This is a genomic window from Sphingobium subterraneum (assembly GCF_014199435.1).
Lineage (GTDB): Bacteria > Pseudomonadota > Alphaproteobacteria > Sphingomonadales > Sphingomonadaceae > Sphingobium > Sphingobium subterraneum.
Map to the genome: position 1 here is coordinate 1 of NZ_JACIJP010000002.1, position 115,343 is coordinate 115,343.

Below are 115,343 nucleotides of genomic sequence, written 5' to 3' on the forward strand. Positions count from 1 at the left end.
CCTCGGGCTACGCCCTCACGCCACTCCCCCCGGCATGTAACACGATGGCCTGGTTTTACGCCGCCGAATGGCCGACTTTTGCTCCGCCGTTGACATATGGGCACGGTGGAACCCGCCGACGCCGATATGCACGATCCCGGCCCGAACCCGCGCGGGGTCGTAGGCGGGAAGAGCGGCTCCCTTAAGGTGCGACACGCTCGCGCGACTGAGTTTGACGGCATTCATGCCGCCCGTATCGGACGCCGCCCCATCCGTGAAAAGGGGCCCGGACGCTCCTGCATCATCTTAATTCCGATGGGTGAAGACATCGGGGCGATTCTTGCGTCGCTAGCCCCGGCAAAATAGGAGATGAACTTAAACATAGAAATGTGTCGCAGGGGATATTAGGAAGAAAGATCATCAATCCGCAATATTGTCGATTTTTATTCGACACTGATCCGACAAAAGAGGGTTTCAGCCTGACCCGGGATTAGCCTACTCTCCTGTAGCCGCGACGGGAAACAATCTGGACGGCTTTGGTTATGTAAACCTGTTCCGGAGCGACCCGCGCACGTTCGGCCTATTGCTCAAACGACCCCCTGACATCCCTTTAACTTCACGGCAAGGCACCTGACATGACGACTGACATTACCCGGATGAACCCCTCGACCCTCCCTGACGCGGGTGCGGCAGGCTATTCGCAGATTTCCATCGTGGAGCCAAGCAAGCTCGCCTTCATCTCCGGCCAGGTCGCCTGGTCCGTGGACGGCAAGCCCACCCCCTCCACTCTCGGCGAACAAGCCGAGATGGTCATCCAGAACTGCCGCTCCGCACTTCAGGCCGTCGGCGCGACCGCCAAGGACATTGTGATCGCGCGGGTCTACATGACCGATCTTACGGAGGAGCGCTTGGGCGAACTGTTTCCCTATGTCCATGCCCTGTTCGACGGCAACCAGCCGAGCCTGACCGGCATCGGTGTCGCAGCGCTGGCCGGGCCGGATCTTCAACTGGAAATCGAAATGACGGTGCGCATTCCTGGCTGAGGGGGTCATTGAACGCGATTTCCGAAATCTGTTGTTCCGGTGCACTTTGTGCGGCTGACCTCCGTCGGCCGCACATATTTTTATATACCCTCCCAGACGGGAAATTCGGTACGGTCACACCGTCACAGAGACGCGGGGTCTGATGTTGCGTACCAAACTGAACGACATCCTCGTCTTCATGGCTATTGCCGATGCGGGAAGCTTCGTCAGCGGCGGCCAGGCGATGGGGCTGACCCGATCGGCCGCGGGCAAGGCTATTTCCCGCCTGGAAGAGCGCTTGGGCGTCAGACTGTTGAACCGGACTACCCGGAAACTCAGCCTGACGGATGAAGGACGCGCCTTTTACGACCATGGCCTGCGGGTGCTGGCGGCCGTCGAAGACGCCGAATCCAGTGTCGCAGGCAACACAGGCACGCCCCGCGGATTGCTCCGCATTACCGTTCCGGATGCCTTTGGTCGCCTCGTCATCCTTCCGCTCCTGAAGGACTATCTGGAAGCATGGCCCCATGTGCAGATGGAGGTCTCGCTCACCGATCGCGTGGTCGATATCGTGGAGGAAGGGTTTGACCTCGCCATACGCATCGGCGTCACACATTCCGACAGCCGCCTCATCTCCCGCGTCATCGCCTCGTACACGGTGCTGATGTGCGCGTCGCCTGCCTATCTCGAACGGCGCGGCGAGCCGCGCAGTGTGAAAGATCTGGCCGATCATGAATGCCTGCTGTTCAGCAGCAAGGCGCAACGACAAGCCTGGCGCCTGCGGACCGAGGACGGAACCGTCGTGAGGGTTACCGGTCACAATCGGCTCAGGCTGGATAGCGGTGAAGCCATCCGCGACGCGGCGGTTGCCGGGCTCGGCATAGCCCTGCTGCCCGAATTTCTGTTGGAAAGTCAGATCGCATCGAGCGGCCTGCACGCCATTCTCACCGATATCACCTCGACAGTCGATATCGTGCTGCTCTATCCGAGCAAGAAATTCATCGAACCCCGCGCTCGCACCTTCATGGACTGGATCATCCGGAACATGGCCGATCGCGCCTGACGATCCGGCTCGGCACTCTCGCTATTGCGGCGGCTCCGAAAACAGGCCGTAGAGGAGCGTCGACGCATACACCCGCACAGCCTGCTCCCGATCGTCAAATCGATGCGACCAGTTGCGAAGTTCGTACGCAGCATTGAGGCCGGACATGATCGCCTGCGCAGCAATGAGCGGATCCACAGGCCTGATCGCGTCATCGCAAATGCCGTCGGTTATCGTGCCCGCAAGCGTGAGAGCCATGCGGGCAGCGCGCGAGACGACCCCCTCCCGCACATGCGGAGGCAAGGTTTGCATCGCGGTGGTTCGTAACAGGGGCCAGTCTCCATCAAACTGGATGTCGAGCAACGTGGCGACGACCGAAGTCAGGCGTTGCCATTGGCCCTGATCCCATTCCGCCGCGAGCACCGTCCCCATCGCCCCATAGGAATTGCGGAAGCAATCGAGAACCAGAGCTTCTTTCGCTTCCAGATAATGATAGAAGCTGCCCTTCGTGACGTTGAGCTCGGCGGCAATCGCTTCAACCGATGCGCCGCGATAGCCGAATTCGCTCACCAGCCGCGTGGCCGCCTTCAGGAAGCTGGCGTGCCCTCTGGACATCCCGGCGCCCCGATCCAGTGCGACACATTGGGGATCCCAGGGCGCGTCCGGGAGCGCAAGGCCCTTGTCGAACAGATCGAGCATGCGATGCTGCACCCGGTCGAAATCGCTGTAGGAATAGTGGAAGAGCCACACCGGCAGCCAGTACATGTTTTCCGTCAGCACCTGCGCCCGCGCGGTGTTGAGCGCCTTACCCCAAGCCTGATCGGTAGCGCCGAAAAAATCGCGGATACGACGGAAAATCGACGAATAATGATCGCCCAGCGGGCGGCGCACGCTGTCTTCCAGGGATCGCATTTCGGAAAGGACGGCAATCGGCTGCTCATCGCCGCGGTGAATGCGCCGGTGCAGCTCGAAATTGAGCGATACATATTTTGCGACGCGCGCCCGGGGCGTTTCCTCCTTTTCCGCTTCGTCCACCAGTGTCTCGATACGTTCCAGCGTACGCTCGAATACCGCTGCGGCCAGATGCTCCTTGCGGCGGAAATAATATGTGACGCTGCTGGTGTTGAGCCCGACCATGTCGGCGACGTCCACAAACGTCATTCCGCGCAGCCCACGGTTGTTCATGATGTGTGTGGCCGCCGATATGACGGCATCGGTTTTCCGGGCAAAGCGCGCCGTCGTTCCGGTCACCGAGCCTTCCGCTTCCCGCGCACGCGGCTTTACCGGATCCATCCGCCGATCTGCAGCATCTGTCCGCTTTCCGGCTCGATCGGTCATTCTCAACACTCCGTAGCGCGCCGGATCATGATTACCGGCACCGGCCATTGCAAGCCACACCGTTATTCGAAATATGATTATGTCACCGGCCGATAGCAACGGAAGATTGGCCACCCCGCCACATAACTGTCTAATGCGTTGTTTTATATAATAAAAAATACCATTTATCGTTATATCTGCAACCGAAACTGGGAACTGACCCCACAACACTGTCCATAAATTTCCTTTCCATTCGATAATTGAGTATGTAAATGAAGATTGAGTCGCAGGAACTCGGACACAGGACGGAAGGCGAGGAACATGGATTTCCATCTGACGGAGAAGCAGGCGCATTTCAGGGACCGGGTCCGCCATTTCATGAACGCGCACGTGCGCCCGCGTATGGCCGATTATGACCGGGAAGCGGCTGCCGAACCGCGCTGGAAAGTTCTGTCCGTCATCGAAGACCTGAAAACCAAAGCCAAGGCCGAGGGGCTGTGGAACCTCTTCATGCCGCCTTCGTCCGGCCACAACCATGTGGACGACAGCTTCCCGTTCGAGGGCGTGCAGCTTACCAATCTCGAATATGCGCTCTGTGCGGAAGAAATGGGCCGCATCCACTGGGCACCCGAAGTATTCAACTGTTCGGCGCCCGACACCGGCAATATGGAGGTGCTGCACCGCTACGGAACGCGGGAGCAGAAAGACGCCTGGCTGGCGCCGCTCATGCGCGGCGAAATCCGCTCGGCCTTCCTGATGACAGAACCGGACGTCGCGTCGTCCGACGCCACCAATATTGAAACGGAAATCCGCCGGGACGGCGATCATTACGTCATCAACGGCCGCAAATGGTGGTCATCAGGCGCGGGCGACCCCCGCTGCGCGATCACCATCCTGATGGGCAAGACCGATTTCGGCGCGGATCGCTACCGCCAGCAAAGCATGATCCTGATGCCGCTAGACCTGCCGGGCGTCACGGTGGAGCGAACATTGTCCGTCTATGGGTATGACCATGCGCCACATGGCCATGCCGAGATCATCCTGAAGGACGTGCGGGTTCCTGTCGACAACATGCTGCTGGGCGAAGGGCGCGGCTTCGAGATCGCGCAGGGTCGGTTGGGGCCAGGCCGCATCCATCATTGCATGCGGACCATCGGTGTAGCCGAGGAAGCGCTGGAAGCCATGTCGAAGCGGTTGCTGAGCCGGACAGCGTTCGGAAAACGCATTGCCGACCAGAGCGTCTGGGAAGAGCGCCTTGCCAATGCGCGCATCGATATCGAAATGACCCGCCTTCTCTGCCTCAAGGCCGCGGACATGATGGATAACGCCGGGAACAAGATCGCCCAGAATGAAATTGCCATGATCAAGGTACAGGCGCCGACGATGGCTCTGCGCGTCCTTGACGATGCCATCCAGGCCCATGGCGGCGCAGGCATATCGGGAGATTTCCATCTGGCCTTTGACTGGGCGAACATCCGCACCTTGCGCTTTGCAGACGGCCCAGACGAAGTGCACCGGCGCGCGATCGCGAAAGCGGAACTGAAGCGCTACGCCGCACCCTCCCCCGCCCGTCCAGCGTAGGGCTGAGCCGTGCAACCAGGCGATATCGATGGGAACGCGGTGGCCGCGTGGCTCCGGGATAATGGCGTGCCGACCGACGCGCCGTTGCGGATCGAAAAGTTCCCGGGCGGGCAGTCCAATCCGACGTACCTTGTGCAGGCGGAGCACGACAAGATGGTCCTTCGCCGCAAACCCTTTGGCCCCTTGTTGCCGTCAGCCCACGCAGTGGAGCGGGAATTCAAACTGATTTCCGCTCTTTACCCGACGGGCATCCCGGTCGCGCGCCCGATCGCGCTCTGCGAGGATCCAGCCGTCATCGGTTCGGCGTTTTATGTCATGGGCTATAGCGACGGCCGCACCTTCTGGAACGGTTCATTGCCGGACGTTGATCCCGCCGAACGCATTCCGCTGTACCGGTCGATGGTCGAAACGCTGGCCGATTTGCACAGCGTCGATTTCGAGGCGGCGGGGCTGGGGGATTTTCGAAAGCCGGGCAATTATTTCGAACGGCAGCTGAACCGTTGGATCAAGCAGTATCGGGCCGCCCAGACGGACGAAATTCCCGAGATGGAATCGTTGATCGAATGGCTCCCGCGCACGGTTCCCGAGCAGACGGGCGTCAGCATCATCCACGGCGACTTCCGCATCGATAATCTGATCTTCGATCATACATCCCCCCGTGTACTCGCCCTGATCGACTGGGAGCTGGCCACGATCGGGGACCCGCTGGCGGACCTTTCCTATTTTGCCATGAACTGGTTGTTGCCGGTCAGCTTTTCGTCCGGCCTGCTTGACGTAGATCTAGCGGCACAGGCATTGCCCAAGGCTGAGGAATTGACCGATATATATTGCGCGCGAACAGGCAGGCGCGGCATCCCCGACTTGAACTGGTATTTCAGCTATGGCCTGTTCCGTCTGGCCTGCATTATTCAGGGGATCAAGCGGCGGACAATCGATGGCAACGCGTCGAGCGACAATCCGGAAGCCGTGATTGCCCAGATACCCGTGCTGGCACGGACCGCGTGGGAACAGGCGCGGCTGGCCGGGGCGCCCAAGCAGTAACATTTGTCGAAAGGTAGTATATGAATTTGTTCGATCTCAGCGGCAAAGTCGCGGTCATCACTGGATCTACACGGGGCATCGGTCTCGCCATCGCGGAAGCGATGATTGCCGCGGGCGCCCGTGTCGTGATCTCCAGCCGCAATCAGGACAGTTGCGATACCGTCGCCGCAGACCTGAACGCCCGATATGGCGAGGGCAAGGCGCTCCCGGTCGCCGCAAGCATATCGTCCAAACAGGCGCTGGAGGAGATGGTTGCCCGAACGCGCGAAACCTTCGGACATATCGACATCCTCGTGTGCAACGCTGCAAGCAACCCCTATTACGGGCCTATGTCGGGAATATCGGACGAGAAGTTTCGCAAGATCTTCGACAATAATGTCCTCGCGAACCACTGGCTCATCAGCATGGTCGCGCCGGAAATGCGGGACCGCAAGGAGGGCGCCATCGTCGTGGTTTCCTCGATCGGCGGCCTGATCGGTTCCGCCGACATTGGCGCCTACAACATTTCCAAGGCAGCCGACTTCCAGCTCGTTCGGAATTTGGCGGTCGAATTCGGGCCCGACAATGTTCGTATCAACGCGATCGCCCCCGGTGTCATCCGTACGGATTTCGCCAAGGCATTGTATGAGAACCCGGAAGCCGAAGCGGAGTTGCGCAGGCGCACACCGCTCGGTCGGATCGGCGATCCCCAGAATATCGCGGGAGCGGCGGTATATTTCGCCTCCCAAGCGGGCGCCCATACCACCGGACAGGCACTGGTTATCGACGGTGGTATGACAATCGGGGGACTATGACCGAAGGCGGTTCCCACGGGGCAAATTCAGTCGGCCGCTCTCCGCACGATCGGGATATGCGGAAACGGCAGGCTGTTTCCGGCGGTGCTGATATCGCGTGAGGCTCGCTGGGCCTACTGGAACCCGTTCAGTTAAATTAATATCCTAAATGTCACCTTTTCGGTTCAAAAAAGACCGCACGGTGGCATTGAACTCGACGGGGTTCTCGATCATCGGATAATGACCGGTCCCGTCGAGAAGCGCGACCTCGCTCCCGGCGATCCGCCCTGCCGTGGCCTCGACCTGTTCCTGCGTGACGAGCCAGTCATCGGACCCCCGGATGAGGAGGGTAGGATCGGCAATCGCAGCCATGGCCGCCCGTTTGTCGAACCCCGCATAGCCGCCGAGATCCGTCCGCATGACAGCAGGTGTGGACCGGCAAAGTTGCCATATCACTTCGCGCGCCCGGTCCGGAGGAGTGCGCTTGCCGGTGAGCGACTGGGAATAGCATTCGAGCATCTGGTGGCCGTTGACCATCAGCATATCGAGAACAAAATCATCGAGGCCGGGGGTGTAGTCTGCTCCTTCGCAGGAGATGACAGCCGCATAGCGACCTGGCCGCCGCGCCGCGAGTTCCAGCACGAGGTTACCGCCCATCGAGCAGCCGATGATCACGGGACGCTCCAGCCCCAGCCTTTCGATGAGGCGTTCGTTGAATACCGCATGGGCAGTGAGATCCGGCAGGGGTCCGCTCTCCGGCATCACACTCTTGCCATGGCCCGGCGCGTCGACCGCAATCACCCGAAAATGGTCCGACAGATCGGCCAGCACATGACGGTACATCAGGCTGTCCTGGCTGGCCGCATGGATGCAGAGAATGGCGGGGCCACGGCCGGCTTCCTCATAAAAGATGTCGAGCCCGTCGACGTCCACATAGCGTCCGGTTCTGGCGCGGCTCGGCGGCGGCGGCGCGGGCGAATAGCGTTGGGGCTCGGGTGCTCCACCGCTTTTCGCGGTCGCTTCGAAAAGCAGCCAGAAAATCTTGACGTTCCGCATGACGAACACGGGGTCACCCTCCATGGTCATACTCCCGTGGCCGGGCGTCAGGGCCTGAAACCAGTCCAGCCGATGCGAGGCTACCCGCTCCCAGTCTGTCAGCGGGCCGGATATCGTCACGTCAACTGGCTGCGGATCGGCGGCGCGTGTCAGGAGCGTGCCGTTCCGAAGGGTCAACAGGACCGAGGAGGCCCCATCCGACAACCGGATGCTGGCCGAGAAAAACTGTGTGGTCGCCTGCCATTCCCGCGAAGCGTTCAGGATGGCGTGCAGGGCTTCGCACCTAACGGATGTCCAAAAACCCGTGTCCATATCGGTCGTCTTTCAAAAGACAGAGGTGGGCCGACCATGAGGCCGACCCACCGAGGAAGCTAGTGTATGCGAGGGATCCGCCCCGGCATCACATCGCGTAACGCAGCGTCACGCCATAAGTGCGGGGTTCGTTATACACCGGAAAATAGAACCCAAGGCTCGACAGGTCGTTCATGTCGGTCAGGTACCGCTTGTTGCCGACATTGCGAACATAGGCCGAGATATCGAAGCCGGAGCTGTGCCCGATACCGGCATTCAGGTTCACTTCGCCATGGCCTTCGCTCACCAGCGGCGAAACATTGTTCGGGCTGAAAAACACCTTCGACTGGTAGGAGAAGTCCGCACCGATACGCGCGGTCCAGTCGGCGCTCAGTTCGGCGCTATAGGTCGCGCCGCCGGTCAACTGCCAGCGCGGGGCCTTGTCGAGCGTCTTGCCCTTCAGATTACCGCGAATGGCATCGATGAACTCCGCATATTCGGCATGAACATACGCCGCGCCGAAATTGAGGTCGAGGCCCCGAACCGGGCGGGCATGAATGTCCACCTCCGCACCGTAGATCTCTGCATCGGCATTTTGCAGCCGCTGAAGAGGCACGCCACCCGCAGGATTGCCTTCAATGCCGAACACCTGCATGTCGCGATAATCATAATAGAAGGCGGCCGCGTTGAACCGCAGACGGCGGTTCAGCAGATCGGTCTTCAGGCCCACCTCGAACGCGTCGATCGTCTCGGAATTAACGCTGTTGAATTCCAGATCGTTGAACAGTGCGCCGGTATTGTAGCCGCCCGCCCGGACACCGCGCGAATAGCTTGCATAGGTGTTGATGGTCGGCGTCGCCTGATAAGCAAGCGCCAGACGCCAGGTCGGCTTCCGGAGCGTCGTCACCCGCCGGGCCGGTCCGTCGACCGCCAGACTCGTCGGATCGGAATCGACAAAGCCGACGAGCCGCTGTCTCAGACGCGCCTGGGAATCATTGTCCGGGTTCACCGGGCCCCCATAGGTCTGGAACCGCAGTTTCTTCTTGTCATCGGTATAGCGGAGACCGGCGGTCATGGTGAGCGTGTCGCTCAGCTCGTAGTCCAGCTGCGCAAAGATGGCCTTGCTGGTCGTGCGCTGGGCAAAATCCCGCTCCAGATTGACCACCGGAATGTTGGGGTCGAAAAAGGGCTGCGTCGGATCCGGATTGAACAGGCGCAGCACGCTGAAGTTGGTCAGGCTCTTGAGGGTTTCCCGCAGATAATAGACACCCGCAACCCATTTGAGCGGTCCGTCCCCGTTGGAAGCCAGGCGCAGCTCCTGACTGAACTGTTCGGATTTCTCGGTCCAGATCGGGCTGGAGGCGACCGCGAAGGGTGAGTAATCCTGATCCTGGTTCAGCTTGCGCTTGTTCCAGACATAGCCGGTGACGGACGTCACGCTGAAGCTGTCGCCCTTCCAGCTCATCTGCAGGCGATCGGCGAAGTTCACGAGCGATTCCGAATTGTTCAGCACATCGGTGTTGAACTCATCGATGTTCTCGTTCGCCCGGTAACCGCTGATCGGATTGACGCAGATTGTCCGGGCAAGGATTTCGGGGCCGGTGCACGGACGATTTGCGGTGGGATTGAAGGTGCCGAGCGACTGGTGGCCCAACGCCGACGACTTGCTTCTGCCGCCTTCGATCTTGTTGTGGATCTCGATCGCATCCGAGGGCGTGAACAGGAATTGCAGGCGCCCGGCGTAGGTGTTGATGCCGTTGATGTCGCGCCCATCCTGAAGGTTTACCGCCCAGCCGTCCCGTTTCTTGACGGTAACCGAAACGCGCGCGGCGAGTTTGTCGGGGACAATCGCGCCCCCGCCAGCGGCATCGAAGAAGATCTGATCGAACCGTCCGCCGGTCAGCGATGCCGAGAAATCCGGCTTAAAGGTCGGGCGCTTGGTGGTGTAATTGATGACGCCACCGGTCGTATTGCGCCCGTAGAGCGTGCCCTGCGGTCCCTTGAGCACTTCGACGCGATCGACGTCGAACACCGCGAACAGCGCGCCAACGCCCGAGTTCAGGAACACTTCGTCAACCGTGATACCGATCGCACCGGAGGACGCCGCGTTATAATCGTTCACGCCAACGCCGCGCAGGAAAATCGTGGGGTTCGATGCCTGGAAAAGCTGGTTGATCTGAAGCCCCGGCACCGACTTGGTGAGATCGAGACTGTTACGGACACCCTGCTGCGCGAGAGCGTCGCCGCTGAGCGCCGTGATGGCGATCGGAACCCTCTGGACGTTTTCGCCGCGCTTCTGGGCCGTGACGATGATCTCGGCGATCCCGCCATCGTCTGTCGCGGCTTCTTCTTGCGCAAGCGCCTGCCCGGCCGGGCTGAACGCGAGCAGCGCCGCTATGCCGATGCGGCTGGCAAATGCCTTCATGTGATAACGGTAAGCCAACATATATCCTCCCATCCTGTTCATTTCTTTACCGCGCCCGCTTGTTTCTCGAGCGCGCAACCCGGACTTGATGACCGGTCATCGGAACGAACCCAGGGGTTCGCCAAGGCACACGCCCTGGCGTTGCGAACCACATCCATTCGCTCCGCACCGATTCCTTACATTTCGAGATGGCGGGTTTTTCGTGTTCGGCCTGAAGCCTTCTCGTCCCCACCACTCGCGGAGAGCATAATGCAAACTCGCTTGAAATGTCAAATATCAAATTTATTTCATATATTGAACTTTATTTGGCGTCAGGCCTTCGTCAAAATAGTCGATCGAGAAAGGCGCAACCGTTCTCAAGCGCCTGCCGTCCCTCGGGCACGATGCTCGAAAAGACCGGCCAGACGTGGAACATGTCGGGCCACACCTCGAGGCTGGTGCGCACGCCGTTCTGGGCGAGATGATTGGCGAGCTGGATGCCATCGTCGAGCATCACTTCGCTCTCCCCAATCTGGATAAGCACCGGCGGCAACCCGCGGACGTCTGCATGGACGGGCGACGCATCCGCATCGTTGGGCCGCATTGATCCGAGCGCCGTACGGGCCATCAGCACCAGAATGTCGCGCGTGCAAAGCGGATCGATTCCGTCGCGCGTTTTGTACGATGGATTGTTCATTTCCAGATTGCACCAGGGCGAAATGGCAACGGACCCGGCCGGAAGGGGAATCCCTGCGCGTTTCGCGCGCACCATGAGCGACACGGTCATCGCACCACCGGCCGAATCCCCGGCAATCACGACGTTGCGCGCATCCCCCACCGTCTTCACCAGCCATGTGTAGGCGGTCAGCGTGTCATCCAGCGGCACGGGAAAGCGATGTTCCGGCGCGAGGCGATAATCCGGCATGTAGACGCGGGCGCCCAGCATCTTCGCGTAGTGACCGGCTATTCCGTGATAGCCATCCGGTCCGCCGCTGAAATAGCCGCCGCCATGGATGTAAAGAAGCGTCCGGTTGCCGGTCGCGCCATCGGGTGTGGCCAGCACGCCCCGTACCCCGCCCATGTCCACTTCGGAAAACCGGACTCCTTCGGGGGCGGGATCGCGCGCCAGAAATTCATTGTAGCGCTTGCGCAGATCCGCGACAGCGCCCGGCTCGACGGCCTCACCCATCAACAGCGGAGCGAATTCGAAAGCGATCGCCTTCCAGTCCTCGATGCGTTGTCGCGTTGCTTCATTCAACGGCATGTTCCTGCTCCTCTCGATTGATGGTCGGCTTGGCAGACCGGATGCTGCGCCGCGTTCACGCGATCTCGACCTGTCCAAATCCGGCGTAGTGCGTCGTCAGATACTCTTCGATTCCCTCAATCCCGCCTTCGCTTCCCAGGCCGGAATGTTTGATGCCGCCGAACGGCGCAGCGGGATCGGATATCAGACCGGTGTTTATACCCAGCATCCCGGCCTCGATCTGCTCCTGCAGGCGCAGGGCACGACCCAGATCGCGCGTATAAGCGTAGGACGCCAACCCATATTCCGTCGCGTTCGCCTGTTCGATCGCCTCTTGCTCGCTTGCAAAGCGGCTGATGGTCGCCACCGGACCGAATATTTCCTCTGTAACGATGCGCGAGCCGGGGCGGATGTCGCACAGAATTGTAGGCGGATAAAAATAGCCCGGTCCATCGGGAACGGCGCCGCCCGTGACGAGCGTAGCGCCCTCGTCGATCGCCTCGGTCACCAGCCGATGCACATCCTCGCGCGCCTTGCCGCTGATCAACGGACCGACAACATCCGCTCCATCGGGCCCCCGCCCCAGAGCGAGGGATGAGAAACGGGCATGCAGACGCTGGGTGAACGTGTCGGCCACAGCCTCATGCACATAGAAGCGGTTGGCGGCGGTACAGGCCTGCCCGATGTTTCTGAGCTTGGCGTGCATGGCCCCTTCGACCGCCGCATTGAGATCGGCATCCTCGAACACCAGAAAGGGCGCGTTGCCGCCCAACTCCATCGACGTGCGCAAGATGTTGGCGGACGCCGCAGCCAGCAGGATACGGCCGACATGCGTCGATCCGGTGAAGGAAAGTTTCTTCAGCCGGCCATCGGCCAGAAGCGGCGCGATGACCTCGCTGGACCGGGACGTCGTGATGACGTTGAGCACGCCATCGGGCAGACCCGCCTCTTGCATGAGCGCCGCAAACAGAAGCGTCGTGAGCGGCGTCAGTTCCGCCGGCTTGAGGAGCATCGTGCAGCCCGCCGCAACGGCTGGCCCCACCTTCCGGGTGATCATAGCCAAAGGGAAATTCCACGGCGTGATGAGCAGGCAGGGGCCAACCGGCCGCTTGCTGATCACATGGCGCAGGCCGCTGCTGGGTGCGACCTGATAGCGGCCATGGACGTGCGCAGCCTCTTCGGAAAACCAGCGCAGGAATTCTGCTGCATAGGCAACCTCACCGCGCGCTTCCTTCAGCGACTTGCCCATTTCCAGCGCAATGAGCAGGGCAAAATCGTCCGCCCGGTCGGTCAGAAGATCGAAGGCGCGCCGAAGGATATCGCTGCGCGCGCGACTGCTGTGCGCCGCCCAGCCCTTCTGCGCCCGATCGGCGGCGGTCAGCGCATCGATTGCATCCGATGGCGATGCATCAGCGGCGCTCGCCAGGGCAGCGCCCGTGGCCGGATCCTGCACAGCGAACGTGCGGTCTCCAGTAGCGTTGATCCAGCGCCCGCCGATCAGCAGGCCGGATGGCAGGGACGCGAGCAGACTCGCCTCCCTTGCCGCAGCTGCGGCTGGCTCACTGCTCATGCGAGATCCTCACGCACGCTCCAACGTGCGCAACGGGTGCGGCGCTGGCTCCACGTCGATCATGCCTTCCTGCCCGTCGAAGATGCGCAGCGGCCCCATCGCGTCGGCGCTGCTGATCACATCGAGCACGACGACCTTGCCCGAAGTCATCGCCGCCGCGAGTGCCGGAGCGAAATCGCCGGGTTCCTCGATCCTGATTCCCTGAGCTCCGACAGAACGGGCCACCGCCGCATGATCGACATCGGCAAAACCGATCCCGGTGGTGGTGCGCCCAAACCCAAGCGCCTCACCATGCTTCTGCATCACGAGCTGGGAATTGTTCAGCACGATAAGCGTGAGGGGGATGTCTTCGCGAACCGCCATTTCCAGCTCGGCCCAGACATGCGCGAAACCGCCGTCACCCACGATACCCACAACCCGGGCGTCCGGACGCGCCAGTTTGGCGCCGATCGCATAAGGCAGACCCCATCCGAGGCCAGCGAGCCCGCGCGGCGTGAGAATCCGCTGTCCGGCGGCGCGCGCCGTGAGATAGGCCGTCACCCAGACGGACGAATAGCTGGCGTCCGCGACGACAATGTCGTTGGGCGTGAGCAGCGTGTCGAGATCACCCATGAGGCGCTGCGGGAGCAATGGCTTCTCGTCCGACTGAAGCTCCGGGGCAATCGCGGTGAAACGCTCCTCCCGCGCCCGCACGATGGCGGCCTTGAGCGCGGCCACCGCACCCCGCCGCTGCGTCAGGTCTTCCGCCTTGAGCGCTTCGGTCAAATCGCTGATCGCCGAGCGCGCGTCGCCCAGCAGGCGAACAGCTTCGTAATTCCGGCTGATTTCCTGGGGATCCACATCGATATGGATGTAAGTCGCATCGGGCGATGTCAGCGTCCAGGCATCCGTGCCGTTCTCGTTGGTGCGTGTGCCGATAAACAATATGACATCAGCGTCCTGCATCAGCGCGCGATGCGCCGCCGCCGGACCATTTTTGCCGACGATATTCGCCGCCACGCCCAGCGACAACGGATGGGTTTCGTCGACCGCACCCTTGCCCATGAAGGTCGTCGCCACGGGGATTTCGGCGACATCGATCAGCGCAGCGAGTTCCGCCGCAGCCTGCGCGCTGTGCACACCACCGCCCACGATCGCGATGGGGGACTTGGCCTGCGCCAGCAGCTTTGCCGCCTTGTGCGTGGCGCTCGCCTCCGGGCGGGGCCTGTCCAGCGGGAAATGGCCAAGATCTTGTTTGCGGGCAGCCGTCTTGGGATGGGATGGCTGCATCAGCATATCCTTGGCGAGCAGCAGGACAACCGGTCCCGGCCGCCCGCTATTGGCGGCAATCATCGCGAGATCGACATATTCCGCCGCACGATCCGGATCGTCCAGCCTGCGAATCCATTTCGCACATCCTCCGAACAGGGCAAAATGATCATATTCCTGAAACGCGTTGCGGTCGCGCTGCGAGGCGGGAACTTCCTGAACCAAAACGAGCATGGGGATGGACGCCTTCATGGCTTCGGCCATCGGCGCGACCATCAGCGAAGCCGCAGGGCCGTTCTGCGCGGCGACGACACCGATGCGGCCCGAAACGCGGGAATAGGCATCCGACATGGCGCCAGCGGCATTTTCCGTGCGGTACAGCAACTGACGAATGCCGACCTTTTCGACCGCCAGCATCAGCGCGGTCGGGTTGCTTTGCGCAAGGACATTTTCAACGCCGTGACGCACCAATGCGTCGGCTATCGCGTCTGCAACACTCTCAACCATGCAATTTTCCTATATTTCATTATATGAATTAATTACACTATATGACAATGCGGCTGTCCTGTAAAGCGGCGCAACAGAATATTCGGGAGAGTTCAGATAGTGAAAATTCGGCGGAGCACGCGCCATTCATCGCGCGGCGGCCAAGTGGCTGTCGCGTCAGGCAGATGAAAACGGGAAGCGTGCGCTATGCGACCGGAGCGTTTTTCAGCAGCGCATTGGCATCGGCCGCCGCGGCCTGAATGGCGTCAAAGAATTTTTCTCGCGCCTTTTCGAGGCGGAAGGTCGGCGTGACGATGCCGATCGCTCCGAAAACAGCGCCGGAGGAATCAAAGAGCGGCGCGCAGATGGCGATAATTCCCTGCTCGGTCTGCTCATCAGAAGCCCAGCCACGCTCTACGATCTGCGGAAATTCCTTTTCAAGCGCCTTCACAAGGGTCTTGCGCTGCTTTTCCGGAAGTTGGGAAACGCTGGCGTCAAGCATCGCTGCGCGGGATCCGGGATCGAGATGGGCGAGCACGACCTTGCCGGATGCCCGTTGGTGCTCATTGCCCCGCAAACCCACGCTCAAGCCCGAAACCCGCAGCCGATGCGACCCTTCCACCAGGACCTTCAGCACGACATTATTATTATCCCGACGCGACAACACCGCGCTTTCCAGGGTCTCCGCCGCAAGACGCTTCACGATCTCCGACAGCGATTTCTCGACATCCTGAAACCGCTGATAGCCGCGAATCAGCGTTTCGATACCGACGCCGAGTTCCAGCCCGCCATTCTCATTGCGCTCAATATAGTCCTTGGCCACGAGCGTTCGCAGCAGATGGTAGCAGGTTGTGATATTGAGGTTCAGGGCAGCCGAAACGTCCCGGATATTCGGGGGCGTTGCAGCATTCGCCACATATTCGAGAAAGGCGATCGCGCGCTCAACGGTCTGCAACGTGTAATTGTTGTCCATGCCCCTGCTCTAGAACAAAATGCCCCGCCTCGAGAACGTATTTTTTCAATTACTGAACGTCGATCCCGTTCTCAGAGGATCCGCGGGATGTTGAGCCCGCCCGCCGTCCATATCGGCTGACCGGTCATGTAGGGAAGCGCGCCCGTTGCAAGCGCCGCCACGGTCTTGCCGACATCCTCCGGTTGCCCCTGCCGGGGGAGCGGCACGACGCCGTCCGCGATCAGCCGGGCGATCGTATCATTTCCGACCTTTGCGGTCATCGGTGTCTCCATCAGGCCGGGGCGGATTTCGTGGACGTGGATACCGGCCGCACCCAGTCGGGCCGCGAACAGCTTGGTGACCATCGAGAGAGCGGACTTGGTTACGCAATATTGCGAGCGGTCGGTGAAAGACAGCTCGGCCGCGATCGACGTGATGATAATAATCGACTTGTAGCTTTCCGGCGCAGTCTCGCCAGCGGCCAGCAGCGCTTTTGCAAAAGCCTGCGTCAGGAAAAAGGTGCCGCGCAGGTTGATGTCGACCGATGTGTCGAACGCATCCGGCTGCAGATCCAGAAGATCGGTCAACGGCCGAGCGGCAATTCCGGCATTGTTTACCAGGCAATCAAGCCTGCCGAAATCGGCTGCGATTGCGTCCAGAACGGAACCGTGACGCGCCAGATCGCTGATGTCCATCGCATAATAAAGGGTTCGTCCCCCGGCTGCCTCGACCTCCGCCAGCTCGGGCGGCATGTCGGGCGCTTCGGGCAAATCCACAATGGCGACGTCAAATCCGGATCTGCCGAGTTCCACAACGGCACCAAGACCCAACCCCTGCAGGCCCCCTGTGACGATCGCGACGGGGCGGGCTCCCGGCCCCTTCTGGTGCGTTTCCGACATGGCGGTTCTCCGGCTTTCAGGCATTATTTGATGACGACGGGATTGACCGGTGCCCCGGTGCCGTTCACGACCTTGAGCGGCGCTGCGACATAGAGGAAATCCCACTGGCCGTCCTCCGCGCAATCCGCCGCAAGCTTGCCCAGCCCGGCCAGTTCCGTGAACGTCACCCCCAGATTGCGCATCAGCGCGCCATGAAGGATGAGCAACGCGCCATTGACAGGGTCGACCGTCACCTCATTGGCGATCGTGTCCGTCACCAGATTGGGGATTTCCATTTCGTGGAACCACTCCACCAGTTCCGGCGAATAGGTAAGGCCCGGTTCGATGAAATCCTTGTAAAATTCATCCGCACCCAGGCTGTAAAATGATTCGAGAAATCCGGTCCGAATAACGACAATGTCGCGCTTGCGGATCTCGACGCCCTGCGCCTTGGCGGCCATCAGCAAATCGTCGTGCGTAAAGGTCTCGCCCTTGTCGAGATATTCCTTGCCCCGCAGCCGCGCGATATCGAGCAGAACGCCCCGGCCGACAACGCCCTTTTCGCCGATCGGCTGCACACTCACCTTGTCGAGACCGCCGATCGTCGATTTGGCGTCATAGCCATTATAGAGCTGCCCATCATACCAGACGTGGCCCAGCGCATCATATTGCGTGGAGCCCTGTAAATAGGCCGAAATCATATCGTCGGCATAATGCTGGCCGCCGGGAAACTGGGGGGCCTTGCCACAGATCCAGTGCCCCTCGTCGATAACCTGGCTGCGTTCGGCGCCCCGTCGCCCCGGCCATACCGGATCGCCTTTCGGGTCCGCCATCGGCAACTGCAACGTGAAGACCTTCCCCGATCGCACGGAACCCAGGGCGGACAGCGCCTGTTGCGGTCCCAAGTAATTGAGCGCGCCGACTTCGTCATCGGCGCCCCATTTCCCCCAATTTTTCGGGGAGTCCTTCAGCAGATCCGATACCGCTGGGGAAACCTCATGCGTCATGTCACCGTCTCACAATTTTTGGGGGTGTCAGCGATCATCCGGCCGGAGCCGGCTTGCGGCTCGTCATGGTCTGCGTGTTGGTGAACTCCAGCAGGCCTTCCATGCCATGCTCGACACCGACGCCGGATTGCTTGTGCCCACCAAAGGGCGCGTTGGGCAAGAACGCGAACATCTCGTTGATCCAAACGGTGCCGGTCTGCAGACGCTGGCCGATCGCACGGGCCTTGTCGACATCGTTGGACCAGATCGACCCGCCCAGCCCGGATTCGCTGTCATTTGCGCGGGCGATGACATCGTCGAGATCATCATATTTCAGCAACGGCAGCACAGGACCGAACGCCTCTTCCGTCACCACGCGCGACTTCTCCGGCGGATTGTCGACGATCGAGATCGGGATGAAATAGCCCGGGCCGTCCGACACTTCGCCGCCCGTCAGGAACGTCTGCCCGTTCGCGCGTGCATCTTCGAGCAGGTTCTTGACCTTCTCGAACTGCATCCTGTTCTGGACGGGGCCGAGATCGACGCCCTGCTGCGAGCCATCCCCCACCGTCACGGTCTTGGCGAACTCGACCAGTTCGTGCGCGACCGCGTCGTAGATGCTGGAGTGGATGTAGAGCCGCTTGATCGCCACGCACACCTGCGCGCTGTTGAAAAACGCCCCCCAGAACAGCGCCGGGGCGACCGCCTTGGGATCGACATCGGGCAGCACGATCGCCGCATCGTTGCCGCCCAGCTCCAGCGTGATCCGCTTCAGCGTCTTTGCCGCGCTTTCCATTACGCGCTTGCCGGTGGCGGTCGATCCAGTGAAGGACACCTTGCCGATGTCCGGGTGGTCCGTAATCCATTGCCCCAGCGCGTTGCCCCCGGAAACGATGTTGAGCACACCGGGCGGCAGAATGTCGAGCAGCAGTTCACCGAGTTTCAGCGTGGTCAGCGGCGTATAGGGCGAGGGCTTGAGCACCATCGTATTCCCCGCAAGGAGTGCGGGCGCCAGTTTCCAGATCGCCATAAGCAACGGTGCGTTCCACGGCGCGATCGCCCCCACAACCCCGATCGGCGTATGGCGAATTTCGACCCGCCGCTCCTCACTGTCCTCGATCACCTCGACGGGAAGATCGAACTGGGCAACGCCATGGCACCATTGAGACGCCGTATCGACCTCCCATTCCGCGCCACCATAGGGACGGCCCTGCTCGGCGGTAAAAATTCGTGCCAGCTCGGCCTTATTTTCCTGAATGCGGTCGGCAATCGCGCGAATTTTCGCGCGCCGCTCGTCCATGGAGAGCGCCGCCCATGCGGGAAACGCCGCCTTGGCCGCCGCCACTGCTTCATCAAGCTGCGCCTTGCTGGCGTCGGGCACCGTTGCAATTACGTCTTCCGTTGCCGGGTTCAGCACATCCAGGCCAGCGCTGCCGGTGACTTTCTGGCCGTTGATGGTCATCACGAAATGGTCGAAGCTCATCGGACAGTTCCTCTCTGTGTTCCGGCGTCAGGCGCCCGTATGCGCGGGCTGTGTTCGGAGAGCGCGTTGGGCGCCCGCCATGAAATCCAGGGTTTGCGGAATGACGATGTCCGGGATTTCAAGGATGGGGCTGTGCCCCACCGCTTCGAGCCTCTGGAGTGTGGCGCCCGGGATATTGTCCGCCACTTCGTGGGTCCATTCCTGGGGACGCGCGATATCCTCGTCGCTCAGATAGACAAGCGTCGGCGCCTTCACGCGAGGAAGCAGGGATACCGCGCTAGGCCTTTCCACCACGCCAACCATCGCCGCCCAGGTGGACGGTGCCAGACGACCAATGTGCGTACGCCAATGCTCGATCATCGCCTGCTTTTCCGGCTTTGACCGGGTGGTCGCGCCGAACATGATGGACATCATCATATCGAGATCATCGCCGACGAAACCGATGGCGCGGGTCCGGTCCAGCAGGTCCGTGAAATTGCCCTTCTGGTCTTCGGGTTCGCCCCGCGCCGACGATCCCATCATCACCATGGAGGCGCACAGGTCCGGTCGGCGCGCCGCGATGCGCACCGCTACGTCTCCGCCCATTGACGCCGCGATCAGATGAACCGGCGGCAGTGCCAGCGTTTCGATGAGCGCAATCATGTCGTCAGCGCAGCAGTCCATGGTCACCAGCGCGTCGGTAGATGGCGCGCTGCTGCCCTGCCCGCGGAAATCCGGGCGGATAACGCGGAACCGTCCCTTGGCCGCCGGGACCAGCGCGTCGAACATCCGCCCGTCCAGAAAAAGGGAGTGCAGACACAGGATCGGCGGCAGATCCGCTTCGCCGGTATCGTCAACCCAGAGGATCGTGTCGCGCACCGCGATACCCGTCGCACTCTTCATACCGAACTCTCCTCTTTCCTGTTCCCAATCCGACAGATCGGAACAACGGCGCGGCCACCCTTAGAAATTGTAGCCTAACGTCACGCCATATTCCGATGGACGACCGGTGTAACGGACGATGGTATCGAACGCGCGCAGGCTGTTGGTCCAATAATGTGTGTTGGTCACGTTCCGGCCCCAGGCCGATAGCTTCCAGCGCTCGTCGGACGACTGCACGCCAGCACGCAGGTCGAGCGTCGCATAGCCCTTGATCGTCGCGTCCTTCTGGTCCTGCCCGCCCAGCTGCGGCGAGCCGTAGCTCTTGGTCTGCGCGCGCACGCCAGCGCCCAGAAAGCCCTCGATCCTCTCGGTCAGCGGGAAGGCATAATCCAGGCTTGCCGAACCCGCCAACTCCGGCGCGAACGGCAAACGCGCGCCCTCGAACGAACTGAACACAGGGAATAGCAGCCCGCCGACATTCTGTGCGCCGACAATGCCGTCGAACTTTTTGATGCGGGTGTTCAGATAGGTTCCCGCGAAACGGACGGTTAGCCCTCGCGTCGGTACGAGCGTCATGTCCATTTCCGCACCCCAGATGCGGGACTTGGGAATGCTCACCAGCTTTTCGAGCGCGCCAAACAGCGGATCCACAGTCTTCCCGCGCGTCTGCTTATTGGCATAGTCATAATAGAAGGCCGCACCGTTCCAGACGATACGATTGCCCAGCACATTGGACTTGAAGCCGAGCTCATAGGCGGTCAGCTTTTCCTGCGGCACCGGAAAAAACTGGGCCTGGCTGGCGGCATTGACCAGCGGGAACGCGCCGCCCTTGAAGCCACGGGACACGTTGGCGTAAATCAGCAGGTCGTCATTGGGCTTGAAGTCGACGCCGACGCTCCAGGGGACGTTGTCCTCTTTGAGCTTGGCGTTGTAGGTGCCCGAGACGCACGTGTTGGGGTCGATCGACACCGACTGCCCCGGCACCACCGGCGTGTACGTGACACCGGGACAGAACAGCGGGACATACACTGCCGGGATCAGCACGTTAAAAAAGTCCGTCAGACCGAGAGCGCCAGGGATCGGTTCGACATAACCCGGCGTGTCATAGACCCGGTTGGCCGCCGTCCGGCTGGAGTCGGTATAGCGGATACCGGCCTTCAGCTTGAGACGCTCGCTCAGGTCATATTCCATATTGCCGAACACAGCCCACTGCTTGAAAACCTGCCGCGTATCGAGCGTGTTGGCGGTAAAGCCGTCGCGGAAACCGGTCGATGCGAAGGGATAGATCGCGTCGATCCGTTCATAACTGGCGATGCGCTGCACATTGCCGCCGATCATCCAGCGTAAGGCCGACGCCGAGTCGGTACTGGCGAGGCGAAGCTCCTGACTGAAGTCGTTGGCGCGGGCCGGGTTCGCGGCTTGCTCGAACGCCGGGAGGTCCGTGCCGGAATAGGAGGACGCCTTGCGCTGACGCAAATTGCTGTACGCCGTCAGCGACGTGAGCGTAATCGCATCGGACAGGTCGATATTCGCCGTCAGCGCCGTCTGGTAGAAACGATCGTCGCGATAGGGGCGATAATTGGGGTCCCAATTCGCCGCCCGGTTGTTGTTCGGCGCGCCGGGGATCAGGAGCAGCGCGAAATCGGGAGGGACGACCTGCCCAAAGGTGACCGATCCCACGGGCGCCTGAAGATCGGCAGGCGTTGTCTGACGTGCAAGCTGCGGCGCCTGGGGATCCGACTTGTTCAGCCAGCCATTGAGGTTGAGAAGGAAACTCATTCCCTCACTCGGCTGCCAGTCCAGAAGGATCCGGCCCGCATATTCATCGGTTTTGCCGAGCTTGTCCCTGCGGGTGTAGCTGTACTGCCATTCGTCGCCCTGGCTGACCTTGACCGCAATGCGCCCCTTGAGCGTATCAGACAGCGGTCCGCTGACGTGTGCTTCGCCACGGATTGTGTTGAAACTGCCAAAGCCCAGTTCGACACCGGCATCCAGAGTGTTGGTCGGCTTGGCTGCGATGAGGTTGATCGCGCCGCCGGTGGCGTTGGTGCCGAACAGCGTCCCTTGCGGCCCCTTGAGCACCTCGACGCGTTCCAGATCGAATGCGGTAAGCGCGCCGAACGCCGGAACCGCGAGCGGCAGCTGATCGATATAGAGAGCGACGTCAGGCGCCGCACTGAGCGTGCTTTCGAAGAAGCCGACGCCGCGAAGCGTATAGACCGGCGTACCGCTTGGGCTCGGGGTAACGTCAAGGCCCGGAACGACCTTGGCCAGATCCGTCACGGCGTTCACGCCCGCATTGTCGAGCGCCGCGCTGTCAAAGGCCGAAACGCTCAGACCCACATCCTGCAGCTTCTGCTCGCGCTTCTGGGCCGTCACAACGATTTCGCCCAGCCCGCCATCGTCCTCTGCGGCGGCTCCGTCGGCCTCCTGCGCAAAGGCCACGGCGGGCATGACGAGCGAAAGCGCCGTGCACAGGCCGAGGCGCCGAAGGGCTCCTTTTCGAAAAAGGGTGCGCGCGCACGGATCGATCATCGTTCCTCCTTTGGCGTGACTTGTCTCAAGCCATCTTTGTGAAGGAACCCCGTTATCAACGATTATCGCATTGGTCAATATATGAATAGTTTCATATATTGAAATATATTCCCCCCAGACCGTTTGCGCCCCACTTCAAAAGAGCGGACGATACCCGCGGGCGTTGTAATTGCATTATATGAATATTTTTGTATATTTGATATACGAGCTATCGCGCGGTGAACCAAGCGATACGGTCCAACGGGACCGATATGACCGGAAAGGACGCCATCATGACACCCTCTTCACTCCGCCGAGACCCATTGGTCTCGTCCTATTTTCCGGCCGAACAAAGCACCGCCCTGATCGACGGAACGGTGGGAGACGCCCTGCTTCGCGCAGCGGCCTCTTATGGTGACGATATCGCCTTGAGCGACCGACAGCCCACTGATGTGTCGCGGCGCACATGGACCTTCCATGAGCTTGCCACCGATGCGCACCACAGCGCGCGCGCACTGCTCGCCCATTTCCAGCCGGGCGACCATGTCGCCATTTGGGCCAGCAACTGCCCAGAATGGATTCTTGTCGAATTGGGCGCGGCGCTTGCGGGACTCGTGCTGGTGACGGTGAATCCCGCCTATCTGGAGCATGAGCTCGCCCATGTGATGAAGCAGTCGCGAGCGCGCGGGATCATCATTCAGGATGAATATCGGGGACGGAAACTGGTCGATGTACTCGACCGCGTCCGGAACCAACTGCCGGAATGTCGCACCGTCGTCCGACTTTCGTCATGGACGGATTTTCTCGGCAACGGCTTGGACAGACCCTTGCCGCATGTGTCTCCGGACGATGTCGCACAGATCCAGTACACGTCGGGGACCACCGGCTTTCCCAAGGGCGCATGCCTCACCCACAGGGGATTGAGCAACAACGGCCGCCTGTTTGCGGAGGCGCTTGGCGCTGGTCGGGGCGATATATGGATCAATCCAATGCCGCTGTTTCATACCGCCGGATGCGGGCTGGCCACTCTGGGCGCGCTCCAGACTGGGGGAACGCAGGTTCTCCCGCCCGAATATCATCCGGCCCACATGCTCGATCTGTTCGAGCGGGAGCGGGGTTCGATCATGCTCTGCGTCCCCACCATGCTGATCCGGATGCTGGAGGAGCAGGAACGGCAGCCCCGCGATCTCTCGTCCTGGCGGCTGGTTGCTCTGGGCGGCGCACCTGTTCCCACGGAGCTGGTCCGACGTGCCGAAAACCTCGCCGGAGTGGATGTCACCATCGGATATGGGCAGACCGAGGCATCGCCCTATCTCACGCATACCCTGCCCCAGGACCGGCATCCCGGCTGGGAGAACAGCGTAGGCAAGCCCCTTCCCCACACCGAAGTGAAGATCGTCGATCCATCGACCGGAGCAATCATGCCGGTGGGCGAGTCCGGCGAAATCTGCGGGCGCGGATATGGGATCATGACCGGCTACTTCGACGCGCCGGACGCCACGAACGCGACGATCGATGCCGAAGGCTGGCTGCACACCGGCGATATTGGCAGCATGGATACGCGGGGCTATTGCCGTGTCCTCGGGCGGCTGAAGGACATGATCATTCGGGGCGGCGAGAATATTTATCCACGGGAAATTGAGGATGTCCTTATCACCCACCCCGATATCGCCGACGTCGCCGTCGTCGGGCTGCCCGATGACGATTGGGGAGAGACCGTTGCCGCCTGTGTCCGTCTCTCTGGCCCCCAGGTCCCCCGGTCAACGGACCTAGAGGCCTTTTGCCGTCGCCATCTCGCCAGCTACAAGGTGCCCCGGCGCTGGCATTTTCTGGAAAGCTTTCCGCAAACTGCGTCCGGCAAGATCCAGAAATTCGCATTGCGTGACCTTCTGCTTCACGACGTCACCGCGGATTGAGGGTAGGCAGAGTATATGAATCAACCGGACGCTTCCAACGACCGCAATCCGATCGATTTCTATTTTGATTTCATTTCCCCGTTCGGCTGGATCGGTGCGGAGCGAATCGGCGCGGTGGCGCGGACGCTCGATCGAACGGTTCGCTGGCACCCCTTTCTTCTCAAGGTGACCGTAGTCGACACCATGGGATTGCCACCCTTGCTCGATATTCCTTTAAAGGGCGATTACGTCCGCCGGGACTTTCCCCGCAGTCTGCGCTATCACGGTCTCCAGTTGGCGGAAGACCCGCTTTTCACCTTTTCGCCCGTCGTTGCGGCGCGTGCGGCTCTCTGGGTTCGCGAGGTCGCCCCGCAGCGAACCGAAGACCTTGTGCTGGCCCTGTACCGGGCGCACTGGTCGGAAGGCCGGAACATATCGGTTATGGATACGGTCCTCGCCGTCATCGCGGAGCAGGGGTTGTCGCCGGACGATGCGAAGGCCGCGCTTCACTCGGAACCCATCAAGACCGCACTCCGCAACGAAACGACCGATGCAATCGCGGCGGGAGTGTTCGGGTCGCCGACGATGATCGTCGATGGCGAAATATTCTGGGGATCGGACCGGATCGACATGATGGCGCAATGGATCGCCACTGGAGGCTGGTGAACGCCACGACGGATCCAGCGGGCAGGTCAGCCGATCGTGTCGACAGCATCGACAACCGGGCCTTTGAGAGCCTCGGATATCGCCTGCCCATCCGCCAGTGATCGGAGGAGTGGGAAAGCTGGAGCGGGTAGCGGGGATCGAACCCGCATCACAAGCTTGGAAGGCTAGTGCTCTACCATTGAGCTATACCCGCAACGGCTTGCGCACCTGCCACAAGCACCGCAGCGCCGTCAACACCGGACTTGGCCGGGCGGCGTCGAAATACGCCCCGGCGGAGGACCCCCGCGATAAATCCGTCGCACGGCCCTTAACGCGCGGGGCAACATGCCCTATCGTCTGTCCATGATGTCCGCCACGCAACGCCAGTTCGACATTTTCGCGCAGCTGGTGGCCTATGGCGATGTGCATCGCTGCGCCATCGGACTGTCGCTTTCGACCGACACGATCCTCGACGAGCTGGCGGCGCTCGAAGACCGGCTGGGCTACACGCTCTTCACGCAGGATCGGGGGCTGGTATCGCTCACCCCGGCGGGTCGCAAGGCGATCGCCGCGATGGAGACCCTGTCACACGAAGCGCCCGAGATATGGACCGAAGCCACGGACGCGGGGCCACAGGCCGAGCCGGATGAAGCCTCGAATAGTGCTTTAGCCCTTCCCCCCGCCGCATCCCTGTTCGGCGCGCGCGACGAGGAGCGAGAGGCCGCCGCGCCCGATGTAGCGGCAGGCGATCCGATCGACCATGTCTCGCTCCCCGCGTCGCCCGATGCCGTCACACCCAAGCATTTTCGGCCACTTCCGTCAGCGCGGGGCAAGTCGCCCGACCTGATCGTCCAGAACATCGTGCTCGCCGCGCACCCTGCGATTTTCGCGCATTTCCAGGACACGCTGACCGCGTTCGAGGACAGCAGCCTCGATGTCGACATTACCCTGCGCCTCGAAGGGCTGGACGAAGCGGACATCCCCGCCCTCTTCGCGCGGGGCGAGGCGGACATCGCCTATTTTTACGCGCTGGGCGAGCCTGCGGATTTCGCGAGCCGCTATGCATGGAGCGAGCGGATCTCGCTCTATATCGCCGCTGATCACCCGCTGGCAGCGCAGGACACCGTGTTGGCCGACGAGCTGGCGGAAGTGCCGTTGGTGGCCCTCGCGCCCGACAACCGGATACGGCACCTCGCTGAGGCTGCCCTCGCCCGCGCTGGGCTGACCGTGCGGGACGCCACGTTCGAGAGTGATAATCTTTACGAGGTCATGAAGGCCGTGCGCGGCGGCAAGGGCTATTTCGCTGCCTTCGGCTCCGTCGCGCGCGATTTCGGCAAGACCGAGGGCATCACCCGCCTCGCCTACGCGCAGGGCCTGCCCCAGGTCGAGGTACGACAGGCGGTTCGGCCGGACATGGCCGATAATCCGGAAGTGTCGGCGCTCGCGGAATTTCTGTTCCGGTAGAAGCCCGGGGGGGCGCCGGTCGTTCCTGCAAAACACGCGGCCGGAAAGCGTTGCCTATCCCGCTCCATTCGCCGCACGCTGCCGTCCGCTCGTCTCAGGCGCAAAGAAAGCGATTGAGATGTTGTATCATCCCAAATAAGCGACACCCGTCCCTGTTGGAGGTCGCCCTTGAAATACCTCATCCTGCCGCCCGTTACTCTATCGCTCGTGCTCGCCGCGCCGCTTCATGCGCAGACCATGCCCCCTGACGACCCCCAAAGCCACCAGAGCCGGGCGGACGACATCGTCATTACGGGCGTCATTCAGCGCGACCGGCTCGACACATTGGGCGGCACCAGCGTCCTCTCGGCGCAGCAGCTCACCCGCGCACTGCGCCCTACCCTGGGTGAGACATTGAGCCGCCAGCCAGGCGTCAGCAGTTCCAGCTTCGGCCCCAATGCCTCCCGCCCGATCCTGCGCGGGTTGCAGGGCGAGCGGGTACGCATCCTCTCGGACGGCATCGGAAGCTTCGATGTCTCCAACACCTCCGCTGACCACGCGGTCGCGATCAATCCGCTGACGGCCGAGCGGATCGAGATCCTGCGCGGCCCGGCAGCCCTGCTCTACGGATCATCGGCAATCGGCGGTGTCGTCAACGTGATCGACGCGCGTATCCCGGTCCGCGTGCCGAAGGCGCCCGTTTCCGCTGATGCACTCGCCACGTACGGAAGCGCGGCAAACGAACGCTCGGTGTCGGGCAAGGTCGAAGTCCCGATCGGCGACCGCTTTGTCGCCCATGTCGACGGCAGCCGGTCGAAGACCGACGACCTGCGCACGGGCGGCCATATTCTCTCGCCCGCCTTGCGTACCGAAGCGGCGGCAAGCGGCGATCCCGACATTGCATCCCTCGCGACGCTCAAGGGCGATCTTCCCAACAGCGCTGCGGAAAGCTGGGAAGTGGCGGGCGCGCTCGCTTTCATCGACAGCAACGGCAATCTCGGCGTCTCGGTCAGCCATCTCGACAATCTCTACGGCGTGCCGGTCCGCTACAGCTTCGACCCCGCCGAACCGGCGGAGCAGGTTCGCCTGCACATGAAGCAGACACGCGCCGACCTGCGCGGGGAAATCCGCACGCAGGGCGGCTTCCTTGACCGCATCCGCCTGCGCGCCGGGTTTGCCGACTATCAGCATGCAGAGCTGGAGGAAGACGGCACGGTGGGCACGACGTTCTCCGCCCAAGGGATCGAATCACGGCTGGAGCTGGTGCAGGCGAAGCGTGGCGGGTGGGAAGGCGCGAGCGGCGTCCAATATTATGCGCGCGATTTCAACGTCGTGGGCGAGGAGAAATTCCTGCCCGCCAACATCACTAGCCAGATCGGTCTGTTCACGCTGCAATCGCTCGACCTCGGGAAGGTCCGGCTGGAAGGCGGCGCGCGCTATGAACATGCCCGCGTGCGCGCCAAGGAAGACGCCGGTCTTGGCACACCAGAAACCCGCCGCAAGTTCGACGCGCTGTCCTTCTCGGCTGGTGCGAGCGTCGAGATCATTCCGTCCTGGCGCATCGGCATCAACCTCGCCCATAGCGAGCGAGCACCTTCAGCCGAAGAACTCTACGCGCGTGGTCCCCATGCCGGGACGCAGGCCTTTGAACTGGGCAATCCGAATTTCGGCATCGAAAAAAACAACGGCATCGAAGCGACCCTGCGCGGCCGCGGCACCCATTACACGCTCTCGCTCGGCGCTTTCTACAACCGCTTCTCCGGTTTCATCACGGACACGCGCGTCCCCGATGCGGCGTGCGAGGCGGTGCTGGACGACGAACCCCTCACGCTGTCCTGCTTCCAATATGCGCAGTCCAAAGCGCGCAGCTGGGGGATCGAGGCGGAGGGGTCGGCCACGCTGATCCACGGTGACCGGGGTAGCCTAAACGTCGACGCCGGGGCGGATTATGTCCGGACCACAATCGTCGGCTCCGGTCCCGCGCCGCGCATTCCGCCGCTGCGCCTGATGGGCGGCCTCGACTGGACAAGCGCGCGCACCACTACACGGGTCGAAATCGAGCACAGCTTCGCCCAGAACCGGATCACGGCGCTGGAGACCGCAACGCCCGACTACACGCTTGTCAACGCGTCCTTCAGCATCAAACCGTTCGCGAATAACGACAAAGTCAACCTGACGCTCTCCGCGAACAACATCTTCGATGTCACCGCGCGCCGCCATGCCAGCGTGCTGAAGGATTACGCGCCGTTGGCGGGGAGGGATATCCGTGTGACGGTGCGAGTGGGGATCTGAATCAGGACTGCCCCGCCAGGATTTCCTCCAGCCGCCTGGCATATCCCGCCAGCACGCCGACCGTGGCGGTGGCGGTCAGTCGGCGGGGCTCCGGATCGATAGCGCACAACGTCCCGAAAAACTGTCCATCGGCCAGCACGATCGGGATCGATACATAGCTTTCGAACCCGTACAGCACCGGTACCGGATGGGTTCGCCAGTCGACATGCTCCGCAACCCGGTCGATGACCACCATTTCGCCGGACTGGCGGATCTCGTTGCAAATCGTCTTCTTGATTTCCAGTTCGTCGCCCGGCTTCATGCCGAACTCGATTTTGTCGACCACCTGGCAGGCGATCCAGCGATCCTCCGTGACGCGCGCGACGGCCGCAAATCCCATGCCTGTTTGCTCGCAGACGGCATTCAATATGGCCCGGACCTCGTTGTCATCGCCATACTCGACCGCTTCGCGGCTCAGATCGTCCCACATGCCTCTTGCCTCAACCCCGGCCACAATCCCGTCATTCCCCGTCGATTGCCTTAGCAGCTTTAGGGCGTCAGGACAGTGTCCTTCGCTTCCGCGAGTGTCTCCGGATAATCGAGCGTGTAATGCAGCCCCCGGCTCTCCTTGCGGTGAAGCGCCGAACGCACAATCAGCCGCGCGACCTCCAGCAGGTTGCGCAGCTCGATCAGGTCGGGCGTGACGCGGAAATTGCCGTAGTAATCGTCCACCTCCTGCGCGAGCAGGTCGATACGGTGCTTGGCGCGCTCCAGCCGCTTTGTGGTGCGTACGATGCCGACATAGTCCCACATGAACCGGCGGATTTCGCGCCAGTTGTGCTGGACGATCACTTCCTCGTCGCTGTCGGTGACGCGGCTTTCGTCCCACGGGCGGATCGGCGGCGGTGAGGACAGTTCGTCCCAATGCGCGCCGATGTGCCGCGCTGCCGCCTCGCCGAACACGAAGCATTCGAGCAGGCTGTTCGACGCCAGACGGTTCGCGCCATGCAACCCGCTTTCCGTGACCTCACCCGCCGCATAAAGGCCCGGCAGGTCCGTCCGCCCATCCAGATCGATAATCACCCCGCCGCATGTGTAATGTTGTGCCGGAACGATCGGGATCGGCTCCTGCGTGATGTCGATGCCCAGATCGAGCAGCCGCGCATAAATGGTCGGGAAATGCTCCCGCACGAATTCCGGCGGCTTATGGCTGATGTCGAGATGAACATAATCGAGGCCGAGCCGCTTGATCTCATGGTCGATCGCGCGTGCGACGACATCACGGGGGGCCAGTTCGCCCCGCTTGTCGAAGCGGTCCATGAAGCGCTTGCCCCCGCCCGGCACGCCCGGCGGCAGCTTGAGCAAACCGCCTTCGCCACGCATCGCCTCGGTAATCAGGAAGTTCTTGACCTCCAGATTGTAGAGGCAGGTCGGGTGAAACTGGTTCATCTCCATGTTGGAGACGCGGCATCCTGCGCGCCACGCCATCGCAATGCCGTCCCCCGTCGCACCGCGCGGCGCGGTCGAGAAGAGATAGGTCCGCCCTGCTCCACCCGTCGCAAGAATTGTCGCGCGCGCAGTAAAGGCGTCCACCCGCTTGGTCTTCTTGTTGAACGCATAGACACCCCACACATGCCCGTCGCCGGAATAGCGCTCGCCATGGCGGCTGGTGATGAGGTCGACCGCGATCAGATCGGTGATAAGCGTGATATTGGGATGCGCCTCGGCCGCCGCCACCAGCGCCCGCTGTACCGCCGCGCCGGTCGCGTCATCGACATGCACGATCCGCCGGTGGCTGTGCCCGCCCTCGCGCGTAAGGTGCCAGCGCTCACCAAATTCCTGCCCCGCGTTGAAGGGCACACCCAGCGCCGCCAGCCCCTCGATCGCCGCCGGGGCGTTCGACACGACGAACTCCACCGTGGCCCGGTCGTTCAACCCCGCACCCGCGACCATCGTGTCCTCGACATGCGCATCAAAACTGTCACCCGCATCGAGCACAGCCGCGATGCCGCCCTGCGCCCAGTTGGTCGACCCGCCGTCCAGCGCGCCCTTCGCCATCACCAGCACCTTCTTGTCCTGGCCCAGATGGATCGCGGCGGTCAGTCCCGCCGCTCCCGATCCGATGATGATCACGTCATAGTGCTGCATGGCCGTTTCCGCCCCTTGTCGCCGCCGGGACATGCCCGATCTTCGTTGTCCGCCCGATGGCCTGGCTAAGCAGCCGCCGCGGTGAGGTTGAGGAACACATCCTCCAGATCCGGCTCGCGCGTCACCACATCGACGATCTGGAAGCCGCATTGCTGCACGGCGGCCAGCACCTGTCCGGCATTGGCGCGGTCCTTGCGGAACGTGATGTTGAGCGTACGCTCACCCGAAAGCTCGACCTTCTCGAAGCTCGGGTGCGTCGGGATGTCGCCCACGTCCCGCTCCACCGTCACCTGCACCAGCTTTTCCTGCGCCATGCCCACCAGCTCGCGCGTCGGCTTGTTGGCAATCAGCCTGCCATGATTGATGATGGCGATGCGGTCGCACAGCTGCTCGGCTTCCTCGAGATAATGGGTGGTCAGCACGATCGTCACACCCTGGGCATTCAAATGCCGCACATAATCCCACAACTGCTGGCGCAGCATGATGTCGACTCCGGCGGTCGGCTCGTCGAGGACGAGGATCGGCGGCGAGTGCACCATCGCCTTTGCCACCATCAACCGCCGCTTCATGCCGCCCGAAAGCGTACGGCTATAGGCGTTCGCCTTGTCGTCGAGATGCACCGCGCGCAGCAGCTCCATCGAGCGGCGACGATCCTGCGGCACCCCGTAAAACCCCGCCTGATTCTCCAGCGTTTCGAGTGGCGTGAAGAAGGGGTCGAACAGGATTTCCTGGTTGACGATGCCGATACTGTTCTTGGCGTTGCGCGGATTGACGTCGATGTCGAAACCCCAGATGCGCGCCGTTCCGCCGGTCTTGTTGACCAGTCCGGCCAGCACATTGATCAGTGTCGATTTTCCCGCGCCGTTCGGGCCAAGCAGCCCGAATATCTGCCCGCGCGGCACCGAGACCGTCACATCGTCGAGCGCAACCTTGCCATCGGAATAGACCTTGGTGAGACCTTCGATGTCGATCGCAGGCTGAAGGGAGGAGTGGTCCGTCATGCCGGGGGTCATAGCGCGGCTTTTTCCCCCGCGCAAAGGGCGATACGGCGGCACGTGGATATTGCGGTAGACGCCCTGCAATGCTACGCGCGGAAATCATGATCCAGCCCCCCGAAACCATCCGCACCACAAAAACCCGTGTCGTTTGCGACGGATCGGGCGACATCCCCGCAGCGCTCGGCCATCCGCGCGTTTATATGGAGATCGACGAGAAGGGTTATGCGGAATGCGGCTATTGCGATCGGCGCTTCGTGCTGATCGGTGGCCCTGCGGATGCCCCTGCCGGTCATTCAACGCATGGGGACGGTGCCGGGACCGGCGTCACCTCTGCCTGACGCCTGCCCCGTGGTTGAGCCGCGCTGCGACCTGATCGACGTATTCCTCAGCGATCCGCTCACCGGCAACCCGCTCGCCGTGGTGCATGGCGCAGACGGCCTTTCTGACGCAGACATGCTCCGCCTCACTCGCTGGCTGGGCTTTTCGGAAACGACGTTTCTGCTTCCTCCGACGGATCCTGCGGCCGATTATCGGGTGCGCATTTTTTACCCTGCGGGCGAGCTACCCTTCGCCGGACACCCCACGCTGGGTACATGCCACGCCTGGATCGAAGCGGGTGGCCAGCCGCACCACCAGGACCGGATCGTCCAGCAATGCGGGGTCGGCCTCGTCGACATCCGCCGCGACGAAGACATGCTCTGGTTCAAGGCACCGCCGCTTTTACGGGATGGGCCACTTCATCCGGACGAGACCGCCGTTGCGGCCAAACTGCTGAACATTCCCACGGATCGGATCGTCGATGCCGTTCACGCCGACAACGGCCCGGGCTGGATCCTGCTCCGCCTCGCCCATGTCGATGATGTGCTTGGTGCCAGCATCGTTCACAAGCCCGATGGAATGGCCGATATCGGACTGTTCGCTCCCTATGACGGCGCGGGCGAGGCCGATTTCGAAGTCCGCGCGTTCTTTACGAGCCCCTCCGGTATGCTCATGGAGGATCCGGTCACGGGCAGCCTCAATGCCGCGCTCGCCCAATATGCCTTTGCCAACGGTCTTGCCGACGGCCGGTACACGGCCTGCCAGGGCCGCGGCGTTGGGCGCGCTGGCCGGGTCCATTGCAAGCAGGACGATGACGCCTCGATATGGATCGGCGGTTCCACAGCGACCGTCGCCCGCCACGCCCTGCTGGCCCCACTCGGCTGACCGAAACCGGGGTGCCACCCCGCCGTTTCGGGCTGGCATCGCGCCGGGAAGCCCCTATATCGGTGGACATGACCCAAGCCTCTGATCCGCTTCCCTCCGCCCTGTCCGCCTCCTCTTTCACCGATGCACGCGGCCTGCTGTATCGTGACGGCCTGCTCGATCCCGATGGCGCACGCCGCCTGACCGCGAGCGCGCTTGCCAATTGCGACGATGGCGAACTCTATTTGCAATATCGTGCAACAGAGAGCTTCGGTTTCGACGATGGCCGCCTGAAAACCGCCGACTATTCAACCGACGCAGGCTTCGGTCTGCGCGGTGTATCGGGCGAGATGACCGGCTTCGCCCATGCCAACGACATTTCCGAAGCCGCGATCATCCGCGCCGCACAGACGCTGAGCCTGCTTGATCCTGCCAAGCAGGCGCCCGCCCCGCCGCCGGTGCGGACCAACCGCCATCTTTACACCGATGCGAATCCACTTGAACTCGTCCCCTTTGCCGAAAAGGTTGATCTGTGCGCGCGCGTCGATGCTGCCGCCCGCGCGCGCGATCCCCGCGTGGCGCAGGTCTCCGTCAGCCTCGCGGGAAGCTGGTCGGTGATCGAGATCATCCGCGCCGATGGCTTCACCGCAGGCGACATCCGCCCGCTCGTGCGCCTCAACGTCTCGATCATCCTCGAGGAAAACGGCCGTCGGGAAACCGGCACCTTCGGCATCGGCGGGCGCTATCTTTACGACGAGATCATGGGCGAAACGATCTGGAACCGCGCGATCGACGAAGCCATTGCGCAAGCTGCTGTCAACCTGCGCTCGGTCGCCGCGCCCGCAGGCGAAATGACCGTGCTGCTCGGCCCTGGCTGGCCGGGCGTGCTGCTGCACGAAGCGGTCGGCCATGGTCTTGAGGGCGATTTCAACCGCAAGGGTACCTCCGCCTTCTCCGGCCGCATCGGCCAGCGCGTGGCCGCGCCGGGCGTTACTGTTGTCGACGACGGCAGCATCCAGCGCCGTCGCGGGTCGCTCTCCATTGACGACGAAGGCACGCCGACGCAGGAAAATGTGCTGATCGACGACGGCATTTTGCGCAATTACATGCAGGATCGGCTCAACGCGCGCCTCATGGGTGTGGAGGCGACCGGTAACGGCCGCCGCGAAAGCTATGCCCACGCCCCGATGCCGCGCATGACCAACACCTTCATGCGCGGCGGCGATGATAATCCGGAAGAGCTGCTCTCCCGCGTCAAGGACGGCATCTATGCCAAGGCGTTCGGCGGCGGACAGGTCGACATCGTGTCCGGCAAGTTCGTGTTCTCCTGCACCGAAGCCTACCGCGTCAAGGATGGCAAGCTGGGCGATCCGATCAAGGGCGCAACGCTCATCGGCGACGGTCCGACCGCGATGCAGCAGGTCGTTGGCATCGGCAACGACATGGCGCTCGACGAAGGCATCGGCATGTGCGGGAAGGCGGGCCAGAGCGTTCCTGCTGGTGTGGGGCAGCCCACGCTGCTGATCGACAAGCTGACCGTGGGCGGCACCGCGACGGGGTGATGGGGGTCGGGAACGCCTGCTCCGTTCGTCCTGAGTGGGGCTGTATTAGACTTAGGCGGGGCGCTTGTAGAACCTCGCAGCCCAGCGCTATGGTCGCCCGATGACCGATCCCCGCGAATCCGGCTTGGCGCTGGACCCCAAATATGACGCCAATGGCCTCATCACCGCTGTCGTGACCGACAGTGCGACAGGGGAGGTGCTGATGCTCGCGCATATGAATGCGCAGGCGCTGGAGCTTACCCGCTCCACAGCTATCGCGCATTTCTGGTCGCGCAGCCGCCAGAGCCTGTGGAAGAAGGGCGAGACATCAGGCCATATCCTCTATGTCGAGGAGTTGCGCATCGATTGCGATCAGGATGCCCTGTGGATCCGCGCCCGCCCGGCAGGCCCCGCCTGCCATACGGGGGAACGCAGCTGCTTCTACCGCCGCGTGACGGCCGATGGGCTGGAAAGGATCGATGACTGATCCCCGGTTGCGGAGGACGCTGACCCGCGCGTTATTGAGTTTGGCATTGCTTGCCGTGCCCGCGTGCAGTTCGTCGGAGCGCCAGAACCCCGCCGACCCTTCTCCCGCAGCGCAATCCGGACCGAACACACCCCCGCCGTCCGAGCTCGAACAGGCCGCCCTGCAATCCGGAGCGATCGTCGATGCCCGCCGCCTCTCCCCTATCGGGCTGTACCGCAACCGCCATGAGGCCGGGACCGACACCCTGTGCGTCGTCCCGGACACCGACAAGCCGTCCACCATGCGCTTCGGCATGGAGGCGATGTTTGGGGAAAGTGCGGGATGTTCCGGCCACGGAACGGTGCGGCGAGCGGGCGATCGGCTGATCTTTCATTTCGCGCGCTCCACCTGCCTCATCGTCGCAGGCTATGAAGGCGACCGGGTGGTTCTGCCGGGCGCGCTGGATCTCAAATGCAACCAGCTCTGCACGAACCGCGGATCGCTGGAGGGAGTCAGCTTCCCCCGCGTGGCGCGCGATGTCAGCGTCGGCAAAGAAGCGCGTAGACAGACCGGCAAGGCTCTTTGCACGCAAGAATAACCCGCACCTTTCGCGCTTGACGTGAACGTAAACGTAAACTATATGCGTTGCATGAACACGATGGCAAAGATGAACCCCGGACGGGTCGAAGTGCCCGATGCGCGCAGGCAGGACAGCTACAGCATCTCTGATCTGTCGAACGAGTTCGGCGTGACCGCGCGTGCGCTGCGCTTCTATGAAGACGAAGGGCTGATTGCCCCTCAGCGGCAGGGCACGACTCGCATCTACGCACCTCGCGACCGCGCGCGGCTCGCCTGGATCCTGCGCGCCAAGCGCGTGGGCTTCAGCCTCGGCGAAATCCGCGAAATGATCGACCTTTATGATCTGGGCGACGGCCGCGTGGAACAGCGCCGCGTCACGCTAGAAAAATGCCGTGCCCGCATTGATCTGCTGGAGCGGCAGAAAGCCGATATCGATGCCGCAATCGACGAACTCGCCGGTTTCGTGGCGCTGATCGAAGCCAGCACGGCAATCGGCAACTAAAAGAACACACAACACGATTCAGGAGAAGAGCATGCCTCAATATACCGCCCCGGTCCGCGACACGCGCTTCGTCCTTGATCATGTCGTCCGGCTCGACAGCTATTCCAACCTTCCCGGCTTTCAGGCCGTCTCACCCGATCTGGTGACGGCCGTGCTGGAAGAAGGCGGGCGATTCGCCGCCGAAGTGCTCTTCCCCCTCAACCAGGTGGGCGATCAGGTCGGCTGCACCCGGCACGACGACGGCAGCGTCTCCACCCCGCCCGGTTTCAAGCAGGCCTATGACCAGTATGTCGAGGGCGGCTGGACGACGCTTCACGCGCCGGAGGAATTCGGCGGGCAGGGCCTTCCCTCCGTCATCGCCACCGCGTTCGGCGAATATGTGCTCTCGTCCAATCAGGCGTTCGAGATGTATCATGGCCTGACCGCGGGCGCGATTGCCGCCATTCTCGTCAAGGGCAGCGACGAGCAGAAGCAGAAATATGTGCCCAACATGGTCGCGGGCAAATGGACCGGCACGATGAACCTGACCGAGCCGCATTGCGGCACCGATCTGGGCCTGATCCGCACCCGCGCCGTGCCCAATGCTGATGGCAGCTATGCGATCACCGGCACGAAGATCTTCATCTCGTCGGGCGAGCAGGATCTGACCGAGAACATCATTCACCTTGTCCTTGCCAAGACCCCCGGCGCTCCCGAAAGCAGCAAGGGCATCTCGCTCTTCATCGTGCCCAAGGTGCTGGTGAACGACGATGGATCGCTGGGCGAAAGGAATGCGCTGAGCTGCGGTTCGATCGAACACAAGATGGGCATCCACGGCAATTCCACCTGCGTCATGAACTATGACGGCGCGACCGGCTGGCTGGTGGGCGAGGAAAACAAGGGCCTCGCCGCCATGTTCATCATGATGAACGCCGCCCGTCTGGGTGTCGGCCTGCAAGGGCTGGCGCAGGGCGAAGTCGCCTATCAGAACGCCGTGCACTATGCCCGCGACCGGCGTCAGGGACGCGCGCTGACCGGCCCCGCCGATCCGGAGGAAAAGGCCGACACGCTGTTCGTCCACCCCGACGTGCGCCGCATGCTGATGGATGGCAAGGCGCTCACCGAGGGACTGCGCGCGCTGTGTCTGTGGGGGGCCTTGCAGAACGACCTGTCGCACAACGCCGCGACCGAGGAAGAACGCCTCGCCGCCGATGATCTCATCTCGCTGCTGACCCCGGTCATCAAGGGATACGGCACCGACAAGGGCTTCGACATCGCTGTCACCAGCCAGCAGGTCTATGGCGGCCATGGCTACATCCGGGAATGGGGGATGGAGCAATATGTCCGCGACGCCCGCATCGCCCAGATCTACGAAGGCACCAACGGCATCCAGGCGATGGATCTTGTCGGGCGCAAGCTCGCGCAAAATGGCGGCCGCGCGCTCCAGGCCTTCTTCAAGGTAGTCGCGCAGGACGTTGCCGAGGCCAAGACCGATCCCCGCACCTCGCCGCTGGCCGAGGCGCTGGAAAAGACCAACGGGCAATTACAGGCCGCGACCATGTGGCTGATGCAGAACGCGATGACCAACCCCAACAACGCCGGGGCGGGCGCGCATTCCTATATGCACATCATGGGCATCGTCGCGGTCGGGCTGATGTGGGTGCGCATGGCGGTCGCCGCTGCGAAGCTGATCGACGAGAACAGTGGCGATTATGACAAGGAATGGCTGGAGGCCAAGCTCGTCACCGCCCGCTACTTCGCGGAGCGCGTGATGCCGGAAGCCGGGGCGTTGCGCCGCAAGATCGAGGGCGGGGCGGAATCGCTGATGGCGTTGTCGCCGGAGATGTTCGCCGCGCGCTGAATCAGTTCCGGCTTGGCGGCATCAGCCGCGATCGGTTTGCGCCCCGGCAGCAGACTCCCCATCGGAATGCGTTCCCGCATGCACATGCGGTTGTCCGGTTGCGGAAGCAGCGTGCAGTTCCACAGCATCCGCTGCAAGCCGTTTTCCATGTCGTGCATGTAGCTGAAGATCATACCGGACAGCAGGCCGGGTTCGATCGGGAAACCGGTCGGTACGCCCGGCCCGTCAGGCCACGCCATAACCCGGCACGCCGGGCGTCCCGAACACACCAGCGTCGCAACATCACGATAGGCTTTGGTGGCAATTCCCGGGGATACCGTGACGATAAACGCATCGTCGGCGGGAGACGTCGCAATGACATGCAATCCCGCCATCAGGCTGCTTGCATTGGCGCCCGCCACAAATCGTATGGGTGCGTGCGCTATCGCTTCGACCGCGGATGGCGGCGCGGCCGGATCAATCGTGACGGCATCGTCCCCACCCTTCTCATGGACCGGCGACAGGCGCGCGATCATCGGGACGCGCGGCTCCACTCCCGGCAGGCTGCGGCGGAACGCGGGCGGCGTGCCCCACCAGCCCTGCCAGCGATAGAACAGATGGGTGTGCACCTCGGTGATCTTGTCGAGGCTCGTATTCCAGTACGGCACCACCCAATCGGTATGATAATGCGTCGCATAGCCGACTTTGCGGTCCACGAGCCCGCCCAGCATCCGCGTGGCAAGCGTCCGCGCCCGGTCCCACGCCTCCGGACTTGGTGTCCGCGCAAGGGCGCCATCGCAGGTAAATGTGAACTGGCACCCGGTGGTGCGCTCCGATCCCTGAAACACCACGCCGCAGACCGACTTCGGGAACGCCGGGTGGCGCACGCGATTGAGCACGACCTGCGCCACCGCCTTCTGCCCGACCGGATCGTCGCCCGCCTCATAATACTGCGCAGCGGCCAGACAGGCGATCGCCCGGTCGCGGTCTTCTGTCCCACCCGTGAAACGAAACGGTCGCGCCGCAGGGTTGGGTCCGGTGGAAAACGGCATCGCGGCGTTCATCGCACGGGCGTCGTCCGGGCTGACTTCGCGCACCACGAGCGGGTCAACCTTGGGCGGAGGCGATGGTGCGTGCTTGATCCAGTCGTCGGACGCGGGTGCTTCGGCGGGCGCGGATGTGCCCATCCCACCCTGCCAGGCCACCGCGATCGGCAACGCAACGAACAACACCACCCCCGCAACCCAGTCGAGCGCGCGCGGACGCGCAGGGGGGGCAACGCCTCCGGTCATCCGCCTGTCCGCTTATTCCGGCAAAAAGTCAGGGACGGAGAGATAGCGTTCGCCGGTGTCGTAGTTGAATCCAAGGACCCGGCTACCGACGGGGAGTTCAGGGAGTTTCTGGGCAATGGCAGCGAGCGTTGCGCCGGAAGAGATGCCGACCAGCATACCCTCCTCCTTCGCGGAGCGGCGCGCATAGTCCTTGGCGTCGGCCGGATCGACCTTGATGATGCCATCGAGCAGCTGGGTGTGGAGGTTGGCCGGGATGAACCCCGCGCCGATGCCTTGAATGGGGTGCGGGCCGGGCTGGCCGCCACTGATGACCGGCGAAAGCGTCGGCTCAACCGCGAAGACCTTGATGTTGGGCCATTTCTCCTTCAGCGCCTGCGCGCAGCCGGTAATGTGGCCACCCGTCCCCACACCGGTAATCAGTGCGTCGATCGGCGCATCGGCAAAGTCGTTCAGGATTTCCTGCGCAGTGGTGCGCACATGAATATCGATGTTCGCCGGATTCTCGAACTGCTGCGGCATCCAGCTGCCCGGTGTCTGCGCGATGAGCTCCAGTGCGCGCTCGATCGCGCCCTTCATGCCCTTCTCGCGCGGAGTGAGATCGAACGTCGCGCCATAAGCCAGCATCAGGCGCCGCCGTTCGATCGACATGCTTTCGGGCATGACGAGAACCAGCTTATATCCCTTGACCGCCGCGACCATCGCCAGACCGACGCCGGTGTTGCCTGACGTAGGCTCGATGATCGTTCCACCCGGCTTCAGATCCCCCGATGCCTCGGCTGCCTCGATCATCGCCAGACCGATGCGGTCCTTGATCGATCCACCCGGATTCGACCGCTCCGACTTGATCCACACCTGTGCGTCACCGAACAGGCGGTTGACCCGGACGTGCGGTGTTTTGCCGATCGTTTCGAGGATATTTGCCGCTATCATGTCGTGGCCTCCTTATCGCTGTCTCGTTGCGCTATGTCGTGCGGATCGAAGCTTCGCGCAAGCCCCAGTTCCGGAAAGATGCGCGCCCACAGCACTGTGACAACAATCGCCCCCGCTCCGCCGAGCAGTACGGCGGTCGTCGGCCCGATCAGCGCGGCGAGGAACCCCGACTCTGCCTCACCCAGCTCATTGGACGCGGCGATCGTCAGCAGGGAAACGCTGCTCACCCGCCCGCGCATCTCGTCCGGTGTCGACAGCTGGATCAGCGACTGGCGGATGAACACCGACACCATGTCTGAAACCCCCGACAGCATCAGCGCGAGCAGCGCGACCGGATAGCCGATGCCCGATGGCATGAACGCCGTCAGGCCGAACAGGATGATCGACAGGCCGAAGACCACGACCGCGCCCAGCATCTTGTTGCCGACATTGGTGCGCGGCGGGCGGAAACTGAACAGGACCGCGACAACCGCCGCACCCAGCCCCGGTGCGGCCGCCAGATGGCCAAGGCTGCTTGCTCCCGAGTGAAAGATATCGCGCACGTAGATCGGCAGCACCGCTGTCACGCCCGCGAGCATCACCGCCACAAGATCAAGCGTGATTGCGGCAAGCACCAGCCGGTTGGAACGCACATAGGCGAGCCCGTCGATGATCTGGCGGATCGGGCTGCGGCTGCGGTCCGATGGAGCCTTGCGGGGCAAGGGCCGGACCGCGGCAATCGCGACGAACGCGACGAAAAACATCGCCGCCGCCACCGCATAGGCCGCCCAAGGCCGATACCCGTAAAGATAGCCCCCCACCGCCGGACCGGCGATCGTGCCGACCTGCCACATTATCGAGGAAAAGGCGATCGCGCGGGGCAAGGTGGCGGGTGGAACCAGATTGGGCGAAAGGGAACCCAGCGAGGGGCCGGTGAAACTACGCGCCACTGCGACCGATGCTGCCATGGAGAACAGCACCGGCAGGCTGAGCGCATTGCGATAGGTCAGCATCGCGAGCAACACGACGCACACCGCCTGTGCCAGCAGCGCGAGCGCCGCCACCATCCGGCGGTCGAACCGATCAGCGACATAGCCCGTCAGCGGCGTCAGCAGGAAGATCGGCACGAACTGTACCAACCCGATCAGTCCCAATTGCGCCGCCGCCGCATGCGTGTCCATTGTCTGCCGCGCGATATTATATGCCTGCCAGCCGATGACGATGATCATCGCGTTCTGCGCCAGCACCGTTGCCAGCCGGGTGAGGAGGAACAGACGGAAATCGCGGAACGACAAGGGATGGGCCGGCGCGGCGGCCAAGGATGAGGCGGTCATGGGCCCTCCTTAACCGCGGCGTCGAAGTTTTCGCAACAAAGGAGATGTTCGCACGACCCAGTATCAGATTTTGTCATAAGTGCCGCGTGGGGGCGGGTCGAAGACCAAAGCGAACGGGGTGGATATTTCGATCGGCGCTAGGCCAGCGCGACAAAACTGTCCATCACCCGCTTCCGGCCGGAGAGGTCGAAGTCGATCTCCAGCTTGTTGCCCTCGATCGTCGCGATCGTTCCATAGCCGAATTTCTGGTGAAAAATCCGCAAACCCAGTTCCAGATCCTTCCGCCCCGGAGCACCAGGCGACACCGCCGTCGGCCGCCGCGCCTCCATCGGGACACGCGCGTCAGCGACGAACTGCCCCGCCTGCGCCGCACGTTTCCAGCCCGGCCCATGCCCCGGCCGCGCGACATCCTGAAACGGGTTGCCCTGATCCGCCCAGCCGCTGCGCCACAGTGACGCGCCGCCGGTCAGGCTGCTCTCCTCCTCGACATGGTCGGGCGGCAATTCCCCCACGAAACGGGACGGGATCGAACTGGTCCACTGGCCATAGATACGGCGGTTCGCCGCATGGATGATCGTGCAGCGCCGTCGCGCGCGCGTGATCGCAACATAAGCCAGCCGCCGCTCCTCTTCGAGTGCGCTCAAGCCACCCTCGTCCAGTGCCCGCTGCGAGGGGAAAACCCCTTCCTCCCAGCCGACGAGGAACACATTGCCGAACTCCAGTCCCTTGGCGGCGTGGATGGTCATGATCGTGACCTTGCGCTCTTCCGCCTGCGCCTCGTTGTCCATGACGAGGCTGACATGTTCGAGAAACGCACCGAGCGACTCATATTCCTCCATCGCACGGGCAAGCTCACCGAGGTTTTCAAGGCGCCCGCTCGCCTCGGCCGTGCGCTCCGCCTGCAGCATCGCGGTATAGCCGCTTTCGTCGAGCATGATCCGCGCCAGCTCGGCATGGGGCAAGGTGCTTGCCATGTCCCGCCAGCGCCCGATGCTGGTGACGAAGCCGGATAGCGCGCGCCGCGCCTGCGGGGTCAGCTCGTCACTGTCGATAATCCGCGCCGCAGCGGCAAGCAGCGGCACGCCCTCAGCCCGCGCCAGGCGGTGCACCTTTTCCACCGCCTTGTCGCCCAGCCCGCGCTTGGGCACGTTGACGATCCGCTCGAACGCCAGATCGTCCGCCGGTTGTGCGATCAGCCGCAGATAGGCGAGCGCATCCCGGATTTCGGCTCGCTCGTAGAAACGAAAACCGCCGACGATGCGATAGGGCATGCCGATCTGGATGAAGCGGTCTTCGAACTCGCGGGTCTGGAACTGCGCCCGCACCAAAATGGCAATGTCGTCGAGCGGCTCACCCTCGCGTTGCAGCCCCTCGATTTCCTCGCCCACCCGGCGCGCTTCCTCTGGCCCGTCCCACACGCCGAGCACGCGGACCTTCTCGCCCTCTGCCTCCTGCGTCCACAGGGTCTTGCCGAGCCGATTGCCGTTCGACGCGATCACCCCGGAAGCGGCGGCAAGGATATGCGGGGTCGATCGATAATTCTGTTCCAGCCGCACGATCTTGGCGCCCGGAAAATCCCGCTCGAACCGCAGGATATTGGCGACCTCTGCCCCGCGCCAGCTGTAGATGCTCTGATCGTCGTCACCCACGCAGCAGATATTCTTGCGCTCCTGCGCCAGCAGGCGGAGCCACAGATACTGGCTCGAATTGGTGTCCTGATATTCGTCGACCATGATGTAGCGGAAGCGCTGCTGATACTGCGCCAATATCTCCCGGTCGGTCTTGAGCAGGGTCAGCATATGCAGCAGCAGGTCGCCAAAATCGCAGGCGTTAAGTGCGATCAGCCGCGCCTGATACGCCGCATACAGCGCCTGCCCCTTGCCCGCGGCATACTGCTCGCTCTCTCCCGCATCGACCTCCGACGGGGTCAGGCCGCGATTCTTCCAGCGATCGATCAGCCCGGCCAGCTGCCGCGCGGGCCAGCGCTTCTCGTCAATCCCTTCGGCCTGAATGAGCTGCTTCATCAGCCGCAGCTGGTCGTCGGTATCAAGGATACTGAAGTTGCTCTGCAACCCCACCAGTTCGGCATGGCGACGCAACATCTTCGCACCGATCGCATGGAAGGTACCCAGCCACGGCATCCCCTCGACCGCGCCGCCGATCAGCCGACCGACCCTTTCCTTCATCTCCCGCGCCGCCTTGTTGGTGAAGGTCACCGCCAAAATTTCCGAAGGATAGGCCCGCCGCGTCGCGACCAGATGCGCAAGACGTGCGGTCAATGCGGCGGTCTTGCCCGTGCCCGCCCCGGCCAGCACCAGCAACGGCCCCTCTGTCGTCAGAACGGCCTCGCGCTGCGGCGCGTTGAGGCCGGAAAGATAGCCCGGTTCCGGCGCGGAAGAGGGGACGGCAACGGAAGTGCTTTGGGGATCCATAGTCGAACAATTAGGGAACGGTCGGATTGCGGGCAAGGACGAACTGAGAATTTATGCGCTGTGCGGTGAACCGCGCGGGACGGTGCGCGGAACTCCCTCATCCCCCTGGGGTTGTGGGTGGACAGGGGGCTGGACCAGATAAGGAACCATCCATGAAATTTGCACTTCTCGCCAGCGCCTCCGCGCTTTTGATTGCATCCGCCGCCGTCGCGCAGACGGGTGCGGGAACATCCGGTTCGATGACAACGGATCAGACCATGCCCAGCGGAACGACATCCATGCCGACCGACAGCGGTACGCCGCAGACCACGCCGATGCCCGGCGGCGACACCGGCACGACCATGCCGACCACACCGCCTACCAATCCTCCCGTCGGTGAACAGCCGATGCCCGGCCAGATGGGGACCGATCCCTCCGCAACCGGCGGCATGCAGCAGCCCATGGGCACACCGGGCGCAGCGGGCGCAGCACCGATGGGCAGCGCGGCCCCAATGACCGCCGCTCCCCCGCCCGCCCCGCGCACTGACTATCCGATGTGCAGCAAGACGGTTACCGACAGCTGCAAGCAGGCGGGTGAAGGTCGCAGCAGCAAGGCCAAGCGCCGCAAGTAAGTTCGCAGATAGGCCGGGCGTGCGGTTACCGCTGCCCGGCCTTGTTTACTCGCCTGTCTTGCGAAAGATCCCCGCCAGTTCCACATGGGTCGACCAGCGGAACTGGCCAACGGGCTGGACGCTCTCGAGTGCGTATCCACCCTCGATCAGATGCTTGGCGTCGCGTGCAAAGCTCCCCGGATTGCACGAGACATAGGCCACCACCGGCACGGTAGAGAGCGCGATCTGCTGTACCTGTTCCCGCGCTCCAGCACGCGGCGGATCAATCAGCACGGCGTCAAAGCGGTTGAGCTCCTCGGGCGTCAACGGCCTGCGAAACAGGTCACGATGGTCCGCCACCAGCCGCCGCTGCGTCCGGTTGCCCGCCATCTTGAGTGCCAGCACCAGATCCCGCGCCGCTTCCGCGCCATAGACCGCGCGCCCTTCGCCCAGCGCCAGCGCGAACGTGCCGAGGCCGCAGAACAAATCAGCAATTGTTCCCACGCCTGCCATCGCGCCCCGCACCGCAGAAACCAGCGCCGCCTCGCCATCCGCCGTCGCCTGCAGGAACGCGTTGGTCGGCATGGCCACCGGCACACCGCCCAGCGTAATCGTCGCCGGTTCCGGCTCGTAACGCGTCTGCGGCCCGAACCCTTCATCGATGCTCAGCCGTGCGAGCCTGTGCGTCTGCGCGAAATCGTTAAGCCGTTCCGCCAGCTCCAGCCCTTCCGCACCGACATTTTCGAGGCACAGGTCGACCCCCTGATCGACGAGGCTCATCCGCACATGCGCCGCGCGGCGGTCTCCCACCATCGGCCCGAGCAGGTTCCGCAACGGCGCGACCAGCGCGAAGAGGGCCGGGTGCAGCACCTCGCACATCGTCATGTCGACGATCCGGTGGCTATTCTCGCTCGAAAAGCCGAGCTGCATCTTTTTGCCGAACTTCGCCGCACGCAGCGATGCGCGGCGACGCGTGCGGGGCGGGGACACGATCGGCGGCAGCACCGCCCCGGCTTCAACACCCTGTCCCGTCAGCGCGCCCACCACCCGATCACCGACATAACGGGCATAGATTTCGTCATCGAGATGTTGCAGCTGGCACCCGCCGCATAGGGGATAATGGCGGCAGGGCGGCTCGGCATGATGCGGCCCGTAGTCCAGCCCGCCATCGGCGCGCAGCCGGTCGCCTGGCGCGCTCAGCGGCACATGGCGACCGTCCGCCGTCACGCCATCACCCTTCGCCGCGATACGCAGGATAAGGCCGGGATCGCCGCTCACAGGCTCTTTAGTCACAGGCACGCGCCGATGGCGGGCGCGATCTGCGGCAACAGATCGTCGGCGATGAAGGCCGGGCCCGCGCGCCGCGCCGCCTCGCGGTGCAGCCACAGTGCCTGCGTCGCCGCAGCGAACGGATCGCCGGTCACCGCCAGCCGCGCCGCGCACAATCCGGCGAGCACATCGCCCGTCCCCGCCGTCGACAGCCAGGGCGACGCGCCCTCCGACACGCATGCCCGGCCATCGGACGCCGCCGCAACGCTCACCGAGCCCTTGAGCACGACGACCGCCCCGCTGGCCCGAGCCGCCGCACGCGCCTGCTCGATCACGCTGCCTTCGATGTCGGGAAACAGCGCCGCGAACTCGCCCGCATGCGGCGTCAGGATCGCGCGCTGAGGCAAGACCTCGAAACCCGCCTGCGCCAGACCATGCAAGCCATCCGCATCGACCACCGCCGGATGACCATGCGCCAGCGCGGCGCGCAGCGTTTCATGCGCCGCCCCCTCGCGTCCCAGCCCCGGCCCGACCAGCACGCAGCCAATGCGCGTATCGTTAAGTGCCTTCATGCGCCGCCGCACGATCGCATGGGGTGTCGGCACGATCGCCTGCGCGCCGATCAGCGTGACATAACCCGCCCCCGCCCGCGCGGCCGCTTCGGCCGCTAACGCGCCCGCTCCCGCCATCGCCCCGGCAACCACAGCCACCAGCCCCCGCGTATATTTATGCGCATTGCCATCGGGCGGAGCGAGGCGAGGTTTGGCGAGTCGATGCACCGGCGCATCCGCACTCTCGATCCCAATGTCGGCGCACACCATCCGCTTCCACTGCTGCGCGGCGGGGCGCAGGACATGGGCGGGTTTCCACGCGCCCAGCGAAATGCACAGGTCAAAGACAGGCACCGAGGACAAGATCGCACCGCTGTCTGTCGCAATGCCGCTCGGCAGGTCGACCGTGTGCGCCAGTTCCGCCGTCACCGCGAGTTCCCCCAGCCGCCCGGCCAGCATCGGGTCCAGTCCGCGCGTCAGGCCCGTACCGAACAGCGCATCGACCAGCTGCCGGGCGGGCGCTGCCGTCCCGATATCCTCGACCGGCCCGCTCCAGTCCGCCCGCGCCTGCCGCGCGCTCGGCGTTCCCGGTTCCGCGCTTGCTGCGACCCGCACCGCCACGCCGCGCTCGCGCAACGCGGCAGCGATCACATAGCCGTCACCGCCGTTATTCCCCGGCCCGCACAGCACGAGCGTGTCACGCTGTCCGCCCGCGCGCCAGATGAACTCCGCCGCCGCCCGGCCAGCCCGCTGCATCAGCGCATATTCAGGTACGCCGCTGGCAAACACGGCCGCTTCGGCGGCGCGCATTTCGGCTGCGGTCAAGATCGCGGTGATCGTCAAGGCGCGCGAAGCTCCCGCGTCGGCAGGCGATAGGCCGCATCGCCCACGGTGATCTCCACGGCGCCCTGATGCGGATCACCGACTTCGACCGCTTCCGCGCCATCGGCAACGTTGATCCGCGCTCCGTCGCTCGACACGACAAAGCGCCGAAAGCCGCCATCGGGGTGGTGCAGCACAAGAATACGCGCGCCCGCCCCCTGCGCCGCCGCACGCCATTCCATAACACAGCCCGGCGCGACCGCTTTCGCCTCCCCGGTCCGGCACGACACGACGCTGCCCTGCGGAGCGTCCGCACCGCCACCCGTCGCACCGTTGCAGGCGGAGACCAGCCCCGCCATCGTCAGTCCGACAGCCGCGTCAAATATCCGCATAGACATGGGTTTCGGCCTTCGCGCCGGGGTGCGTCACCGCGCCCTGCCACGCCGGTCCCACATTCTGCGCAAAGCGCCACAACGCACCTGCCTGATAATCGTTGGTGCGGGGTTGCCACCGGGCTTTGCGCTCGGCCAGCACTGCCGCGTCGACATGCAGATCGATGGTCCCCTGCACGGCGTCGATACGGATGATGTCGCCCTCTTCGACCAAAGCGATGGGGCCACCGTCTGCTGCCTCCGGCCCGACATGGCCAATGCAGAAACCGCGCGTCGCACCCGAAAAGCGCCCGTCGGTGATCAGCGCCACGCTCTCACCCATGCCCTGCCCGTACAGCGCGGCGGTGGTCGACAGCATTTCGCGCATACCCGGCCCGCCTTTCGGTCCTTCATAGCGGATCACGATGACCGATCCTTCGCGGATCTGGCGCGCCTCGACCGCCGCGAAGCAATCTTCCTCGCAATCGAACACCTGCGCCGGACCTTCGAACACCAGCCGTTCCATACCCGCGACCTTCACGATCGCGCCATCGGGCGCCAGCGAACCGCGCAGGCCCACGACGCCCCCGGTCGGCGTGATCGGCGTCTTCGCGTCATAGATCACCTTCTGGTCGGGGTTCCACGTCACCTCGGCGATATTCTCGCCGAGCGTCTTGCCGGTGACGGTCAGACAATCGCCATGCAACAGCCCTTCGGCCAGCAGAGTCTTCATCAGCATATAGACGCCGCCCGCGTCATACATGTCGCGCGCCACATAACGCCCGCCGGGCTGCAGATCCGCGATATAGGGCGTGGTCCTGAAGATCTCCGCCACATCGAACAGCGTGAAGTCGATGCCGCACTCGTTCGCCATCGCGGGCAAGTGCAGGCCGCCATTGGTCGATCCGCCGGTCGCCGCCACGATGCGCGCCGCATTCTCGAATGCCTCACGGGTGCAGATATCGCGCGGGCGGATGTTCTTCGCAAGCAGCTCCATAACCTGCCTGCCCGCCGCAATGGCGATCTCTTCCCGGCTCTTGTAGGGAGCGGGCGCCATATTGCTGTTCGGCAGAGAAAGACCGATCGCTTCGCCCACGCACGCCATGGTGTTGGCGGTATATTGCCCGCCGCACGCGCCATGGCCGGGGCACGCCACCCGCTCCAGCGCGTTGACTTCGGATAGGGGGCACTTGCCAGCCGCATATTGCCCGACGATCTCGAACACATCCTTGACCGTCACGTCCTTGTCGTGGAACCGGCCAGGCAGGATCGACCCGCCATAAACGAAGATCGACGGCACGTTGAGGCGCAGCATCGCCATCATCATGCCGGGCAGCGACTTGTCGCACCCCGCAAAGGTCACGAGCGCGTCATAGCAATGGCCGCGCACAGACAGCTCGACCGAGTCGGCGATCACTTCGCGCGAGATGAGCGAGGACTTCATCCCCTGGTGGCCCATCGCGATGCCGTCCGTTACCGTGATGGTATTGAACCGGCGCGGCGTGCCACCGCCCTGCTCTACACCCTGACGGCAGATGTCGGCCTGAAAATCCAGCGTCGTGTTGCACGGCGCGCTGTCGTTGCCAGCCGAAGCAATCGCCACGAACGGACGGTTGATCTCTTCCTCGGTCATGCCCATCGCATAATAATAGCTGCGATGAGGCGCGCGCTCCGGTCCTACCGAAACATGGCGGCTGGGAAGTTTGGTCTTGTCAAATTGGTGTGTCATGGGCTGCCCTATTGATCGGGCCAGCCTCTATCCCCCGCGCCGCCTTCATGCAAGGGCCGCGCGGCATTGCTCCACCACACGGGCGAGCACGCGCGCAAACCGTCGCTGCCCTTCGGCTGTACCGGAAATGTCCTGCCGCATCTCGACCCCCAGATAGGGAATGCCGTTCGCCTCGACATGGCGGTTCATCGTGTAGTTGAGCAGCCTGCCGGAATAGGGAAGCTGATCACCCACCACCCAGCCTTCTTCCTCCAGCAACGGAATGGCGACGCGCGCGCCGCGATCGTCGTCGTTATAAAGAATGCCGATCTCCCACGGGCGCCGCTCTTCGGGTCGAGCAGCAAGTGCGGGCGTGAAGCTGTGCAGTGAGAGGATGAAAGGCTGCCCCATCCCCGCGATCCGCGCCTCCAGCGCCGCATGATAGGGGCGATAGAACCGCGCCAGCCGCGTCTCGTGGTCGACATGCTCGTTGCCGGGAATGACATGCCCATCGCTGATATGCGGGATGAGGCCGGGCGCATGTTCGTCCCGGTTGCAGTCGATCACCAGCCGCGACACGCCGCACAGCATTGCGCTGCACTGAAGATCCTCGACCAGCAGCCCCGCGACCTCCGCCACGCCGATGTCGCAGGCGATATGATCGTCCAGCAGATGTGGCGCGATACCCAGATCGATGTCGGCAGGCACATGACGCGAAGCATGGTCCGCAACGATCAGCAGCGGCGCATCCCCACCCTTGAGGAACGTAAAAACCTCACTCATCGCAACCGGCTCGCCATGGTCCACCAATCCGGATGCGCGGCGCGGATCACAGCCTGCGCCTCATCGCGCGCGCGTTCGCCTGCGAACAGCGCAAAGCAGGTCGCGCCAGATCCCGACATGCGTGCCACATCGATGCCGGGTAAGGCCGCCAGCGCATCCAGCACCGCGCCAATCATAGGCGCCAGCCGCATGGCAGGATCGGCGAGGTCATTGCGCCCCGCGCGCCAGTCGACGGCGTTCAGCGCGCCCCGGTCCACCCCGTCCCACGCCCCGAACACCGGGCCCGTCGCGACTGCCGCACCGGGGTTGACGAGCAGGATCGGCATTCCCGCCAGATCGTCGCCCGCCACAAACCGCAACGCGTCCCCGCGCCCCGTCCCGACCAGCGTGCGGCTTGCGACACAGGCGGGCACGTCCGACCCGAGCGGATCGCCGAGCGCAATCAGTTGTTCCTCGCCCAGCCGCGTTTCCCACAGGCGATCGAGCAACCGCAGCGCCGCCGCCGCATCCGCCGACCCGCCACCGATCCCGGAAGCTACCGGCACATTCTTGGTGAGAAGCAAGTCCGCCCCCCATCCGGCTCCGGTTGCGGCCTGCAATGCCCGCGCGGCGCGCACCACCAGATTCCCCTCGCCCGCTTCCAGACCTTCCGTGAACGGACCCTCGATCCGCAGCAGGATGGCCCCGTCATCGCGGCGGCGCGCCGTCAAACCGTCCCCATCCTCGCAAAAGGCGAACAGGCTCTCGATGTCATGATAGCCGTCCGGCCGCCGTCGCCGCACATGCAGCGCGAGGTTGACCTTGGCGTAGGCCGTCTCCGTCGTCCCCGTCATAATGTCGGGGCGAGCGGCGGAGCCTTGATCACGGGCGTCACGCCGGGTTGCAGCTTCGCCTCGATCCGCGCGCGGGAGACGGCATCGTCCCCCACCACCGCGCGCGCCGCCGCCCAGGCCTGACGCGCCTCGAACACCCGGCCCAGCACCATCAGCACATCACCCAGATGCTCGTTGAGTTCCGGGTTGCCCGGTTCGGCGATCACCGCCTTTTCGAGCAGCGGCAGCGCCCTATCCGCCTGGCCTGCCCGAAAATAGGCCCAACCCAGGCTGTCAACCAGCGCCGGCTCGTCCGGTCGGATCTTGTTCGCTTTCTCCAGCAGCATGATTGCGCGCGGCAGCTCCTGCCCGCGGTCCGCCAGCGCATAGCCCAGATGATTGAGCACCACCGGGTTTTCCGGCGCAAGCGCAAGCGCCTTTTCCAGCGCCGGACGAGCCGCGTCCCACCGCCCCGCCTGTTCCAGCGCGGCGCCATATTGCAGCATCAGCAACGCATCCTGCGTCCCGCCGGGTAGCGCGATCGTCCGAGCAAGCACATCAGCCGCCCCGGCATAATCATCCGACTGCAGCAGCACGTTCGCGAGCAGGCGGCGCTCAGCGACGCCCGCGCCCGGCTGCGCGGCGATCTGCCGGGCGATGGCGACCGCATCTGTCGTCCGCTCCTGCCGCATGAGCGCGGTCATCCGCACGCCTTGGGCATCGATCCACAGCACCGATCCCGGCGCGATCATTCCTGCCTGCGCATAGGCAGTGTCGAGATAACCCAGCGACAGCGCCGTTCGCGCTACGGCAAGGCGAATGTCGGGATCGACGGGATCGGCCAGGCTCGCCAGCCGGATGATGGAGAGCACCGCGATATCCGGCTGGTCGCCTGACAGGTCCGCCGCCAGCCGCTCAAGCAGCGCCGCGAGCCCCGCTAGCGGGGTCAGCGCATCAGGCGTCGCAAACGTCCCGCTCTCGATCCGCGCACGCTCCGCCGCATAGTCGTGGCCGTCATCTGCCGTGAGCAGCGCTAGCGCCGAGGCCTTGTCGCCGAGCGTCGCGAACCGGTTCGCGAGCGTGATCCGCTGCTGCGGCAGGAACACAGTCTTGCGCTCCCGCGCCACGTTGAGCGATTCCCGCGCGCCCGCCACATCGCCGCGCGCCAATCGCTGCAGCATCAGCTGCTCTTCCAAATACCGGACAGCAAACACCGCCCAGGGTCGGTCGACCGGGATCACGGGAGGATCATAAGGTCCGTCAATGACCGAAACCCAGCTGCGCATGAACGGACCGAGATAGGCGAGGTTTTCCTCGGCCTCCAACCGGTTCGTCAATGCCCGCGCATCGTCCGCGCGCCTGCGCTGCAACGCGTCGATCAGCAGCAGCACCACCCCGTCGCGCGGCAATTCGCCCGCTTTGTCGAGGATTTTGGCGGATTTGAGCGCCAGCGCCATATCGCCCGCCATCACCGCTTGGCGATAGCCGCGCCGCGCTACGTCGACACTCGAAGGATCGCCGCTCATCGCCGCCCGGAACGCAGCCGCCGCATCCTGAAGCGCGCCGTCGCTCTCTGCCAGCCGCCCGCGGGCATAGGCGTTGAGGCGTGGACCCGCCACGTCCGCGTCGTCTCCCCGTCGGGGAGCGGCCTCACCCGCCGCCGGTGCGATCAGCGCGGCGACCAACAGCGCCGCCACACCGGTGCGCAGCCGGACCCTTCCGCGTCGCACAGGATCACATGTTCGGGTAATTGGGGCCTCCGCCGCCTTCGGGCGTCACCCAGTTGATATTCTGCGTCGGGTCCTTGATATCGCAGGTCTTGCAGTGCACGCAATTCTGCGCGTTGATCTGGAAACGGGGATTGCCCTCGTCTTCGCCCACGACCTCATACACCCCCGCCGGGCAATAACGCTGCGCCGGTTCGTCGTAGAGCGGCAGGTTATAGCTGATCGGGATCGCCGGATCTTTCAGCTGAAGGTGGACCGGCTGGTCCTCCTCATGGTTAGTGTTCGACAGGAACACCGAAGACAGCCGGTCGAAGCTGATCACGCCATCCGGCTTGGGATAGTCGATCTTCGCGCAATGCTCCTTGCGCCAGAGCTTCGTATTGTCGGGCTTGTGCTTCATCGTGAAGGGCAGGCCGATCTTCAGATACCGCATCCACATGTCGACGCCCGCGATCAGCGTGCCGATCGTGTTGCCAAACTTCGACAGCGCGGGCTCGGCGTTGCGCACGATCTTCAGTTCATCGGCAATCCAGCTCGACCGCAGCGTAGACTCGTAATCGTTCAGCTCGTCGTTCGTCCGCTCCGCGCTGATCGCGGCAAAGGCGCTTTCGGCCGCCAGCATGCCGGATTTCATCGCGGTGTGCGTACCCTTGATGCGCGGTACGTTGACGAAGCCTGCGCTGCAGCCAATGAGCGCGCCGCCGGGGAAGGCCAGCTTGGGAATCGCCTGCCAGCCGCCCTCGTTGATCGCCCGCGCGCCATAGGACACGCGCCGTCCGCCTTCGAGCACTTCCCGGATGGCCGGATGCTGCTTCCAGCGCTGAAATTCCTCGAACGGGTAGAGATGCGGGTTGCGATAGCCCAGCCCCACCACAAAGCCCAATGCCACCTGTCCGTTCGCCTGGTGATACAGGAACCCGCCGCCATAAGCGTCAGTCAGCGGCCATCCCTGCGTATGAATAACGCGGCCCGGCACATGCTTTTCGGGATCGATATCCCACAATTCCTTCATGCCCAGGCCATAGACCTGCGGCTCGCTGTCGGCATCGAGCGCAAACTGGCGCTTCAGTTGCTTGGTAAGATGCCCGCGCGCGCCCTCGGCGAAGAAGGTGTAGCGTGCATGCAGCTCCAGACCGGGTTGATAATCACCCTTTTTGTCGCCGTCCCGGTCGATACCCATGTCGCCGGTCGCGACGCCTTTCACCGATCCGTCGTGATTGTAGAGGATCTCGGCCGCCGGAAATCCGGGGAAGATCTCGACGCCCAGCCCCTCGGCCTGTTCAGCCAGCCAGCGGCACAGATTGCCCAGTGACCCGGTATAGGTGCCCTTATTGTGCATGAACGGCGGGGTGAAGAGATGCGGCATCCCGAACTTGCCGGTCTTCGTCAAAATCCAGTGCTGGTTGTCGGTCACCGGCACATCGGCGAGCGAGCATCCCATGTCGCGCCAGTCGGACAGCAATTCATCGAGCGCGCGCGGATCGATGACCGCGCCGGACAGGATATGCGCGCCGATTTCCGAACCTTTTTCCAGCACGCAGACGGAGACTTCCCGCCCGGCGTCGTTGGCGAGCTGCTTCAGACGGATCGCGGCGGACAGGCCGGCTGGCCCCCCCCCGACGATCACCACGTCGTACGGCATCGATTCACGGTCACTCATTCTGTCTCTCCACGGGCGTTGCTCACCCACAAGCAAAGCCTCCGGTCGCCGTGCAGGGCCAACGTTTCGGCATTTAGCGCGATGACCATTCTTGACGAATTCGTCAAGCCGTGGCCCAAGACAATGCGATGCGGGGAGAATTTGAAAGCAGCACCCAATCCGCGATAGCGGGTTTGATGGCGTGGTGGTCGCTCGCCGGGGTCGATGCCGCGGTGGCGGACGAACCGCGCGACTGGTTGCGCCCCCTGCCCCGACCGGTTCCCCCCCTCGCTGTTGCGGTCCCGTCCGCGTCGGCTTTGCCCACAACGCTCGATGCGTTTCACGCCTATCTCGCCCAATCGCCCGATATCACCGAAGCGCGCTGGCCCGGTCGACGCGTCCTGCCGAGCGGTAGCCCCACGCCGCGCCTGATGGTCATCGTCGATGTGCCGGATGCTGGGGATGGCGATAGCACGGCCCTTTTGCAGAACGACAATCGCCAGCTTGTCGATGGAATGGTCCGGGCGATAGGGATCCAAAGCGCAGACGTCTATTTCTGTTCCCTCGGGCTGGTGCGCCCGGCGGGCGGAACGATCGACCCGGTAACGCTCTCCCCGCTCGTTACGCGGATGCGCCACCATATGGCGCTCATCGCGCCAAAATCCGTGCTCATCCTGGGTGATCGGACGAGCCGTGCGCTGGCTCCGTCGGATGGTGTTTCCGCCAGCCGTTTTTTACCTTTGGTTAACCACGATGCAGGCACAGTGCCCGGAGTCGCCACCTGCCATCCCGGATTGATGCTGCATCAACCGGCCGCCAAAGCGGAATGTTGGCACATGCTGCAACAGCTGATGGAAAGTTTCGCCGCGTGAGTTCCGCACTTCGTTCCGTACTGGCTCTGCTCGCCGTTTCCACTTCCTCGGTGGCGCTGGCGGAACCGGACGCCGCGATCCAGCCCGTTGCCAGCGTCGTCGCCACCCTTGCGCCCCGCACGCAGGCGCAGGTTCGCGAGAATGTTCAGGCCATGTTCGCCGCCCTGCGCCAGTCGAACTGGACCGAGGCGAAAAACCGTGCGCTTTCGCTCGACAAGGGTGACCCGCTTCGCGCTGTCGCTCTCTCCCAGCTGTATCTTGCCAAGGGCAGCCCACGCGTCGAACTGTTCGACCTGCTTGATCTCGTCAACACGGCCACCTGGCTGCCCGACGCCGACCAGCTCGTGCGCCTCGCACAGAAGCGCGGCGCGCAGATCCTGCCCAGCCTGCCGCAGACCGAAAAGCTCGTCTGGCTCGGCGGCGCGCCCCGCCGCGAATATGTGCCGACCACCAAGCTCGACGCCGCAGCGCAGGCGCTTGTGGCGCAGATGCTGCCCTACATAAAAGCGGACAACCCGGCGGGGGCCGAGGCACTGATCGCCGGGGCTGAACTCACTCTTACGCCCGAAGGTCTGGCCGAAGTGCGCCAGCGCGCCGCCTGGTCCTATTATATCGAGAATGACGACGCCAATGCGCGCCGCCTTGCCACCCGGGTGCTCGAAACCGGCACCAGCGGTGATTGGACGACCCAGGCGCACTGGACCTTGGGCCTGGCCGCGTGGCGCGAGAACGATCCCCTTGCCGCGGCGACTGCCTTTTCCCGCGTGGCAACCCTCGCGGGCAATGACGACATGCGCGCGGCTGGTGCCTATTGGGCGGCGCGCGCCTATATGAACGCAGGCGACCCGGCCCGTGTCGAGCCGTTGTTGCGCCTCGCCACGCAAAAGGACGAGACCTTCTACGGCCTCCTTGCGCGCGAAACGCTGGGCATCACGACAAAGACACCTGCCATGACGCGCAACGAAAAGGCGTGGAAGCTGGTGAAGGACACACCCGCCGCCCGTGCGGCCATCGCTCTGCACGATTTGGGCGAGGATGATCTTGCCGACAAGCTGGTCCGGCGTCAGGCGCAACTGGGCGGCGCGGCGCATTATGACGGCGTGCTTCTCCTCGCCGCTCATCTCGGCCTTCCGCAGACACAGCTCTGGCTCTCCCACAATGGACCTGCTGGGCGCAAGCCGGACAGCTTCGCCCGCTTCCCTGTGCCACAATGGACGCCCGACGGCGGCTGGCGCGTAGACCCGGCGCTGGTCTTTGCCCATGCGCTGCAGGAATCCGGTTTTCGTCCGACCGTTGTGAGCCCTGCGGGCGCGCGCGGGATCATGCAGGTGATGCCCGGAACTGCGCGCGACATGGCAGGCATGCCGATCACCGGGCAACAGCTCGATACTCCGTCGACCAACATGGAATATGGCCAGCGCTATCTGGAAACCTTGCGCGACATGAGCGCGACCGGCGGCCTGCTGCCCAAGGTCATGGCTGCGTACAACGCCGGGCCGCTCCCTGTCGAACGCTGGAACAGCCAAGTGAAGGACAAGGGTGACCCGCTGCTCTTCATCGAGTCCCTACCTTATTATGAAACGCGCGCTTATGTGAACATCGTCATGCGCAATTACTGGATGTACCAGATCCAGGGCACCGGTCGGGCAGAGGCGCTAACCACCATGGCGCAGGGCGGCTGGCCGCGCTTCCCCACGGCGAAGGCGGGCAAGACCAACGTCCGCCTCAGCTATCGCGATCCTGCCAGCGACGCCAACTGATGCCGATCGATGAGAGCATCGCCTTCACGCCCATCCGTATCGCTGTACTTACCGTGTCGGACACCCGCTCGCTGGCGGATGACCGCTCCGGCGACACGCTGGTCGCGCGGATCGAGGGGGCGGGGCATGAAGTCGCTGCCCGGCTGATCGAAAAGGACGATACCGACGTCATCGTCGCGCGTCTCCATGCGTGGATCGACGACCCTGAGATCGACTGCATCATCACCACGGGCGGCACCGGCGTTACCGGGCGCGACGTGACGCCCGAAGCGATCGCCCGCGTGCAGGACAAGGAAATTCCCGGCTTTGGCGAACTGTTCCGCTGGCTCAGCTACCAGAGCATTGGCACATCGACCATCCAGTCACGCGCCACCGCCTGCGTCGCGCGCGGCACCTATATCTTTGCGCTCCCCGGTTCGACCGGTGCGGTGAAGGACGCCTGGGACGGCATCCTTGTGACCCAGCTCGACAATCGCCACAAGCCTTGCAACTTTGTCGAGCTGATGCCGCGGCTGAAGGAACGGTAACGCAAGTCAGTAACGGCCTCCATTTCCGGGTCGGGAATGGTGTAACTTGCCCTTTCGTTCTCTTTATGTTCTAGTTCATATATGACGATTCTCAAGGGACGCGGGGCGACCCGCAACGACGCCAGCCAGCGCTTTGCCCTCCCCGCACGGGAGAAGGATGGCGACTGGCTCGATATGGCCGAAGCGATTGACGGCCCCGCCGCCAAGCTGCGCACGCAGGTCACGGTGGAGCAACCCCGCACCATCATAACCCGCAACAGCTCGCCCGACGTCGCCTTCGACCGCTCGGTCAATGCCTATCGCGGATGCGAGCATGGCTGCATCTATTGCTACGCCCGCCCCAGCCATGCCTGGCATGATCTCTCCCCCGGCATCGATTTCGAGACAAAGCTGTTCGCCAAGCCTGACGCACCTGTTCTTCTGCGCGAGGAGCTCGGCCGCCCCGGCTACAGCGTCGCACCGCTTGCGATGGGCACCAACACCGATCCCTATCAGCCGATCGAGGCGGGCTGGCGCATCACGCGGCAGTGCATAGAGGTGCTCGCCGAGTGCCGACATCCGCTGCTCATCACCACCAAAACGGCGCGCGTAACCCGCGATGTCGATCTGCTGGCCGATATGGCGCGGGACGACCTGGTGATGGTTGGCATTTCCGTGACGACGCTCGACCCCGCTGTGGCCCGCACGCTCGAACCCCGTGCCTCGCACCCAGAGCGACGCCTCGACGCGATCCGCAGGCTGTCCGACGCGGGCGTCCCGGTCCATGTCTGCGTTTCGCCCGTCATTCCGGCAATCACCGATCATGAGATCGAGGCGATCGTCGCCACCGCCGCCGCTGCGGGCGCGCGCAGCGCCAGCTATATCCCCGTCCGCCTGCCCTATGAGGTCGCGCCTTTGTTTCGCGCCTGGCTCGACGCGCATTACCCCGACCGCGCGGGCAAGGTGATGGCGATCATCAACGACCTGCGCGGTGGGCGCGACAATGATACGCGGTTCGGCCATCGTATGCGCGGGCAAGGCGTCTGGGCCGATCTGCTGCGCACCCGCTTCCGCAAGGCGGTGCGCAACACCGGCACGCTCGACCGCCGTATGGCGCTGCGCACCGATCTCTTCTGCCCACCGCAGGGTGCGCAGCTCTCGCTGTTCTGATTTTTGCAATGATCCGCTTGGATCGACGCGCCCGCTTCCTACATGAAGGGCCACGTCAGGAGGGACACATCATGATCGAACTGCACAGCTGGCCGACGCCCAACGGCCTCAAGGTTTCCATCTTCCTCGAGGAAGCCGGGCTGGAGCATCAGGTGTTCCCCGTCAATATCGGCACCGGCGATCAGTTTCAGCCGGATTTCCTCGCCATTTCCCCCAACAACCGTATCCCTGCCATTGTTGACCGCGATCCTCCGGGCGGAGGCGAGCCGATCTCGGTCTTCGAAAGCGGCGCCATCCTCTTCTACCTCGCGCGCAAGACCGGACAGTTCGTCCCGCAGGATCCGCGCGGTACGATGGAGGTGCTCGAATGGCTGTTCTGGCAGGTCGGCGGTCTTGGCCCGATGGCGGGGCAAAATCATCATTTCAACATCTACGCGCCCGAAAAAATTCCCTACGCGATCGACCGCTACACCAACGAGACCGCGCGTCTCTATGGCGTGCTCGACCGACGGCTGGCGGGGCGCGACTATGTTGCGGGCGATTATTCCATCGCCGACATGGCGATCTATCCTTGGATCGTCCCGCACGAAAATCAGAAGCAGAACCTTGCCGATTTCCCGAACGTGCAGCGCTGGTTCGAGACCATGAAATCCCGTCCGGCCGTCATCCGCGCCTATGAGACCAAGGAAACGCTCTATCCTCCGCGCAAGGAACTGACGGACGCGGAAAAGGCGGTGCTCTTCGGCGGGAAAAAGTAAAACCCCGCATCGGCGGAACGGCTCAGGCCGAAATCACCCCACCAGCCGGAGTGGCTCGCGTGGCGCCATCTGGTGATGCACCACACCGGGCACCGTGCCGATCCGGTCGATCAGTTCCGCATCGATATTGTAATCGCGGCCCAGCCGCACGACCACGACCTGCCCGTGGGCGGCAAGCGCGCGGATGCGGATCTCTCCGCGCCCGCCCCGGCTTCCGGCAAGCAGTCCGGCGAGGAGCGGGATTGCACCGGCATCGGTAACATCGATCCAATATTCCATGCGCATTCCGCTCGCGATCGACGCAAAGGGCTGCACCGCCCGCACCGTCACCCGCGGCGTGTCCTCACCCGGCTGCCGTTCCAGTTCCACGGTGAGCAGCGCGCAATCGCCCGCCTTCGCCAGCTCGTCGATCGCCTTGCAGCCCAGCTCGTCAAAGCAGCTTGCCTGAAACTGCCCGCTGTTGTCGGAGAAGGTCGCCGAGACATAGCGCCCGCCCTTACGCGTGTCGCGCCAGCGCACGTCCTCGACCATTGCCGCCATGACAGCGTGCGATCGTCCGCCCTCGTCGCCCCCGCCATAGGCGGGAGCCGCACACAATGCGCCATAGCTCTTCGCACCGCGCGCATCGGCGATGTGGCGATAGCGGTCGACCGGATGGGCCGAAAAATAGAAACCGAACGCATCCTTCTCCTGCGCCATGCGCTCGGCGACGGTCCACGCGGCATGGGGCGGGATGCGCACATCGGCATGCGGGACATCGTCTCCGCCGAACAGGCCGCCCTGCCCGCTGGTCCGCGCCTCCGCTGCGCTCGCCGCAACCGACAGGATCGTTTCCGCCGCCGCATGGACGCCCGCACGGTCCGGCTCGATCCCGTCGAACGCGCCCGCCGCCGCAAGGCTCTCCAGTTGCCGCCGGTTGAGCAGGCGCGGCTCCACCCGATCGGCGAAATCATCGAGCGAGCTGAACACGCCCTTTGCCTCGCGCTCGGCGACCAGCACTTCCATCGCTTTTTCGCCCACACCCTTAAGGCCGCCGAGCGCGTAGCGCACGCCATGGCCCAGGCGCGGGTCGCCGCCTTCCGCCAACTCCACTGGCTCGACGGAAAAATCCGCCTCGCTGCGATTGATGTCCGGCGGCAGGCACGTCACCCCCGCCCGGCGCATATCGTCGACGAACACCGTGAGCTTGTCGGTCAGATGGATGTCATACGCCATTGATGCGGCATAAAATTCCGCCGGATAATGCGCCTTCAGCCAGGCCGTGTGATAGGCAAGCAGCGCATAGGCCGCCGCGTGGCTCTTGTTGAAGCCATAGCCCGCGAACTTGTCGATCAAGTCGAACAGCTCGTTCGCCTTGGCCTTCGCGATCTGGCTGTTGGCGGCACATCCGGACACGAAACGCTCGCGTTGCGCGTCCATCTCCGCCTTGATCTTCTTGCCCATCGCGCGGCGCAGCAGGTCCGCATCGCCGAGCGAATAGCCCGCAAGGATCTGCGCGGCCTGCATCACCTGTTCTTGATAAACGAAGATGCCGTAGGTTTCTTCGAGAATGGGTTTGAGCAGATCATGCGGATAGACGATCGTTTCCGCGCCGTTCTTGCGCCGACCGAACATCGGGATATTGTCCATCGGCCCCGGCCGGTACAGCGACACGAGCGCGATGATATCGCCGAAATTGGTCGGCTTCACGGCGGCGAGCGTCTTGCGCATCCCCTCCGATTCCAGCTGGAACACGCCGACGGTATCGCCGCGCTGGAGCAGGTCGTACACCCCTTGGTCGTCCCACGGCAGCGCCGCCAGATCGACCGTAATGCCGCGCTGCGCCAGCAGCTTCACCGCCTTTTGCAGCACCGAGAGGGTTTTGAGGCCGAGAAAGTCGAACTTCACCAGCCCCGCGCCCTCGACATATTTCATGTCGAACTGCGTCACCGGCATGTCCGATCGTGGATCGCGGTAGAGCGGCACCAGTTGGGAAAGCGGCCGGTCGCCGATCACCACGCCCGCCGCGTGGGTCGAACTGTGGCGCGGCAGGCCCTCCAGCTTCAGTGCCAGGTCGATCAGGCGGCGGACCTGCGGGTCGCCCTTATACTCCTGCTCGAACTCGGCAATGCCGTTGAGGGTTCGCTCCAGCGTCCAAGGGTCGGTCGGCATGTTCGGCACCAGCTTCGCCAGCCGGTCGACCTGCCCATAGCTCATCTGTAGCACTCGGCCGGTGTCCTTCAGTACCGCGCGCGCCTTCAGCTTTCCGAAGGTGATGATCTGCGCCACATGGTCCGCGCCATATTTCTGCTGCACATAGCGGATCACCTCACCGCGCCGCGTTTCGCAGAAGTCGATATCGAAGTCCGGCATCGACACGCGCTCGGGGTTGAGGAAGCGTTCGAACAGCAGGCCCAGTTGCAGCGGATCGAGATCGGTGATGGTCAGCGCCCAGGCTACCACGCTACCCGCGCCGGACCCGCGCCCCGGCCCCACCGGAATGTCGTTGTCCTTCGCCCATGTGATAAAGTCGGCAACGATCAGGAAGTAGCCGGGGAAGCCCATCTGAATGATGATGCCGAGCTCGAATTCCAGCCGTTCATAATAGTCCGGGAAGCGCGCGCGCAACCCATCCCCATCCAGCGCATCCTCGCCCGCCAGCGCCAGCGCCTTTTCAAGCCGCGCATCGAGCCCCGCCGTCGCCTGGTCGCGCAGCATCCGTGCCTCGCCCTCGATATCGCCCGCAAGGCTGGGGAGAATCGGGTTGCGCTTGGGCGCCATTACCGCGCAGCGCTGCGCGACGACCAGCGTATTGGCCAACGCCTCGGGCAGGTCAGCGAACAAGTGCTCCATCTGTGCGGCGGGCTTCATCCACGCGTCGCGGCAACTGGTCCGCCGATCGACGCTGTCGACATAGGCGCTGTCGGCGATGCACAGCATCACGTCATGCGCCTCGTGAAAATGCGGCTCGGCAAAGCAGGTCGGGTTGGTCGCGACCAGCGGCAGGTTACGCGCATAGGCCACGTCGATCAGCGCCTCTTCCGCCGCCGTCTCCACCGCATTGTTACGCCGTGCGATCTCGATGTAGAGCCGCTCGGGAAACAGCGCCTCCAGCCGCTCGACATAGGCGAGCGCCGCATCCGGCTGCCCTTCTGCGAAGAGGCGGGCGATTGCGCCCTCCCCTCCGGCGGTCAGGCAAAGCAGCCCATTCGTCCGCCCGTCGAGCGCGGCGATATCAACATGCGCCTGCTCCTCGATCGGCCGATCGAGATGCGCCATAGACACGAGCGCACACAGATTGTCGTACCCCGCCTCGTCCTGCGCGTAGAGGGCGATCCAGTCATGCACGCTCGGTGCGTTGGCGGGGCGGCCGGGGCGCAGCACGCACAGCATCGCACCGATGATTGGCTGTACCCCCTCGCCCTTCGCCGCGTCGGAAAAGGCCATCGCGGCGTACAGGCCGTTGCGGTCGGTCAGTGCAGCGGCGGGGAAGCCCAGCTTCTTCGCCTGCTTGGCGATCGCCTTGGGTTCAATCGCGCCGTCGAGCATCGTGTAGGACGAAAAGATGCGCAGCGGAACGAAGGAGGCGTGACCGGGCGAGGCAGTAGACATGGCACCAATGTGGCGGTTCGCGCTCACGCTCGCAACCGTCTTGGCCAAGTTATCCACAGCTCGCTGCATCTGGAGCGGGGCGGAAGCGACGGCGCCGAATATTGACTTCGCGCCCCGTCAATGATCTGTTTCGCCATCGGCGGCCGCCGTGCCGCTGGTTTTGGGGGAGACAGCATCATGAGCGACCAGAGTCCCATCGAAATTCCGCCCGGTTTCGTGAACCGCGTGAAGGCGATCCTGACGACGCCTAAGACCGAATGGCCCGTCATCGCCGCCGAGTCGGCCAGCATCGCGAGCCTTTACACACGCTATATATGCATCCTCGCCGCGATTCCTGCGGTGGCGACGTTCCTGCGCGCCATCGTCTTTGGTTACGGGTTTCTGGGCGTCACCTATCGCCCCAGTCTGGCTGCCGCGCTGGCGATGGGCGTGCAGCAATATGTCATGGCGCTGATCGGCGTGGCGATCATCGGCCTGCTCGTCCAGTATATCGTGCCGCAGTTCGGGGGCGCGGGTGACCGGGTCCAGGCATTTAAGCTGGCCGCCTACAGCGGAACCGCCGGTTGGCTGGCGGGGATCTTCACCCTGATCCCGGGGTTGGGGTTTCTGATGATCCTTGGCCTTTACGGCGCCTATCTCTTCTACCTTGGCCTTGGCCCGCTGATGCAGGTGCCCGAAGACAAGCGAATCGCCTGCGTGCTGGTGCTATTCCTCGCTGCGGTCGTAGCCATGATGGTGCTGATGGCAGTTGCAGCGCCGTTTGCCCATATGTTCGGCGGCGGCTATCCGGTGCCGGGCGTAGAAGGCGGCGGATCCATCACTGTCGGCTGACGCGCCGGAGCAACCTAAGCGCCGCCTGCCAACGCGTCCATGATCTGCCGGACGGGGGCAAGGTCGTATCCCGCCGCCGCTGCTGTTTCGGCTAGTGCATCGCGATCGTCCCCGGCGCGTGCGCGGGTCAGCGCCCACAGCAGGGTCGAGCGCGTGCCCGAGCGACAATAAGCGAGCAACGTGCCATCCCCGGCGTTCGCCAGCGCATCGGCCATCCCGTCGAGCTGCCACGGGGCAAAGCCGCCATGGCTCACGGGCACAGCGGCATAGCCGATCCCGGCGTCCTTGGCCGCAGCCTCGATCGTCGCACCGTTGACCTGCCCCGGCTCCTCGTCGTCCGGCCGATTGTTGATGATGAACGTGACCCCCAGATCCTTCGCGCGCGCAACGTCCTCCACGGCGATCTGGGGGGACACGAGGATGCGGTCGGTCAGTGGACGAAACATGGAATGTCTCCGGATAGGGGGAGCACTTTCTTACTCCCTCGCCGCCGAAACTCAAGCTGTGCCGCTCTTAGGCATCCGCCAGTTCGGCTTCCTCCCCGCTGTCCCGCTCGGTCGCCTGCCGCATCCACATCTGCGCATACAACCCGTCGCCCGCCAGCAGGGCGCGGTGCGTGCCCTGCTCGACGATACGTCCCTGGTCGAGCACGATGATCTCATCCGCCTCCACCACGGTCGACAGGCGATGCGCGACGATGATGGTGGTGCGCCGCTGGGCAATGCGGCCCAACACGTCCTGAATGGCCGCTTCCGTCCGGCTGTCGAGCGCGCTGGTCGCTTCATCCAGGATCAGCACCGGCGGGTTCTTGAGCAACGTCCGCGCAATCGCGACCCGTTGCTTCTCCCCGCCCGACAGCTTCAGCCCGCGCTCGCCCACCCGAGTGTCATAGCCCTTGGGCAACGACAGGATGAAATCATGGATGGACGCGCCCCGCGCCGCCTCCTCGATCTCCGCGTGCGAGGCGCCCTCACGTCCATAGGCGATGTTGTAGCCGATGGTGTCGTTGAACAGCACCATGTCCTGCGGCACGATGCCGATTGCGGCGCGCAGACTGTCCTGCCGCACCGTTGCGATATCCTGCCCGTCGATCAGGATGCGCCCGCCGTTCACATCGTAGAAACGGAACAGCAGCCGCGCGATCGTGGATTTCCCCGCGCCTGTCGGACCGACGATCGCCAGCGTCTTGCCCGCGGGAATGGTGAAGCTGACGCCGTGCAGGATTTCCCGGTCCGCATCGTAACCGAAGACCACATCGTCGAAGCGCACCTCGCCCTTCGCCACGGCAAGGTCCGGCGCGCCGGGCGCATCAACGATCTCCTGCGGTGTATCGATCAGCGCGAACATCGCTTCCATGTCGATCACGCCCTGCCGGATCGTGCGATAGACCATGCCGAGCATGTCGAGCGGGCGGAACAGCTGCGCCAGCAACGTGTTCACCAACACCACATCGCCGGTGGTGAAGCGGCCTTGGCTCCACCCCCACACGCTATACGCCATCGCGCCCGCCATCATCAGGTTAGTGACAAGCGCCTGCCCGATGTTGAGAAGCGCAAGGCTGTTTTCGGATTTGACCGCCGCGTTGGCATATTGCCGCATGGCCCGGCCATAACGGTCTGCCTCGCGGTCCTCGGCGTTGAAATATTTGACTGTTTCGAAATTGAGCAAGCTGTCGACCGCATGGGCAACGGCGTTGGTGTCCATGTCCACCATATCGCGCCGCAACTGGTTGCGCCATTCCGTCACCGTCCGCGTGAACCAGATATAGACCGCCACCATCAGCAGCGTTGCGATCACCAGCCCCGTACCGAACTTGACGAAGAAGATCACGCACACCGCCGCCAGCTCGACGATCGTCGGCGCGATGTTGAACAGGATGAAATAGAGCATCGTGTCGATGCTCTTGGTGCCGCGCTCAATGACCTTCGTGACCGCGCCGGTCTTGCGGTTGAGGTGAAAGCGTAGCGACAGGCGGTGGAGGTGGATGAAAACATGGTCGGCGAGCCGCCGGGTCGCCTCCTGCCCAACGCGCTCGAACACAACGTTGCGCACGTTGTCGAATGCCACGCTGCCGAACCGCGCCAGCGCATAAGCGCCGACCAGCGCCATGGCGAGTCCCACGGCCGGTTCCATTCCCGGCGCCATCCGGTCGATTGCTGCCTTATAGGCGAACGGCATCAACAGGCCCGTCGCCTTGCCCGCCAGCACCAGCAGCATCGATAACACCACCCGCGCGCGCAGGGCCGGAGCATCGGCAGGCCATAAATACACGAAGAACCGCTTCAGCGTCGCCCAGACCGGCGGCATCGGTTCGTTCTTGACGGCGGTGGGAAAATCAGGCGGCATCGCGTGGCATGTAGGCGCGTGCCGCCGCAAAGCCAAGCCCGTTGCCCGCCCCGTTCAGCAACGTGTAACCCGCAATGCCCGAACGGGTTCGCCTGGACCGGACAAGGCTGCTGTGGGGTTCACCTTGTCCGGTCCAGACAGGACACCCCGAAGGGCCTCCGTGCAGCCGCACACCCAAGTGGGGTCAGGCATGCGGCTGCAGTTCCGCCGATGTCATGCCGGGGCGTGCTCGGCAAGTCATAATCACATAAAAACAGGGGATAAATCAGGCTTCTTTTCCCAATTTGTAACACCCTTCCGACCGCAATCGATTCAATCGCGCAACAGGTCGTTGATCGCCGTCTTCGACCGTGTCTGCGCGTCCACGCGCTTCACGATTACGGCACAGGAGAGGTTCGGTCCAGGAGTCCCGTCGGGCAGAGGCTTGCCGGGCAGGCTACCGGGAACGACCACGCTGTAGGGGGGTACTTCTCCGACGAAGATCTCGCCGGTCGTGCGATCGATGATCTTCGTCGTGCTGGTAATGAAGACGCCCATCGACAGCACCGACCCCTTGCCGACCCGCACGCCTTCGACCACTTCCGACCGCGCGCCGATAAAGCAGTCGTCTTCGATGATGACCGGGTCCGCCTGCAAGGGCTCGAGCACGCCTCCCAGGCCGACGCCGCCCGACAGGTGCACATTCTTGCCGACCTGCGCACAGCTCCCGACCGTTACCCATGTATCGACCATCGTGCCTTCGTCCACAAAGGCGCCGATGTTGACGAAGCTCGGCATCAGGATGACGTTCTTCGCGATGAACGACCCTGCGCGCGCCACGCTGCCCGGCACAGCGCGAAAGCCTGCGGCACGGAACCGCGCCTCGTCCCACCCGGCGAACTTGCTTGGCACCTTGTCCCACCAGTGCGAACCGCCCGGACCGCCGGGGATCAGCGCGTTGTCGTTCAGGCGGAACGAGAGCAGCACCGCTTTCTTGAGCCACTGGTTGACCTGCCAGCCGTCGCCGACGGGCTCCGCCACGCGCGCCGCGCCCGAATCGAGCAGGCCAAGCGCCGTAACCACCGCATCGCGGACTTCGCCGCTGGTGCTCAGCCCGACATTCGCGCGGTCCTCCCACGCAGCGTCAAGGGTTGCGATCAAAGTGCTGTGGTCGGTCATTCTCATTCCCCGTGAAAATTCGCCAGAAACGGCGTCAGATGGTCAATTTCAAAATCGATGAAGCCGCTGTCCGCGCCGACATGCCCGCTTTCCGATCCGTTGTTGATCCAGATCGTACGCATGCCCAACGCCTTTGCGGGCTTCAGGTTACGCGCCATATCCTCGAAAAAGGCGGCGCGGGAAAGATCTATTCCGTGCGTATCGCGCAGCATGGCATAGCCCTGCGGATCGGGCTTGGGCCTGTAGCCGGTGGCGTGGATATCGTGGATCAGCTCGAAGCTGTCCGCCAGCCCCAGCCGTGCGAGCACCCGCCGCGCATAGGGTTCATCGCCGTTGGTGAAGATCGCCTTGCGCCCCGGTAACGCTTCGATATGCCGCACCAGCGCCGCGTCAACCGCCAGCCGGTCCATGTCGATATCGTGCACATAATCGAGGAAATGGTGCGGATCGACCGCATGATGCTGCATCAACCCCGCGAGCGTCGTGCCGTGATCGAGGAAATAGCCCTTCTGCACGCGCCGCGCTTCAATCGCATCGCAACCCAGCAGGTCACAGATATATTCGCCCATCCGCCGGTCGATCAGCGCGAACAGGTCGGCGCTCGCCGGATAGAGGGTGTTGTCCAGATCAAAGATCCAGCAGTCGACATCATGAAGCGCGCGCATGGCCGCTGCCTAGTCAGGCCGAGCGCGTAGGGCAAGGGTGCGTCGGCACCCTCACACTTTTACTTCAGCGTCGCCAGATAGGCGATCAGGTTTGCCCGGTCGGCGGGCTGTGGCACACCCGCAAACGCCATGCGCGTACCCGGGATATATTTCATCGGGTTGGTGACATACGCGTCGAGCGTCTTGGCGTCCCAGGTCGCCTTGGAGGCTTTCATCGCGGCCGAATATTGGAAGGCAGGGACGGTACCGGCCTTGCGACCCACCACTTTGAACAGCGTCGGCCCGAGCTTGACCTCGCCGGTCTTGACCCCGTGGCAAATTGCGCAGCGGGCAAACACAGTCTTGCCCTTCACTGCGTCACCCCCCGCATAAGCAGCGGTCGGGGAAACGCCCAAGGCCAGAACAAACAGAAGCGGAGCGGAACGGGAGAAAACGGTCATCGGAACCTCATCGCCAACACTGGTTTCGGCGCCCTAACGCATTTTGAATGAACAGGAAATGATCCGACTCAGTAATTCTGATCAATTTCCTTCTTCATTACGACAGGCAATTAATCCTTCGCGCCAGCTGGGATAGAGCGGCCGCCAGCCCAGCATGCGCTTCGCCCGTCCGTTCGCAACACGGCGGTTTTCCGCGTAAAATCCGCGCGCCATCGGAGAAAGGCCTGCGTCCTCCAGGGACAGCAGCGGCGGCGGCGCCACACCCAGCAGTGCGCACGCCCCCTCAATCACCGCGTTCTGGCTGCACGGACGATCGTCCGCGACGTTATAAACCCCCGGCAGTCCCTCGAAGCTCGCCATCACCCCGCCGATGATATCGTCGACATGCACCCGGCTGAACACCTGCCCGTCGATCGCGATGCGGTGCGCCTTCCCCTCCCGCACCCGTTCGAGCGCGCTGCGCCCCGGCCCATAGATGCCGGGCAGACGGAACACCCGCATATCAGGGCGCAGGTCTTGCCACTTCTGGTCGGCTAGCGCCCGCGCGCTGCGTCGTCCGGTGCCGATCGGTGCGCTTTCATCCACCCACGCGCCGCCAGTATCGCCATAAACCCCGGTGGAGGACAGATAGCCGAACCAGCGCGCACTGCTCGCCCGGACCACATCGCCATAATGCGCGAGCACCGGGTCGTCCCCGTCGCGGTCGGGTGGGACGGACGACAGGATATGGCTTGCCCGCGCAATGTGCGCTCGCACGGCATCCGCGTCAGCAAAATCCACATCGCCCGCCCGCCCGGTTGCGCTGACCTGCCAGCCGTCACGCCGCAGCCGCGCGGCAAGGCGGCTCGCGGTGTAGCCAAGACCAAAGATGAACATATGTGGCACCGCTCCCCCCTATCGCGACCCATCCCCATTGTACATTGCGCCGCTCGACCATAGGTTGCAGCGCATGGCAGATATCCAGACCCAGCCTCACACTCAGGCAACCCTGACCCCGGCCCCGACCGTCATCCATCGCGCCGATTATCGTGTGCCCGATTGGCTGGTGCCGGACATCGCCCTCGACTTCGCGCTCGATCCGGAAACGACGCGCGTGCACGCGACATTGAGCGTCACACGCAATGGCGCGCACGATCGCCCGCTGCGCCTCGATGGCGACGGGCTGGTGCCTCTCGAAGTACTGGTCGATGGTCGCCCGCTTGATCCGAACGAATGGACGCTCGACAACGACACGCTCGTCATTCCGCTGGGCGGCGAGCGCCACAGCGTCGAAACCCGCGTGGCCCTCGCGCCATCCGCCAACAGCAAGTTGATGGGCCTTTATGCCAGTGGCGGCCTGCTCTGCACCCAGTGCGAGGCCGAAGGCTTTCGCCGCATCACCTTCTTCCCCGACCGCCCGGACATCCTGAGCCGTTATACCGTGCGGATGGAGGCCGACAAAACGGCCTATCCCGTCCTCCTTTCCAATGGCGATCCGGTCGCATCAGGCGAAGCGGCGGACGGGCGACATTGGGCGCAATGGAACGACCCCTTCCCGAAGCCCAGCTACCTCTTCGCGCTGGTCGCGGGCGACCTTTCCTGCAACGCCGACCACTTTACCACGATGAGCGGGCGCGCGGTGAAGCTCGGCATCTGGGTGCGTGAGGCCGACCTCCCGCGCACTGAGCATGCGATGAAGGCCTTGAAGGATTCGATGGCGTGGGACGAGCGCACCTACGGCCGCGAATATGATCTCGACGTGTTCAACATCGTCGCGGTCGACGATTTCAACTTTGGCGCGATGGAGAACAAGGGTCTCAACATCTTCAACAGCCGCTACATCCTCGCCGATGCGGAAACGGCCACCGACGCGGATTATGACGCGGTTGAGGGGGTTGTTGCCCATGAATATTTCCACAATTGGTCGGGGAACCGCGTCACCTGTCGCGACTGGTTCCAGCTCAGCCTCAAGGAAGGGCTGACCGTCTACCGCGATCAGTGTTTCTCCGCCGACATGGGTTCCCCCGCCGTCAAGCGGATCGAGGATGTCCGGGCGCTTCGCGCCGCGCAGTTCCCAGAGGATGGCGGCCCGCTCGCCCATCCGGTTCGCCCTGAATCCTATATGGAAATCAGTAACTTCTATACCGCGACCATTTACAACAAGGGCGCGGAAGTCATCCGCATGATGGCGCTTCTGCTCGGGCCGGACCGCTATCGCAAGGGCACCGACCTCTATTTCGCGCGGCACGACGGACAGGCCGCCACCTGCGAGGATTTTGTCCGCGCGATGGAAGAAGGCGGCGGCATCGACCTTACCCAGTTCCGCCGCTGGTATGAACAGGCAGGCACGCCGCGCATCGCCGTGTCGGTGAAACACGATCCTGACAGCCACAGCGCGACCGTCACGCTGGAACAGAGCCTCCCCCCGACGCCCGGCCAACCGACCAAGCAGCCGATGGCGATCCCGCTGCGCACGGCCCTGTTCGATCGGCAGTCCGGCGAGCAGACGGGCGAGCAGACCTTGCTGCTGACGCAGGACAGCCAGTCCTTCCGCTTCGAAGGCATCAACAGCCCTCCGGTCCTCTCCATCAACCGCGGTTTCTCTGCCCCGGTCATCATCAATGCGCAGCGCAGCCAGGACGAATTGGCCTTCCTGTCCGCGCATGATGACGACCCATTCGCCCGCTACGAGGCGATGCAGCAGTTGATGGTCAATGCGCTGGTGCATGGCATCACAACCGGCACGCTCGATCCCAAGCCTGTGATCGCCGCCATACGCAACACCGCAACCGACCCGGCGCTGGACGATGCGTTCATTGCCGAGGCCGTCCGCCTGCCGAGCGAAGCCTATCTTGGCGACCAGATGCCGGTGGTCGATCCTGACGCCATTCACGAGGCGCGCGACCGCCTGCAACGCGCCATCGGCGAGGCACTCGAACCACTATGGCGCAATCTGCACCGGCGGTCGGCGCGCCCAGTCTTCGACCTCTCGCCCGCATCAAAGGGCGCGCGCAAGCTACGCAACATGGCGCTCGTCTACATCGTGGCGAGCGGCGCGGAAGACGGGGCACGCGTCGCCTTCGCACAATTCGAGCAGGCCAACACCATGACCGAGCGGCAGGCGGCGCTGGCTGTGCTGGCAAATGGCACCAGCGACGAGCGCGAAGCGGCACTCGACATCTTCTACAACCGCTACCGTGACGACGCGCTCGTCCTCGACAAATGGTTCCAGACGCAGGCGCTCGCCTTCCATCCGGATACCGTGCCGCTTGTCGAGCAGCTGGCGAAACACCCCGATTTCACGCTCAACAACCCCAATCGTGTGCGTTCGCTCTACGGCGCGTTCGCGGCAAACCAGTGGGCCTTCCACCAGAAGGGCGGGCGCGGCTACACGATCCTCGGCGATCTCATCGTCGCGCTCGATCCGATCAATCCGCAAACCGCCGCGCGCATGATCCCCCCTCTGGGTCGCTGGCTCCGGTTCGATGCGGATCGCGGCGCGTTGATGCAGGCGCAGCTCCGCCGCATCCTCGCACAGCCCGGCTTGTCCAAGGACGTGACCGAGCAGGCGAGCAAGAGCCTCCCCACGCCCTGAGCCGCGCCGGTGCATGAGGCTTACGGCGCAATGGGCTGCAGAGCAGCGCGTCGATACGCCCTCATCGCCGCGCGATTTCTGCTGGGACCAACGAGCGCTAAAAGGATATCGCTCCAGCCACAGGTCACAGACCCGGGCTGGAGCGATCATCTTTACGCGGCCACCTCGAACGAGGTGGCCTTATGGCGCAGATGTCAGAGCGAAACGCCCGCCGACAGACCCTCGTCGCACAGCACCGAGGAGCCATGCATCCCGTTCGAACCGGGCGATGCGATGAGGAAGTAGCACAACTCCGCCACATCGTCCGAGCTAGAGAACTTGTTGTTGCTCGGCACCGCGGCGTTGAGCGAGTCCAGCAGGGTGCGCTGGCTGGGATCGGTCCGCATCGCCTCGTTCATCGGAGTGGCCGTGTTGCCGGGGCAAACCGCATTGATGTTGATGTTGTGCGGGGCCAGTTCCAGCGCCAGCGACTTCACCATCTGGGTAACGCCGCCCTTGGTCGCGCAATAGGTTGCGAACGCGGCAATGCCCAGGCGGTCGGCAGCGGACGAAAGGCAGACGATCTTACCGCCGCCCAGCTTCTTCATGCCCGGAACAACCGCGTTGACGCAGTAGAACGTCCCTTTGAGGTTGACGTCGACCATCTGGTTGAACGTACCCAGATCGGCATCGCCAATCGGCGTCGGCAGGAAGATGCCGGCCGACGTAACCAGGATTTCCACCGGCCCGAGCTGCTGCTCGACGTCCCCGACCAGCCCGGCGACGGCATCCGGATTGCGCAGGTCAACGGCGAATGGCGCCGCTGTGCCGCCCGCCGCGACAATTTCGTCGACGACCGTCTGCGCCTTGGCAACACTGGAGCTCGCGACGACGGCGACCTTGGCCCCCGCCTTTGCAAGCCGCAGGGCGACCGACTTGCCGATGCCCGAACTGCTGCCGGTTACCAGCGCAACTTTACCTTCCACCACCATATCCGAAATCCCTTTGTTTCAACCGACCCCGTAGCAACGCGGTCTGCAATGCTATTTCCAGACATCCGCGTTTTGATCGGCGAATGCCGCAAAAGCGACAGGCTCTCTTCCTGAGATCTCAGAAATAACCGTCGTCGTTCGCGCTTCTGCACCACTTGCTATCAGGCCGTCAAGCCCCGCAAGCATCATGGCATAATCGGCGCCAAGACCATTTTTTTGGTGCCAGGACGCCAGCTGTTCGACGGTAAGCCGGACATGCTGGACGGGCTTGCCGCGCGCCTTGCCGATGATGTCCGCAACATCGCCATAAGTCAGCAGATTGCCGCCAGTGAGCAGCAGATCCTGCCCCAGCGGGGTGTCGCTGGTCAGGGCATGGAAGGCGACCTCGGCAATATCCTCGACCGCGATAAACGGAACCTGCCCCTCTTCGGTCGCGGAATAGATCGAGTCTTCCTTGCAGATGCTCGACAGATGCGGTTCGTTGATGAAATTCTGCATGAACCAGGAAGGACGCAACACCGACCATTCGGGCGCACGCTCCTTGAGCACCGTATGGATCTGGCCCATCGCCGGTCCGCCTTCTTCCAGCAGCGATGAACTCAGCAGTGCGAACCGGCGCGTGCCGCCCGCAATGGCCTGATCTATGAAGGGCGCGACGATGTCGACCGGGCTGTTATGCCCCACCGGAGCCACGACATACACCGCCGACACGCCTTCCAGCGCACTCTGGAACGTGTTGGCGTTGAACCAGTCGAAGGCGATCCCTTCCGCACCCGCAGGCGCGGTGCCAGACCGGGTCGCAGACCGGACCGGAATACCAGCTTCGATCAGACGATGGACCAGCGGAGCGCCGGTCTTGCCGGTACCACCGATGACGAGAACCTTATCGCTCATGCGATCCCTCCCGCGCCCAGTGCTTCGAGCGCTTCTAGTCCGCCCATCGCCTTGATGCCGACCAGCGGATCCCAATAGTCCTTGTACAGCACGAACTTGCCGTCCCTGACCGTAATAACCGCAACATATTTCATCGTGAAATCATTCCCGGCAGGGAGGCTCGTGGCGTCCCCGACCATCTCGATGATCAGCGTGTTTCCGCTGTAGTAACTCCCCGTAAACGTCATGCTCTTGAGGTTCACATGATCGGGGTAACCCTTGATGAAATCTGCGATTGCAGATTTTCCGTCGAGCCGGGGAGGATAGCCCGGAGGCGCGAACGGGAACTCCATCGCGCCGTCTTCGTGAAACATTTCGCTCCACGGGCCGGTTTCGGAGCGTGTCAACGCCTCCATTGCACCGCCGAGCATATGCTCGGCGGCCTGCAGATCCTCACTCATAAACACTCCTGACAGAATTAGAATTTATAGGATACGAACCCGCGCACCGTGCGCGGCTCACCGGGCATCGCACCCGCCGAGAAGGCGGCATAGGTCGCGACCACATAGTTCTTGTCCGTGATGTTATCGACGCGGATGCCGCCGCTCAGGCCGTTGGTCTTCGACTCGATCGTGAGACCGGCATTGAACAGCCAGTGCGCTTCGGACCCTAGCCGGATGTCATTGAGCGGGGTGTAGAACACGTCACCCTTGTACGTGGCCCCGCCGCGCAGATGGAGATCCGTGCTGCTGCCAAGCGACGCATTATACTGGAGGTAAGCGCTTCCCGACCAGCGCGGAGCATCATTGAGGCGCTTGCCATCCGGGTTGACCGGGCCGGAGGTGAAGTTGTTGATCGCCGGGAAGCTGCCCTTATATTTCGCGTCCAGATAGGCGAGGCTGCCGCCAAACTCGACCGCGTCGGTGGGCTGGAAAGCGCCTTCCAGTTCGATACCCTTGATCTTGGCCTTCTTGGCATTGTTCACAAGTTGGTTGGTCGTCCCGGATACCGGATCGAACACAAACTGGTTAACCTGCAAACCTTTATAGTCGTTGTAGAATGTGGCGATGTTCAAGCGCCCGCCGATCGACGGAATCCCGAGTTTCAGACCCGCTTCATAGGCCCACACATATTCCGGCTTATATCCGGCGGAGTTGATGGACGAGGGATCGATCAGCAGGTTGAAACCGCCGCTCTTGTAGCCCTTCGTCACCGACGCATAAACCAGCGTATCGCGCGATGCCTGATACTGAACGCCGAACTTCGGCGTCATTGCACCCTTCGTGCTGCCGCCCGAGAAGATCGGCGCGGTGTTGGAGGGCAACTGGTGACGGTCGTTGGTGATGCCCGTCGTCTGGACACCGAAAATGTTTTCGACGTCCTTCTCGTCGTGCGTGTAGCGCACGCCGGCCGTGAACTTGAGCTTGTCGCCAACCGGTATGTCGACCTGCCCGAAGACCGCCCCGGACTTCGTCAAGGCATTGATCCCCTGCGTCTGCAGAACGCTGCCGAACACCACCGCTCCGTAATAGCTGACGGCCCGTTCCCGCATGCCGAATGCGCCAACGACATAGGTGACGCCGCCAATATTGCCCGAGAGTGTCAGCTCCTGGCTCAACTGGCTCTGATTTTCCACAAAGGCGCGGGTGTGAAACAGGTCGACCGCCGTGAAATCGAGGTCGGCTTCGAAATCCGCGTTCGACTCGCGATAGGCCGTGATCGACGTCAGCGTCGCGCCGCCCAGATCGGCGGCAATCTTGGCGCTGGTGCCATATTGCTCGGTAATGCCCTGGTTCGGGGCGCTGAGCGCGCTTTCATGAAAGCCGGGATTCAGGCCATCCGGGATGAACGGAGCGGAGCGACGCACCGTGAAGGAATTGAAATATTCGTCCGCCTTGCTGTAGTCGGCCGCCAATATGATATCGACACCCGGCGAGACATCGAACTTGAGCTTGCCGCGCACGCCCCAGCGGTTCTCGTTCCAGCCATCCTTGAGCGACGGATTGAGTTCCTTGGTGTAGAAATCGTGGTAGCTATACCGTCCGGACACGGCAAACGACACGCCATTCGCGAGCGGGCCGGACAGCGCGAATTCGGGGCGCACCAGCATATAGTTGCCGATGGTCATCTTGACCTCGCCGCGCAGTTCGTCGGTCGGATCCTTGGTGAGAATGTTGACCGTACCGCCGATGACGTTGCGACCATAGAGCGTACCCTGGGGTCCGCGCAGGACTTCCACGCGCTCGAAATCCAGAAAATCGACGTTGGCGCCGGTGGGACGCGCGTAGTAAACGCCATCGACCTGCAACGTGGTGCTGGGATCGCCGCCTGCGAACACATTGTTCGTGCCCACACCGCGAATCGACGCGATCGACCAGGGGCCATTGAACGTATAGGCAAAACCGGGGGTAACCTGCGCCACGTTAACGAGCGATGCCGCGCCCATCTGCGCGATCGTCTCGGCAGAGAATGCCGTAATCGCGAGCGGTACCTTCTGCAGGCTTTGCGCACCCGTCTTGGTCGCGGTCACGACAATGTCCGGCATGCCGCCATTGGCATCATCGGCCGCTGCCGGAGCGCCCTCCTGCGCGTGCGCGACCATCGGCAGCAGGCTGGTGGTGACCAGTGCGACCCTGAAAAACCTGTTCATCTTTCCCATGTCGATCCCCTTATTTTCCCTTGGCAATCCTCATGCGAGCCGAATGCCGCCCCGCTTCTGACCGTCATTATAGGCCGCTTCATGATCGCGTCGGATCAGCTCTATAACGGAACGGATTGGTTCCGTTCTTATTTCTTGCACGATTCGGGTTGGAACGCAAGCGTTTCGATTGTATGGAGGCCCTATGAATTATCAGGCGATCACCGAAACCGCTCCACGAGGCGCTGCCCTGCTTCGACCGCATGTGACCCGCTCGATCTGGCGCGCCGCGATTATCGAACTCGCCCGCGTGGGCTATGATCAGATGAGCATGGATGCCGTCGCCAAGCGGGCTGGCGTGGGCAAGGCGGCACTGTATCGGCGCTGGAACAGCAAAGAGGCGATGGTCGTGGCGATGATCACCGCAATTGAGCTGGAAATCGTCCAGGCGGAAGACCGGGGCTCCCTCCGGGATGACATAAAAAGCTATGTAGAGGCAGGCCTGCGCATGATGCGCCGTCCGCTGGCCACCCGCATTCTGCCCGATCTTTATGCGGAAATGTGCCGGGATACGCTGCTCGCGAAGGCCATTCGCGATACGGTGTATGCGCGCAAGCGGATCAGCATCGTTGCGTTGCTGGATCGCGCCATCCAGCGCGGCGAACTCTCGCCGGGAATGGATGTCGATTTGGCGTTCGATGTAATTGCCGGAACGCTTTACTGGCGGGTGCTGGTGTCGCGGAGCAATTCGGACGACACGCAGGTGAACGCAATGGCGGATGGTTTCGCCGCCGCTCTCAAGGCAATGTCGCCCCCCTAATGCGCAAGCCGAACCACCGACCCTGCGGTTCGCCACCGCTCACTGCTCCCACTCGATATTGCCGTCGACGCCGATCAGTTGGCCGGTAATGTGCCGGGCAGCAGGAGAGGCAAGAAAAACCGCCAGATCGGCTATTTCATGCGGCTGAACCTTCGCACGCATCGAAATAAAGTCGAGAAAGCCTGCCTCGATATGGGCAAGGGGAACCCCCTTGCTGTCGGCCTGCGCCTGCAGGATGGCCTGCATTCGCGGCCCGTCGACCAGGCCCGGCCTGATCGCGTTGACGCGGATTCCGGCAGGGCCCAGCTCCTTCGCTGCGCCCCTCGTCAATCCTTCGACCGCCCATTTCGAGGCGATGTAGTCCAACCGGTTGACGGGAAGCGTGAACACCGACCCGGTGGAAATGTTGATGACAGCCCCCCCGCCCCGCTGCTCCATGTCCGGGGTTACAGCGCGCAGGAATGAGAAGCAGCCATGCACGTTGACGTTGAACGACCGACGCCAGTCTTCCATGCCGAGCGTGGCGATCGGCGCGCATCCACCCGCGATCCCTGCATTGTTGACGAGTGTGTCGACGGGACCGAGTTCCGACTTTACCGCCGTTACGAATGCATCGACCTGCGTTTCGTCGCTGACATCCACCACACCGGCGAGAAGCAAGGGCTGCTCTTCGCACGCCCGGTCCAGTGCGTTTGCGTCCACGTCACAGAGCGCGACACGGGCGCCGACGGTCAGGAACCGGCGGGCAATCGCCCAGCCGATCCCCGAAGCCCCCGCCGTAACGAGGACAGTCTGCGCCGACACATCGCGGGGCAGGCTAGAAGTCAACCCGGTCTCCGCCCTTCAGGCCGAGGATAGCGCGCGCCTCATCGGGCGTGGCGATCTCCAGCCCCAGCGCTTCGACAATCGTACGGATCTTGCGGACTTGTTCGGCATTGGATTTGGCGAGTTCGCCCCGCCCGATATACAGGCTGTCCTCCAGCCCCACCCGCACCGCGCCGCCAAGGATCGCGGCGACAGTGACGAAATGCATCTGCTGACGGCCGACGCCAAAGGCCGAGAATTTGTAATCGTCGCCAAAGATGCGGTCGGCGAGCATCTTGAAATTGACCAGATTTTCGATGCGTCCGCCCATTCCGCCCTGAATGCCGAATATGCCCTGAATCAGGAAGGGCGGTTTCACCAGCCCCTTGTCGGCGAAATATTTGAGCGTTTCCAGATGGCTGAAGTCATAGCATTCAAACTCAAAACGGACGTCATGCTGCTGGCCCACTTCAATCATGATGCGCTCCAGCATCGCGAAGGTGTTGGCGTAGATCAGATCCTTGGTGCCTTCGAGATAAGGCTGTTCCCAGTCGTGCTTCCATTCGGTGAACTTGGCGCCGAGTTCAAACGCGCCGAAGTTCATCGAGCCCATGTTGAGGCTGCACACTTCCGGCTTGGCGCGAAGCGCGGGAGCGATCCGGTCGTCCAGCGCCATGCCGAGCCCACCGCCCGTCGTGATGTTGATGACCGCGTCTGTCGCCTGCTTGATGCGTGGCAGGAACTGCATGAACATGTCCGGATCCTGCACCGGGCGACCCGACTGCGGATCCCGCGCATGAAGATGGATGATCGCGGCGCCCGCTTCCGCTGCCTCTACCGCCGAATCCGCGATCTCGCTCGGCGTAATCGGCAGATATGGCGACATGGTGGGGGTATGAATGCCCCCGGTGACTGCGCATGTGATGATAACCGGATCAGCCCGACGACCCATAAATCCCTCCATTGTTTGATCTGCGATCTCAGTTTATAGGAAATTTCCTGTAGAGCAACTGGGTGTTTGTCCAAAAAGCGAGATGGCCCTTATGCCATTCCGGCAACGGCGTCGGGACGGGCGGGGCGGGTGCGCCCATCATGCGGTCGATTATTCGGGAATGCAGACCGCTTCCGCCTCGATTTCCACCTTCCATTCGGGCCGGGCCAGTTCAGCAATAATCGCTGAACATGTGGGCTTCGCCTCGCCCACCCATTCTTTGTGGACTCTCATCACCGCATCCAGGTCATCGCGGCTGGTCAGATAGAGGCGCGTGCGAATGATATCGTCGGTCCGACCGCCGAGGTCGGTAATTGCCTGGCGGATGATCTCGAAGCAGCGCGCCGCCTGCCCCGCCGCGTCCGGCCGGGAGGAACCGTCGGCCTCTATCGGAGCGCATCCCGATACAACGATTCGATCACCTTGGCGGATAGCCCGGCTGTAGCCATATGCGCTTTCCAGCGACGTGCCGGAAAAAACCCACTTTTTCTCTTTCATACAATGTCCTTGATGGATTTTCTGCCCGGCCCCGCACAACCGGGACCTATGGCGGCCAAAGTGCCGGGCATGATCAGACGGCGGTCACGTTGCTCCGCGTCGGCACGCGATGGGACAATGCGACGTAGAGCGCCGCCTGAAGTACCCCGGCGATGATCGATGCTGCCGGGACGATGGACGGCCCGAATGTGCCCCACAGGGTCATGTTTCCCAGCAGCGAGGATATCAGCAACGAGAGGATGGCGGGCCAACGCCACGCGGCAAACTGGGTAAAGGCGCTGTCGCCCGCGTTGCGCCATTTCTCCCGGCGCACCACCAGGATGTCGACCAGAATGAGCACCGTGAAGCACAGGCTGAACAGGCCGATCACGTTGAGCGCGGCCTCGATCATGTGGGTCGCATGCAGCAGCAGAACGAGCGCGGCCACGACGCCGAATATGACGACCATCAGATGACGGGGAGGACGGAGCGGCGTCATTTCCTCGACGGCGTTGGTGAAGGCAATCGAACCCAGATACATATTGGCAAGATTGATGCGAAGCTGCGTCGCCAGCGCCAGCAGCGCGCCTCCGCCGCCCAGCGCCGTCACCAGATACACGCCGGGATTGGCAACCTGATAGCGGAGCGCGAACCAGATCCCCATCACGCCCGACACGCCGAAAGCGACCAGTTGAAACACCCCGCCCATCCAGACTGTGCCCGCCTTCACGATGTCCTGCCGCACGAAGCGCGCAAAATCCGCCGTGACCAGCGCGGTGACGAAAACCAGCCCGTTCATGATCCCGATCGCCCCGATGAGCGAAAGCGGAGACGCCCCCATGGCGGCGACCCCTGCGGCGGAAGGCGCGGCGCCCTTCAGCGACAGCACGAGCGCGGCGCCAAGCAGAACGACGTAGACGATCAGCGTCATCGCTTGAAATTTGCCCAGAAAACGCATGCCGAACCAGACCAGCGGGATCATGCCGATGGCCACCGCCGGCAGAATGAAGGTCAGCGCAAGGCCGCCCGTCATTTCGCCGATCGCCGCGCCCATGATGTTCGCTTCCACGGCGAAGTAGACCAAAGTGGTGAAGCCGAACAACAGACTGAAGAGGACGCTCCCCCGCGCGCCCAGCACCGCACGCGCCATCAGGTTGATGCCGAAGCCGGTGCGGATTGCGGCGCACGCGATAACCATGGCAACGCCACAGCTTGCGGCCGTGCTGTAGGCCACCGTCAGCACCGCGGTCACCAAGCCATATTGGAGCGTCACGACCGAGGCGAGCTGCATATAAATAAGCGCGGTCGCCATCCCGAGCGCCGCGAAAAACGGCGTGGTCCAGGAACCGCGCCCGTAAAACGGTACGGGAGAAGTCGCATAATCCTCGTCGTTGCCGCTGCCACCCGCCATCTCACGCCCCTTTATTGAGATCTCAGAAATGGTGTTTCATTTGCGGTGGGATGTCAATATGTCTCTTGCAGATCGTGCGGAACAGCTCGCGCGGTTATACCGATGCCCCGCGGCGCATGTTCCTCGCTTGTGAAGACGAACCCGTCGGTCCCCAACGATCCTCAGACCAGCAGGGACGCCGGGGCTTCCAGTGCCTGCTTGAGCGCCTGAACGAAGCTGGCCGCGTCCCACCCATCCACGACGCGGTGATCGCAGCTGATCGACAGGTTCATCAGCATGCGCTTTTCGACTCGCTCGCCGCCCAGTCCATCGGGCACGAACATCGGCCGTTCGACGATCTTGTTGGGGCCGATGATCGCCACTTCCGGACGGTTGATGACCGGAGTGGTGGCGATGCCGCCCAACGTGCCCAGCGAGGTGATGGTCAGCGTCGACCCCGACAGTTCTTCCGACGTCGCCTTGCCGTTGCGCGCCGCTTCGGCGACACGCGCGACTTCGGCGGCGAGCTGCCAGATGTTGCGATCCTGCGCGTCGCGCACCACCGGCACCATCAGCCCACCGTCCGTCTGAGTCGCGATGCCCATATGGATCGAGCCGTGCCGTGTCACGACACCCGCCTCGTCGTCGAACCGCGCGTTCATCATCGGAAAGCGCGGGATCATCCGGCCAATGGCGGTGATCAGGAAAGGAAGGATCGTGAGCTTGGGCCGCTCGCCGCGCGCCGCGTTGAGCTGGGCGCGAAGGGTTTCCAGCGCCGTGACGTCGATTTCCTCGACATAGGTGAAGTGCGGAATATGGCGCTTCGACGCGGCCATATTGTCCGCGATTCGGCGACGCAGGCCGATGACCTTGATCGCCTCGTCCACCCGACCGGTGCGTGACGCAGGACGATAACCCTGGCCGCTGTTGTAGAGCATATAGGCGTCGAGGTCGCTGTGACGAATACGCCCCTCGACGGCCTTGACCTGGGCGAGGTCGATCTGCAGATCCTTCGCCCGCGCACGCACGGCGGGGGATGCGAGCACGGATGGGCTTTTGCTTTGCTCCGGTAAGGCTTTATCGGCAGGCCCGACCGAAGCAGGTACGGCCTCCGCTGGCGGTGCTTCGATAACCGGCGCTGGCGGCTCGGTGGCGACAGGCTGTTCCGGTTCCCGCGCAGGCTCTTCCGGCGCAGCGGACGATACAACCTCCCCAGCCACCTCCACTACGACCAACGGCGCGCCAATCGCGACCTGTTCGCCCGGTTCTCCCGCAAGGCGGACGATCCGGCCGCTGACCGGGCTTTCAATCTCCACCGTCGCCTTGTCTGTCATCATATCGACGAGCGGCTGGTCCTCGCTCACGCTGTCGCCCACCGCGACATGCCACGATACGATTTCCGCTTCGGCAATGCCTTCACCGATGTCCGGCAGCTTGAAAATATACTCGCTCATCAAAGTCTCATCGTGCGTTTGAGGGCTTCACCAAGGCGTAGCGGGCCGGGGAAATATTCCCATTCGAAGGCGTGCGGATAGGGCGTGTCCCATCCGGTGACGCGCTCGACCGGCGCTTCGAGTGCGAAGAAGCAATGTTCCTGCACCAGTGCGGCCAGTTCCGCTCCGAAACCGCTGGTGCGGGTCGCTTCGTGGACGACGACGCAGCGTCCGGTCCGGCTCACCGACGCGACAATCGTTTCGAGGTCGAGGGGAATAAGCGTGCGCAGGTCGATGACTTCGGCGTCGATCCCGGTTTCCTGCGCTGCGGCCAGCGCGACATGCGCCATCGTCCCATAAGCGAGGATTGTCACATCCTGCCCGGCGCGCACGATCCGTGCTTTGCCAAGGGGAACGACATAATGGTCCTCCGGCACATCCGCGTCCGGGTGACCGGCCCAGCTCTGCACCGGACGATCGTGATGGCCATCGAACGGTCCGTTATAGAGGCGCTTGGGCTCGAAAAAGAGGACCGGATCATCGTCCTCGATCGCCGCGATCAGCAGGCCCTTGGCATCATAGGGTGTGGACGGGATGACGGTTTTCAAACCCGCCACATGGGTGAAGATCCCTTCGGGCGACTGGCTGTGCGTCTGCCCACCATAGATGCCCCCGCCATAGGGCGAACGCACCGTGATCGGCGACCACCATTCCCCGCCCGTGCGATAGCGCATGCGAGCAGCTTCGGAGATGAGCTGATCGGTGGCGGGATAGATATAGTCGGCAAACTGGATCTCGACCACCGGCCGCTTGCCATACGCCCCCATGCCCACGGCTGCCGCAACGATGCCGCCTTCGGAAATGGGCGCATCGAAGACCCGGGTCTTCCCATAGCGTTGCTGCAGCCTGTCGGTGGCGCGGAACACGCCGCCGAAATAGCCGACATCCTGCCCGAAGATCATCACGTCAGGATCACGGCCCAGCGCCACATCCATCGCGCTGTTGATCGCCTCGATCATGCTCATCGCGGTCATGCTAGCACTCCCGACTGCGCGCGTTGCGCGATCAGATGGGGCGGCAGGTCGCGATAGACATCGTCGAACATCGTCGCCGCGGGAAGCCGGTCGCCTTCCTTCAGCGTGCCGTAGCTTTCGGAGAGCTTGCCTGCCGCCTTCACCTCGTCCTCCAGGTCCCTCTGCAGTGCTTCGTGCTGCGCATCGGACCAGTGTCCGTGAACCACGAGATGCTGCTTTAGCCGTTCGATCGGATCGCCCAGCGGCCACGCTGCCGCCTCGGTCGCCGGTCGATAGCGGGTGGGATCGTCTGATGTGGAATGCCCTTCGGCGCGATAGGTGAACAGCTCGATGAAAGTCGGGCCACCCCCGGATCGCGCCCGCTCGGCTGCCCAGGCGGTGACGGCATAGACCGCCAGGAAATCATTGCCGTCGACGCGCAGCGCTGGAATGCCGAATCCCAGCCCGCGCGCGGCGAAGGTCGTGTTTTCGCCGCCCGCGATTCCCGAATAGGACGAAATCGCCCACTGGTTGTTCACGACATTGAGGATGCACGGCGCCTGATAGACGCTCGCGAAGGTCAGCGCATAATGGAAGTCCCCCTCCGCCGTGGCGCCTTCCCCGATCCATGCGGCGGAAATGCGGCGATTGCCATCGGCAGCGGCTGCCATCGCCCAGCCCACCGCCTGGCTGTATTGCGTGCCCAGATTGCCCGAGATCGAAAAGAAACCCGCCTCCCGACTGGAATAGAAGACCGGCATCTGCCGCCCTTTCAGGCGGTCATGGCTGTTGGAATAGACCTGGTTCATCATATCGACGAGCGGCCAGCCACGCGCGACCAATATGCCCTGCTGGCGATAGGTCGGAAAGCACATGTCCCCCCGTTCGAGCGCCATGGTTGCCGCCACGGCAACGGCCTCCTCGCCGGTGGACTTCATGTAGAAACTCGTCTTCCCCTGCCGCTGAACGCGGACCATGCGCGCGTCATAGGCGCGGGTCAGCATCATCGCGCGCAGACCCTTAATCAGGACATCGGACGAAAGCTGCGGATCCCATTCGCCCTGACAGCGCCCCTCATCATCGAGCACGCGAATAAGGCCGTAGGCAAAGTCGCGCATTCCAGCGGCGTGAGCATCGACAGCCGGGCGCGGCATGCTACCGGCCGGAGGTACCTCGATGTGCGAGAAATCCGGCGTTTCGCCGGGACGGCTGCACGGCTCCGGCACATGCAGTCCGACACTGTTCCTGATCATGCTTCAACCTCGGCTGGATGGAGAAGGGACAACGACGCATCCAGAACGAGCACGCTGCCACGGATTTTTTCGAGGATCAGGTGCGCCGTGGCTTCTTCGAGACCGGGCTGCTCTATGGTGACGGCAAGCGTGCTGTCGTCGCGCTCGGCCAGAATCTTTGTCGGCAGCAAGGTGCGGAGCGCAAAATGCTCGATGATGCGCGCCACGCTCTGCGGGTCGGCGACAGCCTGAACCTGGAACCGTGTCATCACTACGACCACACCCATGCTGCGCAGCATGGTGCAGCAAAATGGGCCGCAATGAGGGCTGCGACCGGTTGCTTCCTGCGCCCAGATAGAAAGTGCTTCATGGTCTCCGCTCCATGGATTTCCCCAGCGAATACCAGAAAATCGCCTGAAAAAAATTGCCAAACATGCCCATTATTGCTATTTTTGAGAAAGGTTCTTTCTCATTATAATTTTTTGAAGAAAATATTATGCCAGAATCGCTTGATGCTTATGATCGCCATATTCTCGCATTGCTGCAGGCCGACTCATCCCGGTCCAACGCGGATGTCGCTGCGACGATCGGCCTGTCGGAAGCGCCCTGCTGGCGGCGCGTTCAGCGCCTCAAGCGGGAGGGGTTCATCCGTGCCCAGGTCAGCCTGCTCGACCGCAACAAGATCGGTCTGAAGGCGCAGGTTTTCGCTCAGGTGAAGTTGACTACGGTGGGCCGCGCAGACCTCTCCCGCTTCACCGACGCGATCCAGCAATTCCCCGAAGTTCTCGACTGTTTCGTGCTGATGGGCAGCGCCGACTTCATGCTGCGGATCGTCACCCGCGATATCGAGGCGTATGAACGGTTCTTCTTCGAGAAACTGTCGCAGGTTCCCGGCGTGCAGGAAATCAATTCGATGGTCGCCCTGTCCGAGATCAAGTCGACCACGCAACTGCCGCTGGACTCGGCATAGGGACGCTTGCGCGGCGTCCGTTGTCTAGCCCAGCCCTTCCGTGAACAATGTCAGGCCCGGCGCGGGCGGATCCCAGCTCGTGGCTTCCTTTGCAAATACCGTGACCGACGGCCGGTAATTTTCGCGATCGTCCAGACTGGCGGCGGCCACGACAAAGGTTTCCGGGTGGCGGCTCAGCTTGGCGAACACCATCGCGCTGCACTGCGGACAGAAATAACGGAATGATGTCCCACCGCTGTCGGCGACATAAGTGAATTCCCGCGCTTCGCCGGTCGTTGTCGCCGCTTCTCCGGGGGTCACGACAAAACAGCCATGTCCGGTGCCCGAGATTTTCTGGCAGTAGACACAATGGCATTGCAGGGCGATCAGCGGCTGGGCGTCGATCGAATAGCGCAGCGCGCCGCAGGCACATCCGCCGGTGATCGGCAGGGGCACGGGGTTGTTCGTATACGCACTAAGGTCCGACAGGTCGGTCATGCTCGTCCCCTCTCCACTCAACCGGCTACGCTCATGCGCCGATGGATGCGATCGCGCTTTCATCGAGCGAGGCGATATCGGTCCGCCCGAGCAGCGTCATCGTCCGCTCCATCTCGCTCCGGAAAATCGAAAGGACCGACGCCACGCCCTTCTGTCCGCCCGCCGCCAGTCCATAAAGATAGGGCCGCCCGATGGAGCAGGCGTTCGCCCCCATGCACACCGCCTTCACCACATCGCTGCCCCGCCGGACTCCGCCGTCGACGATCAGCTCCATATCCGGGCCGACCGCATCACGGATGGGGCGCAAAAGCTCGATCGGAGCAGGCACATCGTCCAGCTGCCGGCCACCATGGTTGGAAATCATGATACCGGTGGCGCCGATCGCCTTCGCCCGGACGGCGTCCTCGACACTCTGCACACCCTTGACGATGAAGCGCCCACCCCACTCGCGGACCAGCCAGGCGGCATCCTCCCACGTGGCCGCGGGGTCAAACTGGCTGTTCACATATTGAATGATGCCCATCGCCCCGCCGGCCAACGCATCGACACGGTGCGCAACATTGGCCAGCCGGAAATCGGGGCTGCGCAGGAAGTTGAACGTCCATTCCGGGCACATCGCGAAGCTCAGCAGGCTCTCGGGGCCAAAGCGCGGCGGCATCGTCATGCCGGTCCGCCGATCGCGCTCGCGATTCCCGGCCACCGGCGTATCGACCGTCAGCGCCAGCGCATCATAGCCTGCCACCTTCGCGCGTTCGACGAACTCGCGGCTCAGGCCCCGGTCCCGGAAGATATAGATCTGGAAGAGCTTCGGCCCGCCACTTGCGGCGGCAATGTCTTCGATGGACGTCGTCGCCATCGTGGACAGGCTATAGAAAATGCCCGCCTCCGCCGCTGCCCGTGCGACAGCCAGCTCCTTGCCGTGATGGAACAGCCGGGTCATGCCGGTGGGCGAGAGATAGAGCGGCATCGCCACGTCGCGGCCGAACAGCTGCGTGCTCGTGTCGATGCGCGAAACATCGGCAAGCGTTCTGGGGTTGAACCGGATGTCGCCGAACGCTTCGCTGTTGCGCCTCAGGCTGCGCTCCTCGTCCGCCCCACCATCGATATAATGGAAGAACGGAGCGGGCAGCTTGCGCCGCGCCGCCTCCCGATATTCAGCGACATTGCCCGGCTTCATAGGCGGCGTAGTTCGGCCGTGGCCGCCGCGTCGACCGCGCCATCCGCGCTCAGCACGACGCCGTAGACGCTTTTCGCCCGCTCGCTGGAGATCCACCCCTCGCGCACATCCTCCGCAACCACGTCGGCATCCCGCTCCATCGGCGAGCCATAGCCACCGCCGCCGGTCGAAACCGCGATCAGCATCTCGTCACGCCCGACAGGATTGACGCCGATGGGGGAGAGGAATTTGCGTTCACCATCGCGTGTCTCGATCCATTGGTCACTCTTGCCGCCGACGCCGCCGCCGCACACGCCCTTGGGCGGATTTTCATGACCGTCCGAGCAATAACCGACATCGAACGTGCCACGCACCGGCCCGAACTCGACGACGGTCGAGGAGGCGCCGCGATAGCGTCCCGCCCCTTCGGTGTCCATCAGGAATTCGCGCTTGCGCAGGACCATCGGCTGATACAGCTCGGCGAGCTCGACTCCGTCGATATAGCACATGCCCGCATTGCCGAGATGCGCCGTCGTCTGCCACGCATCCCCGACGGACGTCGCCGCGCCCGCCGAAAAACCGAGCATGATCTGGTTGACATACACCTGCTTCGTCCGGGGATCGATGCCGGAAATCACGCCCAGCGACGGGGCAAGGCCAGCGCCGACTTCCGCCATGCCCCACGGGCCGTTGAGGGTCGCAATACCGGTCTGAACGGCGTTGGCCACACGGTCCGCCATGTTCGTGGTGGAAATCGAGCAGCTGAACGGGTGCGGAGTCTTGCCCACGACACAGCCTTCGCGCAGCCGGATATCAAGGCGCCGGAAAGCGCCCGCGTTCTTGGGCACTTTGGGATCAAGAGAATTGAAGACGCCGATCATCGCGGACGTCCGCGCGCACGCCTCGCTGAGGTTCACGCCGCTGGGAACGCAATCGGCATTGTCGGTAAGGTCGACGACGATGCGCCCTTCGGTCGCGTCGATCTCGACCTCGGCCTTCACGGTCAGCCCGTCTTCGGGAAGGCCGGGGAACGGATCGTGGCGGCTCGTGCCGGTGACTTTGCCGCTGGGCATGGCACGGATCGCCTCGGCCATACGGGTTTCGCTATAGTCGAACCATTGGCGCTCGAACATATGGAGCTTGTCCCAGCCATGTTCGCGCGCCAGCTCGATCAGCTCGCGCTCGCCGATGCGCGCCGCGCCGATCATCGCAAGGAAATCGCCCCGCCACTGCTTGGGCACGCGAATCCGCATCTCGCACATGCGGATGATGTCCTCGATATCCTCGTAGTCGCTCTGCACCTTCACGGCCGGGAAGATAAGCGCACCTTCCTGGTACACGTCCCGTGCAGCGGGCATGTAGGTGGTCGGCTCGCTGTTGCCGATGTCCGCCTGATGCGCCTTGGCGACGACGCTGAAATGATGGACCCCAGCGTCGTCGATTACCGGAACGATGATGGTATGGTCCGCCGGGTGCGAGCACCCATGATAGGGCGAATTGTTGAGATAGGCGTCCCCGGCCTTCAACGTCGGATGGAAACGGTGCATTGCCTCGGCCATCATGTCGGGGCCGCTCAGGACATGGATCGGTAGGCTGTCCGCCACGGCCAGCAGTTCACACCCGCGCGTGACGATGCAGCAGGAGAAATCCTTGCCGCGGTTGATGACGCCAGAACGCCCCGTCCGCAGCAGGGTGTTCGACATTTTCCGAACTACGCCTTCAAAAGCGCTGTTGAGAAGAGCCAGTTCGGCGCCGTTCATTTGCTTAGTCATGTGCGCTCATTCCTCAGGGATGGATGATCAGGCTGCCGGACGGCGTGCGCCGAAATGTGGCCTTCGGATCCACCACGATCGTGGTGAAGTTCGACTCGATGATCGCCGGACCGTGATTGTCCTGATCGACCGGCAGCTTTTCGAGATAGTGGATGGCGGCATCGGTCCAGCCGCTGTCTTCGAAAAACGTCTTGCGGGTAGCGGGACGATCGACCGTCCCTTCTTCGGACGCGAGGCGGAAATTCGCCTCTTCGCGCAACTTGCACCGGACCGTGGCCCGCAGCCCGACGATCTCGACCTGCGAACCTGAATCGCGGATGGTGAAAATCGTCTCGTGCGCCCGGTCGAACGCTTCGCGGAACGCCGCGACGTCCGCGTCGGTATCCAGACGCCCGCCCGGCACAGGCACATCGATGTCCCACACCTGATTCTCGTAACGCGCTTCGGCGATGACGCTGATGTCGGTCGATCCGGCATCCGCACCGGACCGTGCCGCGAAGGCGTCGCATTGCGAACGCAGGTTCGAAAGGGCGGCCCGCGCCTTCCCGAAATCGAAGCTGGCTGTGCTCAGGAACAGGCTGGCGGAATATTCCGATACGATGTCGGACATCAGGGCGCCGGCCGCGCTCAGCGCCGCGCCGGTTTCCGGGATGATCAGCGTCTCGCAGCCCAGCTTGCGCGCGATGAACACGGAATTGAGGCCAGCCGCTCCGCCCCCGCCGATGAGGACCGATCGGGCGGGATCAATGCCCTGCGCCACGGTGATGTCGACGATCGCCTGCACCATGTTCTGCGTGGCCAGCTGGAGGATGTGCCAGGCGGCGAGTTCCACCGAGATGTTGAGTGGCTTGGCGATCTTCTCGGCAATGGCCGCATAGGCGCCCGCGTGGTCCAGCTTCATCTTGCCGCCGAGGAAGAAGTCCGGATCGACATAACCGAGCACGACGCTGGCGTCCGTCACCGTTGGCTCTGTGCCGCCGCGCGAATAGCACACCGGGCCGGGAACCGAACCGGCACTCGCAGGACCGACATGCAGCAACCCGCCTGCGTCCACGCTGGCGATCGATCCACCGCCCGCGCCGACGCTCTTCACGTCGACGGAAGGGTAACCGACAAGCTGGCCCAGAATGGGTTCCCCGATCCACAACTCGCGAGTCATCGGGACGATGCCGTCGCGCACCAGACTGATGTCATAGGTGGTCCCGCCGGTGTCGGCGACAATGACGCTCGAACCCGGCGCATCAAGATTCGTATAATGCCGTCCGGCAATGGGCGCCATCGAGGGGCCGGAGTTGATGATCCGCACCGGATGTTCGGCGACGTCCTGCCCCGCCATCAGTCCGCCGGACGACGTAAGAACCATCACTTCACCGGCAAAGCCAGCGTCCAGCAACCGCTGCGTCAGTCCCCCCATATAGCGGGACATGATCGGCTTGAGCGAGGCGTCGATGGCCGTGGACGAAGCGCGGCGGAATTCGCGCAACGTCGGGTTGACGGCGTGCGACAGGGATACGGGAACGCCCGGCAAATGCTCCGCCAGCAATTCGCCCACGCGCAGCTCATGCGCCGGGTTCATGGTCGACCAGAGCAGGCAAACCGCCACCGCCTCGATCTTGGCCGCCCGCAACTGGCCGATGACGCCGAGCAGATGGGCCTCATCCAGCCCGGTTTGTACCTCACCGCCCGCCAGAAGCCGCTCCTCCACCTCGAAAGTCAGCGAGCGCGGTACGAACGGCTTGGGGAACAGCGCGGCGTGGTTGAACGGCTCCAGACGCCCCCCCTCGCGGAAGATCATCATGTCGCGATGGCCCTTGGTTACGAGCAGCGCGGTCCTGGCGGTACGCCCGGTGATGATCGCGTTGATTGCGTGGGTGGTGCCATGGATGAACAGCTCACCCTTGGCGAGCATCGAGGGGAGATCCATACCGCGATCCTCGGCCGCGAGCGTCAACGCATCCAGAACGCCCTTGACCGGATCGCTGGGAACCGTCGCCGCCTTGTACAGGCGAATGGCGCCCTCATCATCCTCGACCACGAGATCGGTAAAAGTACCCCCGGTGTCAGTCGCAAACCTCATATTATCGTCCACCCTCAATAAATTGGTTAGATTCCCATCTCGCGCACAGGGTCAGCGCCGTCCCATTCCGCGGCGGCGCGCGCCACTTCCGCAAAAAACTGCGCCTTGCGCCCCTGCACTTCGGAAATTTCTAGCATCGTGCCGTTAAGGCCGCGCGTATCGACATAGGCAAAGCGCCCATCCGGCGCGCCGGTGTAGCCGGTGTGGACTATGGGCAATCCCGCCGATCGCGCACGGTCCACCCAAAGGTCGAGCTCCTGCGTCCAGTAGGCGAGATGCTGCTGCCCCTCGCGACCGCTGTCCAGGAATGCGCGAAAAGCGGATGGATGATGGTCGAGCGGCTGGACCAGCTCAATCTGCATCGAACCGGTGTTCGCGAAGGCAACCCCCAGCCGCGCATCGCATGGCGCGCCGTTATACCGAAGATCGCGCACCGGCGCTTCCTCGAAGTAGAAAAACGGCCCGACACCCATGGTATCGATCCAGTGCGCCATCGCGGCACGGATGTTGTGCACCACATACGCCACCTGACGCACAGGACCCAAATCCCGAAAAATCATCTATCCGCCTCGTTTCGTCGGCTGACGCCACGCCAGCCCTTATTTTTGCAGCCCGATCCCTGGTTTCAGCATGATGCGATAACTCCGACGCGCAGCACGGTCAACAATATTTGAGATCTCAGATTTTACCTCGCTCAAGCGTCCCACGCCTTGTGCCGGGGAAGAACGTTGGTGCATCATGACCGCCCCTCTTGCATCCGTCGCAAAAGGATCATACCACAGCATTGGGAACGGAACAATATCGTTTCGTTCCATTATCAAAGGAGGCGGTACTGGCGTTTATCTCCAGACACGGGCGGTCCGGCACGCCCTTCTTGCCGATCCGGAAACGGCGCTCGACAAGAGAGCCGACGGCGGGATTCCGATCGGCGGAGGGCGCTCTGCCCACCAGAACGCCTCTTGACCCCGCCCCCCGCTTATGGCTCTTAAAACCATGACCATAGCGCAGATTAAAAAGCGCGGCCGCTCACCGGGCCGTACACCGATCCCCGCTCCGGATCTGGATGCGCTGTCCTTTAACGAGAATGAGCCGATCGAGCGGCAAGTCTATACCTCGCTCCGCCGGGCGCTGATGTCCGGAGCCATGCTGCCCGGCTCCCGGATCAGCAGCCGGTCGATCGCCTCCTCGCTGGGCATCAGCACCATGCCCGTCCGCGAGGCGCTGAAGCGCCTTGAATCCGATGGCGCACTGGCAAGCTCGGCCAAAAGCGCCTTTATCATTCCGTTTCCCTCCGAAGAGGAATTTCAGGAAATCCTGCAGATTCGCCTGAGACTGGAAACGCTGCTGGCTCAGGAAGCCGTCCCTCTCATTACCAGTGCGCAGATCGACAAGGTGGAATGGCTGCAGGACCGCATGGCGCAGTCGAAAAGCTGGCGTCAGGTCCTGAACTACAACCAACAGATGCACTTCAACATCTACAGCGCCGCGAAGATGCCCTATGCGTTGTCGCTGGTCGAAAACGTCTGGACCCGCATCGGTCCGCTCCTCCACTTCGTGTTCGACGGCCGGTTTGAAACCACGACCTATGAGCATCATTATTCGATCATCACCGGCCTGCGTGAACGGGATGCAAAAAAGGTCGATGATGCCATTCGGAGCGATCTGCTCGACGCGGCTGCCGTGATCACCGAGCATTTGCTCGCGCTGACCCCCGCCTAGGGCGATCGCTCACAGGTCAGCCCGCCGGGCTCTGGGCGGGTCTTACCCGGGTGACCATAAGAGCAACACAACGCGAGGCCAAGCGGGCGACGGTAGACGATAACGGCAGATAAGCCCGGTATCATTCTTCAGCGCGTCACCACGCCCGTGCTATAAAGTGCCCCAACAGAGCCGTTTGCCAACTTGACTCCATTTGTTTACAGTGCGATCTCAGAACTAGAAACATATCGGTCAGGAGTTTGAAGCGTGTTTGAATATTTCCCCAACAATTACGCCTGGAGCCTCAGCGTCGCCGCGAGTCTCTCGATCGGCGGCGAAATGTCCGAGATCGACATTGCCTGCAAGCCACTCTCGGCGACAACCAGCACCCTCAGCCGCGCTGCCGCAGAGGAGGCCTGGTATCAGAACTGGTCGCGCCTGGGCGAACATCTCCTCGATCTCGCCGACAAGGATCTGGGACGCGGCTGGAAGTTCAGCGCCGGGGAGAAGCTTCTGCGCGCGTGCAACTATTTTCTGATCGCCGAGCGCAACATGTCCCATGCAGACCCCCGTCGCCTGGCGACCTATCGCAAGGCGCACAACGCCTTTGCCGAGGGCGTTTCGAGCCGTGGCGACAGGGCGGAACGGATCACGGTTCCTTACAAGGGCAAGGAACTGGCGGGTTGGCTCCACCTGCCGGAAGGACAGGGTCCGCACCCCTGCATGATCTTCCTCAACGGCTTCGACAGCATCAAGGAAATGCATTATCTGATGTACGCGAAATCAGCGGCAAAGCGCGGTATCGCGATGCTGTTTGTCGATCAGGAGGGCACGGGGGAAGCCCAGCGCTTCCATCACCTTCCCAAGGGTCATGACACGGAAATTTCCGCGGGACTTTTCGTCGACGCACTGGAAAAGCATGGCAGCATCGACGCCAACCGCATTGGCGTCGCGGGGATCAGCGCCGGTGGCTATGATGCGCCACGCGTGGCCGCGTTCGAGAAGCGGCTGAAGTGCTGCGTCTGCGTGGGCGCCCTGTTCTACATCGATCAGGCCACACAGGACATGTTCCTGGGCAAGGGCAAGAATGTCTCCGAAGGCCTGTCCAACATGGCCGAGCATCTGATGACCGTCACCTGCAAGGACGACATCCACGAAGCCGTTGCCGAATTTGCCCGCCGTGACCTGACAGACGTGATCGCCCAGCTGGAATGCCCGCTGCTGGTGGCGCACGGCGAAAATGATCGTCAGGTGCCGTTGTATCACGCCGAAAAGACGGTGGAGGGCGCCGTCAATGCCGCCGAGGCCGAACTCAAGGTCTTCACAATCGGCGAGGGCAGCTGCGAACATTGCGGCATCGACATCAAGAGCATGACGGCCGACTATTGCCTGGATTGGGTCGCCGACCGGCTGGGCGGCACAGTCGGCTGATCCCTACCGACACGCTTGGTATGACAAGGGCCGTCCGCATCCGTGCGGGGCGGCCCTTTTCCCGTAGCGGGGAGACGCCGAGACACAGGAGCGCAAAGCCGCTTGACAACCCCGCCCAACATCCGGCTTAATCCTATGTGCGATCTCAGTTAATGCAATGAGGTGTGATGGCCCATATTGGCCGCGGCGCCATCACGTGAGGCTTTCGAAGAATACACGACGACTACAGACCATCGTCACAGGAGAGCGGATATGGAGCGTAATCTGACAGACGAGGCGCAGGCCTCTCCCACATCCACTGCCCATCCGGCCGGGGCAGCCGCAGACTGGAGCTGGCGCAGCAACGGCTATGCCTGGTGGGTGGTCGTCGTCCTCGCTCTCGCGCTGACGCTTTCGCTTATGGACCGGATGATCATGGCGCTGATGATCGCGCCGATCCAGCGCGATCTTGCCCTGTCCGATACGCAGGTCAGCCTGATCCATGGCTTTGCCTTCACCATTCTCTATGTCCTCGCGGGTTTCCCGCTGGGCCGGATCGCCGATCGCGGAAGCCGGCGATCGGTCGCGGGATTCAGCGTATTCGCCTGGAGTGTGATGACTGCATTGTGCGGGAGCGCCAGCAACGCGGTGCAGCTTTTTCTTGCCCGGATGGGTGTCGGAGTCGGCGAAGCGGGCCTGTCACCGGCCGCCATTTCGCTGATCAGCGACTATTTCCCGAAGAAAGAACGCGCCCGCCCGCTCGCTTTTCTGACCATCGGAACCACGGCGGGTGCCGGAATCGCGATGATGATCGGCGGCAGCATCATCGCGATGGCGGGAAGCGCGCAGGATGTGGTTCTGCCGCTCTTCGGACCGGTTCATACATGGCAGGCAGTGTTCATCATCCTCGGGGTCGCCGGGATGCTGTTCGCGGCAATATTCCTGACGGTACGCGAACCCCCGCGGTCGGAACGCGCGACAACCGACGTCCTCCCCCGCACGGGCGAAGTCGCCGCGTTCATCATCGCCCGCCGCCGCTTTTACATCCCGCATTTTCTGGGGACCGCGATGGCGGTGCTGGTTCTTATCGGGTTTCATACCTGGATGCCGACCATGCTGATCCGCAGCTTCGGCTGGACCGCCGCGCAATCCGGCTACGCCTATGGTGCGATCATCGCGCTGGGCGGCGTAACAGGCATTCTATGCTCGGGCTGGATCAGCGTGCGCCTCAACCGGCAGGGCCGCACGAATGTCGAAATCAGCCTCGTGCTCTGGTCGGCGCTGGGCGCGCTGCCGTTTCTGGCCATCGCACCGCTCATGCCGAGCGGCGCAGCCACGTTGGTGGTCATCTATCTCGGGATAGCATTGCTGACCGTTCCGTCGGCGCTCGCTCCGACCATCTTGCAGGCGATCACACCCAATGAAATGCGGGCGCAGCTGTTCGCCGTCTATCTGCTGGTGATCTCGATCGGCGGCTATGCCCTCGGTCCGCTCGCGGTTGCGCTGATTACGGATAAGGTGCTGGGTGATCCGCTCCTGCTCCACCTCTCGCTGTCGGTTACCGCTGCCATCGGCCTTCCGGTGTCGGCGTTGCTGATGCGACGGGCGCGCTCGCAGACGTTGAAAGCCTAGCTGCGCCAAAAATAAAAAATTCTTGATCTACGATCTCAGAATAGGTTAGCGTCTGGCGTACCGTGATTCCAAAACAGTCTCGCTCCCTCGGTCGCCGGACTGCGAACGCAGGCAACGGCCATTCGTGGCGCTGTCCGGAACGAAAGGAAACAGAATGCCCAAAGTGGCGGTTGTCCATCTCGACGCGCTCGCGCCCACCCAACTGGATACGCCGTTCCATCGCGACGGGCTTGCTGTTCACAAGCGCGCCATATCCCGGCAGGAGCACGGAGCGGAACGCCTGGACGCGGGATACAACGCTTACAAGGCGGGCATTAGCTTTGCCGTTCCCGCCGCGCCGGTCGAAGGCGTGTGCTACATTTTGTCCGGCGAGGGCATATTGGACGATGGCGAGCAACAGACGGCGCTCAGGCCCGGATCGTTCATCTTCCAGCCCGCAGGCTCGGCAGCCCACATAACGATCAGCACCGACATGGAATCGGTCTGCGTTTTCTCACCACCGAGGAATTGACCAGGAGGATGGCGCGGATGGGCGACACGACCCCATCCTCCCATCATTGAGAGGATTGCATATGCAGAATGGAAAGATGCGGATCGGTGTTATTCTGGACGGGGTGGGAGGCTCCAACTGGGCCTGGCGGCGGCCCCATATCGCCGGGGATGCCAGCGTCAACATCGACAACTACATCCGCGAGGCCAAGCTGGCCGAGGCAGCGAAGGCGGACTTCATCTTCATCGCCGACACGCTTCACGTCACTCCTGATTCCTCGCCCCATTTTCTCAATCGGCTCGAGCCGCTGACCCTGCTGGGCGCGGTGGCGACGCACACGCGCCATATCGGTCTGGTTGCGACAATATCGACATCGTACACAGAACCGTTCACCGCCGCGCGGCAACTCGCCTCGCTCGACCTGATCAGCAAGGGCCGGGCGGGATGGAATGTTGTGACATCCGGCATTGAAGGCGCGGCCCGCAATCACAGCCATTCGACCATGTCGAGCATCGAGGAACGCTATCGGCGCGCGGCCGAGCATGTCGAGGTGGCCAAGGGTCTCTGGGATTCGTGGGAAGACGATGCCTTCATCCGCGACAAGGACAGCGGTGTGTTTTACGATCGCTCAAAGCTCCACGCCCTCAACCACAAGGGGGAATTCTTTCAGGTCGACGGTCCACTCAACATCGCACGATCGCCACAGGGCCATCCCGTGCTGTTTCAGGCCGGAGCCTCGGACGGCGGACGCGATCTAGCGGCGCGGACCGCCGACGCGATCTTCGGGATCCCGAAAACGATCGAGGCCGCGAAGGAATTTTTCGACGACGTGAAAGCGCGCGCGGTGACCTACGGCCGCAAACCGGATGACATCATCTTCCTCGCGGCGATGGATGCCATCGTCGGGGAAACGGAAGAGGACGCAGAACGCAAATACCGCGAAGCATGCGAATTCGTGCGGTATGAAGACGCGGTGAAGTGGCTGGGCTTCTTCTTCAGCTCACACGATTTCCTGCAATATGACCCCGATGCGCCGTTCCCGGACATCGGCGACGTCGGCGACAACAGCTATCGCAGCATCAGCGACTTCATCAAGACAATCGCCCGCACGGAACGACTGACCCTGCGCGATGTCGCCCGCCGCTTCGCCATTCCCCGCACCGACTTCATCGGCAGCGCGGAAAAGGTCGCGGACGCGTGTGAGAACTGGTTCCGCAAGGGGGCCGTCTCGGGTTTCAACGTGGGCAGCTCGGTCGGCAGGGTCGAGGACTTCCTCGAACTCGTTGTACCGATCCTCCGCAAGCGCGGTCTGTTCCGCGAAGAATATGAGTTTGAAACCTTCCGCGCCAACATGGGCCTTCCAACGGTCGTCAATCGCTACACGGCCCAAGCCGCGGCGCGCGAAGCGCTGTCGGCTTGAGCCGCATCCTGATGGGAAAGGCCCCCTTGCCATGAAGATCATCCGGCCGGAAGACGTGGAACCGACGATCAATCCGAACGCGGCCGAACATCGGGACGGGACGCATGTCCACCGGCGTATCTTGTCCCATCCGCACGGGGGTCCTGCCACGCTGGACCTCGGCTATAATGTCTCCCGGGTCGAACTCGACGTCCAGATACCGTATGCCTACAACAGGGACGAGTTCTGCTACAATGTGCAGGGCAGCGTGCGCGCCGAAAGCGACGGTGCGGTCGTCGATGCCCGGCAGGGCCTGTTCATGTGGCGACCGGCCGGGGCCGCGACGCAGCGCATCGCAACATTCGGGGACTACATCTCAATCTGCGCCTTTGCCCCGGCCCGAACCGATGCCTGGAGCCATCGCCTGCCTGCCGAGGAGGTCGGCAAATGGGATGGCGATCCCGACAAGAAGCCGCGCCTCACCTTTCGTGCGTGGGAGGATGTCGAGCCGGAAGCGTCCGGTGATGACAGCCCCTCTGTCGGTGCGGACGTTCGGCATATCTTCGACACACCCCGCATGCAGGTCACCCGCGTAACCCTTTCGCGCGATACCCGGCTGCCGATCGGCAAGCGCGGCCGCGAAGACATCTACTGGCTCGAAAGCGGCACCGTGTCCGCCTCGGCAGGAACGGAAACATTGACCTGGCGGCCCGGAGAATTTCTTCAGGTACGGCCGGGCGATACGGTCGACGCCTTCGAAGCGCTGGACGACGCCTGCTTCCTGCGCTGGTCCGCTCCGGCCGCCCTCGGTTGACGGTGGCCGCCCTCCCCAAGCCCTCTCGTTTTCGGCAATCGCCAGCGGCCACGCCGTGCCCGATTGCCGTCACCACAAGGAATTCCATTTGAGCCAGGGAAAGGGCGTTGGCCATCGGAAGCTGGGGGGAGGAATCGCCCTTGTCCTGACGCTCACCCTCTTGAATACGATCAATTATACGGACCGGGCGCTGATCTCCATATTGGCGCAGCCGATAAAGGCGGACCTGCATCTCTCCGATCTGCAGATCGGCCTGCTGAGCGGCTTCGCATTCGCACTGGTCTATTCGGTGCTCGCGCTCCCGCTATCGCGGATCATTGACCGGGGCTATCACAAGGTCGCCATTATCGGGTCGACCATTACATGGTCGATCATGACCGCACTCGGGGGTTTTGCGAACAGCTTTTGGTCACTGGCCGCCATGCGCATCGGCGTTGCGCTGGGTGAGGCCAGCCTCCATCCCGCCAGCCATTCGCTCATCAGCCTTCGCTTGCCGGTCTCCGCACGCGGCAAAGCCTTGGCCCTGTTTTCGATGGGTCTGCCGCTGGGTGTTGGTCTCGGCTCGTTCTTCGGGGGATGGCTCAGCGACGATCATGGCTGGCGGACCGCATTTCTGGTGCTTGGCCCGGTCGGCCTGCTCACCGTGCCCCTGCTGCTCTTCGTGCTGCCCTCCACCCGCGAACAGGTGCAGGCGCAGGCCAGCGCGCCCGTGTCAAACGGCAAATTCTCCGACTTGACGAGCGCCCTCGCGCTCTTGTGGAAGCGCCCGGTATTCCGGTTTCTCTTCGTGGGACAGGCAATCATTTCGATGTTCGGCTTCTCGCTTACCGCCTTCGTCGGAGCCTTTTTCATGCGGGTGCATGGCTGGTCGGCACTGCAGACGGGATCGTTCATCGCCTTTTCCAACGGCCTGGGCGGATCGATCGGCCTGCTGCTGGGCGGTGTGGTCTTCGACTTCGTCGGTAAACGATGGCCGCGTATCCAGATGCTGCCCATCGCCGCCGCGCTGCTGTTGTCCGGAAGCCTGGCCATCCTCGCATGGCTGGTCCCAAGTTCGCCCGCCAGCGCGGTGTGCGCCTTCCTGGCAACGTTCCTCTACCTCTCCGCGGCGGTCCCGCCCATCGCAATGGCGCAAAGCGTTGCCGAGCCGCATATGCGCGCTACTGCCTCCGCGCTGATGACGCTGAGCGCCAGCCTGATTGGCGCGACCGCGGGTCCGCTTCTGGTCGGCGCGACGAGCGATTTTCTGACCCCGATATACGGTGCCCGCGGCATTGCCTGGGCACTGGTTGGGATATCCTGTTCGCAGCTCGCGGGCGCCTACTGCTTCTGGCGCGCAGGCCGCAGCCGCGCGCAGGACGGACACACGCCCCCATCGGCTTAGCGCAGCACGACGCGTAGCGGTTGCGCGTGCCTATCTTATAACGAACAGAGCGGCCGCCAGCGAGAGAAGGAACGCAACGACGGTCGCCGCGCCGATAACGATCAGCGGCTTTCTCCCGGCCTCCAGCAACTGCGGCAGCGGAGAGCGGATCGCCGTGGCGGTCACGGCCGCCGCAAGCAAGGCGGTTGCGGCCTTGACGCTGACGGTCGACACCAGGGCGGGCAACACGCCACAGCTGTTGACGCCCGCCAGCAGAAAAAAGCCGACCACAAACCAGGGCACGCCGATCCGCCCGGCCCCGGCGCTCCGACCGGTCAGGACAAACGCGACAATCGCAAGCACAGGCGCCAGCAAGGCCACGCGCGTCAACTTGACGATCGCCGAGGTCTGACCGGCCCCTTCCGAAAAACTGTACCCGGCACCGATCGACTGGGCGACATCATGGATCGACGCGCCCATCAGAAAGCCCGCCGAGAGGTCAGACAGCATCAGAAGATGGGCGATGATCGGGTACAGCACCTGCGCGGAAGCGCTCATCGCCGCAATGCCGATCAACACCAAGGTAAGTTGCGCCTCGCTTACCCGCTTTTCGCCGAGCGTCGTGCTCAATGCCATGGCCGCGCTGGCACCGCATATCGCGACCGCTCCTCCCGCGAGCACGCCGAACGCGCTGTCAAACCCCATCAGGCGCGCAGCCAGAAGGCCTGTACCGATCGTCACTGCGACGATCGCCACGATGCAGAGCAGCGCCTCCGGCCCCAGATCCGCAACCTGACCGAGAGTGACACGCGCGCCGACCAACACGATCCCCCAGCGCAGCAGGGTGCGCGACGCAAAAACCAGCCCCGCCTCTAACCGGGCGTCGGATGACAGGAAGTTGAGAGCAAGGCCCAACAGCAGCGCCATCAGGGTCAGCGGCGCGCCGTAATGGTCCGATATGAAGCCGGCCGCCAGCGTACCCAGTGCGACAACGGTGAGACCGGGCACAGTGGCCCGCCACCGACGCGGCTCGGCCGCGGGGACGTCGCCATAGAGATCGGCTGCCATCATGCGATGTGTGGGGGAGAGGGACAGGGTCAGCGCCTCATCACGCGTAAGCGGTGCCGGAATGCGCCGTTGTGGGCTCATGGCGCATGGAACGTCCCGTTTCTTTCCGCACGGGTTCGGCCTGCGCGACATGTTTCTTGGTACTGGTCAATCGCGTCATCGACAGCTCCGGCGCCCTAATCCTGAGGAGCCGGCAGCGCTTCTCCATCCCCGGCAGATTTCACCCGCTTCACGACCATGCGCTCATGCAGGCGCCGGACAACATCACTACCGGTCCGGACAAACAATGCGGGCACAACGGCGTGCAGCACGCACGCGATCCCGCCCACGATCATGGCCGCACCGAAGCCGCAGGCGGCGACAAAATGCTCCCCATAGCTCTCCCGAACGGCCCGTGGATGATCGAGAAACAGTCGATCCAACATTTTATCTCCTTCGCTGTCATGCACGGAATTTAGCTTCAATCTCCGGCAACATATTTCTTTTTTTCCTCGAGTTTACCCATTAATGTGGATGAAATTTTACGGATTGGCCTATTATGCAGAATTTTGTTCTTGACGCCTTCGACCGGAAAATTCTTACAATCCTGCAAAATGATGCCACTTTGTCGGTATCCGAAATCGCCGAACGTGTAGGATTGTCTCAGACCCCCTGCTGGAAACGCATAAAACGGCTCGAGCAGGAGGGGGTCATCGACCGCCGGGTTGCGATCCTTAATCCGGAACGCCTTGGCCTCCATGTGACGGTGATTGTCGCCGTTCGCACTTCGCATCACAGCGACGAATGGCTGCAAACCTTTGCCGACGGTGTCTCGCAAATTCCCGAAGTCGTCGAATTCTACCGCATGAGCGGGGACGTCGACTATCTTTTAAAGGTCGTGGCGCGGGATATCGCCGACTACGACCGGATCTACCGAAAGCTGACCAAGGTCGCTCCCCTCCACGATGTGAGTTCCTCGTTCGCGATGCAGGAGATCAAATCGACAACGGCTCTTCCTCTGGGAAGCTGACGCCGGGCGCCTTCGCCAGGAATTTAAATTTTCCGGCGAAAAACGGCACTTGACATCCTTATTTATGAGATCTCACAATAGGAGCTACTTGAGGCATCGCATCGGAGTAGCCAGTGATCGACTATTTTCCGGGACAATATTGGCCGAACCTGCTGCTGTGCAATACTCTTGCGTCGGGTGTTCCGGTGGGCGATCTGGACGACGGTCTGCGCAAGGCGCAGGCGGTCCTCAAGGCAGGCTCACCGCCGGAATCTCCAGAATTTCCGGCCGCCGCCGCCGAGGGACTGAATGCCGTGGCGGACCGGCTGGAACGCATGATCGCTGCCGATCTGGCGCTGGGCCGTTCCTTGAGCGCAGGCAATAAGCTGCTCCGGCAAGCCGCGATCCTCGACTGCCTCGGCTGGTTCATGACGGACTTCTACAACCCCATGAAGCTGACGACGTTCGACCGTGCCCGCGCAGCGTTCAAGAAAGGGTTGGCGCTGAGCGGGGCACCGCACAGCCGCTCGGAATTTTTCCAGATCCCGTTTGAGGGCGTGATGCTCGACGCGCTGTTCACGCCATCCGAAACGGACGGGCCATCGCCCGTTGTCATTCACCTTAACGGCACGCATAGCCAGATAGAATGGCAGTATTTCATCGGCATCGCGCCCCAGCTGGCCAAGCGCGGTATTGCTTCGATCGCGCTCGACCATCCCGGGAGCGGATCGGCACGTTACCACCTTGGACTGAAATATCGCCCTGATCCAGAAAGTTACACGATTGCCACAATCAACGAAGTGACCCGGCGATCCGATATCGACGCGGAACGAATCGGCGTCTGCGGAAGCAGCTTCGGCGGTATTTTCGCGCTTATGGCGACCGCGCGGATCCCGCGCATCAAGGCATGCGTATCCTGGTCACCCGGCTACGGCTTTCCCACGCACCGCTATTTCGCGCATGGGCGACCATCCGACCCCGGGCCACTGGCCACACCCTATGAGGAAGGCCGCGCCAAACAACAGCGCTGGGCGTACGGCGCCATCGACAATCAGCAGCTGTACGACAAGATGCAGTCCTACAGCGTGCAGAACGATGTCCCGAAAATCAACGTGCCGTTGCTCGTCGTGGCGGGACTGAACGACCCGCAAACGCCTGCGGCCCACGCAGAACGCATCGTGCTGGAGGCGACCGGCAGCCCGCGCGCGGAGCTCCTCACCATCGGCCCCGATATCGGGGGCGACCTGCACTGCAATGTCGACAATCCGGCCACCGCCGTCGACGCCATAAGCGACTGGTTTACCGACATATTTCATACACGCCCGGAAGGCAGAGCCTGATGCACTCCGTTCATCCCCTGTCGCGTCGCTCGATGCTGTACCAAGGAGCATCGGCTGTGCTGGCCACTACGCTGGCTACGTTCGCCGTGCCATCGGTAGCCGCCGGACCCGATATGCGCCGCTCGGCGCTGACATGCGCTCAGGCGCTGGGACGGGCCATTGCGAACCTCCTGCAAACCCGCCCTGCGGACGCGGCGGAGCAGTTGCGCCTCTTGCTGCAAGGCGCAGAGGCCTGGGTTCCTGTCGGGCACGGTATGATGTTTCAGGCAGACACCTTGCTGATCCTGGCTTTCCGCCCCGAATTTCCCAGCTCGACAGTGGGCGAGCCTATGACCGCGATTACCGATGCCGCGATGTTGGCCAGCCGCCTCGACGCGGCAGATCCCTCGGAACGCAATAGAGCACTCGCGTCCTTTTCGATTCCTCGCGATGCCCGGCTGCGCATCTTGCAGCGGGAAGGAGCGGCAAACTGGCGACTGGCGATTGCAACATTCAGCAGTAAACAAAAACGCTATTGTTCGGGAATAACCAACGACAAACATGGATGGATTATAAAAAATATTGAATAAATCCCTTATTGAATAAATATAAAATATGTAATTTGGGTATATTTTGAAATAAATACACTGAATGCGTGAAATATATTTCATGCAATTGGCATATATTTGCCCGAAAAATTTTCAAGAAATTTGCGGTTTATTCAACAAACATGTTTTTTCTGTTGACTATTATCTGAGATCTCACAACATATTGATGTGAGTCGATGGCGTGTCCTTCACGGATCAACCGGCCACAGCCGCCGTCGACGCCAAATTCATCAAGGGGGAAAATCATGAAACGATCAGCCTTTCTCATCGGAACTGCGCTTGCACTGTGCCCGGCGCAAACCTTTGCACAGACGCCTGCCGCCAATGACAATGGCGATGGCCGCCTCGACGAAATCGTCGTCACCGCCCAACGCCGGTCTGAAAATCTTCAGAAAGTTCCCATTGCCGTCTCGTCGTTCGACGCCGCGAAGCTGGAGCGCTCCGGCGTGACCTCCACATCGGGTCTGGCCAGCGTCACGGCGGGTCTGGTCTTCAACCAGTCCGTCGGGTTGGGCTCGCCGTTCCTGCGCGGCATCGGCACATCCGGCAATGGCCCGGGCACGGAAAACTCGATCGCGATCTATGTCGACGGCGTGTATATCGGCACGAAGTCATCCGCTGTCAGCGACGTCGAGAACGCCGCCCGGATTGAGGTTCTCAAAGGACCACAGGGCACATTGTTCGGTCGCAATGCGACCGGCGGGCTCATCCAGATCATCACGAAGGACCCTCCCAAAAAGCCGGAGGCAATGGCGCGGGTCGGATATGGGAATTTCGATACGGTCGTCGCCACCGCCTATCTCGGCGCGCCGCTGGGCGAGAAGGTCGCGGCGGACGTCTCTGTAAAATATCAGAACCAGGGCAAAGGCTGGGGTACCAACCTCAACACCGGGAAAGACATCGGCCTTACCAACAAGTTCAACGTGCGCGGAAAACTGAAATTCGATCTCGATGACGCGACGTCCATGGTTCTGGCGGGCGATCATTCCTGGTACCGGTCGTCGGTCGGCACCGGCTTTCGCGTGGAAGAGGGCCTGCGGACGTCGGTCGACGGCAATCTTTTTCCCGCCAATGGCGGCCGCTATGACATCAACACCACGATCGAGCCCTATATCCGCACGACCAGCAACGGCGTCTCGCTGAAGATCGACCATGAGTTGGGCTTTGCCGATATTCAGTCGATCTCCGCCTATCAAAAGAGCCATTATTTTCTTCAGGTCGACAACGACTACACCCCTCTGCCCTTCCTGGTCACCAGCGCGGACACTTACGAGCATCAGTTGAGCCAGGAGCTCAAGCTCTCCAGCAAGGCCGGAGGAAGCTTCCAGTGGACCCTGGGCGTTTATGGCTTCACCTACAAAGGCACGCAGGATTTCGGCGCTTATGGCACGTCGCGCGGCGCCAACCGTGCCGACACGATCGGCATCCAGAAGGTGCGCTCCGAAGCCATCTATGGTCAGGTCACACAGAAACTGGGCGAAGCGACCCGCATTACCGCTGGGCTGCGTTATACTTGGGAAAACCGTCGGATCGCAGGAGAACGACGTTCGACAACCCCGGCAGGCGTGGTGACCGTAACAGCCTTCTCGCCGCCACCATCAGCGAATTTCAACAAGCTCACTTGGCGCGCGTCGATCGATCATGATCTGGCACAGGATGTGCTCGCCTACGCCAGCTATAACCGTGGCTTCAAGAGCGGTACGTTCAACGTCAATGCGCTGCAACGCGATCCGGTCAAGCCGGAGGTGCTCGACGCCTATGAAGTGGGCCTGAAATCCAGCCTGTTCGACCGCCGCCTTCGCCTCAATGCCGCCGGATTCTATTACAGCTACAAGAACATCCAGTTCTCGCAGACCTTCAACGGCATTTCCGCGCTGCGCAATGCGGCCAAGGCACGCCTCTATGGCATCGATCTGGACGCCGAGCTCGCCGTTTCCAGCCAGTTGACGCTGACCGCCGGGGCGGAATGGCTCGACACGAAGATCAATTCCTTCGTGGGCGATACGCAGCTCACTCCGCTACCGGGTGGCGGAAACCTGACCTTCATCGGCGACTCATCGGGCAACAAGCTCCAGAATTCGCCCAAATATTCTGCGAATGCGGCGATCGATTACCGCGTTCCCGTTGGTCCCAACACCTTGGCGTTCAACGTAAACTACAGTTACAATGACGGCTTCTACACCGCATCCAACAACTTCGTCCGGCAGGGGGCCTATTCGCTCGTCAACGCCCGCGTGCAGCTGGGCTTGAATGAAGACCATGTTCGCCTGCAGCTCTGGGGAAAGAACCTGACGAACAAGTTCTACCGCGCGGCCTATGGTGGCCAGGCTACGGGCACGAACTACACGCCGGCCGAGCCGCGGACCTATGGTGTCACGGCGGAATTCCGCTTCTGACCTCTCCCGCCCGTGCGCCGTCCGCGCACGGGCACCGGACGGCCCACAACGACGCGGGACATCCTGATCTCCGTTTCCGACCTGCCACCGCGCCGAACAGCGACGCTCGCGGTTTCGAAAGCCTTCACACCAGAGAGGAGTACCGTCATGCGCGTTAAATCCAGAAACCGTTTTACTCTCGCTGTCTTTCCGCTGCTAGCCGGTCCGCTGATCGCTCCGACGTCAGCCATCGGCAAACCGCCTCAGCCGACGATCAAGATTGTCGATCCGCTGACGGTCGATCCTCTCGTGCGGGAAGGCACAAATTTCCGGGCCGGTGGACCGGCACAGCATCGACGCATCATCACGAAACAGAAGGACGGTTCGACCAACCTCGACGTCGGTTACAACATCTACGCGGCGGGCATGGGCGGTTCGACCCCCTATGCGTATAACAAGGAAGAGCTCTGCTACATTTCCAAGGGCGAAATCGAGATCATCAGCGACGGCATCTCCGTCATTGGCAAGGCGGGAGACCTGATGTGGCGCCCGGTCGGCGCGTCCAGCGACGGATCCAAGGTGCTCAAGGATTCGGTCGGCGTCTGCGCGTTCAGCCCTGCCCGGGAAGATGCGGACAGCCACCGGATTCCTGCGGCGGATGTCGGAAAATGGACGGGTGATCCTGCGCTCAAGCCACGCGTCCGCTGGTTCCACATCGCCAGCATCGCGCCCACGGAACGTCCGGGCAATCCGGACTATGCGTCCGGCAAAATTGTCGAGCGTCGCGTTCTTACTGCGCGCAAGGACCATGCCGCAAAAGCGGACGTCACCTTTACGACCTACAAGGCGGGTGTGGTCCTGCCCGCGGAGGTGAACCGTTTCGACACGCTGTGCTGGCTGGAAAGTGGCACAGCAGAAGTCGTGACCGGCAAGACCAACCAGACACTCAATGCGACCCATTTCCTCTACCGGCCCGCGGGCGCGCGCACGGATTCCATTCAGTTCAAACAGGACTCGGCGATGATCTGCTACGCCTCACCCGCACGCACCGACCGCTAGTTTCCCATCACAGCCGGCGCTTCGGGCGAAATGCCCGGAGCGCCGACTTGCGTTCGGTATCGGCCCCCGACACAAATAGCGCTTCTGGAATGGTGCCGCTGTCAGCGGATCACGAAGACGTCGTCTTCTCATAATAGCCCGCGTATCGGGCGCGCAGGACTTTTTTGTCGATCTTGCCGGTCGCACCCAAGGGAATCTCGTCGACGAACTCGATGGCATCCGGCACCGCCCAGCGGGCAAGGCGCGCGGCCAGCATATCCCGGATATCCTCCGCTGTAACATCCCCCTCGCCGCTCCGCTCCACCAGCAGCAAGGGCCGCTCGTTCCATTTCGGATGGCTGACACCAATGGCAGCGGCCATCTTCACGCCGGGGTGCGCCAGCGCCATATTCTCGATATCGACGGAGCTGATCCATTCGCCGCCGGACTTGATGACGTCCTTGGAGCGGTCGGTGATGCGCATCGTGCCATATCCGTCGATGGTTCCCACGTCCCCCGTGCTGAAAAAGCCGTCCTTGTCCAGTGCCGAGCGGTCCGTGCGGTAATAGCGGCCAGCAATGGAGTGTCCGCGGATTTGGAATTCGCCGATCGCGACACCATCGCGCGGCAACTCCTTGCCGTCTTCGTCCACGATGCGCAGGTCCGTGCCGATGATGGGCCGCCCCTGCGACAGGCGAAAGCGCATTTGCTCCTCGTCCGACATCTGCTGAATTTCGGGCAGCAACACCCCTCCGGTTCCCACCGGAGACGTCTCGGTCATTCCCCAATTGTGCCGGACCTCTATGCCATGGTCCATGAGGCCACGGAAAATGGCTTCCGAACAGGCCGCACCCCCCACCGAAATACGCCGGAGCGTGCTGAGGCTCTGGCGCGTCTCGCGCAGGTGGCCGAGGAGAGTGAGCCACACGGTCGGAACGGCGGCGGCCACCGTCACCCCTTCCTGCTCCATCAGTTCGTGAAGCGATGCGCCGTCCAGACGCGCGCCCGGCAGCACGAGCTTGCACCCGACCGCAGCGGCGGCGAAAATCAGCCCCCAGCCATTGGCGTGAAACATGGGTACAATCGGCATCAGGACCTCGTTCGCGCCGATGGCATAGACATCGGGCTGCATGATCATGAGCGTGTGGAGGCTGTTGGAGCGATGGGTGTAGAGCACGCCCTTGGGATCGCCCGTCGTACCCGATGTATAGCACAGACCGGCAGCGACGTTTTCGTCGAATTCGCCCCACAAGACATTGTCATCATGATCGGCGAGGAAGGCGTCCCATCCGTCGCCGCCGTCCCCGTCCAGCACCACGACTTTTTCCACGGCCGGGCACTGCGGCAGCAGCCGTTCGAGCACAGGCCAATATTGCCGATCCGTCAGGATGATCCGGTCGCCGCCATGGTTGATGATGTAGAGGAGCTGCTCGTCGGAAAAGCGCGGGTTGAGCGTGTGGCAGATCGCGCCCATGCCCATGATGCCGAACCATGCCGCGATGTGACGGCCGCTGTTCATCGCCAGCGTTCCCACGCGGTCACCCAGCACGATCCCGTGGGCGGCCAGCGCGTTGCTCAGCCGCGCGGCCTTGCGACGGATATCGGCCCAGCTCATGCTGGTAATGTCGCCGTCAAATCCGCGCGAAACGACCTTGCGCTCGCCATGCCACCGCGCGGCATGATCAATGAACCGGTCGATGGTCAGCGACCACGCCTGCATGGTCCCCACTGGGGGCACCGCTTCCTCTTGCATAAACCCTCTCGCCTTATTTTACTTCTCGACCGCCTTCAGTCGAAACGGCCGCTCTGGTCGGCACTATAGCTCATACGGAAATTCTTGCCGCGGTGTCGAGGCTGCGCAAAGCCCTGCCCGCGTCCGCCAGCGTAACCAGCAGCGAGGCGGGCTTCCACGCCCAGCCTTCGGAGAGCTTTTCGAACGACCGGATCCTCGCCAGAATATAGGTCAGGCCCAGCTCATCCGCGTAGAACATCGGTCCGCCCCGGTCGCGCGGAAACCCATAGCCGTTGAGCCACACCATATCGACGTCGAGCGGACGGGCGGCGATACCTTCCTCCACGATCTTCGCCCCCTCATTGATGAGGGCAAAAATGCAGCGCTCGACAATCTCTTCGTCGCAGATGGCCCTGCGATCGATCCCGCGTTGCGCGGAAACGGAGCGGATCATGTCGTTGACCGCATCGGACGCGACCGCATTCCGGCCGTTCGGATAGTCGTAGAACCCCGCCTTGGTCTTCTGCCCCAGCCGTCCCAGTTCGCACAGGATGTCGGGAACGATCGAATAGGGGCGGTCGGGATGTTCGGCCATCCGCCGTTGCCGGATCTTGTGCCCAATGTCCTGACCGGCGAGATCCATGACCTTGAGGGGACCCATCGCCATGCCGAAACGCTCCAGCGCGCCATCGACCTGCGCAGGCAATGCGCCTTCTTCCAGCAACTGATAGGCCTGGCGCAGCATTTCCTCGAACATGCGGTTGCCGATGAACCCGTCGCACACGCCCGATACCACGGGCACCTTGCGCAGCCGCTTGGCGAAAGCGAGCGCGGTGGCGACCACATCGGGTGCGCTGACACGGCCCCGTACGATCTCCAGCAACCGCATGATATGCGCGGGACTGAAGAAATGCAGACCGATGACACGGGCGGGATCGGCCGTCGCGGCGGCGAGAATATCGAGATCGAGCGTCGAGGTGTTGCTCGCCAGAATGCAGTCGGGCCGCACAACATCCTCGAGGGAGCGCAGCACCGCCTGCTTGACCGCCATGTCCTCGAACACCGCTTCGATCACCAGATCGACCTCGCCAAAAGCCTCATAGCCCTCCGCCATCGTCAGGCGTGACTGGCGCTCCTGTGCCTGTTGCGGAGTAATGCGCCCCTTGGCGGCATCACGGTCGAAGATCCCGGAAATGACCGTTTCCGCCCGCACCCGCATATCGGCGTTCGTATCGGTGAGGGTCACCCGAAACCCGGCCTCCAGCGCTGCGGCAGCAATGCCCGATCCCATCGTTCCGCCGCCAACGATGCCGACAGACGCCACGGGACGCGCGGTCACCTGTTCCAGCCCCGGCAGGCGCGCAACCGCGCGTTCGGAAAAGAACGCATAACGCAGCGCGCGCGACTGGCTCGAGGCCATAAGTTCATGAAAGAGACGGGATTCCAGCTGCAGTCCTTCGTACAGCGGCACGTCGAGCGCGGCTTCGACGCACACGCCGATCTGCCGGGCAGCGACGCTGCGACCCAGGAGCCGCGCATGCTTGTGCAGCGTCAGACGCAGTTCTTCGCGCTGGACCGCATCGGCACGGGGCGCACGGGTCGGCACCCCCTTCCGGGCCATCGCATCGGCGGCGGATCGGAGCCGTTCGACGGCCTGGATTTCGTCGACAAGCCCCAGCGAAAGCGCCTCCGCACCGGTGACCGGCTTGCCCGTCAGCATCAAGTCCAGCGCAGCCGCAACGCCGATCAGCCGTGGTGTGCGTTGAGTGCCCCCACTGCCGGGCAAAAGGCCCAGATTGATTTCCGGAAGACCCAGCCGCGCGTCGGCGGTGCACAAGCGCGCATGACAGGCCAGCGCCAGCTCCAGACCCCCGCCGAAAGCTTCTCCAGTGATGAGCGCGATGACCGGCTTTCCGGCCCCGGCGACCAGCGCGAACAATTCCCGCGTCGGCTCGATCTGTTCGGGCGGTAACTCGAAATCGAGGATGTCGGCGCCCGCCGAAAAGCGCCCGCCCGCCCCTTCGATCGTGACATGCGTGATGGCGGGATCGTCGAGGGCCGTCCGCAGCGCATCCGTCAACGACGCGACGACCCCTTTTGACAAGGACAGCGCGTTGACAGGGGGATTATCAACAATCAGGCGGGCAGCGCCCGCCTCATCAAAAGACCTGATCTTCAAAAAATGCTCCTCACGGGAATGCAAGGGAGGACGCCCGGACGCACCCTCCCTCCCCCTTTTACTAGAACTTGAAAGCGACCGAACCCATCACGCGACGCGGCGATGCGGGCGTGCCGAGGCTGGTGCCCGGACCGAAAATGTCGGGATAGAATTCGGTGTAATATTCCGTGTTGAGGAGGTTTTCCACGCGGATTGCCGCTTCCCAGCTTCCCGTGGCGCTCCCGATCGATGCGCGCAGCGACACCAGATCATAGGGGGATTGCTTGCCGGTGTTGGCGATATTCCACTGGAATCCGGTGCTGTGGAACAGCTCGGCACGAAGACCGGCTTCCAGATTGCCACTGCCGATCGGCTGGCGGAAATCGGCGCTCGCATTGAGCGTCAGCTTCGGCGAATAGGGCACTTCCTTTCCGGTCACCGAAATGGGCGCGGGCGGAGTGACGCTTTCGTCCAGGCCGTAAAACGCCTTTTTCCATTCGGCATGGAGATACCCGACAGAGCCGCTTAGCGTCAGGCCCTTGGCCGGACGCGACCGGAAGGCCGCTTCCAGACCATAGCTTTCCGATGCACCGATGTTCGTGATGTCCTCGGTGATCACACCCGTATTGGGATCGATGAACTGGGTTTCCTGCTGGCGGTTCTTGTATCTGATATAATAGCCGGTCAGTTCATAGCCGAACAGGCGATCCGGAGTTTCGCCCTTTACCCCCAGCTCGAAATTCCATGCCTTTTCCGCGCCATAGGGTTTGCTGGACCCCGCCTTGACATTGACCTTGCCGGGCTCTGACCCTTGCGACGCATTGGCGAAGATCATGGCATTGGGCGTGACCTCAAAGGACAGCGTCAGCTTTGGCAGGACGAGCGTGTCGTTCACGTTCGTGACAATATTGGGGGTCCCGACAAGCGTTCCGGCGAATTCGGTACGGTTGAGGCGCAAGCCGCCGCCGATCTTGAAGTCGCCGATCTTGTACCCGGCCGTCACGAACAGGGCATATTGCTTTTCCAGCGTCTTCCCGTTGTTGAAATCCTTGATGATACCAACGGGCGGAGCGTCTTCGCCAAACACAAGCGGCGCATCGGGACCGGCATAGGCATCCGCACTGTTGGTGATATCACGATCCTTGATGCGCGCATAATAGGCACCCACCAGCCAGTCGAGCGGGCCGTCGCCGCCGGACGTCAGGCGCAGCTCCTGCGTGAAAACCTTGGTCTTGTTCCGGTCTCCGGTGAAGGCCGAGAACGCATCCAGGCTGCTGTAGTCCAGATCCCAGCGGAAGAAATTCTTCTTCTGCGTATAGGACGTCAGGTTCGTCAGCGTTACGCCGCCCAGATCATATTCGAGCTGCAAAATGCCGCCATCCACCGTACGGCGGTTGGTGACGGGCGTGTTGAAATCGACCTGCCGGACATAGTCATCGGGACCGGTCGAACCGACATAGACATTGCCCCCGCTGCGGCTGTGGCTGTGGCGATAGGAGAAATCGACCGTCAGGTTTTCGACCGGTTCCCACCGCAGTGCGAGGCGCGTGCCCCATTCCCGGGCTTCGTCGGCGTTACCGCCCAGATTGGTGTTGGCGATGAAGCCATCGGTTCCAACATAATAGCCGGATATCCGCGCTTTCAGGCCACCCGCCACCGGGCCGCCGACAGCGCCGTAGAGATTGAAGCTGTCATACGTGCCATATTCGGCCGAAGCTTCGGCGCGAAGCTGGTCCGTGGGCTTCTTCATGATGTACTTGATGGCACCGCCGACATTGCTGCCGCCATAAAGCGTGCCCTGCGGGCCCTTCAGAACCTCGACGCGTTCGACGTCCTGGATCGGAGCGGTCTGATCGGTGAAGTTCTGAACATCGTCGATATAGAAGCCAATGCCTTGCGTGTTCCCGAAGGAGCCTACGCCGCGGATGACCACATTGGGTTCGTTGTCCGCGCGGCGGCTGAGCAGTACGTTGGGAAGCTGACGGCTCAGCGCATCGACCGATGTAATGGCGGCGCGCTGCAGGGTTTCAGCGGAAACCGCCTGCACACTTTCGGGAATTTTGGTCAGCAGCTCGGTGCGCTTGCGGGCGACAACGACGATGTTTTCCAAGCCTCCGTCGTCTGCGCCGGATGCCGGGGCAGTTTGCGAATAGGCTGGAGTCGCTGCGCTCAATGCGCCCAGTGAAATCGCGATAACGCTGGCAGAGAATCTCATATGTCACTCCCTAACTTTTTATTGTGAGATCTCACATTATTAATTTTCCCATTTCGAGTCAACCGTCCGCCCGTCTGCATTTGGATTGCCAGAACGCCGTTTTTGCCATGCGAATGCGGGTATCCCGCGCATATCGATGGCGAGATCGTCTGGATTTGTGGGATTTCGGATATTCCGAAAGGGTAGGAGAGCGCGCTCGACCAATCGGTGCGGCGACTCTTATCCGGTCTGTCTCGTCGGATAGCGTGGAATGAAGGGGAGTTCTCTCAGCGGCACATACCCGCTCTGCCAAGAGCGCCTGCGCGCACCGGCATTCCGCGCCCCGCACGAGAAGGCAACGTCTCTGGCGCCCGCCGCCCCGGTTGCCTATGCCCTATGCGCTCGAACCCTTCGATGGACCAGATCGTGAATACGTATCCCGACCGATCACGCCACAGGAAGGTTTCGTCAGGCAAAGGGCGTGGCGAACTCAATCCGGATACCGCCGGGAATGAATACCAGAAAATGGCGCGTCGACGATCCGGGGCCAATCGGTCCGGGAGGCGAGTCGACCACCACTTCCGGATACGCCCGTACTTTCTCCCAGACCCGGTCTAGAGCCGCATCGTCCGCGACCGCGAGCGACAGATGATGCAGGCCGATATTGGCGCGGCGGTCGAACGCGCGGGCGGTCAGCGGATCCGCTGCACGCCACAGCGTCAGAAGGATCGCCCCGTCCGACACGAAGATCGACGGGTAACTTGGAACGCCCCCGACTTCATCGAAACCCAGCGCTCCACAGAAGAAACGCCGCGCCTGATCCAGATCGGGGACGGTCAGACCGACATGATGGACGCCAGCGGTGAGTTTTTGGGTCATGTCTTCAGTTCCTCCAGTTCCGCAACACGGGCGCGCAACCGAGCGAGCTCCTGTAGCAAGGGTTGCGTCGCCCGCGCGATGTCCGCCTCCGTAAAGCGAGGGGTGATGTGTTGCGGGCAATTCCAGTCGAACCCCACGATGTCGATGACGAACGCACGTTCAGGCACAGCGGCATAATGGGGCGCCAGTAACGGCGCCATGTCCTCCGGAGCATCGCTGCTGCGCGCATGGCCGATCAGTTTGAGCCGCCGACGGTTGGGATAATCCATCAGGAACAGGGCAACGCGGTCGTCGGCCGCAAGATTGGCGGCGGACAGATACTGGCGGTTGCCCGTGAAATCCGCAAATCCGATGCGGTTATCCCCGATACTGTGGAGAAATCCGGGCGGGCCGCCGCGATGCTGAACATAAGGCCAACCATCCTCGCTGACGCTTGCCATGTAGAAGCTGTCCCGCGCTTCGATAAAGGCGATTTCACGCGCCGTGAGAATGTCGGCGGCGCCTGCATCGGCCTCCATCCGGGCGTAGGACGCCCGGGATCCGGCTGCTTCCTGAAGAGCGCGGCTGCGTGGGCCGAACATCGTGTGGAGAAAAGTCTGTGCCATCAACATCAGATAGCATATTGCATAATGTCAGATAATCAGTGAAAAATGACGATCATAATTTCATTTTGGATAATAATTGGATCGCTTTGAATCGCTGACCGCTTTCGTAGCCGTGGTCGATCATCGCAGCTTTACCGCTGCCGCACGCGCGCTCCAGATGTCGCCGCCCACCGTCACCCGCGCGATTGCTGCGCTGGAGCACCATCTGGGCGTAAGGCTGTTTCACCGCTCAACGCGAGCGGTCTCTCTCACGGATGACGGAGCGGCCTTTCTCGACCGGGCACGGCGGGTTCTGGCAGACCTGCGCGAAGCCGAGCACATTGTCATGGGCGGCCGGTCAGTACCGCGCGGCC

97 protein-coding genes and 1 tRNA gene (1 of these 98 running past the window's edge) are annotated in these 115,343 nt (G+C 62.9%); 39 read left to right on the top strand and 59 right to left on the bottom strand.

The annotated features are described in order from the left end of the window. The first annotated feature begins 614 nt into the window (after positions 1–614). Entirely contained in the window at positions 615–1,022 is a 408-nt protein-coding gene (locus FHS92_RS06765; protein ID WP_184078924.1) for a RidA family protein, read from the top strand. A gap of 142 nt (positions 1,023–1,164) precedes the next feature. After that, entirely contained in the window at positions 1,165–2,064 is a 900-nt protein-coding gene (locus FHS92_RS06770) for a LysR family transcriptional regulator (RefSeq protein WP_184078926.1), read from the top strand. Positions 2,065–2,085: 21 nt separating this feature from the next. Here FHS92_RS06770 and FHS92_RS06775 read toward each other — a convergent pair whose 3' ends face one another. Further along, positions 2,086–3,381: a TetR/AcrR family transcriptional regulator gene (locus FHS92_RS06775; protein ID WP_221230957.1), complete on the bottom strand. Its 1,296-nt coding sequence runs from the start codon at positions 3,379–3,381 to the stop codon at positions 2,086–2,088. Between the two features lie 300 nt (positions 3,382–3,681). Between FHS92_RS06775 and FHS92_RS06780 the strand changes: the two genes are divergently transcribed. From FHS92_RS06780 to FHS92_RS06790, 3 genes are read left to right on the top strand one after another with little or no spacing between them, the layout of a single operon-like run. Then, a complete protein-coding gene (locus tag FHS92_RS06780) occupies positions 3,682–4,941 on the top strand; it encodes an acyl-CoA dehydrogenase family protein (protein ID WP_184078928.1) in 1,260 nt (419 codons plus the stop codon). A 9-nt stretch (positions 4,942–4,950) separates the two neighbouring features. Continuing rightward, positions 4,951–5,982 carry a phosphotransferase family protein gene (locus tag FHS92_RS06785; RefSeq protein WP_343056685.1) on the top strand — a complete coding sequence of 344 codons (1,032 nt, stop codon included), beginning with the start codon at positions 4,951–4,953 and terminating at the stop codon, positions 5,980–5,982. A gap of 20 nt (positions 5,983–6,002) precedes the next feature. Next, a complete protein-coding gene (locus tag FHS92_RS06790) occupies positions 6,003–6,776 on the top strand; it encodes an SDR family oxidoreductase (RefSeq protein ID WP_184078930.1) in 774 nt (257 codons plus the stop codon). Positions 6,777–6,920: 144 nt separating this feature from the next. Here the strand turns inward: FHS92_RS06790 and FHS92_RS06795 are convergent, their stop codons facing one another. The 11 genes from FHS92_RS06795 to FHS92_RS06845 all read right to left on the bottom strand — a co-directional run bounded on the left by FHS92_RS06795 (position 6,921) and on the right by FHS92_RS06845 (position 22,748). Beyond that, positions 6,921–8,123 carry an alpha/beta fold hydrolase gene (locus FHS92_RS06795; RefSeq protein WP_184078932.1) on the bottom strand — a complete coding sequence of 401 codons (1,203 nt, stop codon included), beginning with the start codon at positions 8,121–8,123 and terminating at the stop codon, positions 6,921–6,923. A gap of 88 nt (positions 8,124–8,211) precedes the next feature. Beyond that, on the bottom strand, positions 8,212–10,548 hold the full coding sequence (locus FHS92_RS06800) for a TonB-dependent receptor (RefSeq protein WP_221230958.1): 2,337 nt from the start codon (positions 10,546–10,548) through the stop codon (positions 8,212–8,214). Between the two features lie 301 nt (positions 10,549–10,849). Beyond that, positions 10,850–11,770, bottom strand: a complete 921-nt coding sequence (locus FHS92_RS06805) for an alpha/beta hydrolase (RefSeq protein ID WP_184078936.1) — start codon at positions 11,768–11,770, stop codon at positions 10,850–10,852. Between the two features lie 55 nt (positions 11,771–11,825). Next, positions 11,826–13,319 (bottom strand): NAD-dependent succinate-semialdehyde dehydrogenase, encoded by a 1,494-nt coding sequence (locus FHS92_RS06810; RefSeq protein WP_184078938.1) that lies wholly within the window; start codon positions 13,317–13,319, stop codon positions 11,826–11,828. Positions 13,320–13,328: 9 nt separating this feature from the next. Beyond that, a complete protein-coding gene (locus tag FHS92_RS06815) occupies positions 13,329–15,074 on the bottom strand; it encodes an acetolactate synthase catalytic subunit (RefSeq protein ID WP_184078939.1) in 1,746 nt (581 codons plus the stop codon). A 184-nt stretch (positions 15,075–15,258) separates the two neighbouring features. Next, positions 15,259–16,026, bottom strand: a complete 768-nt coding sequence (locus FHS92_RS06820) for an IclR family transcriptional regulator (protein WP_184078941.1) — start codon at positions 16,024–16,026, stop codon at positions 15,259–15,261. 71 nt (positions 16,027–16,097) lie between these two features. Beyond that, positions 16,098–16,904, bottom strand: coding sequence for a 3-ketoacyl-ACP reductase (locus FHS92_RS06825; RefSeq protein WP_184078943.1), 807 nt, complete (start codon positions 16,902–16,904; stop codon positions 16,098–16,100). A gap of 23 nt (positions 16,905–16,927) precedes the next feature. Next, a complete protein-coding gene (locus tag FHS92_RS06830; protein ID WP_184078945.1) occupies positions 16,928–17,890 on the bottom strand; it encodes a cyclase family protein in 963 nt (320 codons plus the stop codon). Positions 17,891–17,924: 34 nt separating this feature from the next. Then, positions 17,925–19,352, bottom strand: coding sequence for an aldehyde dehydrogenase family protein (locus tag FHS92_RS06835; RefSeq protein ID WP_184078947.1), 1,428 nt, complete (start codon positions 19,350–19,352; stop codon positions 17,925–17,927). A gap of 27 nt (positions 19,353–19,379) precedes the next feature. After that, positions 19,380–20,234 carry an alpha/beta fold hydrolase gene (locus tag FHS92_RS06840; protein WP_184078949.1) on the bottom strand — a complete coding sequence of 285 codons (855 nt, stop codon included), beginning with the start codon at positions 20,232–20,234 and terminating at the stop codon, positions 19,380–19,382. A gap of 60 nt (positions 20,235–20,294) precedes the next feature. After that, positions 20,295–22,748, bottom strand: coding sequence for a TonB-dependent receptor (locus FHS92_RS06845; protein ID WP_184078951.1), 2,454 nt, complete (start codon positions 22,746–22,748; stop codon positions 20,295–20,297). A gap of 272 nt (positions 22,749–23,020) precedes the next feature. Here FHS92_RS06845 and FHS92_RS06850 point away from each other — a divergent pair, with 272 nt between their 5' ends. Together FHS92_RS06850 and FHS92_RS06855 are read left to right on the top strand one after the other, a co-directional pair. Beyond that, positions 23,021–24,643: an AMP-binding protein gene (locus FHS92_RS06850; protein WP_184078953.1), complete on the top strand. Its 1,623-nt coding sequence runs from the start codon at positions 23,021–23,023 to the stop codon at positions 24,641–24,643. 15 nt (positions 24,644–24,658) lie between these two features. Continuing rightward, the gene (locus FHS92_RS06855) at positions 24,659–25,288 is read left to right on the top strand and encodes a 2-hydroxychromene-2-carboxylate isomerase (protein ID WP_184078955.1); all 630 of its coding nucleotides are present in this window, start codon (positions 24,659–24,661) and stop codon (positions 25,286–25,288) included. A 119-nt stretch (positions 25,289–25,407) separates the two neighbouring features. Here FHS92_RS06855 and FHS92_RS06860 read toward each other — a convergent pair. After that, positions 25,408–25,481: transfer RNA gene (locus FHS92_RS06860), tRNA-Gly, on the bottom strand. Between the two features lie 131 nt (positions 25,482–25,612). Here FHS92_RS06860 and FHS92_RS06865 point away from each other — a divergent pair. Together FHS92_RS06865 and FHS92_RS06870 are read left to right on the top strand one after the other, a co-directional pair. Beyond that, positions 25,613–26,731, top strand: a complete 1,119-nt coding sequence (locus FHS92_RS06865; protein ID WP_221230959.1) for a LysR substrate-binding domain-containing protein — start codon at positions 25,613–25,615, stop codon at positions 26,729–26,731. A 237-nt stretch (positions 26,732–26,968) separates the two neighbouring features. Beyond that, positions 26,969–29,002: a TonB-dependent receptor gene (locus FHS92_RS06870; protein ID WP_184080213.1), complete on the top strand. Its 2,034-nt coding sequence runs from the start codon at positions 26,969–26,971 to the stop codon at positions 29,000–29,002. Between the two features lies 1 nt (position 29,003). Here the strand turns inward: FHS92_RS06870 and FHS92_RS06875 are convergent, their stop codons facing one another. The 3 genes from FHS92_RS06875 to FHS92_RS06885 form a co-directional block, all read right to left on the bottom strand. Next, on the bottom strand, positions 29,004–29,471 hold the full coding sequence (locus FHS92_RS06875; protein WP_184078959.1) for a GAF domain-containing protein: 468 nt from the start codon (positions 29,469–29,471) through the stop codon (positions 29,004–29,006). Between the two features lie 59 nt (positions 29,472–29,530). Further along, the gene (gene nadB, locus FHS92_RS06880; RefSeq protein WP_184078961.1) at positions 29,531–31,129 is read right to left on the bottom strand and encodes an L-aspartate oxidase; all 1,599 of its coding nucleotides are present in this window, start codon (positions 31,127–31,129) and stop codon (positions 29,531–29,533) included. A gap of 65 nt (positions 31,130–31,194) precedes the next feature. Continuing rightward, on the bottom strand, positions 31,195–32,130 hold the full coding sequence (locus FHS92_RS06885; protein WP_184078963.1) for an ABC transporter ATP-binding protein: 936 nt from the start codon (positions 32,128–32,130) through the stop codon (positions 31,195–31,197). Positions 32,131–32,228: 98 nt separating this feature from the next. Between FHS92_RS06885 and FHS92_RS06890 the strand changes: the two genes are divergently transcribed. The 7 genes from FHS92_RS06890 (at position 32,229) to FHS92_RS06920 (ending at position 38,237) form a co-directional block, all read left to right on the top strand. Beyond that, the gene (locus tag FHS92_RS06890) at positions 32,229–32,465 is read left to right on the top strand and encodes a zinc-finger domain-containing protein (protein ID WP_184078965.1); all 237 of its coding nucleotides are present in this window, start codon (positions 32,229–32,231) and stop codon (positions 32,463–32,465) included. A gap of 10 nt (positions 32,466–32,475) precedes the next feature. After that, complete coding sequence (locus FHS92_RS06895) at positions 32,476–33,330, top strand: PhzF family phenazine biosynthesis protein (RefSeq protein ID WP_343056686.1); 855 nt, start codon at positions 32,476–32,478, stop codon at positions 33,328–33,330. A 68-nt stretch (positions 33,331–33,398) separates the two neighbouring features. Then, positions 33,399–34,871 (top strand): metalloprotease TldD, encoded by a 1,473-nt coding sequence (tldD, locus tag FHS92_RS06900; RefSeq protein WP_184078969.1) that lies wholly within the window; start codon positions 33,399–33,401, stop codon positions 34,869–34,871. Between the two features lie 100 nt (positions 34,872–34,971). Then, entirely contained in the window at positions 34,972–35,337 is a 366-nt protein-coding gene (gene hisI, locus FHS92_RS06905) for a phosphoribosyl-AMP cyclohydrolase (protein ID WP_184078971.1), read from the top strand. Continuing rightward, positions 35,330–35,914, top strand: a complete 585-nt coding sequence (locus FHS92_RS06910; RefSeq protein ID WP_184078973.1) for a hypothetical protein — start codon at positions 35,330–35,332, stop codon at positions 35,912–35,914. Before hisI ends, FHS92_RS06910 begins: the two co-directional genes overlap by 8 nt. Before the next feature lie 60 nt (positions 35,915–35,974). After that, positions 35,975–36,397 carry a MerR family transcriptional regulator gene (locus tag FHS92_RS06915; protein WP_425506240.1) on the top strand — a complete coding sequence of 141 codons (423 nt, stop codon included), beginning with the start codon at positions 35,975–35,977 and terminating at the stop codon, positions 36,395–36,397. A gap of 31 nt (positions 36,398–36,428) precedes the next feature. Continuing rightward, the gene (locus FHS92_RS06920; protein WP_184078977.1) at positions 36,429–38,237 is read left to right on the top strand and encodes an acyl-CoA dehydrogenase C-terminal domain-containing protein; all 1,809 of its coding nucleotides are present in this window, start codon (positions 36,429–36,431) and stop codon (positions 38,235–38,237) included. On the opposite strand, the gene FHS92_RS06925 is transcribed toward FHS92_RS06920, so the two are convergent. The 4 genes from FHS92_RS06925 to FHS92_RS06940 form a co-directional block, all read right to left on the bottom strand. Further along, the gene (locus FHS92_RS06925) at positions 38,129–39,508 is read right to left on the bottom strand and encodes a cell wall hydrolase (protein ID WP_184078979.1); all 1,380 of its coding nucleotides are present in this window, start codon (positions 39,506–39,508) and stop codon (positions 38,129–38,131) included. The genes FHS92_RS06920 and FHS92_RS06925 overlap by 109 nt on opposite strands. Positions 39,509–39,520: 12 nt before the next feature. Further along, positions 39,521–40,438, bottom strand: a complete 918-nt coding sequence (gene cysK, locus FHS92_RS06930; RefSeq protein WP_184078981.1) for a cysteine synthase A — start codon at positions 40,436–40,438, stop codon at positions 39,521–39,523. Next, positions 40,435–41,751 (bottom strand): MFS transporter, encoded by a 1,317-nt coding sequence (locus FHS92_RS06935; protein ID WP_184078983.1) that lies wholly within the window; start codon positions 41,749–41,751, stop codon positions 40,435–40,437. The genes cysK and FHS92_RS06935 overlap by 4 nt, the downstream gene beginning before the upstream one ends. Before the next feature lie 137 nt (positions 41,752–41,888). Next, positions 41,889–44,183 carry an ATP-dependent helicase gene (locus tag FHS92_RS06940; RefSeq protein WP_184078985.1) on the bottom strand — a complete coding sequence of 765 codons (2,295 nt, stop codon included), beginning with the start codon at positions 44,181–44,183 and terminating at the stop codon, positions 41,889–41,891. Positions 44,184–44,335: 152 nt separating this feature from the next. Between FHS92_RS06940 and FHS92_RS06945 the strand changes: the two genes are divergently transcribed. Continuing rightward, on the top strand, positions 44,336–44,794 hold the full coding sequence (locus tag FHS92_RS06945) for a hypothetical protein (RefSeq protein ID WP_184078987.1): 459 nt from the start codon (positions 44,336–44,338) through the stop codon (positions 44,792–44,794). A 45-nt stretch (positions 44,795–44,839) separates the two neighbouring features. On the opposite strand, the gene FHS92_RS06950 is transcribed toward FHS92_RS06945, so the two are convergent. From FHS92_RS06950 to FHS92_RS06985, 8 genes are read right to left on the bottom strand one after another with little or no spacing between them, the layout of a single operon-like run. Continuing rightward, positions 44,840–46,051, bottom strand: coding sequence for a class I SAM-dependent RNA methyltransferase (locus tag FHS92_RS06950; protein ID WP_184080215.1), 1,212 nt, complete (start codon positions 46,049–46,051; stop codon positions 44,840–44,842). Between the two features lie 11 nt (positions 46,052–46,062). After that, positions 46,063–47,436 carry an NAD(P)H-hydrate dehydratase gene (locus FHS92_RS06955; RefSeq protein ID WP_184078989.1) on the bottom strand — a complete coding sequence of 458 codons (1,374 nt, stop codon included), beginning with the start codon at positions 47,434–47,436 and terminating at the stop codon, positions 46,063–46,065. Further along, complete coding sequence (locus tag FHS92_RS06960; RefSeq protein ID WP_184078990.1) at positions 47,433–47,813, bottom strand: hypothetical protein; 381 nt, start codon at positions 47,811–47,813, stop codon at positions 47,433–47,435. The genes FHS92_RS06955 and FHS92_RS06960 overlap by 4 nt, the downstream gene beginning before the upstream one ends. Beyond that, positions 47,794–49,515 (bottom strand): dihydroxy-acid dehydratase, encoded by a 1,722-nt coding sequence (gene ilvD, locus FHS92_RS06965; protein WP_184078992.1) that lies wholly within the window; start codon positions 49,513–49,515, stop codon positions 47,794–47,796. The genes FHS92_RS06960 and ilvD overlap by 20 nt, the downstream gene beginning before the upstream one ends. A 45-nt stretch (positions 49,516–49,560) precedes the next feature. Beyond that, positions 49,561–50,277 carry an N-formylglutamate amidohydrolase gene (locus tag FHS92_RS06970; RefSeq protein WP_184078994.1) on the bottom strand — a complete coding sequence of 239 codons (717 nt, stop codon included), beginning with the start codon at positions 50,275–50,277 and terminating at the stop codon, positions 49,561–49,563. After that, positions 50,274–51,110: a 4-(cytidine 5'-diphospho)-2-C-methyl-D-erythritol kinase gene (locus FHS92_RS06975; protein ID WP_184078996.1), complete on the bottom strand. Its 837-nt coding sequence runs from the start codon at positions 51,108–51,110 to the stop codon at positions 50,274–50,276. The genes FHS92_RS06970 and FHS92_RS06975 overlap by 4 nt, the downstream gene beginning before the upstream one ends. Continuing rightward, positions 51,107–52,819 carry a tetratricopeptide repeat protein gene (locus FHS92_RS18640; protein WP_184078998.1) on the bottom strand — a complete coding sequence of 571 codons (1,713 nt, stop codon included), beginning with the start codon at positions 52,817–52,819 and terminating at the stop codon, positions 51,107–51,109. The genes FHS92_RS06975 and FHS92_RS18640 overlap by 4 nt, the downstream gene beginning before the upstream one ends. Positions 52,820–52,823: 4 nt before the next feature. Then, on the bottom strand, positions 52,824–54,476 hold the full coding sequence (locus FHS92_RS06985; protein ID WP_184079000.1) for an electron transfer flavoprotein-ubiquinone oxidoreductase: 1,653 nt from the start codon (positions 54,474–54,476) through the stop codon (positions 52,824–52,826). Between the two features lie 128 nt (positions 54,477–54,604). On the opposite strand from FHS92_RS06985, the gene FHS92_RS06990 reads away from it, so the two are divergent. The 5 genes from FHS92_RS06990 (at position 54,605) to FHS92_RS07010 (ending at position 59,521) form a co-directional block, all read left to right on the top strand. Then, positions 54,605–55,327 carry a uracil-DNA glycosylase family protein gene (locus tag FHS92_RS06990; RefSeq protein ID WP_221230960.1) on the top strand — a complete coding sequence of 241 codons (723 nt, stop codon included), beginning with the start codon at positions 54,605–54,607 and terminating at the stop codon, positions 55,325–55,327. After that, entirely contained in the window at positions 55,282–57,087 is a 1,806-nt protein-coding gene (locus FHS92_RS06995; RefSeq protein ID WP_184079011.1) for a lytic transglycosylase domain-containing protein, read from the top strand. Before FHS92_RS06990 ends, FHS92_RS06995 begins: the two co-directional genes overlap by 46 nt. After that, the gene (gene moaB, locus FHS92_RS07000; protein WP_184079013.1) at positions 57,087–57,614 is read left to right on the top strand and encodes a molybdenum cofactor biosynthesis protein B; all 528 of its coding nucleotides are present in this window, start codon (positions 57,087–57,089) and stop codon (positions 57,612–57,614) included. The genes FHS92_RS06995 and moaB overlap by 1 nt, the downstream gene beginning before the upstream one ends. Before the next feature lie 81 nt (positions 57,615–57,695). Further along, positions 57,696–58,763 carry a PA0069 family radical SAM protein gene (locus tag FHS92_RS07005; protein ID WP_184079015.1) on the top strand — a complete coding sequence of 356 codons (1,068 nt, stop codon included), beginning with the start codon at positions 57,696–57,698 and terminating at the stop codon, positions 58,761–58,763. 71 nt (positions 58,764–58,834) lie between these two features. Then, entirely contained in the window at positions 58,835–59,521 is a 687-nt protein-coding gene (locus tag FHS92_RS07010) for a glutathione binding-like protein (RefSeq protein ID WP_184079017.1), read from the top strand. A 33-nt stretch (positions 59,522–59,554) separates the two neighbouring features. Here the strand turns inward: FHS92_RS07010 and dnaE are convergent, their stop codons facing one another. After that, positions 59,555–63,112, bottom strand: coding sequence for a DNA polymerase III subunit alpha (dnaE, locus tag FHS92_RS07015; RefSeq protein ID WP_184079019.1), 3,558 nt, complete (start codon positions 63,110–63,112; stop codon positions 59,555–59,557). 177 nt (positions 63,113–63,289) lie between these two features. Between dnaE and FHS92_RS07020 the strand changes: the two genes are divergently transcribed. Further along, positions 63,290–63,943 (top strand): Yip1 family protein, encoded by a 654-nt coding sequence (locus FHS92_RS07020; protein ID WP_184079021.1) that lies wholly within the window; start codon positions 63,290–63,292, stop codon positions 63,941–63,943. Positions 63,944–63,957: 14 nt separating this feature from the next. Here the strand turns inward: FHS92_RS07020 and FHS92_RS07025 are convergent, their stop codons facing one another. The 6 genes from FHS92_RS07025 to FHS92_RS07050 form a co-directional block, all read right to left on the bottom strand. Next, positions 63,958–64,389, bottom strand: a complete 432-nt coding sequence (locus FHS92_RS07025; protein ID WP_184079022.1) for a protein tyrosine phosphatase family protein — start codon at positions 64,387–64,389, stop codon at positions 63,958–63,960. 67 nt (positions 64,390–64,456) lie between these two features. Then, on the bottom strand, positions 64,457–66,289 hold the full coding sequence (locus tag FHS92_RS07030) for an ABCB family ABC transporter ATP-binding protein/permease (protein ID WP_184079023.1): 1,833 nt from the start codon (positions 66,287–66,289) through the stop codon (positions 64,457–64,459). Between the two features lie 312 nt (positions 66,290–66,601). Beyond that, positions 66,602–67,447, bottom strand: a complete 846-nt coding sequence (gene dapD, locus FHS92_RS07035; RefSeq protein WP_184079024.1) for a 2,3,4,5-tetrahydropyridine-2,6-dicarboxylate N-succinyltransferase — start codon at positions 67,445–67,447, stop codon at positions 66,602–66,604. A gap of 2 nt (positions 67,448–67,449) precedes the next feature. Next, entirely contained in the window at positions 67,450–68,112 is a 663-nt protein-coding gene (locus tag FHS92_RS07040) for a pyrimidine 5'-nucleotidase (protein ID WP_184079025.1), read from the bottom strand. Positions 68,113–68,171: 59 nt separating this feature from the next. Next, positions 68,172–68,552, bottom strand: coding sequence for a c-type cytochrome (locus FHS92_RS07045; RefSeq protein WP_184079026.1), 381 nt, complete (start codon positions 68,550–68,552; stop codon positions 68,172–68,174). Positions 68,553–68,633: 81 nt separating this feature from the next. Further along, positions 68,634–69,437, bottom strand: coding sequence for a Rossmann-fold NAD(P)-binding domain-containing protein (locus FHS92_RS07050; RefSeq protein ID WP_184079027.1), 804 nt, complete (start codon positions 69,435–69,437; stop codon positions 68,634–68,636). Positions 69,438–69,501: 64 nt separating this feature from the next. Here FHS92_RS07050 and pepN point away from each other — a divergent pair, with 64 nt between their 5' ends. Continuing rightward, positions 69,502–72,126, top strand: a complete 2,625-nt coding sequence (gene pepN / locus FHS92_RS07055; RefSeq protein WP_184079028.1) for an aminopeptidase N — start codon at positions 69,502–69,504, stop codon at positions 72,124–72,126. 194 nt (positions 72,127–72,320) lie between these two features. On the opposite strand, the gene FHS92_RS07060 is transcribed toward pepN, so the two are convergent. The 4 genes from FHS92_RS07060 to FHS92_RS07075 are packed head-to-tail and all read right to left on the bottom strand — an operon-like array spanning position 72,321 to position 76,629. Further along, positions 72,321–73,097: an SDR family NAD(P)-dependent oxidoreductase gene (locus FHS92_RS07060; protein ID WP_184079030.1), complete on the bottom strand. Its 777-nt coding sequence runs from the start codon at positions 73,095–73,097 to the stop codon at positions 72,321–72,323. 51 nt (positions 73,098–73,148) lie between these two features. Continuing rightward, complete coding sequence (locus FHS92_RS07065) at positions 73,149–73,991, bottom strand: ergot alkaloid biosynthesis protein (protein WP_184079032.1); 843 nt, start codon at positions 73,989–73,991, stop codon at positions 73,149–73,151. Further along, a complete protein-coding gene (locus tag FHS92_RS07070) occupies positions 73,988–74,431 on the bottom strand; it encodes a nuclear transport factor 2 family protein (protein ID WP_184079034.1) in 444 nt (147 codons plus the stop codon). The genes FHS92_RS07065 and FHS92_RS07070 overlap by 4 nt, the downstream gene beginning before the upstream one ends. A gap of 17 nt (positions 74,432–74,448) precedes the next feature. Continuing rightward, positions 74,449–76,629, bottom strand: a complete 2,181-nt coding sequence (locus FHS92_RS07075) for a TonB-dependent receptor (RefSeq protein ID WP_184079035.1) — start codon at positions 76,627–76,629, stop codon at positions 74,449–74,451. A gap of 184 nt (positions 76,630–76,813) precedes the next feature. Between FHS92_RS07075 and FHS92_RS07080 the strand changes: the two genes are divergently transcribed. Beyond that, the gene (locus tag FHS92_RS07080) at positions 76,814–77,428 is read left to right on the top strand and encodes a TetR/AcrR family transcriptional regulator (RefSeq protein WP_184079036.1); all 615 of its coding nucleotides are present in this window, start codon (positions 76,814–76,816) and stop codon (positions 77,426–77,428) included. A gap of 39 nt (positions 77,429–77,467) precedes the next feature. On the opposite strand, the gene FHS92_RS07085 is transcribed toward FHS92_RS07080, so the two are convergent. The 8 genes from FHS92_RS07085 to FHS92_RS07120 form a co-directional block, all read right to left on the bottom strand. After that, on the bottom strand, positions 77,468–78,256 hold the full coding sequence (locus FHS92_RS07085; RefSeq protein WP_246351858.1) for an SDR family oxidoreductase: 789 nt from the start codon (positions 78,254–78,256) through the stop codon (positions 77,468–77,470). Continuing rightward, positions 78,246–79,184: a 3,5-dioxohexanoate:acetyl-CoA acetone transferase gene (gene kce / locus FHS92_RS07090; protein ID WP_184079037.1), complete on the bottom strand. Its 939-nt coding sequence runs from the start codon at positions 79,182–79,184 to the stop codon at positions 78,246–78,248. Before kce ends, FHS92_RS07085 begins: the two co-directional genes overlap by 11 nt. A gap of 150 nt (positions 79,185–79,334) precedes the next feature. After that, a complete protein-coding gene (locus FHS92_RS07095; RefSeq protein ID WP_184079038.1) occupies positions 79,335–79,721 on the bottom strand; it encodes a RidA family protein in 387 nt (128 codons plus the stop codon). Positions 79,722–79,794: 73 nt separating this feature from the next. Beyond that, on the bottom strand, positions 79,795–81,111 hold the full coding sequence (locus FHS92_RS07100) for a purine-cytosine permease family protein (RefSeq protein WP_184079039.1): 1,317 nt from the start codon (positions 81,109–81,111) through the stop codon (positions 79,795–79,797). Between the two features lie 161 nt (positions 81,112–81,272). Beyond that, entirely contained in the window at positions 81,273–82,544 is a 1,272-nt protein-coding gene (locus FHS92_RS07105) for a dihydrolipoamide acetyltransferase family protein (protein ID WP_184079041.1), read from the bottom strand. Then, positions 82,544–83,548: an alpha-ketoacid dehydrogenase subunit beta gene (locus FHS92_RS07110; protein WP_184080220.1), complete on the bottom strand. Its 1,005-nt coding sequence runs from the start codon at positions 83,546–83,548 to the stop codon at positions 82,544–82,546. Before FHS92_RS07110 ends, FHS92_RS07105 begins: the two co-directional genes overlap by 1 nt. A gap of 5 nt (positions 83,549–83,553) precedes the next feature. Beyond that, entirely contained in the window at positions 83,554–84,789 is a 1,236-nt protein-coding gene (locus tag FHS92_RS07115) for a thiamine pyrophosphate-dependent enzyme (protein ID WP_184079043.1), read from the bottom strand. After that, complete coding sequence (locus FHS92_RS07120) at positions 84,786–85,199, bottom strand: hypothetical protein (RefSeq protein ID WP_184079045.1); 414 nt, start codon at positions 85,197–85,199, stop codon at positions 84,786–84,788. The genes FHS92_RS07115 and FHS92_RS07120 overlap by 4 nt, the downstream gene beginning before the upstream one ends. A 65-nt stretch (positions 85,200–85,264) precedes the next feature. Here FHS92_RS07120 and FHS92_RS07125 point away from each other — a divergent pair, with 65 nt between their 5' ends. Then, a complete protein-coding gene (locus tag FHS92_RS07125; protein ID WP_184079047.1) occupies positions 85,265–85,738 on the top strand; it encodes an Lrp/AsnC family transcriptional regulator in 474 nt (157 codons plus the stop codon). 24 nt (positions 85,739–85,762) lie between these two features. Here FHS92_RS07125 and FHS92_RS07130 read toward each other — a convergent pair whose 3' ends face one another. The 5 genes from FHS92_RS07130 to FHS92_RS07150 are packed head-to-tail and all read right to left on the bottom strand — an operon-like array spanning position 85,763 to position 91,780. Next, positions 85,763–86,215: a GFA family protein gene (locus FHS92_RS07130; RefSeq protein WP_184079049.1), complete on the bottom strand. Its 453-nt coding sequence runs from the start codon at positions 86,213–86,215 to the stop codon at positions 85,763–85,765. Between the two features lie 31 nt (positions 86,216–86,246). Further along, positions 86,247–87,392, bottom strand: coding sequence for an alpha-hydroxy acid oxidase (locus FHS92_RS07135; RefSeq protein WP_184079051.1), 1,146 nt, complete (start codon positions 87,390–87,392; stop codon positions 86,247–86,249). Beyond that, positions 87,389–89,143, bottom strand: a complete 1,755-nt coding sequence (locus tag FHS92_RS07140; protein WP_184079052.1) for a hydantoinase B/oxoprolinase family protein — start codon at positions 89,141–89,143, stop codon at positions 87,389–87,391. The genes FHS92_RS07135 and FHS92_RS07140 overlap by 4 nt, the downstream gene beginning before the upstream one ends. A 13-nt stretch (positions 89,144–89,156) precedes the next feature. Next, positions 89,157–91,220: a hydantoinase/oxoprolinase family protein gene (locus FHS92_RS07145; RefSeq protein ID WP_184079054.1), complete on the bottom strand. Its 2,064-nt coding sequence runs from the start codon at positions 91,218–91,220 to the stop codon at positions 89,157–89,159. Positions 91,221–91,246: 26 nt separating this feature from the next. Then, the gene (locus FHS92_RS07150; RefSeq protein WP_221230961.1) at positions 91,247–91,780 is read right to left on the bottom strand and encodes a VOC family protein; all 534 of its coding nucleotides are present in this window, start codon (positions 91,778–91,780) and stop codon (positions 91,247–91,249) included. 433 nt (positions 91,781–92,213) lie between these two features. Here FHS92_RS07150 and FHS92_RS07155 point away from each other — a divergent pair, with 433 nt between their 5' ends. From FHS92_RS07155 to FHS92_RS07185, 7 genes are all read left to right on the top strand, one after another. Continuing rightward, positions 92,214–92,939, top strand: coding sequence for a GntR family transcriptional regulator (locus tag FHS92_RS07155; protein WP_184079058.1), 726 nt, complete (start codon positions 92,214–92,216; stop codon positions 92,937–92,939). 246 nt (positions 92,940–93,185) lie between these two features. Beyond that, positions 93,186–94,349, top strand: coding sequence for an alpha/beta hydrolase (locus tag FHS92_RS07160; protein WP_184079059.1), 1,164 nt, complete (start codon positions 93,186–93,188; stop codon positions 94,347–94,349). A 252-nt stretch (positions 94,350–94,601) separates the two neighbouring features. After that, on the top strand, positions 94,602–95,960 hold the full coding sequence (locus FHS92_RS07165; protein WP_184079061.1) for a spinster family MFS transporter: 1,359 nt from the start codon (positions 94,602–94,604) through the stop codon (positions 95,958–95,960). 154 nt (positions 95,961–96,114) lie between these two features. Beyond that, on the top strand, positions 96,115–96,471 hold the full coding sequence (locus FHS92_RS07170; RefSeq protein WP_184079063.1) for a cupin domain-containing protein: 357 nt from the start codon (positions 96,115–96,117) through the stop codon (positions 96,469–96,471). A gap of 61 nt (positions 96,472–96,532) precedes the next feature. Continuing rightward, positions 96,533–97,870 (top strand): LLM class flavin-dependent oxidoreductase, encoded by a 1,338-nt coding sequence (locus tag FHS92_RS07175; protein ID WP_184079065.1) that lies wholly within the window; start codon positions 96,533–96,535, stop codon positions 97,868–97,870. 31 nt (positions 97,871–97,901) lie between these two features. After that, positions 97,902–98,663: a hypothetical protein gene (locus FHS92_RS07180; RefSeq protein ID WP_184079067.1), complete on the top strand. Its 762-nt coding sequence runs from the start codon at positions 97,902–97,904 to the stop codon at positions 98,661–98,663. A gap of 88 nt (positions 98,664–98,751) precedes the next feature. After that, positions 98,752–100,047, top strand: a complete 1,296-nt coding sequence (locus FHS92_RS07185; protein ID WP_184079069.1) for a spinster family MFS transporter — start codon at positions 98,752–98,754, stop codon at positions 100,045–100,047. 30 nt (positions 100,048–100,077) lie between these two features. On the opposite strand, the gene FHS92_RS07190 is transcribed toward FHS92_RS07185, so the two are convergent. Further along, positions 100,078–101,094: a YeiH family protein gene (locus FHS92_RS07190; RefSeq protein WP_184080222.1), complete on the bottom strand. Its 1,017-nt coding sequence runs from the start codon at positions 101,092–101,094 to the stop codon at positions 100,078–100,080. A 176-nt stretch (positions 101,095–101,270) separates the two neighbouring features. Further along, positions 101,271–101,519, bottom strand: coding sequence for a DUF6356 family protein (locus tag FHS92_RS07195; RefSeq protein ID WP_184079071.1), 249 nt, complete (start codon positions 101,517–101,519; stop codon positions 101,271–101,273). Between the two features lie 113 nt (positions 101,520–101,632). On the opposite strand from FHS92_RS07195, the gene FHS92_RS07200 reads away from it, so the two are divergent. The 5 genes from FHS92_RS07200 (at position 101,633) to FHS92_RS07220 (ending at position 107,443) form a co-directional block, all read left to right on the top strand. Then, entirely contained in the window at positions 101,633–102,103 is a 471-nt protein-coding gene (locus FHS92_RS07200) for an Lrp/AsnC family transcriptional regulator (protein WP_184079073.1), read from the top strand. Between the two features lie 113 nt (positions 102,104–102,216). Continuing rightward, positions 102,217–103,422 carry an alpha/beta fold hydrolase gene (locus FHS92_RS18645; protein ID WP_184079075.1) on the top strand — a complete coding sequence of 402 codons (1,206 nt, stop codon included), beginning with the start codon at positions 102,217–102,219 and terminating at the stop codon, positions 103,420–103,422. 113 nt (positions 103,423–103,535) lie between these two features. Further along, positions 103,536–103,991 (top strand): hypothetical protein, encoded by a 456-nt coding sequence (locus FHS92_RS07210; protein ID WP_184079077.1) that lies wholly within the window; start codon positions 103,536–103,538, stop codon positions 103,989–103,991. Positions 103,992–104,254: 263 nt separating this feature from the next. After that, positions 104,255–106,405: a TonB-dependent receptor gene (locus FHS92_RS07215; protein WP_184079079.1), complete on the top strand. Its 2,151-nt coding sequence runs from the start codon at positions 104,255–104,257 to the stop codon at positions 106,403–106,405. Between the two features lie 147 nt (positions 106,406–106,552). Beyond that, complete coding sequence (locus FHS92_RS07220) at positions 106,553–107,443, top strand: cupin domain-containing protein (RefSeq protein ID WP_184079081.1); 891 nt, start codon at positions 106,553–106,555, stop codon at positions 107,441–107,443. 109 nt (positions 107,444–107,552) lie between these two features. Here the strand turns inward: FHS92_RS07220 and FHS92_RS07225 are convergent, their stop codons facing one another. The 5 genes from FHS92_RS07225 to FHS92_RS07245 all read right to left on the bottom strand — a co-directional run bounded on the left by FHS92_RS07225 (position 107,553) and on the right by FHS92_RS07245 (position 114,996). Next, entirely contained in the window at positions 107,553–109,175 is a 1,623-nt protein-coding gene (locus tag FHS92_RS07225; protein WP_246351859.1) for a long-chain fatty acid--CoA ligase, read from the bottom strand. A 70-nt stretch (positions 109,176–109,245) separates the two neighbouring features. Further along, entirely contained in the window at positions 109,246–111,333 is a 2,088-nt protein-coding gene (locus FHS92_RS07230) for a 3-hydroxyacyl-CoA dehydrogenase NAD-binding domain-containing protein (protein ID WP_184079083.1), read from the bottom strand. 61 nt (positions 111,334–111,394) lie between these two features. Beyond that, entirely contained in the window at positions 111,395–113,527 is a 2,133-nt protein-coding gene (locus FHS92_RS07235; RefSeq protein WP_184079085.1) for a TonB-dependent receptor, read from the bottom strand. 447 nt (positions 113,528–113,974) lie between these two features. After that, positions 113,975–114,385, bottom strand: coding sequence for a VOC family protein (locus tag FHS92_RS07240; protein ID WP_184079087.1), 411 nt, complete (start codon positions 114,383–114,385; stop codon positions 113,975–113,977). Beyond that, positions 114,382–114,996: a pyridoxamine 5'-phosphate oxidase family protein gene (locus tag FHS92_RS07245; protein ID WP_343056689.1), complete on the bottom strand. Its 615-nt coding sequence runs from the start codon at positions 114,994–114,996 to the stop codon at positions 114,382–114,384. The genes FHS92_RS07240 and FHS92_RS07245 overlap by 4 nt, the downstream gene beginning before the upstream one ends. Before the next feature lie 70 nt (positions 114,997–115,066). Between FHS92_RS07245 and FHS92_RS07250 the strand changes: the two genes are divergently transcribed. Beyond that, positions 115,067–115,343, top strand: partial view of a LysR family transcriptional regulator gene (locus tag FHS92_RS07250; protein ID WP_184079089.1) — the start only. The gene runs 617 nt beyond the window's last position; 277 of the gene's 894 nt are visible here — the first part of the coding sequence; its start codon is at positions 115,067–115,069; the stop codon falls past the right edge of the window.

Bases quoted from the DNA above. Each gene is read 5' to 3' on its own strand.
- FHS92_RS07200 (WP_184079073.1), top strand. From the start codon at position 101,633: ATGCAGAATTTTGTTCTTGACGCCTTCGACCGGAAAATTCTTACAATC.
- FHS92_RS07115 (WP_184079043.1), bottom strand. From the start codon at position 84,789: ATGATCAGGAACAGTGTCGGACTGCATGTGCCGGAGCCGTGCAGCCGT.
- FHS92_RS06990 (WP_221230960.1), top strand. From the start codon at position 54,605: ATGCGGGGAGAATTTGAAAGCAGCACCCAATCCGCGATAGCGGGTTTG.
- FHS92_RS06995 (WP_184079011.1), top strand. From the start codon at position 55,282: ATGTTGGCACATGCTGCAACAGCTGATGGAAAGTTTCGCCGCGTGAGT.
- FHS92_RS06845 (WP_184078951.1), bottom strand. From the start codon at position 22,748: ATGATCGATCCGTGCGCGCGCACCCTTTTTCGAAAAGGAGCCCTTCGG.
- FHS92_RS07110 (WP_184080220.1), bottom strand. From the start codon at position 83,548: ATGAGCATGATCGAGGCGATCAACAGCGCGATGGATGTGGCGCTGGGC.
- FHS92_RS07075 (WP_184079035.1), bottom strand. From the start codon at position 76,629: ATGGGAAAGATGAACAGGTTTTTCAGGGTCGCACTGGTCACCACCAGC.
- FHS92_RS06835 (WP_184078947.1), bottom strand. From the start codon at position 19,352: ATGAGCTTCGACCATTTCGTGATGACCATCAACGGCCAGAAAGTCACC.
- moaB (WP_184079013.1), top strand. From the start codon at position 57,087: ATGCCGATCGATGAGAGCATCGCCTTCACGCCCATCCGTATCGCTGTA.
- FHS92_RS07005 (WP_184079015.1), top strand. From the start codon at position 57,696: ATGACGATTCTCAAGGGACGCGGGGCGACCCGCAACGACGCCAGCCAG.
- FHS92_RS06975 (WP_184078996.1), bottom strand. From the start codon at position 51,110: ATGACGGGGACGACGGAGACGGCCTACGCCAAGGTCAACCTCGCGCTG.
- nadB (WP_184078961.1), bottom strand. From the start codon at position 31,129: ATGCAGCACTATGACGTGATCATCATCGGATCGGGAGCGGCGGGACTG.
- FHS92_RS07215 (WP_184079079.1), top strand. From the start codon at position 104,255: ATGAAACGATCAGCCTTTCTCATCGGAACTGCGCTTGCACTGTGCCCG.
- FHS92_RS06810 (WP_184078938.1), bottom strand. From the start codon at position 13,319: ATGAGCAGTGAGCCAGCCGCAGCTGCGGCAAGGGAGGCGAGTCTGCTC.
- FHS92_RS06935 (WP_184078983.1), bottom strand. From the start codon at position 41,751: ATGACCGCCTCATCCTTGGCCGCCGCGCCGGCCCATCCCTTGTCGTTC.
- FHS92_RS07070 (WP_184079034.1), bottom strand. From the start codon at position 74,431: ATGAGTGAGGATCTGCAGGCCGCCGAGCATATGCTCGGCGGTGCAATG.
- FHS92_RS07165 (WP_184079061.1), top strand. From the start codon at position 94,602: ATGGAGCGTAATCTGACAGACGAGGCGCAGGCCTCTCCCACATCCACT.
- FHS92_RS07065 (WP_184079032.1), bottom strand. From the start codon at position 73,991: ATGAGCGATAAGGTTCTCGTCATCGGTGGTACCGGCAAGACCGGCGCT.
- FHS92_RS07105 (WP_184079041.1), bottom strand. From the start codon at position 82,544: ATGAGCGAGTATATTTTCAAGCTGCCGGACATCGGTGAAGGCATTGCC.
- hisI (WP_184078971.1), top strand. From the start codon at position 34,972: ATGACCGATCCCCGCGAATCCGGCTTGGCGCTGGACCCCAAATATGAC.
- FHS92_RS06875 (WP_184078959.1), bottom strand. From the start codon at position 29,471: ATGTGGGACGATCTGAGCCGCGAAGCGGTCGAGTATGGCGATGACAAC.
- FHS92_RS07190 (WP_184080222.1), bottom strand. From the start codon at position 101,094: ATGGCAGCCGATCTCTATGGCGACGTCCCCGCGGCCGAGCCGCGTCGG.
- kce (WP_184079037.1), bottom strand. From the start codon at position 79,184: ATGGGTCGTCGGGCTGATCCGGTTATCATCACATGCGCAGTCACCGGG.
- FHS92_RS06765 (WP_184078924.1), top strand. From the start codon at position 615: ATGACGACTGACATTACCCGGATGAACCCCTCGACCCTCCCTGACGCG.
- FHS92_RS07150 (WP_221230961.1), bottom strand. From the start codon at position 91,780: ATGATTTTTCGGGATTTGGGTCCTGTGCGTCAGGTGGCGTATGTGGTG.
- FHS92_RS07140 (WP_184079052.1), bottom strand. From the start codon at position 89,143: ATGACTAAGCAAATGAACGGCGCCGAACTGGCTCTTCTCAACAGCGCT.
- FHS92_RS07195 (WP_184079071.1), bottom strand. From the start codon at position 101,519: ATGTTGGATCGACTGTTTCTCGATCATCCACGGGCCGTTCGGGAGAGC.
- ilvD (WP_184078992.1), bottom strand. From the start codon at position 49,515: ATGACACACCAATTTGACAAGACCAAACTTCCCAGCCGCCATGTTTCG.
- FHS92_RS06840 (WP_184078949.1), bottom strand. From the start codon at position 20,234: ATGAAGAGTGCGACGGGTATCGCGGTGCGCGACACGATCCTCTGGGTT.
- FHS92_RS07125 (WP_184079047.1), top strand. From the start codon at position 85,265: ATGCCAGAATCGCTTGATGCTTATGATCGCCATATTCTCGCATTGCTG.
- FHS92_RS07180 (WP_184079067.1), top strand. From the start codon at position 97,902: ATGAAGATCATCCGGCCGGAAGACGTGGAACCGACGATCAATCCGAAC.
- FHS92_RS07240 (WP_184079087.1), bottom strand. From the start codon at position 114,385: ATGACCCAAAAACTCACCGCTGGCGTCCATCATGTCGGTCTGACCGTC.
- FHS92_RS06795 (WP_184078932.1), bottom strand. From the start codon at position 8,123: ATGGACACGGGTTTTTGGACATCCGTTAGGTGCGAAGCCCTGCACGCC.
- FHS92_RS07170 (WP_184079063.1), top strand. From the start codon at position 96,115: ATGCCCAAAGTGGCGGTTGTCCATCTCGACGCGCTCGCGCCCACCCAA.
- FHS92_RS06985 (WP_184079000.1), bottom strand. From the start codon at position 54,476: ATGAGTGACCGTGAATCGATGCCGTACGACGTGGTGATCGTCGGGGGG.
- FHS92_RS07080 (WP_184079036.1), top strand. From the start codon at position 76,814: ATGAATTATCAGGCGATCACCGAAACCGCTCCACGAGGCGCTGCCCTG.
- FHS92_RS06960 (WP_184078990.1), bottom strand. From the start codon at position 47,813: ATGTCTATGCGGATATTTGACGCGGCTGTCGGACTGACGATGGCGGGG.
- FHS92_RS06865 (WP_221230959.1), top strand. From the start codon at position 25,613: ATGCCCTATCGTCTGTCCATGATGTCCGCCACGCAACGCCAGTTCGAC.
- FHS92_RS06915 (WP_425506240.1), top strand. From the start codon at position 35,975: ATGGCAAAGATGAACCCCGGACGGGTCGAAGTGCCCGATGCGCGCAGG.
- FHS92_RS06885 (WP_184078963.1), bottom strand. From the start codon at position 32,130: ATGACGGACCACTCCTCCCTTCAGCCTGCGATCGACATCGAAGGTCTC.
- FHS92_RS06825 (WP_184078943.1), bottom strand. From the start codon at position 16,904: ATGTCGGAAACGCACCAGAAGGGGCCGGGAGCCCGCCCCGTCGCGATC.
- FHS92_RS06970 (WP_184078994.1), bottom strand. From the start codon at position 50,277: ATGAGTGAGGTTTTTACGTTCCTCAAGGGTGGGGATGCGCCGCTGCTG.
- FHS92_RS07145 (WP_184079054.1), bottom strand. From the start codon at position 91,220: ATGAGGTTTGCGACTGACACCGGGGGTACTTTTACCGATCTCGTGGTC.
- FHS92_RS07045 (WP_184079026.1), bottom strand. From the start codon at position 68,552: ATGACCGTTTTCTCCCGTTCCGCTCCGCTTCTGTTTGTTCTGGCCTTG.
- FHS92_RS06800 (WP_221230958.1), bottom strand. From the start codon at position 10,548: ATGTTGGCTTACCGTTATCACATGAAGGCATTTGCCAGCCGCATCGGC.
- FHS92_RS06790 (WP_184078930.1), top strand. From the start codon at position 6,003: ATGAATTTGTTCGATCTCAGCGGCAAAGTCGCGGTCATCACTGGATCT.
- FHS92_RS07040 (WP_184079025.1), bottom strand. From the start codon at position 68,112: ATGCGCGCGCTTCATGATGTCGACTGCTGGATCTTTGATCTGGACAAC.
- FHS92_RS06910 (WP_184078973.1), top strand. From the start codon at position 35,330: ATGACTGATCCCCGGTTGCGGAGGACGCTGACCCGCGCGTTATTGAGT.
- FHS92_RS07135 (WP_184079051.1), bottom strand. From the start codon at position 87,392: ATGAAGCCGGGCAATGTCGCTGAATATCGGGAGGCGGCGCGGCGCAAG.
- FHS92_RS07225 (WP_246351859.1), bottom strand. From the start codon at position 109,175: ATGCAAGAGGAAGCGGTGCCCCCAGTGGGGACCATGCAGGCGTGGTCG.
- FHS92_RS06925 (WP_184078979.1), bottom strand. From the start codon at position 39,508: ATGACCGGAGGCGTTGCCCCCCCTGCGCGTCCGCGCGCGCTCGACTGG.
- FHS92_RS07010 (WP_184079017.1), top strand. From the start codon at position 58,835: ATGATCGAACTGCACAGCTGGCCGACGCCCAACGGCCTCAAGGTTTCC.
- FHS92_RS06870 (WP_184080213.1), top strand. From the start codon at position 26,969: ATGCCCCCTGACGACCCCCAAAGCCACCAGAGCCGGGCGGACGACATC.
- FHS92_RS06940 (WP_184078985.1), bottom strand. From the start codon at position 44,183: ATGGATCCCCAAAGCACTTCCGTTGCCGTCCCCTCTTCCGCGCCGGAA.
- dnaE (WP_184079019.1), bottom strand. From the start codon at position 63,112: ATGTCTACTGCCTCGCCCGGTCACGCCTCCTTCGTTCCGCTGCGCATC.
- FHS92_RS06850 (WP_184078953.1), top strand. From the start codon at position 23,021: ATGACACCCTCTTCACTCCGCCGAGACCCATTGGTCTCGTCCTATTTT.
- FHS92_RS07100 (WP_184079039.1), bottom strand. From the start codon at position 81,111: ATGGCGGGTGGCAGCGGCAACGACGAGGATTATGCGACTTCTCCCGTA.
- FHS92_RS07175 (WP_184079065.1), top strand. From the start codon at position 96,533: ATGCAGAATGGAAAGATGCGGATCGGTGTTATTCTGGACGGGGTGGGA.
- FHS92_RS06820 (WP_184078941.1), bottom strand. From the start codon at position 16,026: ATGGACAACAATTACACGTTGCAGACCGTTGAGCGCGCGATCGCCTTT.
- FHS92_RS07235 (WP_184079085.1), bottom strand. From the start codon at position 113,527: ATGAGATTCTCTGCCAGCGTTATCGCGATTTCACTGGGCGCATTGAGC.
- pepN (WP_184079028.1), top strand. From the start codon at position 69,502: ATGGCAGATATCCAGACCCAGCCTCACACTCAGGCAACCCTGACCCCG.
- FHS92_RS06945 (WP_184078987.1), top strand. From the start codon at position 44,336: ATGAAATTTGCACTTCTCGCCAGCGCCTCCGCGCTTTTGATTGCATCC.
- FHS92_RS06770 (WP_184078926.1), top strand. From the start codon at position 1,165: ATGTTGCGTACCAAACTGAACGACATCCTCGTCTTCATGGCTATTGCC.
- cysK (WP_184078981.1), bottom strand. From the start codon at position 40,438: ATGATAGCGGCAAATATCCTCGAAACGATCGGCAAAACACCGCACGTC.
- FHS92_RS07025 (WP_184079022.1), bottom strand. From the start codon at position 64,389: ATGTTTCGTCCACTGACCGACCGCATCCTCGTGTCCCCCCAGATCGCC.
- tldD (WP_184078969.1), top strand. From the start codon at position 33,399: ATGACCCAAGCCTCTGATCCGCTTCCCTCCGCCCTGTCCGCCTCCTCT.
- FHS92_RS06855 (WP_184078955.1), top strand. From the start codon at position 24,659: ATGAATCAACCGGACGCTTCCAACGACCGCAATCCGATCGATTTCTAT.
- FHS92_RS07020 (WP_184079021.1), top strand. From the start codon at position 63,290: ATGAGCGACCAGAGTCCCATCGAAATTCCGCCCGGTTTCGTGAACCGC.
- FHS92_RS06830 (WP_184078945.1), bottom strand. From the start codon at position 17,890: ATGACGCATGAGGTTTCCCCAGCGGTATCGGATCTGCTGAAGGACTCC.
- FHS92_RS07030 (WP_184079023.1), bottom strand. From the start codon at position 66,289: ATGCCGCCTGATTTTCCCACCGCCGTCAAGAACGAACCGATGCCGCCG.
- FHS92_RS07060 (WP_184079030.1), bottom strand. From the start codon at position 73,097: ATGGTGGTGGAAGGTAAAGTTGCGCTGGTAACCGGCAGCAGTTCGGGC.
- FHS92_RS07210 (WP_184079077.1), top strand. From the start codon at position 103,536: ATGCGCCGCTCGGCGCTGACATGCGCTCAGGCGCTGGGACGGGCCATT.
- FHS92_RS07155 (WP_184079058.1), top strand. From the start codon at position 92,214: ATGACCATAGCGCAGATTAAAAAGCGCGGCCGCTCACCGGGCCGTACA.
- FHS92_RS07130 (WP_184079049.1), bottom strand. From the start codon at position 86,215: ATGACCGACCTGTCGGACCTTAGTGCGTATACGAACAACCCCGTGCCC.
- FHS92_RS07095 (WP_184079038.1), bottom strand. From the start codon at position 79,721: ATGAAAGAGAAAAAGTGGGTTTTTTCCGGCACGTCGCTGGAAAGCGCA.
- FHS92_RS07245 (WP_343056689.1), bottom strand. From the start codon at position 114,996: ATGTTGATGGCACAGACTTTTCTCCACACGATGTTCGGCCCACGCAGC.
- FHS92_RS06890 (WP_184078965.1), top strand. From the start codon at position 32,229: ATGATCCAGCCCCCCGAAACCATCCGCACCACAAAAACCCGTGTCGTT.
- FHS92_RS06775 (WP_221230957.1), bottom strand. From the start codon at position 3,381: ATGACCGATCGAGCCGGAAAGCGGACAGATGCTGCAGATCGGCGGATG.
- FHS92_RS06815 (WP_184078939.1), bottom strand. From the start codon at position 15,074: ATGGTTGAGAGTGTTGCAGACGCGATAGCCGACGCATTGGTGCGTCAC.
- FHS92_RS06920 (WP_184078977.1), top strand. From the start codon at position 36,429: ATGCCTCAATATACCGCCCCGGTCCGCGACACGCGCTTCGTCCTTGAT.
- FHS92_RS06805 (WP_184078936.1), bottom strand. From the start codon at position 11,770: ATGCCGTTGAATGAAGCAACGCGACAACGCATCGAGGACTGGAAGGCG.
- FHS92_RS06780 (WP_184078928.1), top strand. From the start codon at position 3,682: ATGGATTTCCATCTGACGGAGAAGCAGGCGCATTTCAGGGACCGGGTC.
- dapD (WP_184079024.1), bottom strand. From the start codon at position 67,447: ATGACCGACCACAGCACTTTGATCGCAACCCTTGACGCTGCGTGGGAG.
- FHS92_RS07220 (WP_184079081.1), top strand. From the start codon at position 106,553: ATGCGCGTTAAATCCAGAAACCGTTTTACTCTCGCTGTCTTTCCGCTG.